The sequence below is a fragment of the Paenibacillus glycanilyticus NBRC 16618 genome, from assembly GCF_004000805.1.
In the GTDB taxonomy this organism is placed as follows: domain Bacteria; phylum Bacillota; class Bacilli; order Paenibacillales; family Paenibacillaceae; genus Pristimantibacillus; species Pristimantibacillus glycanilyticus.
Genome location: NZ_BILY01000006.1, coordinates 1 through 115343 on the forward strand (window position 1 = coordinate 1; position 115343 = coordinate 115343).

The following is a 115343-nucleotide window of genomic DNA, read 5'->3' on the forward strand; positions in this document are numbered from 1 at the left end:
AATACGCGGGTGTAGTTCAATGGTAGAACTTTAGCCTTCCAAGCTAATAGCGTGGGTTCGATTCCCATCACCCGCTCCAGATTTTCAAACAATCTCCTTCTCCGGAAGGAGTTTTTATATTTTATACCCTTATATTGGCAGCCCCCGCGGGGGCTGCCTTTCGCGCTTTCTGAAAAGAAAGTGGGCGCTTCGGGCTTCAACCGAGCGCCGTTTTGTAGTATGATGATTAGAAGTTGAAAATGCGTTAAAGTACAGGAGGATCAGTATGTCGGACCAAGTAACATCGACTTTATCGGCACAACACCGGCCGCAGGCTAACAATTTGCTGCGCAGAGACGTCCGTTTCCTAGGCAACATACTTGGGGAAGTGCTCGTCCATCAAGGCGGCCGCGAACTGCTGGATATCGTCGAGCAAATTCGTGAAACAAGTAAAGCGTTACGCGCTGAATTTGTACCTGAGCTTTTTGAACAGTTTAAGACGACAATTGCATCATTAAGTCCCGAAATTCGCCATCAGGTGATTCGTGCATTCGCGATCTATTTCCAATTGGTCAACATTGCAGAGCAGAACCACCGTATTCGCCGTAAACGCGACTACGAGCGTTCCGCAGGGGAAAGTGTACAACGAGGTTCCATTGAGAGCGCGATTTCCGATCTGAAAGAGCGCAACATCGATGTTGAAGGCGTTCAAGAAATTTTGAGCAACATTTCACTCGAGCTCGTAATGACTGCGCATCCGACGGAAGCGACGCGTCGTGCCGTGCTTGATATTCACAAGCGGATTGCCGAAGACGTAATGGAGCTTGATAATCCGACTCTGACTTACCGCGAACGCGAGATCCTTCGGGACAAGCTGCTGAACGAAGTGCTTATTCTATGGCAGACTGACGAGCTCCGCGACCGTAAGCCAACTGTTATCGACGAAGTGCGCAACGGGTTGTATTATTTCGACGAAACCCTGTTTGAGGTGCTTCCTAACGTATACGAAGAACTGGAACGCAATCTTACGAAATATTATCCGGGCGAGTCTTGGCATGTACCAAGCTATCTGCGCTTTGGCTCATGGATCGGCGGAGACCGCGACGGCAACCCGTCCGTAACCGCTAAGGTCACATGGGAGACGCTGACGCTTAACCGCCAGCTGGCTATTAAGAAATACGAAGAAAAGCTGCATGAGCTTGTTGGCATTCTGAGCTTCAGCACGAACCTGGTTGAAGTATCCGAAGAGCTGATCAACTCGATTAAGAAAGACCGCGAGCACGTTGAGCTTAAGTGTATCGACCTGTGGCGAAATGCGAAGGAGCCTTACCGCATTAAGCTGGGCTTTATGCTGGAGAAGCTGGCTAATACGCGCGACGAATCGCTCAAAGGCTCTGCAATGCGTTATAACAGCGCAAGCGAGCTGCTTGAGGATCTGTACATTATCGACCGCAGCTTGCGCGGACATTTTGCCGATTACGTAGCGGATACGCATATTGGCAAGCTTGTACGCCAAGTGGAGCTGTTTGGCTTCCATATGCTTACGCTTGATATCCGTCAGCACAGCCAAGAACATGAGAATGCGATGGCTGAAATTTTGGCGAAGATGAATATCGCTGAGAACTACGGTTCCTTGTCGGAAGAAGAGAAGATTGAATTGCTCAGCAAATTGCTGGAGGACCCGCGTCCGCTTACTTCTTCCCATCTGGATTACTCGGCATCGACCCGCGAGTGCCTGGACGTGTATCACACGGTCTACAGAGCGCAACAAGAGTTCGGACCGGAATGTATTTCGACTTATCTGATAAGTATGACACAAGGCGCCAGCGACATGCTGGAGGTTATGGTCTTCGCGAAAGAGGTTGGCCTGTTCCGCAAGGAAGCAGACGGCAGCGTTCGCTGCACGCTGCAATCCGTGCCGCTCTTCGAGACGATTGACGACCTTCACGCTGCACCTGGCATCATGAAGCTGCTCTTCGAGCTGCCAATCTATCGTCAAGCCGTAGCCGCAAGAGGAGACCTGCATGAAATTATGCTGGGTTACTCCGATAGCAATAAAGACGGCGGCGCGGTAACGGCGAACTGGGAGCTGCGCGTAGCGCTTAACGATATTACGGCAACTGCCGGCGAATACGGCATTAAGCTGAAGTTCTTCCATGGCCGCGGCGGTGCGCTTGGCCGTGGCGGTATGCCTCTTAACCGCAGTATCCTGGCTCAACCGCCTCATACGGTAGGCGGCGGCATTAAAATTACCGAGCAAGGCGAAGTATTGTCCTCGCGTTATTCGATGCAGGGCATTGCTTACCGCAGCCTGGAGCAGGCAACATGGGCGCTCGTTACGGCTGCCCGTCTTGCGAAATACCCGCAAGCACAAGACGATGCCGTGCTGAAAGAGTGGGAAGAGATTTCCCGTTCGATCTCGGAAACGGCACTGAACAAATATCAGGATCTGATCTTCCGCGATCCGGACTTCCTGACTTACTTCAAAGAGTCTACTCCGCTTCCTGAGGTTGGCGAGCTGAACATCGGTTCCCGTCCATCGAAACGGAAAAACAGCGACCGCTTTGAAGACCTCCGCGCAATTCCTTGGGTATTTGCATGGACGCAGAGCCGTTACTTGCTGCCGGCATGGTATGCTGCAGGTACTGCCCTGAAGCAATATACCGGCGATGATGCGCAGCGTCTTGAAACCTTGAAGACGATGTACGAGAAATTCCCGTTCTTCCGTTCGCTGATCGACAACCTGCAAATGGCATTGGCTAAAGCAGATTTGACGATTGCGAAGGAGTATGCGGATATGATCTCCGACAGCACGATTCGCGACCGCATCTTCACGCAGATCGAGAACGAATATAAGCTGACTTCGGAAATGATCTTGAGCATCACCGGGCAAGACGAGATTCTGGACAACGTACCTGTTATTCAGGAATCGATTCGTCTGCGTAATCCTTACGTGGATCCGCTCAGCTACATGCAAGTTCAGCTTCTGACAGAGCTGAGAGAGCTGCGCGCGAAGGAAGAAGACGATCCTGAACTGCTCCGCGAAGTACTTCTTACCATAAACGGCATTGCTGCCGGCCTGAGAAACACGGGCTAACAGCAGACTTTATAACCGGGAATTCGGCTTATTACAAGCCGAATTCCCGGTTTTTTTAAATTCTAAGAAATTATAAGTTTTATCTTATAAAATGGCTTAGAATTCTCCGGAATAAAACGCGCCACGCCACAAATGACGGCGATAGCCGTTTCACCTTGTTTCGCCTATTATTTATCCTCCTTTAAAATCCGCTTAAGTTTGATTTAAGGTACAACCCTCATGATAGTAATCAAGCAAGCGACATCAATTGCGAACGAAATAGCGATTGTAATGACAAAGGAGCGATTACGATGAACCATAACGAATTCGAAAATAACCAAGTTAACGGAAACGATACAAATAACACGGAATCTACAACTGAACATAAGCCCTACACCTATACTTACGGACCTAGCCGCTCGGCAGCGAATCTTCGCGAGGCTTACGAGAATCAATTGCAGCTGATGGGGACGGATGGTTCCGATGGCGGATACGGCAGCGGCGGCAAGAAGAAGGGAAAGAAATCGCAGGCCAAAGCGATGGTTGCGGCTTTCCTAGTTGGCGCGGTAGTAATCAGCGGGTTTATGTATGCATCGGATAAAACAAATTTGTTCACCGGTAATCAGCAGCCTACAGCGGCAACCACGCTGGCGAGCAATACGGCACAGCAATCGGCCGGCGTGACAACGGCATCTGCAAACGTTGATGCTTCTATCGCTGACGTATATAAAGCAGCATCTCCTGCCGTAGTCAAAATCGAGAATTACACGGAGCCGGTTCAAAGCAACGGCAGAGGCTTCGGCGGCAGGGGAGGAGGCTGGCAAGGATTTAGCCAAACACCGCAGTCCCCAAGCGGCAGCGGCCAATCCGATTCCACGGATAGCTCGAATTTACAGCTCGCAGGAACGGGGACGGGATTCTTTTTCGAATCCTCCGGTTATATCCTGACCAATGACCATGTTGTTGAAGGCGCCGCGCAAGTGAAGGTGCAAGTAGAGGGTTATGACGAGCCGTTTGTGGCAGAGGTTGTGGGCGAGAATGCGGATCAAGACTTAGCCGTATTGAAAATTACAGGCTCCAAAGCATTCCCGACTCTTGCCATTGGTGATTCCGATCAAACCGCTATCGGAGATTGGGTTATCGCCATCGGCAATCCGTATGGATTCGACCACACAATGACCGTTGGAGTACTTAGCGCGAAGGAACGTCCGATTACAATCAGCGAAGATGATGGCACCGAGCATCAATACGAGCATCTGCTGCAAACGGATGCTTCGATCAACCCGGGTAACTCCGGCGGACCGCTGTTGAATGCAAAAGGCGAGGTCATCGGTATTAATACAGCCGTGAATGCGGAAGCGCAAGGTATCGGATTTGCTATTCCAACCAGCACGATTCAAGAAACTCTCAAGCAATTGCTTGGCAAAAGTGCATAATGCCATTATCCATTCATAAGGTTAAGGAAACGAAGAGGCCGCTAGTGCGCCTCTTCGTTTTGTTTTTGCTTTTGAAGGGGGAGAACCGATATAATAGATCAGATGCGAATGGAGGTTTTTGTTCGATGAAAACTTCATCCGGCTATTGGACGGGCGTTGTGATGGTTATTGCCGCAGCGGCATGCTACGGAATTATGTCGCCGGTGCTAAAGCTTGCCTACGGACATGACTATACCTTTCAGCAAATTACGGTGCATCAAGTCGGAATGGGTGCGGCGCTTCTGTGGGTTCTTCTCCTTCTGCGGCCAAGCTCGTGGAGCAAGCTGGCATTCAGCTTGAAGCATTGGGCGGCTTTAGCGTTTACCGGTATTTTTGGCTTAAGCATGACAACCGTATTATATAATCAAACCCTGGAGAGATTGGATGCTTCCTTCTCAATTGTCTTGCTTTTTCAGTTCATGTGGATTACGATTTTGCTAGAAAGTTTGCGGGGCCGGAAATGGCCGACGAAATGGCAATGGGCGGCTATCGTTATGGCCATGGCAGGAACGGTGCTGGCTGCCGGACTGCTCCAGAATAAACTTACGGATATGGATTGGGCTGGTGTTGGATATGGACTGGCATCGGCGTTCTCATACAGCCTGTTTCTGTTTCTGGCGGGCAGGGTTGCTCCTGGCTATGATCCTGTCTTTAAGTCAGCTCTTATGATGTCATTCGGATTTATTGTGATTCTTGTGTTGTACGGCTATAAGGCATTTGATGGCGTTGACCAGCAATGGGGGCTTCTGGAATGGGGATTCGCGCTCGGGCTGCTAGGGCAGGTCATGCCGACCGTTTTCTTTAATGCCGGTATTCCCCGGGTAGGAAGCGGGCTGGCTTCCATGCTTGGAGCAACGGAGCTGCCTTTTGCCGTGGTAAGCGCATGGCTGATTCTAGGGGAACCGATAACGTTAATCGGTACAGCAGGCATATTGCTTATACTGGGCGGTATCGTGGTGGCCGAATACGGTGCGCGCCTACGGCGGCAAGCCGCGTGACCATGCTTACGAAGTAAGAGTTATCACGAGCGCGTGATTGGACCATGCTTACGAAGTAAGAATTATCACAAGCGCGTGATTGGACCATGCTTACGAAGTAAGAATTAACACGAAATGCGCGTGTTAATTCTTTGTAGGAGGATGAATAGTGAATGTATTGGAAGCCCGTCTCGCCAGATTAGCGTTGAAAGGCGACCAGCGGGCATTTGCTGAGCTTGTAGGTCTGTATCAGGACAAGCTGTTCCATATGGCCTACCGAATGTTATATAACCGCCAGGAGGCGGAAGACGTCGTTCAGGAAACGTTCCTGCGTGTCTATAAAAATCTGGAACGATACGACGAGTCGCTCAAATTCTCAACGTGGATTTACCGAATTGCGACGAATCTCTGTATCGACCGTCTGAGGAAGCGGAAGCCTTCTTATTCGCTGGATGCGGAGTCTACGGATCATGAGGGCCTGGATGGCTATTCCATGATCCCGAGCGATGACCGTACGCCGGAATCCGAGCTTCTGCTGTCGGAGACTCAGCGGATTATTCACGAATCCATCGAATCGCTTCCTCCAAAGTATAAGACGATTATGATGCTTCGCTACATTCAAGAGATGTCCCTGCAGGAGATTGGCGATGTTCTGGATATGCCGGTCACGACAATCAAGACGCGTGTCCACCGCGGCAGGGAGTTTCTGCGGAAAAAGCTGGAACACAAGTTATAGCTTAAAAAAAGTGAAACATCTGATGCGAGCTGTACGTACTCTATAAATGTGAAGAGCTTATGCGCGAGCAAACGAAAGAAAGGACTGGCTGCTATGAATTGCAACGTCGCGGTTGTATGGATGCATGATTATTTGGACGGCGATCTGCCGCGTGAAGATGCGCAAGAACTAAAAAGTCATTTGCACTCATGTCCCGCTTGCCTGGCCCGCTTTGAACAGCTGGAGAAAACGGAAGCGATGATGCTGGGTACGCTAGAGCATACCGTTTCCATTCCCGATTATGATAAATCAGCTCTGACCGACCGTATTATGGCGCAGCTGCCAAAACCGGCAAAAACAAAAGAGCGTCGCGGCGTGCTCCGGTTCATCTACAAGTATCCGGGTCTTACGGCTGCCGCGTTGTTCGTGCTTGTCATGCTTGGCAGCTTCACTTCGATATGGGAACAGGATTCCAAGCTGATTGTATCCGGAGAAGATCTGCAGCAGGTCGTTATTAACGGAAACACGGTTACGGTACCGGAAGGCGCCCACGTGAAGGGGAATCTGGTTGTCGAGAATGGAACGGCCGATGTGAAAGGCGAAGTGGAAGGCAACGTAACGGTCATCGACGGCAGCCTCAACCTGGCATCAACGGGGTACATCGCAGGACAAAGCCGGACCATTGATCAGGCGCTAGACTGGTTCTGGTACAAAGTGACGGAAACGTTCAGCGGATTGGCTTCTTAGGACGAACTGCCTCTCTTGCAGAGAGGCGGTTATTTTTTTTATGAAAAAAAGGGTTTCGAAGTGCAATTCTAGAAAAGAATAAAGTTGAGTCCAAAAAAACGCATGATGGAGCGTCATACGTTTCGCGGGTGAAATATAGGCGGAAGATAGAGAAATCTTATACTTACTTAAATGATGAGTTGTCGTCGGCAGTTTGGGGGTTGATCTATGAATTACTTCAATGATTTGACTTGGAATGGCTGGATAAAGGACATCATTGATATCGGCATCGTCAGTTATATTATCTATAAATTGATTTTGCTGGTAAGAGGCACAAGAGCAGTCCAGCTATTGAAAGGGATTCTGGTCCTGGTTGGCACCTGGGCGATAAGTACCTGGTTTAATCTGTATACGCTGAAATGGCTGATGAACCAGATGTTTACTTTTGGCGTCCTGGCGGTACTTATTATTTTCCAGCCGGAGCTTCGGCGCGCGCTTGAGCAATTGGGACGCGGGAAGCTGTTTGCCCGTACGTCTACGCTGGAGCGGGATCTTATAGCCGAACAGGTCGAGAGCGTAATGAAGGCTGTTCAGCATATGGCTCAGCGGACCATCGGGGCATTGATTGTTTTTGAACGAAATACGGGAGTCAGCGAGCTGATCGAATCCGGGATTCAGATGGAATCGCGGATTACGTCAGAGCTGCTCATAAATATTTTCACGCCAAATACGCCGCTGCACGACGGGGCTGTGATTATCCGGGGCAATCAGATTATGGCTGCGGGCTGTTATTTGCCGCTTTCGGAAAATCCGTTTATCAGCAAAGAGCTGGGGACGCGCCATCGCGCAGCGATCGGGGTAAGCGAGGTGAGTGACGCCATCGCGGTTATCGTGTCGGAAGAGACGGGACAAGTCTCCCTCGCGATTAACGGAATGATTGTCCGCGATATTAAGGAAGAATCGCTTATTTCCAAGCTGTTCGAAGAGCTGACGCCGAAACAGACAAACGGCAAGGAGCGGGCAACCGTGTCCTCGTTCTCATTCTCTTCGTTCTGGAAGCGGAAAGGAGGCCGCGATGGATAAGTGGTTAAGTCATCCGACGATACTTAAGATTCTTTCCGTGGCGATTGCGCTGCTTCTATGGGCTATGGTCCATTTTGACCCGGAATCGACCCCGGCCACGGTGACTTCCACGATGGATACAAAAGTCATTGAGGCCGCCTCGGTTATTCCGACCGGACTGGACGAAACGAAATACGCACTCGTAAATGTACAACCTACCGTGGTCCGGCTGGTCGTCGAAGGACGCAAAGCTAATCTGTTGACGATGAAGGACGAGGATTATGCGGTACATCTGGATTTAAGCCACGTGACGCCAGGCGAGCATGTGGTGCCGCTGACCTATGATTTGCCCAAGGGCATTAGTCTGATTGAAATGTCGCCGCGTTCCGCTACAGTGGATATTGTAGAGATCGAGACGAAGACGTTCGAGCTTGGGGTCGCAACGGAAGGGACGCCTGCGAACGGTTATATTGCCGGTACGCCAACGGTGAAATCGGGAACGATCGTAAACGTTACTCTGCCGAAGGACGAGATGGCCCTTGTCGGGGCCGTGCGTACAACCGTTGATATCGAAGGCTCGGAGAAGAACGTTGTGAATAAAAAAGCGCAGGTGGTTGTCTACGATACGGAAGGCGAAGCAATGGATCATGCCATAATACGCCCTTCTACGGTAGAGGTCGAGGTACCGGTAACTCCCCCGCTCAAAACAATGCCGCTGCAGATCAGCTACACCGGCAGTCTCCCGAATGGACTAAGCGTCAGTTCGATAAAGGCGGATATCGATAAAGTCGCCGTATACGGGGATCAGAAGCTGCTGGATTCCATGGATACCTATACAGGCGGCGTGACGGTTGATTTGTCAAAGATCAAGGAATCCGGTACCGTCAAAGCAAAGGTAACGGCAGTTGGCGACGTGAAGATGGTTGAGCCGTCAGAGATCGATGTGGAGGTTAAAGTTGTGCCTTCCCAGACGCTGACATTGGATCGGAGCGTAATCTTGAATGATTTGCCCGATGGGCTGAAGACTGCCTTTAAGGATCCGGCAAACGGCCATATCTCGATAACGGTTCGCGGCGCGCCAAATATGCTTGCGGCTATTCAGGCTAATGATGTCCGGCTCATAGCGGATCTGCGCGATGCCAAGATTGGTCAAGCGACGTTTCCGCTTCTCGTGAAGCTGCCGCGGTTTATCGACCTGGCCGATGAATCGCAGAAATATACGGTGACGCTTGATATTGCGGACAAAAACGCCCCTAGCGGGAATAACACGGCGGGCGGCGGCAGCAATAATGGCAACGGGGATGTCCCGGCCGGCGGTCAGCCGGAGGATACGCCTTCGCCGCCGCCGGATACGGATACGGGAGCAGGAAACGGTGCCGGAAATGGCTCCGGAAATGGTTCGGGCACGAATACAGGCTCCAGTCCTGATCCTTCTTCGAGCACGGGCACCGAGGCCGATCCGGATACCGGCCATTAAGGAATGGAAGCATGGAAGCGGGAAAAGCGGTAATTAATAGTAGTTCAAAAGCAGCCTCAGATGGAGTAGGATATGGAATAGGCCATTTGCAGCAGCAGATTTAACGACAAAAGGGGCATGAGAAACGATGGGGAAATATTTTGGAACGGACGGAGTGCGCGGAGTAGCCAATCAGGAGCTGACTCCGGAGCTTGCTTATAAAATCGGCCGCTGCGGCGGTTACGTATTAACAGGACAGGCGGATAAGCCTAAAGTGGTTATCGGCCTGGATACGCGGATCTCCGGTCCGATGCTGGAGGCTGCTCTTATTGCGGGTCTTCTGTCGATTGGCGCAAGCGTTATTCGTCTTGGCGTTGTATCGACGCCTGCGGTTGCGTACATTACGCGCGAGCTTAAAGCGGATGCGGGCGTTATGATCTCGGCTTCGCATAACCCGGTTCAGGATAACGGCATCAAGTTCTTCGGCGGCGACGGCTTCAAGCTGTCCGACGAGACGGAACTTGAAATCGAGCGTCTGATCGATGCCGAGGTGGATGAACTGCCTCGTCCAATCGGCGGCGATATCGGTGTGGTAACGAACGACGATCAGGCGAAATTCCGTTACCTCGATTACTTGAAAACAACGATTAAAGGCGATTTCGGCGGCCTCAAAATCGTTCTCGACTGCGCGCATGGCTCAGCTTATGAGCTGGCGCCGAAAGTATTCCGCGAGCTTGGCGCGGAGATTATTACCGTGGGCGCAGAGCCGGACGGCCGCAACATCAATGCGGGCGTTGGTTCGACGCATCCGGAATATTTGCGCGAGCAGGTTCTGGCGCATGGCGCGGACCTTGGTCTCTCGTTTGACGGCGATGCCGACCGTCTGATCGCGATCGACGATAAAGGCGAAGAAGTAGACGGCGACTACATCCTGTGCATCTGCGGCGATGCGATGAAGCGGGCCGGCAAGCTGCATAACGATACGATTGTGACCACCGTTATGGCGAACATCGGGTTCTTCAAAGCGACGCAGCGCCTTGATCTGAATACGGCGCAAACGGCTGTCGGCGACCGTTACGTGATGGAAGAAATGCGCCGCGGCGGCTTTAACCTCGGCGGCGAACAGTCCGGCCACGTAATCTTCCTGGATTACAACACAACCGGCGACGGTATTCTGACGGCTCTGCAGCTGGTTGATACTCTCGTGGCATCCGGCCAGAAGCTAAGCGCGTTAAAAACGCTGATGAGCAAATATCCGCAGGTACTGGTGAACGTTCGCGTAGCGGACAAGAGCCTGTACGCGGGAAATGAAGCAATTGGCAACGCCGTAGAGCAGGTTGAGAAGGAGCTTGGCGATAACGGCCGCGTGCTTGTTCGACCTTCCGGTACGGAGTCTCTGATCCGCGTTATGGCGGAAGGCCCGGATAAGGACCAGATCGAGGGGTATGTGTCACGAATCGTAAATGTCGTGAAAGAGCAATTAGGCTAAACATTAGCGGGTTTAAAGCCTTTGCATACCATGCGAAAGTCTCCACGATTCCGTGGAGACTTTTTACATGCGCGGCTAGGCCAATGAATATATAGGTAATGTAAGGGAATTCATTTTCTTGAGAAGTTTGGGCAAATGCAGGACTAGGCTTGGGCAATTCGGACGAGAAGGCGTATATTGTTAGGGGAAAATAAGGGCGTTGTTCGTCCTGCGCCTAAAGTTCAGGTTGCGAAACAAGTCGAAAGTGAATATGATAGGAAGTATGATTCAAGCAGGAAAGCGAGGATAGAGGTTAAATTAACGTTTTATAAGCGCCAGAGCTTCAAGGGGGATGACGCCTTCCAATCTTATTTACAAGATCGGAGAGGGTCACACGAGGAAGCTGACGAGGTGAAGGTGTTCGAATTATTCGGCGGGGACCTTCCGGTTATCGCAAAGCCAACCGAAAGCCGATACGCAAAAAGATTGGGCGACCGATCTCACAAACGTTCGGCAGGCTGCACTTATTGATCATTTTGTTCATTTCGAGGTTTTTTACAAACATGCTCCCGTATGTCTATGGTGCCGCCTGAGAGGTTGGCACGGGCAAAAGGGAAAATAACGCCTGTGCCGCATATAGGCTGGCAGCCATAGTCATAGTGGGGAGACTACTATTGATTATCGGAGGTCTTTATATATGTGTGGTATTGTAGGATATATTGGTAAACGTGATTCTCAGGATATTTTGATCGAAGGACTTAAGAAGCTGGAATACCGCGGTTACGACTCCGCCGGTATTGCGGTATTCACAACGAACGGACTGGAGATCAAGAAATCCAAAGGCCGTCTGGCTGTCTTGGAGGATAAACTGCGTGATGAGCCGCTTGCCGGGTCGGTTGGCATCGGACATACGCGCTGGGCTACTCATGGCAAGCCATCGGACGTTAATTCGCATCCTCATACGGATAACTCGGCGAAGTTCTCGGTCGTGCATAACGGCATTGTCGAAAACTACCTGGATCTGAAAGATGAGCTGATGGCGAAAGGACATCATTTTGTGTCGGAGACGGACACGGAGGTTATCTCGCACCTCGTTGCAGACGAATACGACGGCAACATTGTCGAAGCGGTACAACGTGCCGTTAAACGCATGCGCGGCGCGTTTGCGCTTGGCGTATTGACGGAATACGAACCAGAACGTCTGGTTGCGGTTCGTTTTGCAAGCCCGCTTGTTATCGGCATCGGCGAAGGCGAGAACTTTATCGGGTCGGATATTCCGGCAATTTTGGAGCATACTCGAAATGTATACATCTTGAACGACGGCGAAATGGCTGTATTGACACGCGATAGTGTCGAACTCATGACGACAGAAGGCGAATTTATTTCCAAGGAAATATACCATGTCGATTGGGATCTTGTGACAGCGGAGAAAGCCGGATTTGATCATTTTATGCTGAAAGAAATTTACGAGCAGCCGAAGGCTTACCGTGACACCATGCTGGGCCGCATTGCGGAAGATGGAAAGTCAGTAAACCTGAAAGAGCTGACGATGACGGCGGATTACGTGAAGTCGATTCGCAAAGTGCATATCGTTGCTTGCGGTACGGCTTATCATGCAGGCATGGTTGGCAAAACGGTTATCGAATCGCTCGCACGCATTCCGGTTGAGACGGATGTAGCATCCGAATACCGTTACCGCTCGCCAATTATTACGCCTGACACGCTTGTTATCGTCGTTAGCCAATCGGGTGAAACAGCGGATACGCTGGCTGCGCTTCGCGAAGCGCAGCGCAACGGTGCCCGCGTTCTCGCGATCACGAACGTTGTAGGCAGCTCGGTTGCCCGCGAAGCGGACGATGTGCTCGTTACTTGGGCAGGTCCGGAAATTGCGGTAGCATCGACAAAAGCATATACTTCGCAGCTGATTGCCTTCTATCTGTTTGGTCTGCACTTGGCTACCATCCTGGGCACAAAAGACGAAGCAACCGTTTCCGGCATCATTGCAGCAATGAACGAGCTTCCCGAGCAAGTAGAGAGCATTCTTGAAAACGCTCCGGTTCTGAAGCAAGTAGCAGAGTCGATCTCGCATCATAAGAGCTTGTTCTTCATCGGCCGCGGCGTTGACTATGCGGTTGCGCAAGAAGGCTCGCTGAAGCTGAAAGAAATTTCGTACATTCACTCCGAAGCGTACGCGGCGGGCGAGCTGAAGCACGGTACGCTGGCCTTGATCGAGGACGGTATTCCGGTCATCGCGCTTGTCACGCAAGAAGAGCTGTACGAAAAAACGCTAAGCAACATCAAGGAAGTAAAAGCACGCGGCGCGCATGTCTTTGGTCTTGCGAATGCAGGCAGCGAAGCGGAGGTTGGCAAATCGGTTGACGAATTGTTCGCGATTCCGAAAACTTTGCCGCTTCTGGCACCAGCCCTCTCGGTTGTGCCGCTGCAGCTGATCTCTTACTACGCATCGCTGGCACTTGGCCATGACGTTGATAAACCGCGCAACCTCGCGAAGTCGGTTACGGTGGAATAAGGTTTTAAATAGGATGTTATGAATGAATAATGAAAAGCCAGTAGCCGAAGGGCTGCTGGCTTTTTTACGTCATTCAGGGTCAGGCTGGAATAAAGAATTGGATTACCACGCGATAACGCCCTGCTCATTCAGAAATTCACCGTTATGCCGCTTACCGTCCGTCGCGTATCCTACGATGATGGCAGCGCCTTCCGTCTTCGATTTACCGCCTTCCGCATTGCCGTTCAGATCGGTCGTCGTGAAACCCGGCGTTACGGCGAACACTTGAGCAACGCTGTTTCTTAATTCATAGGCCATCGATAAGGTCATGGCATTGTTAGCCGTTTTAGACGAGTTATAATCGAAGGCGTTTAGCGTGAATTCGGCGTTTTGCATATGGTTGAGGGACGCCATGTCGGTTGATACGTTGACGATCGTGCCTTCGTTATCCTTGATTAACGGCAACAAACGCTGGTTTAAGCGATAGGTACCGAAGAAATTCACTTCAAAAGCGTTCCGCAGATCTTCTTCCTTCGTATCGGTAAAGGAGCTGGAAAAAGCGCCCGGCATGCCGGCATTGTTAATCAGAAGCTTTAACGCCGGATATTTCGTCTTGATTGCTTGCGAAGCTGTTTCAATGCTTGCCAAATCAGTCATGTCGATTTGGATCCATTCCACGTCCAATCCTTGAGCGGACAGTTCGGAGACGGCCGCTTGGCCCCGCTGCGCATCGCGGGCGCCGAGGACCACTCGCCAGCCTTTTTCGCCCAGCTGTTTGGCGATTTCAAATCCGATTCCTTTATTGGCTCCTGTTACAAATGCGGTCTTTTTCAAAAGAATCCCTCTTTCATCGATTGTTTTTACGTTTCATGATTTAAAGCTTAATATGCTACACTTAGTGTAGGTCAACCAAAATTTTAAACACACGAGGATAACTATGTTTACGATTGGACATGTGGCGAAAGAGACCGGATTGAATATCGGAGCGATTCGTTTTTATGAAAGAAAAGGGCTGTTGGAACCGGCCGCGCGGAACGAACAAAATAATCGGCTCTATAGCGAGCACGAGCTGAATTGGCTGGTGTTCATCAAATGTCTCCGCGAAACCGGAATGAGCGTGGAAGACATTAAGCAATACTATGAGATGGTAAAAACCGGAACCGCAACCCTTCCTGAAAGAATTAAGCTCATTCAAGAACAGAAGCAAAAGCTTTTGGACGATATCGAGGAGAAGAAGCAGCAGCTCGTTCACTTAGAGCATAAGCTTGACCGTTATTATCGCGGTGAGAATTACTAGCGGTTATCCTTGGATTACTGGGGAATTTATGCATGAAACCAACTCTAAAGACGGACAGGGGATAGCTGCGATGATCAAAGGTTTCGGAGGCGTATTCTGGAGAACGAAAAATGTTGAAGCGATTAAAAAATGGTACAATGAAGCACTGCAGCTTGAAATAGGGGATTGGAATGGGACGATGATAAAAAACGAATCGGAGAGCGAAACGATCTTCTCTCTTTTTACCGAGGCTGACCCTTATTTCCCGACAGATCAACAAGTGATGCTGAACTTCCAAGTACATAATCTGGACGAGACGATTAAGCATCTTGAACAGGTTGGCGTACCTCTCGCAAGGGAAAAAGAAAGCAGCGAATTCGGACAGTTTGTGTGGATTGAAGATCCGGATGGCCGGCTGATCGAGCTGTGGGAGAAGTAATTAACGCAAACGATTGTAATTGTGGTTATTAATTGATGCGACTAATAGGTCCCGCAAGGTTGTTCTGATACTCAGAGCAGCCTTTTTTTATTGCCTCGAGCTGACGATGCAAAATATATCATTATGTTAGGTTTACGAAATGAAGTTCTCATAATATGCTTAGATATATAGTGATTTAAAACATCGAATGGAAATATCTATTGTCATTTTGTTAGCTTAAAGTGAGGAGATCGCGGACATGAGGGAGTACGATTACGAATATGCGGACTTTATCTACTATACGCCTGGCGAGCTGGACAAGGCAGGCCGGCTGTGGCCGGTAAGGGCGGGAAGATGTCTGGCCAAGCCCCATTATAAGGTTGGGCCAAAACGAATCGAGTGCTACAGCATTCATATCGTGCGGGAAGGGAGGCTGCGGCTCGAATATGAGGGCCGGCAGGTGGAGCTTGCAAGGGGAGATCTCTTCGTCCTATTCCCGGACCGAACGTATTACTACGAGATGCTTCCGGCCGAACGGCCGCTCGAGATGCGCTGGCTGGCTATCGACGGAGACCGGGTAGAGCCGCTGCTTCAACTGGCTGGTCTTACGGAGCAAGAACCATTCCGCCGAGGTACCGTCTCTTCGCGGATTGAAGCAGCCGCAGAACGGGCTATCGATGCGCTGGAGCGGGTTCAGCGCTGGCGGCCCGCAGTGGCCTTGGAGCTGCAAGGTTATCTGTACGGGCTGCTCTCGGCCCTGGTGCTGGAAGAGGCCGGGCAGGGGCTGGAGCTGGCGAGCTGGATCCAAGAATGCGCGGAATATATGGAGCTCCATGCGACTGAAGGGATTACGGTCCAGCAGGTGGCTGAGTTTGCGGGCGTACACCGCTCTTATTTTACGCAAGTCTTTACCGAAGAGATGGGGATGCCCCCGATGAAATATATGCAGAAGGTCCGGATGGAGAAAGCTAGACGCCTCTTAATCGATACCCATGCTTCGGTGACGGAGATCGGATTGTCTCTTGGATATCCGAATCTGTATACCTTTACAAGAGCCTTTAAAATGTACTTCAAGGAATCTCCGCTGGCTTTAAGAAAGGCGGAGGCCTAGGCGAATCCGTCCTGTTATTCATGTAAGCGATTGCATAAAATCTCCTCAAAAGGAGTTGTCCGAAATGAAGCTGTCTACCCTAAGGCGTTGGGTATCGCCAAGCCTAAGCATTCAAGGCAAAATTTTTCTGGCGTTCAGCCTTGTCGCTCTTCTCTCTATCGTATCGATCTCCGTCATTGTTTATCTCAACATGCGGGAGACGATCAAGTCCAACGCCGTAACCTCGGTATCGGATAGTATCAGGCAAGCCGACGAGTCGCTCAACATTATGCTGGAGGAGATTGACCGGCTCAATACGATGGTGGTTACGAATAAAAACACCGTGATCGATACGTTGCTTAGTCCCTCGGAGGAAATCAGCTACGAGTGGTTCCAGGAGCAGAAGCGGATTGAGGAGTTTCTGTCGTCTTTAGTCGCGAACAAGCCTTATATTGCGCGGATTGCCGTCGTTGGCTTAAGCGGCAAAGTGTTTTTCACCGGCGGTCCGTGGCTGGACCGAAGCGTACTCGGAACGCCCATGATGGACTATATGCTGCGCAACGGCTCGCGTCACGCTTATTTGAAGCAGACTGGCGTCACGGAGACGATTACTGTCGGCCGCGAAATCCGCTACAACCGTCAGACGATTGGCGTGGTTATGGTCGATCTGAATTACGACTTTATCCGCAAGACATACGGCGTTAGGCCAACCGCAGACAGTATGCTGTATGTGCTTGATCAGCAGGACGAATTCGTGTACCGGTCGGATCACACGCCAAGCTTTGCGCCATCCGATCAGCGAATCGTCGACATGAAGCGCAAATTTGCGAAGCTTGGCAAGGCTGAGGGCGACGTGGAGGAGAGGGTCATTGGCGGCAGATCCTATATCGTGGTCAGCAGGCAATCGGACCATACGGGCTGGTCGACGCTGGCGCTTATCCCGACGAATTCGCTGCTCAGCGAATCGGCTCGCCTGCTGAAGCTGATCATTGAAGCTTCGGCGATCGTCCTGCTGGTCGTCCTCATTGTCTCGCTCCAGGTGTCGTCGCGCATTACGATTAATATCCGGCGTCTGAAGTCCATGATGATGCTGGTGAAGGACGGCAACCTGACGTTACCGAAGAAGGAGATTGCTGCAAAGGACGAGGTGGGACAGCTGTACCACGTGTTTATGGGCATGGTGGAGGAGCTGAAGCGGTTATTCGAAGGGATACGCGTAAGCGAGCAGGAGAAGCGGGAGGCGGAGCTGACCGCGCTGCAAGCGCAAATACGCCCTCATTTTCTCTACAATTCGCTGAATACGATCAAATATTTGGCCAAGCTTAACGGGACTCCAAACATTGAGGAAGTATCCGGCTCCTTAATCGATTTGATGCGGGGCGTGCTGGGCAACTCGAACGAATACTTGACGGTAAGGGAGGAGCTGGACTACGTGCGAAGCTATATCTCTATCGTCAAATACAAATACATGGAGCCGATCATCGTCCACGAGGAGATTGAAGATCCGTCCCTAATGGATAGCCGCGTGCTCAAGCTGACGCTGCAGCCCATTGTGGAGAACGCGGTTCTGCACGGAATCGGCTCGCGGGAGCAAGGCGGCTTCGTTACGATACGGGTATACGAGGATAACCGCGATCTGATGATCGAGGTGACGGACAACGGCAAAGGGATGACGCCGGAGCAGATGGAGCAACTGCTGGGCGGAACGGTCACAAAGCCGACTTCTTCCCGGTTCAGCGGAATGGGCGTGCGCAACGTGCACGAGAGAATCGTCCGTTCGTTTGAAGCTCCCTACGGCATCAGGCTGTATAGCGAGCCCGGCTTGTATACGAAAGTCGAAATTCGTTTTCCCAATCTGCGGGGCCGGGCAGGCTCCGAGCAAGAGGTGAGCTAAATGTATCGCGTGTTATTGGTAGACGACGAGCCGCTCGTTCGCAACGATCTGCGGTCTTTATTGGATTTTCGCGCCCATGGCTTCGAGATCTGCGGAGAGGCTCAGAGCGCGGAGTCGGCATTGGACATGATCGAAGAACAACGCCCCGACGTGGCGATCCTGGACGTCAATATGCCGGGAATGAACGGCGTGGATTTGAATCGGATGATTAAAGAGCGGTATCCCGCCGTTCAGACGATTATGCTCAGCAGCTATGACGATTACGACTACGTCCGGGACTGCCTGAAGAACGGCTCGGTCGATTATTTGCTGAAGCACAGGCTGGACAAGGAGACTTTGCTGGCGATGCTTGAAAAAGCGGTCCAGGCGGGCAAATTATCCGAGGCCGCGGGTGAAGAAGGCGAATCGTCCCTCTTCAATGCCGAGATGGTCCGGAGCCAAATCGCCGACTTGGCAAGAGGCAAGGCGGAAGCCGCAAGGGAGCTTGAAGGAAGCATCAGGCGTTACGGCATGTATCCGCAGGCGAATTTGTATGCGGCAGCGGTCCTACAGATCATTCCGTTCCTGCTGCTGACGGAGTCCAATACCGACGTGCAGACGAACCGGCTGGTTCAGCAGGTTGTCGAGCTTATGCAGCAAAGCCTGGGAGACGCGCGCGAGCGCACGGCCGCTTACGTGGAGGACGGGCGGATCGCCGTCGTGTTCGCCATACGGGAGCGGAGCGAGCACGCGGCAGCAAGCGAAGCGGCCAGAAGCATGAGCAAGCTTGGCCATTCGCTTGAGATGTACTTGAACTTGAAATCAATCTATGCGGTTGGGCATGTATGCAACAGCCTGTCGCAGCTTGGGGCAAGCTACGCCTCCGCGGAGCGGGCGCTTGACCCTAACGCTCAGACCGCTCATCCGAATCCGGAGCAGCGCGGAAAAGGCACGCGGGAGAGCCGCGTCGCGCTTACGATCGAAGAGCAGAAGCAGCTGCTGCTTGCCATCGAGCGGCTGGACGGGCAAGGTGCGCAGCGTCTGATCGCTTCGGTATTCGAACCGCTTCGCGGGCTTCCGTTGCATTCGCACGCGGTGCAGATGACGGTCAGCGAGCTGCTCCATATCGGCGATAAGGCGTTAAAAAAAGGGAACCGTTCCCCGCTTGGGACAACGAAGGATGCCGATCGTCTGCCGTCGCGCGGCGAGCTCAACCGTCTCGGGAGCGTCGGCGAGCTGGAGAAATGGCTTCAGTCGTTCTATGGCGTCTTGCTTGTTCTGCTCAAGGAGCATCACGCGACGGGCAGCTATTCCCGCCATGTGTCCCAGGCGATTGGTTTTATTCTGGAGCGGTATTCCGATATCGTGACGCTGGAGCTTGCCGCGGGCTTCATCGGCTTAAACGCCTCCTATTTGAGCCGGATCTTCAAGGAGGAGACGCAGTCGACGTTCTCCGAATACGTGAACCGGGTACGGGTCGACGCGGCGCGCAGGCTGCTGGAAAGCGGCCAATATACCATTAAGCAGGTCAGCGATCAGGTGGGCTTTTCCACGCACAACTATTTCTTCAAGGTGTTCAAGGAAGTAACGGGCATGACGCCGCAGGCCTATTGGAACAGTCTTGGAGACGGCAAGGCCGCGGCGAAACAATCCGTAAAATATGTGGAGTAAATAGTCATATAAGTGTAACTCGGCGTAACCGGCCGTATTTTATAATCGAGTTACACCGGCGGTAAACGCTTACAAGAACCGGTGAATTGAAAGTCTGGGGGGTATATAAACATGCGAAAAACATGGGGGAGATATGCTTTCGCCACGATGCTTGTTACCGGATTAATCGTATCCGGCTGCAGCAACGGCGGCAATGGCAACAGCAATGAAAAAGGCGGCAATACGGGGGATCCCAAATCATCGGGCTCTGCGGAGAATGCGGTAAAAACGGAAGGATTCCCGATCGTGGATACGCCAATCAAGCTGAAGATGTTTACTCGCGTCGCGCCCGTAAACGGTCCGTTCAAGGACATGCCCGTCTTCCAGGACTACGAGAAGATGAGCAACGTCAAGGTCGATTTTATCGAGGCGCCGACCGACGGCTTTGCGGAGAAGAAAAACCTTCTGTTCGCGTCCAATGAGCTTCCCGATGCTTTGTACCGTTCGGGTCTGACGCAGCTGGAGACGGTCCGCTACGGAGCTGCGGGACAGCTGATCCCGCTGGAGAATCTGATTGATCAATACGCGCCGAACCTGAAGAGCCTGATGGATCAATATCCGGAGATCCGAGCGGGCATCACGACGCCGGAGGGACATATTTACGCGATCCCGGGCATTGTTACGCTAGGCTCCGCCCGGACTGACAAGAGATGGATCAACAAGGCATGGCTGGATAAGCTGGGCCTGAAGGTACCTGAGACGACCGACGAATTGTATGAAGTGCTGAAGGCTTTCCGCGACGGCGATCCGAACGGCAACGGGAAAGCGGACGAGATTCCGATGACCGCGCGTATCGGCATGCCAATCGTCTATCAAATGGCGGGAGCATTCGGGCTTGATTCCCAGCTCGGCTACAACATTAATGTCGAGAACGATAAAGTGCATATCTGGAGCGGCGACGAGCAGTACAAAGAGCTGCTCATGTATTTGAACAAGCTATATAAGGAGAAGCTGATCGACCCTGAGATTTTCTCCCACACGGAAGCGCAATATCTTGCCAAGCAAGGTACGGGCAATGTCGGCTACTTCTTTGATCAGACGAACAATAACTTCCTGACCATTCAGGATCAGTATGTAGGCATTGCACCGCAAGCAGGTCCTAATGGCGACCGTCTGCAAAGCCAAGTGGCTCCGGTGCCGCGCGACTACGGAGCATTCGCCATTACGTCCGTCAACAAATATCCGGAAGCGACCATGCGCTGGATCGATTACTTCTACAGCGACGAAGGCTCAACGCTGCTGCGTTTCGGCCGGGAAGGCGAGCACTACGAGATGAAGGACGGTATCCCGTACTACAAAGAAGAGCTTTTGAACGTAGCGGGCGCCCAGGCGAAAATCACGCCATACGCCGGCGGCGGCGCGCCTCATCTCATCAGCGACAAAGTAGCATCGTTCATCAACCCGCCTCAAGTGCAAGAGGCTTACAAGCAGCTCGAGCCGTATTTGCCGAAAATCCGCTATGCGCCGCCGCTGTTTGACGAAGCGACTGCCCAGAAGGTTAACGTGCTGCGCAATGACATCGACAAATATTTCGAAGAGCAAAGCACCAAGTTTATCGTTGGGGCACTCAGCTTTGACAAGTGGGACGAATTCCAGTCCACGCTGAAGAAAATGAACATTGCCGATCTTGAGAAGCTTTACCAGGATGCTTATGACAAAATGGCTAAATAAATGGGAGGACGCGAAGAGAGGGAGGGGTTGCTCATGGACAGCATGATCGAGAACGCGGGGGCGGCCCCCGTTCCCGGCCGCAAGAGGAAGAACGACGGGCTGCTGAGAAAAATGGCGAAGCGGTATGATTTGTATCTCATGCTGCTGCCGCCGCTCGCCTTTTATTTAATCTTCCATTACGGGCCGCTGTACGGCCTGCAGATCGCCTTCAAAAACTTCAATCCGGCCAAAGGCATTATCGGCAGCCCTTGGGAAGGCTTCGGCCATTTCGAACGGTTTTTCAATTCGTATTACTTCTGGCGGCTGCTGTGGAATACGGTATCCATCAACTTGTTCTCGCTCCTCATCGCCTTCCCGGTACCGATCCTGCTGGCGCTGCTCGTGAACGAAATCAAAAGCCGGGCCTACAGCAAATGGCTGCAAAATATTACGTACATCCCGCATTTTATCTCGGTTGTTGTTATCGTTGGCATTCTGAACGTGTTTCTGTCGCCGAAGACGGGACCCGTCAACCAGTTGATCGAGGCGTTTGGCGGCACGCCGATTAATTTCCTGCAGGAAGCCGCCTGGTTTAAGCCGATCTTTATCGGCTCGAACATCTGGCAAAGCATGGGATGGCAATCCATTATCTATATCGCGGCGCTCAGCGGGGTCAATCCCCAGCTGTACGAAGCGGCCAAGATGGACGGCGCCTCGCGGCTCCGCCGCATCTGGCACGTATCGCTGCCGGGCATTATGCCGGTTATCGTCATCCTGCTCATTCTCGATATCGGCCACTTCATGAACATCGGCTTCGAGAAAATTTTGCTCATGCAGAACAACCTGAATCTGGAATCCAGCGACGTCATCTCCACGTTCGTCTATACGACGGGAATCTTGAAGGGCGAGTACAGCTACACGGCGGCCATCGGCCTGTTCAACTCGGTGATCAACCTTATGCTGCTGCTGCTCGTAAACCGTTTTGCCCGCAAGACGTCGGAGACGAGCTTATGGTAAGGAGGTAACCGCTTATGGAAAAGAGCATAAGTCCGTCGAATGAACGTTTGTTCGACGCAGTCGTATATATCATAGCCGCTATCATTATGGTCATTGTATTGTATCCGCTGCTGTTCATTGTCAGCGCGTCGTTCAGCGACCCGGCCAAAGTCTTAAACGGCGATGTGTGGCTGCTGCCGCAAGGCTTCAATGTCGAGGCTTACGCCAACATTTTGCAGAACGACAAGATCTGGACCGGCTACGGCAACTCGATTATGTACACCGTCATCGGAACCGTCATTAACATTATCATGACGATTCTCGCGGCGTATCCGCTGTCGAGACCCGATCTTCCCTTGCGCAACGGGATTATGGTCCTGATTACGATGACGATGTTTTTCAGCGGAGGTCTTATTCCGACTTATTTGCTGGTCAAAGACCTGGGCATGGTCGACACCATGTGGGCGCTGATCGTGCCTGGCGCTATCGCGACGTACAATCTTATCGTTATGCGCACGTATTTTCAGAACAGTATTCCTTGGGAGCTGCAGGAGGCGGCCCACATGGACGGCTGCTCCAACTGGAGACTGCTCGTCAGCATCATCCTGCCGCTCTCAAAGCCGATTCTGGCCGTCATGGTGCTGTTCTACGCGGTTGGCCACTGGAACTCGTTCTTCAACGCATTGATCTATATTCGCGACGAAGGCAAATATCCGCTTCAGCTTGTGCTCCGCGAAATCTTGCTGATCAGCCAATCGGCCCAAACGGACGGCGGAAGCGTGGGCCTGGAAAAACAAATTTTGCTGTCGGAGAGCATCAAATTCGCGGTTATCATTGTGTCCAGCCTGCCCGTGCTGGTCATGTATCCTTTTGTGCAGCGGCATTTCGTCAAAGGCGTCATGATTGGCTCCATCAAGGGATAGGCGATTCCGACTATACTAACGATTTCTATGGAGGTTCATTTTGACTAACAAAGCTAACATAACCGTCGATTGCGCCGGAGCGAGTCGGCATGCCGTCAACCCGTTCCTGTTCGGTCACTTTGTCGAGGATATCCGCGATCATATGGAAGCCATGCTGGCCTTCTCGCTAAAGGATATGGACTTCGAGAGCGAGTCTGAAACGAAGCGGGAAATATCCGGAAGCTGGCAAGCCTATACGAACGGCCGCAATACGAAATACGCGCTTGAGGCGCCCGCGCCTAAGCATTCCGGACGGGCGCAGCGCATCCGCTTGTTAAGCGATGATGAGGCCTATGCGGGAATCGCGCAGAAGACCGCCCTCCAAGGGCCTGCCGATTATAAGGTAAAAGTCGTTGCCCGCGCGTCGATTGAGCTGAAGCGGCTGGTGGTGGAAGCGGTGGACCGGCATACGGAGGAGACGCTTGGTTCTGTCGTTATCGAGCTCGACAGCCATAACTGGCGGGAGTACGAAGCGGACTTGGCCGTCTCCCGCGCTTGCGCCGACGCCGAGCTTCGCGTCTACATCCCCGCTGATCATCCGCGCTGGGCGGATCATGTATCGACCGGCATGCTGTGGCTCGATCATGTATCCCTGCTTGCAGCCGACAGTATCGCCCTGGTGAAGCGCGAGGTCATCGACATGACGAGAGAGCTGAACGCCGGCATGATGAGGCTGGCCGGCAATTACATCAGCGCCTACCATTGGGAGCATGGCGTTGGTCCCGTGCTGGAGAGACCGGTTATGTACAACGAGGCATGGGGCGGCTGGACGAGCAAATATTTTGGCACGGACGAATTTATCGCCTTCTGCCGGGAGCTGCAGGTAGAGCCTCTCATTTGCGTGAACGACGGATCCGGAACGCCCCAAGAGGCAGCTGCATGGATCGAGTATTGCAATGGCGCGGCCGATACGCCGATGGGCGCTTTGCGCGCCGCGAACGGATATCCCGAGCCGTACGGCGTGAAATATTGGGAGATCGGCAACGAGGTATGGGGAGGGTGGCAGGTTGGAACCTGCTCCGCCGAAGAATTCGCGGCGCGCACGGTATCGTTCGCCCAAGCGATGAAAGCGGCGGACCCTTCCATCGTGCTGCTGGCCTGCGGCCATTACGACCAAGCGTGGAACAAGCCGGTGCTGGAGCAGGCCGGCGAGCTGATCGACTATTTGACCCTGCATATCTACCATGGTTACGGACCTTTCGGCATGAACAGAAGCACGCCTCCGGAGGACCGGTACAAAGCCATTGCGGCCTATCCGGAATTCACGCGGCATTACTTGTGGGAGACGACGGATAGCATTAAGGCAAATCCGAAGCATGCCCATGTCAAAATCGCCATTACGGAATACAACACCATGTATTATCCGAATACGGTCCGCAAAGGGCTGCCGAACGAGCATACGCTTGGCGCGGCGGTTGCCAATGCCGCCAATCTGAACGAAATGCTTCGTTCAAGCGACATGGTGCATATCGGCAGCTTCTCCGATCTGGTCAACGGCTGGCTCGGCGGCTGCATCCGGGTGGGCGATTATTATGCCGACCAATATTGCGGCAAGGAGTCCGGCTGGAGCAATCGGCCGCTGGACGTATACGGAACGCCGACCTACGAGGTTATGAAGCTGTACGCGAACCGCGACCTTAAGCATATGCTTCCGGTGCAGGCGAATTGCGCGACGTTTGCCGTGCCGGCGCTCAAGGAGACGCCGGTAGAGCTGAACGGGCTGCCGGAGCTGGACATCGCGGCGGGCGTTAACGGTGCAGGCGATACCGTTACGGTATTTATCGTTAACCGCGGGCTGAATGAAGTAAGTACGGTGCTGGATCTGGCTGATTTCGAAGCAGCGGGTGAGATGGTGCTGTACGAAATCACCGGCGAGGGTTACGACGAGATCAACAATGTGTTCGAGCCGGAGAACATCATCTGCCTCAATCGTACCGTTCCTACAGACGAGTGGAAGCAGGGCGTTCCTCTTCGTCCGTCTTCCATCTATGCAGCGGTATTCCAAGGCAAGGTATAGGAGCAGGAGGTACGCATGACGACGAAATCATATAGCAAGGATTATCCCAGACCTCAGCTCGTGCGCGGCGATTGGCATAATCTGAACGGCGAATGGGACTTCCGCTTCGACGACGCAAATGCCGGCGAGCGCGAGAAGTGGCAGGAGGCATTCGAGGCAACACACCGGATTAACGTACCGTTTACGTATGAAACCAAAGCCAGTGGCATTGGCGAGGAAAGCTTTCATCCTTATGTGTGGTACAGCAGAGAGATTTCCGTTCCGGCGGAAGCGGCCGGTAAGCGGGCGATCCTGCATTTTCAGGCGGTAGATTACGAAGCCAAAGTATGGATTAACGGCGAGCTGGCCGGAAGTCATCAAGGCGGCTATGCGGCATTCTCCGTCGACATGACGCCGTATCTGAAGTTCGGAGCCGATAACCGGATAGCGGTGAAAGTAACGGACAGCAACAGCTGCTATCAGCCGAGGGGCAAGCAGCGCTGGGTGCCGGACAACTTTGAATGCTTCTACGTGCAAACGACGGGCATCTGGCAGACGGTATGGATGGAATACGTGGAAGAAGAGCGGCTGGAGTCGGTCAAAATAACGCCGGATCTCGACCGCCATGTCGTCCGGTTCGATTACGAGATAAACGGCGTCCGGCCCGGCGGCGATCTGCTGCTGGAGGCCATCGTGACGTTCAAGGGGCAGCCCGTGAAGCGGGTTGCGCTGGGAATTGACCGTCCGTGCCTCTCGGTTGAGGTTGATCTTCACCATGAAGCGAACGGACCGTGGAAGCGGGCGTATTGGACGCCGGCCCGTCCGAATTTGTATGACGTGGAGTTCGTCCTGACCTCGGGCGGGCGTGTCGTCGACCGTACGCTTTCTTATTTCGGCATGCGGAAAATATCCATCGAGAATGGAAAAGTGCTGCTGAACAACGCGCCAATCTACCAAAGGCTTATTTTGGACCAGGGCTATTGGACGGACAGCCATCTAACGCCGCCAAGCGAAGAAGCGTTGATCGAGGATATCGACCTGATCCTGGCGATGGGCTACAACGGCGTGCGCAAGCATATGAAGATCGAGGATGCCCGTTTTCTCTATTGGTGCGACGTAAAGGGGCTGCTCGTCTGGTCGGAGATGGCGGCGACCTTCGAGTTCCATGACCGCGCGGTCGAGGCTTTCACGAGAGAATGGCTTGAAATTATTAAGCAGCAGCATAACCATCCGAGCATCATAACGTGGGTGCCGTTCAACGAGTCGTGGGGGATTGGCAATATTCTTCGCGACAAGCGGCAGCAGAAGTTCACGGAAGGCATCTACCATCTCACGAAGTCGTTCGATCCGAATCGTCCCGTTATCGTTAACGATGGCTGGGAGCATACCGTCTCGGATATCGTGACGCTGCATGATTACGTCCAGACCGGAGAAGGCTTCCTGAAGCGTTACCGGGATAACAAGGATGCTATCATGTCGCGCGAGACGACCTGCAACCATTGGAAATATGCCTTTGCCGAGGGCTACGGCTACCGGGGACAGCCGATTATCATCAGCGAGTTCGGCGGCATTGCGTTCCAGTCCGACAAGGGCTGGGGCTACGGGGAGCAGGTGGATTCGGTCGAAGCCTTCACGGAACGCTTCAAGGGACTTACGCAAGCCATCAAGTCCGTCGATTATATTTGCGGCTATTGCTATACGCAGGTGGCGGACGTGCAGCAGGAGATTAACGGACTGCTCACGGAGGACCGCAAGCCGAAGATTCCGCTGGAGGAGATTCGGGCCATTAACTTGGGCTGATCTGCCTCCGCGACAGCGTAAGAAAACCGGGTCTGCACGCTGCAGACCCGGTTTTTTGCGGTCATAACAGGTATGGAAGCTGGGAATTCAACGTGGCGCTTTTTCATGCGGGGAGAGGAGCAAGGGGGAATGCAGCAATAAAAAAGGGCTATTCCGCGTCGCTTTATGACGGGAATAGCCCTTCCTATTATTCAGCCTACGCGCCTGAAATACGCGGCATCGGCATCGGCTCCTTGCCAAGCTCCGCCCAGATGTACTTGAGCAGCAGCTCGGACTTCAGCGCCGCGTATGCCGGATCGTCCCACAAGTTGTTGAGCTCGCTTGGGTCATCCTGCAAATCGAAGATTTCGCCGTAGGTTTGGTTGTAATAGACCGTGATTTTGTAACGCTGGTCGACGTACGTTTTCTGATGAATGGTGGTTGGCTCATGACGGAATTCGCAGATGGCGTGATCTCTCGCAGCGGATGCCGTACCTTTCCATACCTCGCTTTGATCGACGCCGGTCATCGCATGCGGGATCGGAATGCCGCTGAGCGACAGGAACGTTGGCGCAAGGTCAACCAGCGATTGGATCGCGTCCGACGTTACTCCCGCCGGAACCTGCCCCGGATAACGCACGATAAACGGAAGGCGAATCAGGTCCTCGTAATGGAAGCCGCCTTTGGCCTGCAGGCCGTGCTGGCCGAAGAAATGGCCATGATCCGTCGTAAAGACGACAACCGTGTTGTCCGCAATGCCAAGCTCTTCGAGCTTATCGAGGATCGTGCCGATATATTTGTCCATCATGCTGATCATGCCGTAATAGACGGCGACCAGCTTCTTCTTGTCGTAGTCGGTAAGCTTCTTCCGCTCGCCGTATTCATAGTAATGATGCGAACGGTACCCGTGAATGCCGTTGCCCGTTTCCGCCCAAGGGGAGAAGTCCGGATTGTCCTCTTGCGTAAGGCCGAAATGAGGCGGGTTTTTGTCATGCTCGCCTGGCACGATATCCGGAATCGTCAGGGAGTCCGGATCGTACATCGTATCCCACGGCTCGGGCACCAAGTATTCCGGATGCGGGTCGAAGAAGCTTGACCAGAGAAAGAACGGTTTGTCTTCTTCGGCATATTGCTCCATAAGCGCGTTCGTGCGCTCCGCGATCCAGGTGTTGTAGTGGTACTTTTCGGGAATCGGCCACTTGTAGGTGGTGGCGGGATCCATGCTGCCTGTTGGAGGTAGGAAATAATCCCGCCAATTGATGCAGCCTTTCTCCTCCATCCATAAGGCGTAGTGCTGGCCTACGTGAGCTTCGTTGGTATGATTACGCGTGAGCTCGACATGCTCGAAGCCATAGAAAGGACCGTTGAATTGCTTCCACATCTCCAAATCCTGCAGGACCGGATAAGCCTCAAGCGAAGGGTATTCCTCCGTTGATGACAACGGCTGAAAATGGGCTTTGCCAACAAGCGCGGTTTTGTAGCCGGCAGAATGAAAATCTTCCCCGACGAAGTGCCGGTCTTCCAGAAGCTTGGTTCCGAGCGTCCAAGCGCCATGCTGACTTGGGTATTGGCCCGTAATAATGGATGCGCGGCTTGGCGTGCAGGTCGGATTCGGACAGTAAGCTCTCGTAAAGGTTGTGCCGGACTGAACAAGCCGGTCTAAATTGGGCGTGCTTAATTCGTTATTGAAATAACCTAGCGTATTCCAGTGCTGCTGATCGCTTGTAATCAACAAAATGTTTGGTTTTTTCAAGAGAAAATCGCCTCCATGCCAATCATTGTAATGGATAGGAGGCAGTCGTAAAATAGCATCATGTATGGTTGATTTACCAATTTGTCAGGTAGGGGGCGGATTGTGATGAATGGCAATAGTTCGGCAGGCTTCGAAACCGCCGAGTTTCTGTTTCATGCGATAAGCGAGCTGGACAAGCAATGTTCGATATGGCCCGTGAGAGGGGGGCTCACGGAGACCAGGCAAGGCTACGGCGCCGGACCAAAAAGGATTGAGAGCTACAGTCTGCATATCGTAAAGGAAGGCTTCGTTCGGGTAGAGTGGGATGGAGGGAATAGCGTAACGCTGTCTGCCGGGGATCTCTTCTGCTTGTTCCCAGCGCGTACCTATGCGTACTATGCGATTGAAGGGAAAAAGCCGCCCCGGATGAGCTGGATTGTGATGGATGGTCCACGCGCGGCAGAGCTGCTGGCGCTCACCGGCATAAGTTTCGAGAAACCGTTTCTGGAGAACGGATGGACGCAAGAAGCAGAGCGGGCGCTTCATGGCCTGCTTGATTCGATGCGGAGCGGAGAGACGGAGAGCGCCCATGTTCGGTCGCTTGAAATGCAAAGCCTGCTGTACCGTCTATTGGCAGCCTTATGCCGGACGGTTCCCCCCGCTTATGCCCTGAATGCCACGGATTGGGTCAAGCAAAGCATGTCCTATATCCGGCAGCATGCCACGGAAGGCATCACGGTCCAGCAGGCAGCCAAGGCAGCGGGAATGAACCGGACGTATTACTCCGTTGCTTTCTCGGAAAAGGCTGGAATGCCGCCAAGCGATTACATCACGCAGGTAAGGATGGAATCTGCCAGGCGGCTTCTTGCGGAGACCGATGCCTCTATTACGGAGGTTGCTTATACGACCGGTTATTCCTCTTTGTATGCTTTTACGCGAACGTTTAAAAATCGTATGGGGGAGACGCCAACGGCCTACCGGGATGCGATTTGGAAAAGAACGTAGTCAAATAAGCCTATGCAACATACGTGTTGTCCACAGTTATTCACAAAGTTATACACATATTAAGAACGCTTTCTATCGGACAACTGTTCATTTTCGAAGTGTTATCCACTTGTCCACAGGAGTTGTTATCCACATCCGGATAGGATTCCGGAATTTCCGGATGATTTCCAACAGCCATGCGATAAGCGCGGACAACCCAATCGACAGCAGGCAAACGGCGGCGAAATGAAGCAGACTATTCGAGATAAACAGCCGCTCCAGATGCGCGGCTTCGGCTGCTCCGCGGACAAGCACAATGGCCAAGGGATGCAGAATATACACCCAAGTCCGCCACTCCCGGAACCTTTTGCTGGCCGGAACCTTCCACTGCATGGACCACTGGAATAAGAAATAGACCGCGGGAACCGCAAACACATACATGCTGTCATGCCGCGGAATTCCCGAGGAGTGAAGGAGCATCCCTTCGGCGAACATGAGGCCAAGAAAAACCGCAAACAAAGCCGCATTCACGATCGGTTTTCGGGCTGGAGGAGGCTGTTTGGCTGCCCAAGCTCCCATTGCCAGATAAAGAGGGGCATAGAAAAGTCCGTTGCGGGTGTAATCAAACACCTTAAACATCCCTTCGTAGATAAGGGCCAGCCCTTCGTTGTTCTGCAGGATACCGTAGTAGCTGTCCCCAAGCAGCCCGACGGTGTACAAAAGCCCGGCCGAGGCCAGCACCGCGTTCATCGGTAGGAACCGAATCATCGCATAAGTTATCAACAGGCCGATTATTAACGCTGGCAAATACCATAGGTGATAAAAGGTTCCGTCAAACACGATGTCTTTGATGACGGAATACGTCGTTAAGGAATCGGAAAAATAACCGGTATATAGGTTCAGCGGAATGTACAGGACAATGGCAATGGCGTAGAGCTTTACAATTTTCAGCAGGTAGCCTTGAACAGCCTTCCGATCCGTTAACGGATTTCCCGTCAGCTTGCGGAACAATAGGAATCCGGCTGTCATAAAAAAGACGGGAACGGCAATACGCGTAAGCAGATTGCTTACAAGAAAATCGGCGTCAGCGCTGTATGACAGAAGCGGGCTCGTATGATTGGCAACAACGAGCAGGGCGGCCGCGAATTTGACCCAATCTAGCCCGCCGTATCCCGTTCTAGACATGGGATCGCCTGCTTTTATCCTTGAACGCGGTCACGATAAAACCGTCAACGTTATTCCCGGACAAGCTGAAGCGATCGCATGGGATAAGGGGAATGGACGTCGAAGCTCCCGTGTCTGCCGCCACGAAATAGATTTCGGCCAAGGAATGATCATCCTCGAATAATAGATGTTCGCTGCCGTAGACATAGCTTCTAAGTACGTCGATATATTCCTCCAGGCACCAATCGTTCCGCTCCATGATGTCTGCATGGGGATAACCGATGTAACGGAAATGCCAAGGCTCGCACGAGATTTGAGTCAAGGCCTCCTTGCCTTCCTTGTAACGTTGAATGAACCCAAAGCGTGCGGCAAGCTGTTTGAAGGTCTTGTAGACATCCGTGTCCGGGAACGCCGGTGCGATAAAATCAATTTCCTTGCTGAGCCGGCCGACATCGATCGCCAGCCCCGTCTGATGCTCGCTCCGGTCGGGCAACGCGACATAACGCGCCGTGTAATCCGCGCCGTTATCGGCTAATGAGGAGCTGTAAATCTGCTCTTGGTCATGCTTGGTCCGATAGCCACTGACAGCGATTATATCGTCTATCCCTTCGCTGGCCTCAAGAAGCTCGGCTAACTGACGCAAGCAGGTTCGCTCTAGCCGCATGCCATCCTTCAGCGTGTGAATAGCCGGGAACGATCGGATTGGCGCCAAACGGTCGGAAGAAGGAATTTGCCGGATTGGATTTTCACGATTAATCAAGACCAGATGTCCTTTATGAACGCCGGAATTGGCAGTTTGAATGGATGTGTGAAACGTTATATGACGGCCTGACTGATGTCGTCCGGCCAAGTTGTTTTGTCCCATCTTGCACGTACCTCCTCGATATCTTTATAGGTTCTCGTTATCCGGACGCCAAGCGAAGCGGAGACTTCCTGCGCAACGCTTCCGATATGGGCGGCAAGCTCGGCAAATGTAATACGCTGCCCGCCTTGGGTACCGATCAAGGTAACCGGAGTTCCTTCCGCGAATGGTCCGGGGAGCTTGATCATCAGCTGGTCCATGGAGATTTTGCCCGCAATAGGAGCGCGGCGGCCGCCAATCAGCACATCCGTGCCTTGCATTCGCTGCGCCCAGCCGTCGGCATAACCGATTGGCACCGTTCCAATCCATTCCTCCTCCTTAGCCTGATAGGAATTGTCGTAGCCGATATATTCCCCCTTAGCCAGCTTCTTCACTTGAATCAGACGGCTGTGAAGACTTAGAGCAGGCTCCAGCTTAACCGGACAAGCAAGCCTTGCAGGGTAAAAGCCGTACATCGCCGCTCCGATCCGCACCATATCCATTGCCAGATGAGGAAATCTCAGCGCCGCAACGCTGCCCGCGCAATGATAATGACGAATCGCAAGCCCGGAGGCGCGTACCCATTCCTTCATATCGAGGAAGCGGGCAACCTGCTGCTCCAGAAAGCGGGTATCCTCCTGTCCGGCCGTCGCAAAATGCGTGTAAAAGCCGTCCATCTCAACATCCTCAGCGTGCAGCCAAGGGACAAGCTCATCCCATTCTTGCTTCGTCCGGATGCCGATTCGCCCAAGCCCCGTATCCATCTTGGCATGAACACGCAGCTTGCCAGCGGAGCCGCAAGGCTTGAAATTCCGCATCTCGCAAAACCATTTGGCGCTTGTTACGGTTAAGGAGAGGTCATGCTTCAGAGCCAATGGCACATGCTCCGGCCGGATAGGCGTTAATACGAGAATAGGCAGCTGTAATCCGGCATCGCGCAGCCGAACCGCTTCTTCCAGGTAGGCAACCGCCAAATAATCCGCGCCGGCCTTTATCGCTGCCTTGGCCGATTCGATGTCGCCATGCCCGTAGCCGTTCGCCTTGACGACAGCCATCAGCTTCACCGAACCGGGAAGAGACCGGCGAATGTTCAGCATATTCTCCCGAATACGGCTCAAACTAATTTCAGCCCAAGTATCTCTTAACATACGGCTCACCTCGCTCGCTTATTTGGTATATTGAAGCGTTTGTTTATTTTGATGGCGGGCGACCGCATGCCCGATTAATTGTTCGATCAGGGCGGAATAAGCCGTGCCGTTCGTGCGCTCCCACATGACCGGGTACATGCTGAAATTCGTAAAGCCGGGCAGCGCGTTTATCTCGTTCAGGTACAGCTGGCCTTCTCCGTCAAGGAAGAAGTCGACGCGGGCAAGGCCCTCGCAGCCATGGGCTTGATAGGCGCGGACCGCCAGCTCGCGGATCCGCGAAGTCAAGCCTTCCGCCAGCTTGGCGGGAATCTGCATGGTAAGCCGCTTGTCCATGTATTTGGATTCGTAATCGAAGAAAACATGATCATGAATAAACTCGCCGGGCAGCGAGGCTTGCGGTCTCTCATTGCCGATAACGGCGACTTGAATTTCTCTGCCGTCTACTTCGCGTTCGATGACTATCTTTTTATCGTAAGAGAAGGCTTCGCGGATCCCGGTTAGGAGCTCTCCGCGGTCCGTGCACCGGCTGATGCCGATACTGGAGCCAAGGGAAGCGGGCTTCACGTAGCACGGATATCCAATGGCATCCTCCGCCTTGCGTAATACGGCTGCCTCATCCGTTGTCCACTCCTCGCAGCGGTACACCCTATATTCCGTCTGGTTAATACCGGCTTGGGCCAGCACCTGCTTCGACATTGCCTTGTCCAAGGTTAATGCAGCCGATAGCACGCCATTCCCCACATAAGGAACGTTCACGAGCTCCAGCAGGCCTTGTACCGTGCCGTCTTCTCCATTGGGACCATGCAGGAGCGGCAAAACGACTTTTGGGCCGGGCAGCGCCATGATGCCCGACAGAATCTCGCCAATGGAACGGGCGGGGTCCGGAAACGTTGGCGTTGCAATCAACCGTTCAATCGTTAGCTCATCCTTGGCAATAGGCCCGGGCTGCGTACACCACAAGCCTTCGCGGGTAATGTAGACGGGATAAACCTCGTAGCGGCTTTCATCAATGGAATGAAGGACGGTGACGGCCGTTTTTAACGACACTTCATGTTCGACGGATTTGCCGCCGTATAGCACGTATAGCTTTGTTTTCATCTATTCATACCTCCGGGTATTGTTCTTGTCCGTTGCTCTATATCCAAGATAACGCGCAGGGCCGCGGAGGTTCGTAAGACATCCTGAAGGAAACCTTAAGAATTTCTTATTTGTGATTGGGGCTGTCCGCTCTGGAGAATATTTCTGATACACTATAGCCACATTCATTAACCAATTAGACGGGGAGATCTCATGAATACCATTCAAATTCTGATCGCGGACGATGACCTCGAAATCGCGGAGCTGATCAAAATCTATCTAACCAATGAAGGATACCAAGTGCTTATTGCGGGCAACGGCCGGGAGGCCATGGAGCTGATCGCCAAGGAATCTGTCCAATTAATGATCCTCGACGTGATGATGCCGGAGATGAACGGTCTCGAGGTTGTCCGGGCGGTACGCGCGGAATACGGCATTCCGATTCTAATGCTAAGCGCCAAGGCGGAGGACATGGACAAGATCATGGGGCTGACGACAGGCGCGGACGATTACATGGTGAAGCCGTTTAACGCGCTGGAGCTGATTGCAAGGGTGAAGTCGCTGCTCCGCAGATCCATCTATTTGAATTCTCAGCTTCAAACGGCGCAGGATCAGGATAAAGACATCATCCAGTTGCATTCGCTTAAAATAAGCAAGAAATCGCATACCGTAACGGTGGAGGACCGGAATATTAATCTGACGTCTACGGAGTTTGATATTTTGTACCTGCTGGCGAGCCATCCCGGGCAGGTGTTTAGCGCGGAGGCCATCTTTGAAGCGGTATGGAAGGACAAGTTTCTCGAGTCCAACAACACCGTAATGGTTCATATCAGCAAGCTTCGGGATAAATTGGAGAGCGAGCTGGGCGGCGTTAAGCTGATTCAGACCGTATGGGGAGTAGGGTACAAAATTGAGCCGTAAACCGTGGAAAAGCCTTCGTTTTAAAATGCTGTATCTGTTCGGGCTAAGCGTGCTTGCCTCGTTCTTCACGACGGGGCTGCTATATCTGGCCGCGATCGCCGCCTACAGCAGCGATATGTTTTATCTTTCCCCTCTGCTGAGGGAGGTCTTTGATAAGTTTGGACTTTTAACGACGTATATTACCGTCAGCCTTGTCTTTTTTTTCATCTATTTCTTCGCGCTAAGCCGTTCGACCATCCGCTACTTAATGAGAATCTCGCAAGGAATCGAACGGATTGCCGGAGGGGATTTCGACTCCCGGTTACCGGTGCGAGGCGGGGACGAGCTTGGGGCATTGGCGGAAAATATTAATAAAATGACGGCCCAGCTTAAGCTCTCCATCGAGGAGGAGCGGCGCACGGAACGGACAAAAGCCGAGCTTGTGACCAACGTATCCCACGATTTGCGCACACCTTTAACGTCTATTGTCGGGTACCTGGGCCTGATCGAAGAAGACCGTTACCGGGATGAGGTGGAGCTGAGGCATTACGTTCAAATCGCTTACGAGAAATCGACTCGTCTGAAGTCAATGATCGACGATTTATTTGAATATACGAGGACAAGCGGCGGAATAGGGCTTCGGCTGTCCCCCATCAATCTGGTAGAGATGATTGGCCAACTGGCAGCCCAATTCCGTTTGCAATTCGAGCAGGCGGAGGTGAAGTGCCGGTTGACACTTCCGGATCATTCGATCCTCGTCGATGCGGACGGAGACAAGCTGGTCCGGGTGTTCGAGAATCTGGTCGTTAATGCCATTCAATACGGAAAAGAAGGCAGGCAGATCGATATCGCGGTATGGAGCGAGAGGGGGCAGGCCGTCGTTGAGATTGCGAATTACGGAGAGCCTTTGCCGGCTTCAGTCATTCCGTTATTGTTCGAACGGTTCTATCGCGGCGAGCAGTCCCGTTCCCGGAATACCGGCGGCTCGGGTCTAGGCCTCGCGATCGCCAAGAACATTGTCGAGCTGCATCATGGCCAGATTTCCGCGGCGAGTGCCGAAGGGAAAACCTCGTTTAAGGTCGAGCTGCCGCTTGGCGGCAAAGATCTCCTTGACAACCATCGGGACGCAGGTAAACATTAGGGGGAGGCATAAAACTACGACGTTAGGTGGGAATGTAGAGTGACTCTTCGAATTGGTATTGCGGGAACGGGCTGGTTTGGACGGATGCATGCGGAAAAGCTTGCTGCGATGGAAGGGGTAAGCGTCAGCGCTTTTAGCGGGACAAGCCTCGAAAAGGCGGAAACGGCAGCAAGGCCTTATAGCGACGCTCGCGGGTACGACACGATTGAAGCGATGCTTGAGGACCGCAAGCTGGATGCGGTTTATATTTGCACGCCGCCCTTTGCTCATGGCGAGATTGAATTAGCGCTTGCGGAGCGGGGGATTCCTTTCCTTGTCGAAAAGCCGATTGGCGTAGACGAGGAGACACCGTCCCGAATCCGTCAGGCGATTGCAGATAAAGGACTTATTACATCGGTTGGTTATCATTTCCGTTATATGGACAGCACAAACCATGCGAAGGAGCTTCTTGCCGACCGCACGCCGCTGATGGCTTTGGGGCAATGGATGGGCTCGATGCCGGGCGTATACTGGTGGCGCAAGATGGAGACCTCCGGCGGACAGTTTGTGGAGCAGACGACGCATATCGTGGATTTGACCCGTTATTTGCTGGGCGAAGTCAATGAAGTCTACGCGGCGTATGGCAGCAGACATATGGCTCAGGTGGAAGAGGGCGTTACGGTGCCGGATGTGGGTACGGTAACAATCAAGCTGGCGAGCGGGGCCGTTGCGACGATCAGCAATACATGCGCGATTCCGGCCGGGGGTCATGCCGGGCTCCAAATCTACACGAACACGGGCGTATTGCAGGTTACGGGCGAAGCTCTTGTGGATATCGAAGCCGATAAGAAGACCGAGTACAAATCCTCCAATAATCCGTACGTACGGGAGAACGAAGCTTTCCTTCATGCCGTCCGAACTGGCGACAGGAGCCAGATTCTGTCAAGCTACGAGGATGCTTGGGAGACGCATCGCGTAACGATGGCAGCCAATGAATCCGCAAGAACCGGCCTGCCTGTTAAGCTTAGATAGCTTTTCAAACAACATGCAAACGACCGCCGCCTGACCTAACAGGCTAGCGGTCGTTTATTTATTTGCAATAACGGAATTAAGGGAAAGAAATATGCAGCTCTTTGATTTTTTCGTTGGCAATGAGAAATTCATGCTTCATGAGGAGAGGATCGGGCAGATTCGTTTTATCAAACTCGCCGTCTACCGCCACCGTAACGATATAACGGTTATCCTGCTCCTTGGCATCCTTTATTTCAAAGCGAACCTTCGGTTCGAATATTTCCGCTTTGCTCCACTTGGCAATGGCTTTCCCGCCGACAAATTCTCTTTTCATATCCAGCACATAGGCCTGCTCATCAAAAGCTTCAAGAAAACGTCCGGGTTCATGTTCATTCACCGCATTAAAATAATTAACTACAGCGATTGGCATTGCGATCATAAAATAAGCCTCCTTTAGGGAAATTAAACGGTAGGTATCGTTCCGCCATCAATGACGTATTCGCTGCCGTGTATAGAGGCTGCCCGGTCGGATGCCAGGAATGCGGCAAGCTCGGCGACCTCTTCGGGCAATCCCGGACGTCCGAACGGAATGCCTCCAAGGGAATCCATCAGCTGATTAAGCGCTGCTTCGCGGCTTCCCGCAGTAACGGCAAGGCGGTCAATGAGACGGTTGGCCGCTTCGGTCTGGATAAAGCCGGGAGCGATTGCGTTCACGCGAATGCCTTGAGGCGCGAATTCGTTGGACAAGCCTTTGCTGTACGTGGCCAAAGCGGCTTTTGCCGCCGCGTAAGCCAAAGTGGATTCGTACAGGGGCAGCGTTCTTTGGATAGAGCTGACATGAATAATAACTCCTTTGCCTTGCTCCAGCATAATCGGAAGCAAGCTGCGGTCCAAACGAACGGAACCAAGCAGATTCATGTTTAGTTCCTCGAGCCAATGCTCATCGGTTAATGCCAACGCTCCGCCTGCGGGGGAGTTGGAGCCGCCAACCGTATTGATCAGGATGTCGATTCCGCCGAGCTTTTCTTTTACGGCTTCAACAATAGCTTTGGTTCCCTCCGGCTTTGTTATGTCTGCTTGTACAAAATGAACGTTCGGAATATGGTAGTCCGACGGAATATTCCTCGCTGTCGTTAGCACCGTCGCGCCAGCGCCTGCCAATCTTCTGACAATCGCAAGTCCCATGCCCTGCGTTCCTCCCGTAACCAAAGCCCGCTTGCCTTGAAATTCTTTATCGTAAGATGAAAAGTTCATTTTCATTTCCTCCTTGTGTGAATTAGTTTTCCTTTACGTGCTTAAGTGTACGCTCGAACTTGAAATAAATAAAATCTATATTTTTAATTGTTTTTATGAATAAAATTTATGTATTTGCAGGTAGGCTGCCATTCTATTAATGAAGCCGTAAGGCGAGCTTGAGGCTTAGATGATTCTATATGAATTTCATTTATGAATACGATGAAAAATACAAATTTTACGATTATCCCTTGTGGCGTTATCCTGATTACAGGAAATTGAGGAGAGGGGATAATTCCATGAAGGCTTACGTTGTTTTTATCCGGGAGAAGACGGTTGATCCGGATGAATTAAAGATTTATGCCTCGAAAGCCCCGGCCGGGCTGGAGGGACATCCCGTTAAACCGGTTGCCATGTACGGTCATTATGAAGTGCTGGAAGGGCCGGATGCGGAAGGAGTTGCTATTCTTGAATTCCCTAGCATGGATGAAGCTAAGGCATGGTATTACAGCCCGGCATATCAGGAAGCATTGCAGCATCGCCTGAAAGGCGGAATCTACAGAGGGATCGTGGTGGAGGGGAAATAAGGCTGCTGCTAGCAGAAGTTAACATAAGATGCCTATCGTTATTTTACGGTAGGTATCTTTTTTTACGCGATTTATTTGCGGGGCTGAATGTTAATCGCGTGGAAGCTTAGTTTGCTTACATGCATCGCATAATGGCTTGACAACGCTTGATTACAATTGTAGTATTGACTACAGTTGTAATATTGATTACATATGTAGTCATAGAGTGGAGGCATGAGCCTATGAAAGAGATGTCCCGCATATCCGACGCGGAATGGGAAGTCATGAAGGTGTTATGGGCGAAATCGCCCATGAACGCAAGCGAGGTGATTGAGGCTTTAGCAGGTGTTAACGATTGGAGCCCCAAAACCATTAGAACCCTACTTACCAGATTGGTTCAAAAAGAAGTCATAACCTTTGATTCACACAGCAAACCCTACGTCTATACTCCATTGGTTACGGAAGAAGAAACAACGAGGGCCGAGACGGAGTCTTTTTTGAAACGGTTATATGGTAGCGTTGCATTGAAGCCGATGCTGGTTAACTTTCTGAAACACGAGAAATTGTCGCAAGAGGATATTGATGAGCTGAAAAGCATTCTGGATGAAAGAAAGGAATAAGACAGATGACCGTTCGGCTTTCCGATTTTTTTGCCTGGATCTTGTCTGCCTCGCTGATGGCCAGCGTATTGGTCGTTCTTATTTTAGCTGCGAAATGGCTGCTGCGAGATAAATTAAAGCCTAGATGGGGCTATTTGCTTTGGCTTCTCTTGATTCTACGGCTAGTGCTGCCGTGGGCGCCCGAAAGCTCGTTCAGCATGTTTAATATCTTCCATCAATTTGCAGAGAAGAATCACTTGGCGGCCGTGAACGAAACGACAATCACTCCTGCAGGGAACCCGGAAATGGAAGAGGCAAGTCCTACGCAATTAACTCTATTGCCTCGAGAAGCATTAGCAGCCACACAAAGGGATCCGGCGATTAAAAAATCGAACTCACCGGCTTCTCCCCTGCAAGTCGCCTCAATCATTTGGCTGGTTGGTACCGTTCTTTTCCTTGGTATGATGTTCAGCGCCAATCTGCGTTTTGCTAGGAAAATAAAAGGCGAAAAGGCCATTATGGATCTGGAAATCGCTGCTCTGTTCGAGAGCTGTAAAGAAGAAATGAGCCTGCGTCGAAGGATCAGGTTAATACAGACGAATCGAGTATCCAGTCCGACCTTATTCGGGTTATTTAAACCAAAGCTGTTGCTGCCAGGCACGGCTCTGCAAACGTTAAGCGGGACGCAGCTGCGGTATGTGTTTTTGCATGAGTTATCGCATGTTCGCCGAAATGATGTCGCTTTGAACGGGATTATGAACATTTTGCTGGCGCTGCATTGGTTTAATCCGTTTCTCTGGTATGCCTATCACAAAATGCGGGCAGACCAGGAATTGGCCTGCGACGCGTTGGCTTTATCGAGAGTTACGCCGGAGGAATCCAAGGAGTACGCCTTAACGATAATCAAATTGTTAGAGCTATTTGCTAAACCCATTCGACTGGCAGGAGCTGCAAGTATTTTGGGGAGTAAAAAAGAGCTTAAGAGGAGACTAATGATGATCACCTCACCTGTAAAAAACTCCTATAGGTGGTCTATGGTTGGCGTTGTAGTTCTCTTGTTAGTAGGAGGTACTGCATTAACCAATGCAAATACGCAAGAAAAGTCTGCGGAAGAAAACTCGCTGACAGCCGATGTTTCGTTAGAAAATATGGCTGCGGATTGGGCGAATGCGCTTAAGACGAGGGACGGCAAGCCCCGTTATGATATGATGTCCGCAAAGGCGAGAGAAAAGTTCGTGCAAGAACAGATCATCAGGGGCGGCGAGGACTGGAATTACAATATAGGCGTATCGAGCCCTTGGGTGATTGATTACAGGAGTAGAATCGACGGAATGAATGCCGTTATTACCTATGTCACGTTAACCAGCGAACCGGCCTATTATAAGACGGTGGAAGCTGTTACGTTCGTCAAGAAGAAAGGGAAGCTTGTTGTGGATGATTATGAGACTGTTGTTGAAGGGGAGTTGATTCCTACTGAGACCAGGATAACAAAAACAGATTATGAGAGAATGATCAACATTATTATTTCATTCAACAAAGGAGAGCTTCCCTTTTCTGCTCTAAAAGACGCTGAGCCAATACTTAAAAGAGAAGGGGGAATAGAAAACCTATCTTTTTCCGATAGAGAAAAATATATAAAAGAAACGGGATACCATATTATTTCAGAAGATGAGTACACAAAAATGTCTCATATTGTTAGTGAGGTTAATGCCGGGAACTTGCCTGCTGAGGCTCTTAAGGATGCTGATCTATTGCTTGAAAGACGTCCCAATATGATAACACCGGAGACGAGGGCAAAATATTTAGCCTTTAAATAAGACATTAGATTAACGCAAGAGCCCGCCGATAATTATCGGCGGGCTCTTTATCGTTATACACCTTGCTGGTAAGCTAGTAACTAACACTTATACGAAAAAGGGGAACCAACCTATGAGAGGATTAGCTATATTGCTGGGGTACACGCTATTGGGCAACGCAATACATTCCCTGCTGTCCGTACCGATTTCGGGGAACGTAATCGGAATGGCATTGCTTGTCATCAGCTTGTTTGCAGGCTGGGTGAAGCTGGCCTGGATTGAGGAGACGGCACAATTTTTTTTGAAGCATATGATGATCTTTTTTGCTCCCGTTATCGTGGGCACGATGATGTTCTTTGGCTTAATAGGAGAACAGTGGCTGGTCATAGCGGTTGCGCTGGCTGTTTCCACAATGATAGTCATCCTAGTCACAGCCGGCGTTACGGCATGGCAAACCGGAAAGGCAAAGGAACGTACCTATGAATGAAGCCTGGTTTCAACAGCCGTTGTTCGGCATTACGATTACCGTATTATTTTATGTGGGAGCCCAGCTCCTTAATAGCCGCTATAAATGGTTAAATCCTTTATTCGTTACTTCGGGAGGCATTATCCTCCTGTTGCTGCTTGGCGATATTCCTTATGAGGCCTACAAAGCGGGTGGAGATATCATTACCTTTTTCCTTGGACCGGCTACGGTCGCTTTAGCGGTTCCCTTTTACAAAAACTTTCAAAAGCTGAGGGATCAGCTCATGCCCATTGTTATAGGCGTCGGCGCCGGATTAATATGCGGACTGCTGGCGGTATGGGGAATCGTTAGTCTTCTTCACGGTTCTAAGCAGATTATGCTCACGATGCTTCCTAAATCGGTTACAACGCCTATTGCGATAGAAGTTGCGGATCTGCTGGGCGGAACGCCTGAACTGGCCGGCGTGTTTGCCGTACTGACTGGCCTTCTTGGCAGTATGATTGGACCATCTATACTTAAATTATTCAGGTTCCGCAGCGATCTGGCGATTGGTGCTGCCATGGGGACGGCGGCGCACGGCATCGGCACAGCGCGCATTATGCGCGACTCCGAGATTCAAGGCGGCTTCAGCGCTTTCGCCATGGGACTGTCCAGCATCCTGACGCCGTTATTTTGCATACCATTGATTTGGTGGCTGTAATAGGAAACAGAAACTGAGGGGAAGGGAGTAAAGCATGCTAAAGAGAAAGTATGGAGACCGCGCAGACTGGCAGCGTGTCATGGCTAAAGAATATGCTCAAACATTCATTGAATCGGAAGAATTCACCGGCTTTGTAACTCTCCTGCACATAACGAAAGTAGCAGATTCACTGTTTGTTCAATATGGGGATCAAAGGCTTTGCATTGCTGACAACGGGTATCTGTGGCTTCAGCACTTTCCAATCGGCTGTAATTATTCGGTAACCACCACGTTCAATTCCGCAGGTCAAATCGTACAATGGTATATCGATATCTGTTCCTGGATCGGAATAGGGGAAAATAATGTGCCGTGGATGGAAGATTTATATCTGGATTTAATTTTGCTCCCCTCTGGTGAATTGATTCGGAAAGATACGGATGAGCTGGAGGACGCATTAACAAGCGGAATTATAGATAAAAGTTTGTATGAATTGGCTTGGGAAGAGGCAGATAAAATGAGTAAATTAATCGAATGTGATGAGTTTGATTTGGTAAAGCTTTCGGTTAAACATAAAGAAATATTATGGCAAAAACTTCAGGCCAATGGTGAGAGAATTGAATAGGGACGGGGGTTGTGACCGCTCCGGAGGAGAGTAGCCTATGTTTAAAGCAACAATAAATAACGAAACTTACCTTTCTCTTTTAGAAACCAGGCATGCAAAGGAACTTTTTCAACTGATTGATAGCAGTCGGGAAAGTATTCGGGAATGGCTGGAATTTCCGGACTTAACCCATCAAGTGGAGGATACGGATGCTTTTATTCGCAGATCATTAAAAAGATTTTCAGAAAACGACGGTTATTGGGCCGGGATCTGGTATCGCAATAAACTTGCAGGTTCAATAGGTTTTTTATATATGGATTGGAAAAATAAAAAACGGAAATCGGTTATTGGTTAGGAAAAGAGTATGAGGGGCTAGGCTTAGCGACAAGCTCATGCAAATTATTAATTAATCATGCTTTCGAAGAATTGGGACTTCATAAAGTGCAAATTGGAGTTGCAGCAAACAACCTAAAGAGCAGAGCGATTCCAGAAAGGTTGAAGTTTACAAATGAAGGAGTCATTCGTCACTACGAGTTGCTGCATGGTGCGTATTTGGATAGAGTGGTATATGGACTGCTAAAAGAAGAATGGGAACCCGAAAATGAATCGCAGGCTTTCATATAAAATGAAAAGGCACCTATCGTTAATCGACGAAAGGAGCCTTTTTCCGTTACCGCGTACCTAAGACTTTGGGAATAAAAACCAATAAAAGTGGAATTTTTCCCAATAATGGATTCCTTACGCCTGTAAGAAATTGGTCATATAATTGTGAATGCGGTTACAAAACAACGCGCAAAAAACAAAGGATCATTAAAAGGGAGGCAAAGTATGAAACGAATGAAACGTGCTTTAATGGGGATCTCCACACTGCTTGTGATGACAACGGCTCTCGCGGCATGCGGCGGAAACTCAAATTCAAACTCGAATTCGAACTCAAACTCAACTAGCCCAAGCCCGACAGCATCTGAGACAGCATCAACGGAACCGGCAAAAAGCGACGGAAAGAAAGTTACGATCAACCTCTGGAGCTTCACGGACGAAATTCCGAACATGACCAAAAAATACATCGAAACGCATCCGGACGCAAACGTAGAGTTCAAAACAACGGTAATCGCAACAACCGACGGCGCTTATCAGCCTGCGCTTGATCAGGCTCTGGCCGGTGGCGGCAAGGACGCTCCGGACATCTACGCTGCGGAAGCGGCGTTTGTACTGAAATATACGCAAGGTGACGCTTCCACTTATGCCGCTAATTATGCGGACCTGGGGTTGACCGACCAAATGGTTAAAGACGCGGAGATCGCCCAATACTCCGTTGATATCGGCTCGAAAGACGGCCAGTTGAAAGGTCTTGCTTACCAAGCAACCGGCGGCGGCTTTATCTATCGTCGTTCGATTGCCAAGGACGTATTCGGAACGGATGATCCGGCAGCCATCAAGAACGAAGTGGGCCCAGGCTGGGACAAGTACTTCGCGGCAGCCGATAAGCTGAAAGCAAAAGGCTACGCAATTGTATCTGGCGACGGCGACATCTGGCATCCAATCGAGAACAGCTCCGACAAAGGCTGGGTTGTGGACGGCAAGCTGCATATCGACCCTAAACGCGAGCAATTCCTTGATTTCTCCAAAAAGCTGACAGACAACGGATACAGCAACGGAACGCAGGACTGGCAGGAAGCTTGGTACGCGGATATGTCCGGCGCAGGCGCTAAACCGGTATTTGGTTTCTTTGGTCCTGCATGGCTTATTAACTACGTTATGAAGGATCAAGTTAAAGATACGAATGGCGACTGGGCAGTTACCGAACCGCCAACAGGCTTCTTCTGGGGTGGCACATGGCTGCTTGCCAACAAAGACGTAACGAAGGACGACGCGAAGAAGAAAGCGGTAGCGGACTTCATCAATTGGGTTACGCTTGATACTTCCGAGACGGGCCTCCAATACTATTGGGCAAACGGCACGATGAAGGAAGGCGAGCAAGGCACGAAGGACAGCGTAGCTTCCTCCGTCGTGATGTCGAAGTCGAACGGCGAAGTGGCGTTGCTTGGCGGACAAAACATGTTTGACGCTTTTGTTCCGGCTAACGCAAACGCAACGGGCAAAAACCTGACGCAATACGACGAATCGATCAACCTGATCTGGCGTGACCAAGTCCGTGCTTACGCTTCCGGCAGCAAGAGCCGCGAGGCTGCACTGAAGGACTTCAAGCAAACGGTTAAAGACCAACTTGGTCTCGAAAGCGAATAATAGGCGCCAAGGGGCGGGAGCATGATCCCGCCCCTTTATATCAATTGATGGGGTGAGAGCATGCGCCGCAAGGGAGTCAATTACTCGAAATACGGCTATATTTTCAGTATACCTTTTATAATAGCGTTCCTTATTTTCTCTTTGTATCCAACGTTGTACACGGCTTTTATCGGCTTTACGGATATGAAAGGGGTTATTCCGAAGCAGGTTCATATTCTGGATAATCCGTTTGGGAATTTTAAAGATCTGATCCTAAACAACGTTTCGTTCAAGCAGTCTCTAGTGAATACCTTTGTCCTCTGGATCGCAAACTTTATTCCGCAGATCGGACTTGCGCTTTTGCTGACGGCCTGGTTCACCAACAAACGCCTGAATATTAAAGGGCAAGGCGCCTTTAAGGTTCTGCTCTACATGCCGAATATTATCACGGCGAGTACAATCGCCGTGCTTTTCAGCACCTTGTTCGCTTATCCGATGGGACCGGTGAACAGCTTGTTCCATGCCCTGGGGTGGAGCGATGCTCCGATTCAATTCCTGCAGGATAAGAATACCGCAAGGGGCATTGTTTCTTTCATTCAGTTCTGGATGTGGTACGGCAATACGATGATTATTCTGATTGCGGGCGTAATGGGGATTAACCCGGCACTTTTTGAGGCGGCAGCCATTGACGGTGCGAGCGGGACTCAAACCTTCTTCCGGGTTACGCTGCCAAGCCTGCGGACAATTCTGCTGTACTCGCTTGTTACGTCCATGATCGGCGGTTTGCAGATGTTCGATATTCCGCAGCTGTTCATCACTCCTGCGGGCGGTCCGGACAACGCCACGCTGACGACATCGGTGTTCATCTACGGGCAAGCTTTCAAGGGAGCTTATATGTATAACAAAGCCGCAGCGGCAAGCATGATTATGTTCCTCATTGCGGCCGTATTGTCCGCGCTCCTGTTCTATCTGATGCGCGACCGCGGCGAGGCAAAGCTGAGAAAACAATTGAAGCTGCAACAGAAAGCTGCAAAAGCAGCGGCAAAGGGGGTATAACCGATGGCGAAAATAGAGAGAACAGCAACGGTCTCCCGGGGCATTAACAAGACCATTATCTATGTTGTCTGCATTGGCCTTGCGCTGCTTAGCATCCTTCCATTCTGGGTAATGTTCGTGAATGCAACGCGTTCTACGGCGGAAATTCAAAGCGGTCTGTCGCTGATTCCTTCCACGCATCTCAAGACCAACTGGGACGTGTTGACCAGCAAAAGCTTTGATCCGTTAAAAGGGTTCCTGAACTCGTTCATTATTTCGGCTACATCTACCGTCTGCGCCGTTTATTTCTCTTCTTTGACGGCCTATGGGCTTGTCGTGTACAACTGGAAATGGCGTCAAACGTTTTTCACGTTTATATTGTGCGTCATGATGATTCCGGCGCAGGCAAGCGCGATTGGCTTCTATCAATTCATGTATCAGCTGCATTGGACAAATAGCTTCCTGCCGCTCATTCTGCCTGCGATCGCTGCGCCGGCTATCGTGTTCTTCATGCGCCAGTACCTGCTAGCGACCCTATCGCTTGAGATCGTGGAAGCGGCTCGTATTGACGGCTCCGGCGAGTTCGCAACCTTCAACAAAATCATTATTCCGATTATGATGCCGGCGGTTGCGACGCAAGCCATCTTCGCATTTGTGGCAAGCTGGAACAACCTGTTTATGCCGCTCATTCTGCTTACGGACAAATCAAAGTATACGCTGCCGGTAATGGTGAGCCTGCTTCGGGGCGATATTTACAAAACGGAGTTTGGCTCGATCTATATGGGCCTTGCGCTAACAGCCTTGCCGTTATTCGTCATTTACTTCTTGTTATCCCGCTATATTATCGCGGGCGTAGCGCTTGGCGGGGTTAAGGAATAGCATTGTTGCTTGGTTGAAAGAGGCTGCCACATTTGGCAGCCTTTTTGTTGTTAACGATGCGCGGCATCGTTAAGCGGATCCAGTAGAGGGAAAAAGGGAGTCATAACGATGTGCCACATCGTTAAGGAACCTGAAAAGTCGCCGAAACCAGCGGAATCCGCTGATCCGGCGCGTCTTAACGATGCGCGGCATCGTTAAGCGGAACCAGTAGAGAGAAAATGGGAGTCTTAACGATGTGCCACATCGTTAAGGAACCTGAAAAGTCGTCTAAACCAGCAGAATTCGCTGATTCGGCGTGGCTTAACGATGCGCGGCATCGTTAAGCAGATCCAGTAGAGGTAAAATGGGAGTCTTAACGATGTGCCGCATCGTTAAGACGAACGTGCAACTGTGGACGCAATCCCTAGCAATCCTGCTTATATTCATTAGGCGTTACGCCAACCTCCTGCTTAAAGACCTTCGCGAAGTAGGAATAGTTGGCATAGCCGACCTTCTTCGCCACGGCGAAGACCGACAGATTGGTCGTGCGGAGCAGCTGCTTGGCGGCATCAATTCGGGCGCTGATCACATAAGTACCCAGGGAAACGCCGGTCTCCTTCTTGAACAGTCTGGCCAGATAATCGGGATGGAGGTAGACGATTTCCGCCAGGCTGATGCGGGTCAAATCCTCTCCATAATGGGCATGGATGTATTGCTTGATTTCTTCGGCAACGGATTTAGGCTGCTCCGCGAAATCGCGGTATTCCATGGCCGTGTGAACGAGATACTTCAAATAAGCCTCCAGATCCTCGATGGAATGGAGGGAATGGGCGAGAAGACGTTCATTGGTTTTCCCCGTGTATAGTTGATGTGCCTGAATACCCTTCGACTTCAGGAGAGCGTAAACGAGCTGCATCATATCCAGCCGGAACAAGCTGAGGACGGAGGTAGAGAAATGATCCCGATGCACGGACTCGTTTAAATACCGGGTTGTCTCCCGTAGGAATTCCTCCGGCATGTTCCGCTCCAGCAGCTCTTCCAGCTTGGTCAGATCCGGCGGCTGATACGATTCGTCGGCTTGACGAAGACCATGCTCCACGAAAAAAATATGATTGCGCCGTTTGGCGATATCCTGATTGCGCTCCAGCAGCTGGCGGATGACCGGGCTAATGCCCTCAAGCCGACCGGACATGGCAACGATGCAGCAGGCATCACATTTCAGCGAGCGGTTCGCCTGCTGGATAAAGGCGGCGCAAAGCCCATCAAGCGTCTGGGCATCGGGGGCTTCCTTCCATTTGAGCACGGCAATCCAGTTATTCAAGCTGTATTCCAGAACCGTCTCCACCGTAAATTGCGGATGCTGGAATAGCTCGTATAGGACGTTAAGCAACGCGAAGTCGAACAGATTTTTTTCCTCAACGCCCATGCTGCCGTCATAGGGAAACAGATTAAGCAGTACGGGCTGAATGAGATCATTGCGGTCGTAAGAAAGATGCTGCTCCTCAACGGCAACCAAGATATCCGCAGCCTTAAGCGCGCAGGAGACGCTGCCGCTGATCAGCTTGTGCCAGAAATGCTCAAGCATTTTCGCTTGATTGCGCTGCCAGTAATAGCCCTCCTGAATGGCTTTTTCCTGCTGCTGCTGTTCCGTCGCCCGCTCAACGGCTTTGCGGATAATAAGCATCAGCTTATCGAATTGGATCGGCTTCAGGAAATATTCGAAGCTGCGCAGCTCGATCGCTTTTTGCGCGTAATTGAAGTCCGCGTAGTTGGTCAGGAAAATCGCCTGCACGTTGTAGTTCTCCTCGCGAATCCACGCCAAGAGCTCCAAGCCGCTTCCCTGCGGCATTTCGATATCCGATATAAGAATTTGAACCTTGTGCTTCATCAGAATATCCCGAGCCTGAGCGACGTTATGGGCCGTATAGACGCCCTCGATGCCAAGCGAAGCCCAGTCGATCTTCTTCTCCAGCGCGGTTACGACAAAGTAATCGTCATCAACAAGCAGTACATTCATGGGCTACACTCCTGTCTCGTTCGAAATGGCCGGAAGCTCCGGAAGATATAGGGTCACGGAGGCGCCGCCGTCAGGCGGATTTCCGAAGCGGATCTGCGCAAGCTCACCATACAGGTACTTCAATCGCTGAACGGTATTCATAATACCGATTTGCGTGCCAAGCGTCTGATCAAGCGGCTCTCCCTGCTGCAGCTTTTCCAAGACCTCCGGCGGAAAACCGGGCCCCGTATCCGTAATCCGGATGACCGTCATCCTTTGCTCCTCCATCATCCGCCTCTCAACGGTCAGAGTAATGAGCACCTCATGATCCCGCGACACCGCGTATTTAATCGCATTCTCGATAAAGGTCTGCAGCACGAGAGGAGGGATCGGGACATCCCGCGTTGACTCCTCTTGCTCAATCCGGTACAGGAACGAGCTTCGGTAGCGATTCCTTTGAATTTCGAGATAAACCCGGACATGCTCGATTTCATCCTCCAAGCGGACAAAGTCCTGGCCGTTCTGGAAAATGTACCGGAAATACACGGAAGTGGATAAAGCCATCTGCTGGATTTCTTCGGTCATATCCATCTGCGCCATGCTATGAATCGTCGTCAGGCAGTTCAGGAAAAAATGCGGCTTGATCTGCAGCTTCATATAATCCAGCTGGATGCGCTGCTTCTCCAGCTCGCGTTCGTAAATATCGATCTTGTAGGTTTTAATCTGGTTGACGAGCTGGGCAAATTGACTGTTAGCCTTCTCCAGTTCCACGATCTTGCTGCCCGTACTGTCGAGCGGCTCCCCGTCCTCCGTCCAGAAGGCGAGGTTATAAGAGAAGCTCTTGATGGGCTGAAGCACCTTGTTCTTGAAATACAGCATGATGAAGCTCAGACTGCAGGCGACAATAACGGCCAGCAGCACGATTAACAGCTGAACGATCATGATTTTCTCGAACGCGCCGAATTGAATGACCAGCTTCACGTAGAACGATGCGTTATCGAACTCGCCGTTAACCGTCGTTCGGGTCTGGAGCGTGTTCATGATGGAGGAGCTTTCCTGCTCCCGTTCGATGTTCAGCAGCTTGCCTTTGTTCGAGATGGGACTGGTTACAAGGCTGCCGTCCTCGGCACGCAGGGAGGCATATCCATTCTCGCCCAAATTAATCTGGCGGAGCGGCCGGATCAGATCATCCGCGGCGATCAGGCAGACCATATAGCTGTCGTGATAAGGCACGATATTAACGATGTAAAATGTCCCGGCGAGCTGAATGGTCGACCAACGGGAATAGAACTTCTCATAGATGACCTTGTCTTTGATGAAGATATTAATCTGGTGCTGCAATTGCTGGTATTCCTTATACGTCGCCTTCATAGGCGCAATGTTGAGCATGACGTTTTTATTCTTGAAAAAAATAAAGAAGTTGTAGCTCTTGTCATAGCTGGTCTGAAGCTCGACGAACCGCCTGTACAACGCGTCGTTTGCTTTGATGAATTCCGTTTCGTTCGTGTCGTGGGTATCCATCATTTTGACGTTCTCGTCGTTCGCCAGCGTCCAGCCCATGAAGTGATTAATGTAGGAAAAGTCGCTGTTAATCCGGTTGATGTACAAATAAGCGGTATCCCTCAAATCCCTTGCGGACTGCTGCTTAACGATCGTGATCGACGCAAAGCTGATGATAAAATCCAGAATCAGCGCGGTAAACGAAATGACGAGAATGATTTTGACGTAATGCTGAATCGGATACAGCTTGTTCTCCGACGGTTTGGCCATGTGCCCCGCAACTCCCCGCTATCAACCTCTATTAAAGCAAAATCACGTGTCAGATAATTATAGCCTTGGCTTTCGAAATTGCAACCGGTTGCAACCCCTTAAGAGAGCGAATGTCCGATTAGTGACAGCAAAAAGTCTGGATTGTAGGTTTGCCCAAGCGCCAGCCCTCCGTTAAGGCTGCAATCCGGTTTTCCAGCTTCCGAATGTCCGGAATTTGCATCCATGAAGTCCAAATCCCGTTATCGCCAGCACGTATACTGAAGTCAATCACACAGCAAAGGGAGGTACACATTCTTGATAAACAGTTCATCGAGCGGTAATCTGCATCGTTACGTAACGAGAATCAGCAGAAACTGGGGTTTATACCTGCTCTTGCTGCCGGCTGTCGTGCTGCTGCTCTGTTTTACTTATAAGCCGATGTACGGGGTCATTATCGCCTTTAAAGATTTCAAACCGGCGCTTGGCATTATGGACAGTCCCTGGGTAGGGTTCAAATATTTCGAGAAGTTTTTTCATTCCTACCAATTCACGGTCACCATTAAGAATACGGTATTCATCAGCTTGTACAGCTTCGTCACCTTTCCGCTTCCGATTGCATTCGCCATTCTCGTGAATCAGCTGCGGCAGAACCGGTTTAAGCGGGTATTCCAGACGATTACGTACATGCCGCATTTTATTTCGACTATCGTAATCGTGGGTCTCATGATGATCCTGCTGTCTCCGGGGAACGGACTGATCGGCAACATCTACCGGCTATTCGGCGCCGAAGCGCCAAACCTGATGGGCTCGGCCAGCATGTTCAGCAGCCTGTATGTATGGTCGGACGTCTGGCAGCATACGGGATGGGACAGCATTATTTATCTGGCTGCGTTATCCTCCGTTAGTCCAAGCCTATACGAAGCGGCAACCGTGGACGGAGCCAGCCGATGGCAGAAAATCCGCTACATTGACATTCCGATGCTTATCCCGACAGCGGTCACCTTATTGATCCTGCGTATCGGCGGACTGCTGGGCGTTGGCTTCGAGAAGGCTTATCTGCTGCAAAACAACCTGAATATAGGCGGCAGCGAAGTAATCTCGACTTACGTGTACAAAATCGGGCTGCTCAGCTCTCAATACAGCTTCTCGGCGGCCATCAATCTATTTAATACGGTTATTAATTTCACCCTGTTAATTCTGGTCAACTGGATATCTAAAAAATATTCCGAGAACAGTCTCTGGTAAACGGATGCTTACGAAGTATGAATGGCTTCGCCATTCATTTGAGGAGGAAGAACAGCTATGGAGGCTGCCGCGAATTTAGCCATGCAACCGAAAAAAACGGGCAATAGCGATAAAGTACTGGAGATCCTGCTCTATATTTGGGCTGCGATTGTCCTTATCATTGTGTTATATCCGCTTTACTTTATTATCATCGCTTCCTTCAGCGATCCTTCGGCTGTGGGGAACGGCAAGGTATGGTTATTTCCGAAAGGGTTTACGCTTGATGGTTATAAGGAATTACTGAATCATTCGAATATATGGATTGGCTACCGGAACACGATTGTTTATACGGTTGTGGGTACGCTGATCGGCCTTATCGTCAACGTATCGGCGGGTTATGCCCTGTCGAGAAAGGATCTTGTCGGACGCAAGTTTTTGTCCCTCTTCTTTATTTTCACCATGTTCTTCAACGGGGGACTAGTGCCTACGTTTCTGACGATCCGAGATTTTCACCTGTACGACACGTTTCTAGTCATGGTGCTGCCGTTCTCGGTTGCCGTCTTTGATATTATCGTGGCGCGTACGTTCTTCCGGACGGGCATTCCGACGGAGTTATGGGAAGCCGCGCAAATCGACGGCTGCGGAAACCTGCGCTTTTATGCTCAGATGGTGCTGCCGCTCTCGAAACCGATTATTGCCGTATTGGCTTTATGGTTTGCCGTTGGTCAATGGAATTCGTATTTTAACGCGCTAATCTATTTGCAGGATAAGAATTTATACCCGCTGCAGCTGATCTTAAGAGATATTCTGGTCACCAATCAGATGCAGACCGCGCTTGGTACGGGGGAAGCGGCCCAAATCGCGCTGCGCCTTGCCAATCTGCTGCGATATTCCGTCATTATCGTCGCTACGGTTCCGATCATGTGCATCTACCCGTTTGTGCAGAAGCATTTCAACAAGGGGGTGATGATCGGCGCCGTGAAGGAATAGCAAGCTGCGGGGGAACTGCCATTATCCTTTTAGAGGGGGATTTATACATGACAACCATTTCGAAGAGAAATACGAGAAAAATGCTGTCCGGCCTTGCTTTGATTTCCGTATTGGGCACCACGGTGCTTGCGGGCTGCAGCAGCGACAAGAGTACCGATAATGCCGCTGCTTCCAATAACGGGGGTAACGGCAAAGCAGGCAGCAACTTCCATGCGGAAGGCCTTCCGATTGTAGATAAGCCGGTAACGCTGGACGTTCTTACGATCCGTTGGGGCAACATGGGGGATACGTTCACGAAGAACACCTGGCTTCAGGAGCTGGAGAAAAATTCGAATGTCAAAATTAATTGGCAGGTCATCTCCTCGAGCGATTGGGATGCCCAGAAGTCGGTTATGCTGGCAAGCGGAAAAATGCCGGATGTGATCATCGGCGACCTGGCGTTTGGGGACTCCGATATCGTGAACAACCTGAGCATTTTCCGTCCGCTTGACGACTACATCGACAAATATATGCCGAATCTGAAAGCAGCCATGGCCGAAATGCCGGAGCTGAAGAAGCTGAGCACGTTCCCGGACGGCAAAATCTATTCGCTGCCCGCAAGACTGCCGTCGCGGCCGTATTCTTCCGTGCAGCCGGTTATCAACAAAGAATGGCTGGACAAATTGGGATTGAAGGCGCCTGAAACGCTTGATGAACTGTATACGGTGCTGAAGGCGTTTAAGGAGAAGGATCCAAACGGCAACGGCAAGGCTGACGAGATTCCGTACAGCGATCAGAAGGATCTGGACATGAACCTGTTCGCGCCATTCGGCATTACGGATATGCGCGGCAACCATATGGTGCTGAAGGACGGCAAGCCGGAATACTTCCCGACGTCGGAAGCTTACAAGGCAGCCATTACCTGGGCGAATAAGCTGTATTCCGAAGGCTTGATCGATAAAGAAACGTTTACGCAGGACGATACGATGCTGACGGCGAAACGGCAAAATCCGGACAACGCGTTAATCGGGTTCTCGTACCAATGGACGCCGGACGCGGTATTCGGTCAATGGAGCAAGCAGTATGAGACCATCGCGCCGATTACCGGACCGGACGGCAAGAAATATCAGATTGGCGATCCGAACGGAATGAGCATCCGACGCAACGAGGTGCTCATTACAACCTCGAACGAGCATCCAGAGGTCGCGGCGCGTTGGGCTGACCAGTTCTATACCGGGGAAGCGAGCATCCAGAACTTCTGGGGCGCAATCGGCACCTCCATCGAGAAAAATGCCGACGGCACCTATACGCTGATGGATCCGCCGGACGGCACAAGCGCGGACGCTTGGTATTGGGACAGCTCCCTGCGCGATTTTGGACCGAAATACGTCAGTCCCGATTTCGAGAAGAACATCAAGCTTGATCCAACAAGCGGCGACGGTCTGAAGCTGCAGCTCGACAGCTTGGGCAAGGAATACGTCACGCAGCCGTTCCCGGACGTGATGTACACCGAGGAAGAATACGCCGAGCTGCCAACGCTCATTACGGATATCGAGAGCTATATCAAGAGCACCCGCGCCAAATGGGTGACCAAAGGCGGCATCGACCAGGAGTGGGATGCTTACGTCAAGAAGCTGAACGATATGGGGCTTGAGAAGCTGATCAAGATTTACAATGACGCTTATGACCGTTACATGAACATCAAATAAGGTTTTTCTGCTGCCCTGCGTACGGACTGCAGGGCAGCTTTTTTATAGAACATGCTGGGAGGAACAAGAGATGACTGACAAACTGCGAGTAACCGTATGGAACGAGAATCGTCATGAACGGACGAACCCTAAAGCCAAGGAGATTTATCCGGATGGCATCCATCAGGCTATTGCGCGCTTTTTGACTGAAGCGGGGATGGAAGCGGGAACGGCGACTTTGGACGAACCGGAGCATGGACTTACCGAGGAAGTGCTGGCGAATACCGACGTATTGATCTGGTGGGGGCATCTCGCTCATGACGAAGTGCAGGACGAGATCGTCGGCAAGGTATACCAGCGCGTGCTGGGCGGCATGGGGCTTATCGTTCTTCACTCCGGCCATTATTCTAAAATTTTCAAGGCTCTGATGGGAACAAGCTGCAGCCTGAAATGGCGCGAAGCCGACGAGAAGGAGCGTCTCTGGGTGGTTGCGCCGGGACATCCGATCGCCGAAGGAATCGGGGAATATATCGAGCTGCCGGAAGAGGAAATGTACGGCGAGCATTTCGATATCCCTGCGCCGGATGAGCTTATCTTCGCTAGCTGGTTCGAGGGCGGCGAAATTTTCCGCAGCGGCTGTGCTTATACGCGCGGCAGCGGCAAGGTGTTTTATTTTAGACCCGGTCACGAAACGTATCCGACTTACCACAACCCGGCGATTCAGCGCGTCATCGTTAATGCGGTTAAATGGGCGGAGCCGGTTCGACGGGAGCTGCCTATACGCGGCAACGTGCAGCCGCTAGAGCCGATTGGCGTGAAGGTCTGACATAAGGTTAAGTCATGAGGGGAGTAGGGATCGCGATGAAGAAGTATCGAATCGGATTGATTGGTCTTGGCGGCATGTCGCATTCGCATATCCGTTGGATGGCCGAGGAGGGCCGCTTTGCTATTATTGCGGTAAGCGATGTGAATGAAGCTGCTTTAACGGAGAAAGGCGAGCAGCTGGGGATATCGCCTGACAAACGATACGGGGATTTCGTGCAGCTGATTAACGACCCGGATGTGGATGCGGTCGTATCGGTGACGCCTAATAACGTCCACGCGGATATCGTCCGTGCCTGTCTGCAGGCGGGCAAGCCTTACCTCGCGGAGAAGCCGTTCACCCGCGTATTCGAGGAGGCAGCTGAACTGCTGGAGCTATACGAGCAACAGCCGGTTAACGGCATGGTTGGATACAGCTACCGTTATACGCCCGCATTCCGTTATGCGCGTGAGCTTGTGAGGGAAGAGAAGCTGGGCAAGGTGCGGAGCTTTGCGATCCAATACCTGCAGGACTGGGGAGCGGTTCCGAACCAGACGCCGTATATATGGCGCTTTAATAAGGAAATTACCGGTACGGGAACGCTTGGCGATCTAGGGTCGCATATGATCGATATGGCTCGGTTTCTCTTTGGGGAATTCAAGGAGCTGTCCGCGTTGATGCGCACGCTGGTTCCGGAGCGGCCGGATCCGGCTACCGGCCAGATGGTGAAGATCGAGGTCGACGACTTCGTAAGCTTCCAGGCCCGAATGTCCGGCGATGAGGTTGGCATCTTCCAGTCGTCGCGGAATGCGATCGGCTCGGGCAACCAGCATGAAGTATCGATCTACGGCGATGCCGGAACGCTGCACGCGTCGACGCTGAACCCGGATCAGATTGTCTGGATCCGAGAGGAAGCGCCGGGCCAGCTGGCGAGAGCGGTTATTAACGTGCCGGAGAGATGCCGGGTAACCCAGTACGGCGACTTCCTGTCGCTCTTGGACGGTACGGCATCGGAGAGCCTGCCGGGGTTTATGGACGGCTACCGCAACCAGGAGATTATCGACGCGGTCATTCGCGCAAGCGAAGAGAAGCGTACGATTGTGATTTAAGCTAATGGGGATAGGGTACCTGCGTTTAATGGACGCAGGTACCTTTTTATTTTTCTAACAGCGCGGAATTGAATTCCTTTATATGGTATTATTCGGGTGAAAGTATAATGATTATTTTGAGAGAGGATTGAGCTCGTTAAGCTATGAAAATACGGAAAATAGGGATTCCTGCCGTTATTCTGCTTCTGCTTGCAGTCTCGTTCTATTTTCTAAATACGAGAGTGTGGGTGGATAAATATGAAGTTCGAGGCGACGCCATCGTATTTGAAGATAATCGTTATGTCTATGAAGGATCAAGCGCCGATCATCTTGGAAAAACAATCGGTATCGCATACAACGAGGGAGAGAAAAGAGGAATCACCGATTACATTTGGCCGGAATGGGTGTACGCATACAAAGGGGATAAAGCTCATAAGCGCATTTACGTAAGAGGGTTGATGGATATAGGGGGGACCTATATTAGGCAGTAACAGACCGGGGAGGAGAAGAATGAGCAATCTTCATGCAATAGTGCAACAGTTAATACCTGAAAAAGAACATCTACATGCTACTTCTGCCAGCGAACTAATTGAACAAGTGTGCTCTAATAGGTACAAACAAGAAAGCTATTATACAAATGACAAAGAGGTTTTTAAGAAGCTTCCGGAAGTCCTTCAGGATATCATACTGCTTATTGATTTGGATACGGAGTTAAATATGAATGGCCTATTAGGTTTTGCTGAAAATTCATCGGGCCGATACCTGGATGAGACAATAAAAGTATTGGAGCGCATTGGAGCCGTTAATGATGCAAATGCTTTACAAGAATTAAAAGATATTCTTAAAGAGTATGGTGCGAGTACGCACATACTAAATGATGATATACAGCTTGTACAGCAATATGAAGTCCGAAACTTTGCGCAAACCCATCAAATTTTTGATGAAGAATTTTACGACCGCATACAAAAAGCGGAAGAGAAGCTGTATGTTTACGCTAATCAAGGAAACGTATTTGATCATTTAACAGCCTATATTGAAGCTGATAAAAAGGAATTAATGGATAACATAGTTGTTTATTTGTAAAAGTGAAGCAGCCCATCTGGTGTGCAATAGTTAAAAAGCCCGTCTCGCCGCAAGGCGAGACGGGCTTTTTGATTTTGATTATACCTTGACCTTCCGGAACGCAATGGACTTCCTGTTTCTTTCGGTGGTATGATTTACGCTGAAAATCGGACCTGTCGCCGGCAGCCGGATGGAATAGGCGCGGCTCCGCGCTTAATGTTATAATGGCGGCAAATCCTAACTATCGACGAGAGAGGGCACGGGCGTTTGAGATTCCGGAAAATCTACCGAAACTATATACAGAACAACCTGTTCGTCAAAGTCATTCTCGTCTTTGCGCTTATTGTGCATTTGACGATTATCACGCTCTCGTATCTGCTCTTCGGTCTCATATCCGATTCCATCGTGAACAGCGAGCTGAACAATCAGAAGCAAGCCATGGAGCGGGTGAACCGCTATATGGAGCAGAAGTACGATTGGGTGCAGAACACGGTGCAGGACATCTACCGCAACAGCCTGCTCGCGAGCAACGCCTCTTACTTTTTGCGGCATTCTTACAGCGAATACGCGCAGTACATGCTCGACCAGAATTACGCGGGCGGCAACGAAAGCGCGGTCGATATTCTGAGCTATCTCGCGGACCGGATGGATTCCGATCCCGACATCCAGAATATCCTGCTGTACAGCACGGACATGCAGCAGCTGTACGCTTTTAATCGGAACGGCCCGCGGCGGCTGTACAAAACCAATCCGACCCGCTCGTACATTCCCGAGATCATGGCGGCGGAAGGGCCGGCCGCGTCGGCGCCGAACATCTGGATTCGCGGGTTGATCGGCCAATGGAACTCGCAGTTGTATTCCATGCGCGTCCAGGTAAACGATAAGAATACGCTCAAAAATATCGGCCAGCTGCTCGTATATTTCGATTCCGGCATGGTGAACCGGTCGCTCGACCAGCAGCGGACTCCGCTTAAGGGCGAAATTCTGGTGCTGTCGCAGGACGGGCAGGTGTTGTCCGATTCCGCGAACCGATATTACGGGCAGATCTTCCCGTACATGAAGCAAATCGGCTCCCTGAAGGAAACCGGCATGCTCGACGAGCCATCTTACATCTCTACGCTGACGCAGAACCAAGCCGGCTATTTCGTCGTTGGCATTACGCCAAAGAGCGTGATGGCCGAGGCGTACGCGGGCCTCAAGCGGACGATCATTCTGATCAGTACGATCTGCATTGTCGTTGCGGTCATCATTCCGTCCATCGTGATCGTCAATATCTCGAGGCGGACGAACCGGATCGTGCACTTCATGCGGAAGGTGGAGGGCGGCAATCTCACCGCCCGCCTGCAGGATGCCCGCGAGGACGAGCTCGGGCAGATCTCTCAGAGCTTTAACGAGATGCTCGACGAGCTGGGCCGGCATATCGACCGGGAATACAAGGCGGAGCTGAGGCATAAGCAGACGGAGCTTGCTGCTCTGCAGGCGAGGGTAAACCCGCATTTTCTTTACAACACGCTGGAGGTTATCCGGATGCGGGCGATGTCCCAGGGCGCGGTCGACGTCGGCGAGATGATCTACAGCCTCGCGGCGCTGTTCCGCAACTCGGTCAGCGCGAAGGCGGAGAACACGCTTGGCGAAGAGCTTGAAATGTGCAGGCTGTACCTGGAGCTGTTCCGGATCCGTTACAAAGACAAATTCGCCTATGAGGTCGAATGCGACGAAGAGCTGCTGCGGGTTCCGGTTGCAAAGCTGCTGCTGCAGCCAATCGTGGAGAACTATATCGTGCACGGGATGGATTCCCGGCGCAAGAACAATCGCCTGACTATCGAGGCAACGCAAGAGCACGGCCTGATCCGGGTCCAGGTACGCGACAACGGCAAAGGCATCGAGCCGGAGCAGCTTGCGGGCATTATGCGGCGGCTGAAGATGCCGGAAACCGAAGAACAGCAGTCCTTCGGGCTGCGCAGCGTGCACGAGCGGATTGAACTGGTGCACGGACCCGGCTATGGGTTAAGCATAGAAAGCACGCCCGGGAAGGGGACATCGGTGACGGTGATCTGGCCCGCGGTTGAACAACAGGAGGAAGCTGGCGATGTATAAAGTATTGCTTGTGGATGACGAACCGTTTATAACCGAAGGCTTAAGCGACGCCGTCGATTGGTCCGCCTTCGGCCTGGAGGTCGTCGGCAGCGCCGAAGACGGCGAGGAAGCGCTGGAGCGGCTGCGCGAGCTGCCGGTCGACCTGCTCATCACCGATATCTCGATGCCGATCATGACCGGGCTTGAACTGATCCGCAAGGCTCGGGAGCTGCAGCCGAGATTGAAGGTTATCATTCTGAGCGGGTTCAACGAATTCAATTATCTCAAGGAAGGCATGCGCCTCGGCATTGAGAACTACCTGCTCAAGCCGATTAACTTCGGGGAGCTGGAGGCGACGCTGACGGATACGGTACGGAAGCTGGAGGTGGATAAGCCGGAAAAGCCGCTGGAGGAAGATGAGATCGGCATCCTGCGGGACAACGTCATGACCCGGTGGGTAAACGGGCGGATCGCGTTGCCCGAGCTGGCGGAACGGACGGCCCTCCTTGGCATCGATCTCTCGAAGCCGTATGCGGCGCTGGCAATCATCCGTTTTCGCTCTGAACAAGGTGTCGCGGGTTACGGCCCGAACGATTGCATCAAGGATCTCTTGGCTCAGGAGTCCGACGGCCTGTCGTTTGTTCCCTTTCTCAACGACGAGGGCGAGCTGGTCGTCGCCTGCTGCATAAACGAGGGCATGCGGAATAAAGCTAAGGTAACGGAAGCGTTGGAAAGAGCGGCGGACAAATGGGAGAACAGGCAGCTTGGCCCGCAGATCGCGCTCGGCGGGATCGTGGCGAAGGCCGATGCCGCCGCAAGCTATGCAGAGGCGCGCAAAGCGCAGCAATTTTTCCTGGTGCGACATGACCGGCATTTGCTCGATTATGCGGATATTTCCGCGGAAACGGCATCTCTTCCTTCGGGGTTGTTCGAATGGGAGGCGTATGCGAAGCCCATTCTCGCCAAGGACAAAGCCGAGCTGGAGGAGGTTATCGCCCGCGATTTCGCGACTATACGAATGGCGGAAAGCCTGCATCCGGTCCGGGCGAGAGGCGCAGCCATCGAGCTCATGATTCTGATGAAGCTCGAAGTCGACAAGCTTGGACGCGCGGATGCCGCGGAGGTGTTCCAAGGCGCGCTAGACCAAGCGGTGACCGCGGCAACGCTCGAAGGCGTTGAGAATGCCGTGCGCACGGCAGCTTTTTTCGTCGCCGATTCGTTCTCCGGGGAAGACATGAGTCCCGTCATCAAGCAGGCGCTGCGCTACATCCACGAGCACTATGCGGAGCCGTTGACGCTCAAGTCGCTTGGGCTGCAGTTTCACATACATCCTAATTACCTCGGGCAGCTTTTTAATAAGCAGACGGGGGATACGTTCACGGATTACCTGAATAAATTTCGCATCGAGAAAGCGAAGGAACTGCTGGCGGACAGCCGGCTCAAAGTGAACGAGATCGCAAGACAAGTCGGGTACTGGGAGACAGGCTACTTCTACAAGCAGTTCAAGAAGCATGTCGGGATGGTTCCGGGCGATTTTAAGGAGCTGCTGTGACGCCTAAGCGTCATTCGCGGTTCCTTTCTTTATTTTGTACACTTATTCTTTGTTTTCTATTATTTTTGAAAATGTTTTCATCTTCTAAGATGAAGTAGCAAGAAGTCGCGACTACTGAATGCTACACAGACAAAAGGGAGGCAATACAATGGGAATCCGTAAAAAGGCATCGATCGGCCTGACGTCCGCGATGGCCGTTATGCTCTTGCTGAGCGCCTGCGGAAGCAACGGCGGCAACAATGGCAACACAGCAGCAAGCAACAACACTTCTTCCAGCAACGCTGGCAGCAATGCCAAGCCGGTCGAATTGAACTGGTACACAATCGGCACACCGCAGAAAGACGTTGACAAAGTCATGGAAGCGGTTAGCGAATACACGAAAGAAAAAATCGGCGCAACAGTCAAAATGACGATGATCGACTGGGGCGATTATAACCAGAAGATGCAAGTGCTGACGGCTTCCGGCGCGGACATGGACATCATGTTCACCGCGGCATGGGCATTCGATTATGTGCAAAACGCGCGTAAAGGGGCTTTCGCTCCAATCGATGATCTGCTGACGCAATACGGCAAAGGCATTACCGATACGCTGAACCCTGCCTTCCTTAACGGTTCCAAAGTCGACGGCAAAAACTACGGCGTACCGGCAAACAAAGAGCTTCCGACATCCGAGGTATGGCGCTTCAACAAAAACATCCTTGACGAAAACAAGCTGAGCATTACGGACGTGCGTACCCTGGAAAGCCTCGAGCCTTTGCTCAAGACAGTTAAACAAAACAATCCGGACGTGACTCCATTGCAAGTGGACAAGACCTTCACGCCATACATTCCATATGACTATTTGATCGAGAAATTCCCGCTGGCCGTGAAGCTCGACGACGCTAGCTACAAAATCGTAAACGTATTCGAAACGCCTGAAATGAAGCAAGCGCTCGAAACGATGCACAAATACTACCTGGCCGGCTACATTCCGACGGAAGCCGCGACGCTGGAATCGTCCTCGGACGTTCAGGCAACTGGCAAATGGTTTGCCGACAAGGCGACAACGCAGCCTTTCGCGGACAACGTATGGTCGACAAGCTACGGCTACCCGATCGTTTCGACTCCGATGAGCGACGCGTTGATCTACAACCAATCGGTTATGGGTTCCATGCAAGCGATCTCCGCGAACTCGAAGCATAAAGAGAAAGCAATGGAATTCCTGAACCTGCTGAACACCGATCCGGTTCTTCGCAACATGGTCGACTCCGGCATCGAAGGCACGCACTACAAAGTAACCGACGGCGACTACATGGAGAACCTTCCTGAGTCCAAGAACTACGACATGCCAACATTCTCTCTTGGCAACATTATGATCACTCACCTGAACCCGGGCGATCCTGCCGACAAATGGGAACAGTTCAAGAAATACAACGATGCAGGCAAACCTGCGGCACTGCTCGGCTTCAACTTCGATCCGACGAAAGTGTCAAACGAGATCGCAGCCGTGCAAAACGCGAAGGAATCCTTCTGGGCTCCGCTCATGACGGGTACTGTCGATCCGGAAAAATACTTGCCGCAAGCGATCAAGAAGCTGAACGACGCGGGTCTTGGCAAAATCATGGCCGAAGCGCAAACGCAGCTCGACGCTTGGAAAGCTTCGCAAGGCAAGTAAAACATTTATAGCACCGAAGGGCGAATGTTCGGCATTCGCCCTTTTTTCAAAAAAGAGAGAGACGAAACGGGATACCGTACGTTGTTTCTCGTTCTAAGGGATGAAACTTGCGCCGCTGCCAATGGACGGCATCAGCCGTTTCATCTTGGAACGAATGGCCGCAGGCCCTTGGCGCTGCAAACCGACTTCGCTTAGAAAGGGTGAACCCCATGAAGGCCTTTGGGCGTTTCTTCAAAGACATCAATCGCAATAAAGCCCTGCTCCTGATGGTGCTTCCGGCTACCGTCTGGTTTCTTTTCTTCTCGTACCTGCCAATGCTGGGCACCGTGATTTCCTTCAAGGAATACCGCGTGCACGGCGGATTTCTCTCCAGCATCATCCACAGCCGCTGGGTCGGCTTCGATAATTTCAAGTTCCTGTTCAGCACAAACGACGCGTACGTCATCACCCGCAATACTTTGCTGTACAACATCGTGTTCATCATTATTGGTCTAGTTCTGGCAGTGGCCTTGGCCATCGTCCTTTCCGAAATCGCAAACAAGCGGCTGGCGAAATGGTACCAGACGGGAATGTTCCTGCCTTACTTCCTGTCCTGGGTCATCGTCGGTTATTTCGCATATAGCTTCCTCAGCTTCGACCGCGGCGTGATGAACAAGATCGTCTCGGCGTTCGGCATGGATCCTCAGCAATGGTATTCCGAGCCGAAGTATTGGCCGTTCATCATCGTCATTGTGTTCCTATGGAAATCGCTCGGCTATAACAGCGTGGTCTATCTGGCCGCAATCATGGGCATCGACAAATCGCTGTACGAGGCGGCGATGATCGACGGCGCGAACAAATGGCAGCAGATCCGCAATGTCACGCTGCCGATGCTGGCGCCTCTCATGACCATTTTGACCTTGCTGGCCATCGGCCGCATTTTCTACGCGGATTTCGGCTTGTTCTACCAAGTTACCCGCGATTCCGGCACGCTCTACAACGTCACGAACGTTATCGATACTTACGTGTACCGCGGCCTGAAAACGACCGGGGAGATCGGCATGAGCACAGCGGCCGGCCTGTACCAATCGTTCGTAGGCTTCGTGCTCGTCATCACGTCCAACTGGATCGTCCGTCGCTTCAATAAGGACAACGCGTTATTTTAGGAAGAAAGGAGCATCATCATGGCATCCCTTAGGAAAACCAAGGACTTTCACCGGCTGACGCCGGCCTGGAACGTCATCTTCAACCTCATTGCCGGGCTGTTCGCGCTGGCTTGCGTGTTTCCGTTTCTGCTCGTCATGGTCATCTCGTTCACGGACGAGAAGACGCTTGCGCTGGACGGGTATTCGTTATTTCCGAAAAAATGGAGCACCGACGCCTACAGCTACCTGTTCAAAGCGGGCGACCAACTATTGCGCTCCTACGGCGTGACGATTCTCGTTACGGTCGTCGGCACGGTAATCAGCTTGATCTTTATCTCGCTCTTTGCGTACGCGATCTCCCGCAAAGGGTTCAAATACCGTAAATTTTTCTCGTTCCTCGCCTTCTTCACGATGCTGTTCAACGGCGGACTCGTGCCGACCTACATCGTGACGACGAAGCTGCTCGGCCTCGGGAATTCCCTGTGGGCGCTTATTCTGCCGCTCGCGGTCAACGCTTTCTACATCATGATCATGCGCACGTTCTTCTCGACCATGATCCCGGACGCCATCATCGAATCCGGCAAAATCGACGGCGCGGGCGAGTTCGGCATTTTCTTCCGGCTTATCGTTCCGCTCGCGCTGCCGGGCCTCGCGACAATCGCGCTGTTCAACGTGCTTGGCTACTGGAACGACTGGTTCAACGCCTTGCTCTATATCGAGAATCCCGACCTGGTGCCGCTGCAATCGATGCTGATGCGGATCGAGAACAGCATGCAGTTCATTCTCGCCAACAGCAACAACGCTTCCTTAGGGACGTCCGTGCTGCAATCGATGCCGCAGGATACGTCGCGGATGGCGATGGTCGTCCTGGCTACCGGGCCGATCGTGCTCGCGTATCCGTTCTTCCAGCGCTATTTCGTGCAAGGCCTGACGGTTGGCGCCGTGAAGGAGTAATGCGCTTAAGCATCGAAGGTTAACGAAGCGAAAAATCAACAGCATTACGAACATTTCACACCGCAAGCGGCCCGCGGCGCGGACAACCGCCGACGGGCCGTTTTTGCTGTGACGCATAAGCAATAAACAACGCGATAAAGTAACGATAAAGGGGAAAACAACCATGGAACAATTTAGATTGCCCAAAATCGATATGCCTGACCTGCCGCTGCCGCAATCCGTGCAAGCGGTGCTGGCGGAGGCGGAGACGCGCCTTGCGCACCGGCCCAAGCTGCTTCAGCTGTTCAAGAACTGTTTCCCGAATACGCTGGAAACAACGACGAAGCTGCTGGACGACGGCACAACGTTTGTCATTACGGGAGATATCCCCGCGATGTGGCTGCGCGATTCCGTGGAGCAGGTTATGCACTATGTTCCGTTTGCCAAGGACGACGCCGACCTCCAGCGGATTATCGGCGGCTTGATCAAGCTGCACATGCGTAACATTGTCATCGACCCGTACGCGAACGCGTTCAACGAAATGGCGAACGACTGGCACTGGAATACCGACGACAAGACGGACATGTCCCCTTGGGTATGGGAGCGCAAGTTCGAGCTCGATTCCATCTGCTTCTCGATGCGCCTTGCGTTCGCGTACTGGAAGGAAACCGGCCGCGCCGACATCTTTGACGCGGACTTCAAGGTTGCGATGCGCGCCGCGGTCGACCTATGGAAGCGGGAGCAGCACCATTTCGAGCGTTCGCCGTACCGCTTCGAGCGCGACAACGGCATCATGACCGACTCGCTTATGAACGATGGCATCGGCATGCCGGTCAACTACACGGGCATGATCTGGTCCGGCTTCCGCCCAAGCGATGACGCCTGCGATTTCCATTACAACATCCCGGACAACATGTTCGCGGTTGTCACGCTCCGCCAGATGCGCGAAATTGCCGAATTCGTCTTCCGCGACCTGTCGTTCGAGAAGGAAATGGCGAAGCTGGAGCGCGAGATCAACCACGGTATTCAGCTGTACGGTATCTACCGGCATCCGGAGTTCGGGCCGATCTATGCGTACGAAACGGACGGCTTCGGCAACTACTGCCTGATGGACGACGCGGGCACGCCGGGCTTGATCTCGATTCCGTACCTCGGCTACGTGGACGGAGACGATCCGATCTACCGGAATACGCGCCGTTTCGCGCTGAGCAAGGAAAACCCGTTCTATTACGAAGGCACGGCCGCGAAAGGCATCGGCAGCCCTCATACGCCTCCGGGTTATATCTGGCATATGGCCTTGTCCATGCAAGGTCTCACGGCCAAGACGGACGAGGAAATGCTCGACATGATCGCCGTTTTGGAAGCGACGGACGCCGACACCGGCTTCATGCATGAAGGCTTCCATTCGGACGATCCCTCCGTATTCACGCGCAAATGGTTCGCTTGGTCCAACAGCTTGTTCTCACAGCTTGTCTATAAAGCGATGAAAGCGGGACTCCTCGATGCTTAATTCGACGATTATTTTCTATGATGGCGCCTTTCCGGGCGCCTCTGCCATTGACGGAGCTGAACTGGAACAGCTGCGGGGCGTCAGCGAGGTATACGGCGCCGATGCGCTGGCGGCAAGGCTGGAAGGGGCGGAAGGCGGCGTATTCGTGTCGCTGCACGCGCCTTATTTCCCGGTTGATGCATGGGAAGCGCTGCTCGGGTTCTTGAAACGCGGCGGCGGATTGATCAGCTTGGGCGGCGCGCCTTTCCGCGTGCCGGTCCGCAAGGAAGCCGGCGAGTGGCTTGCGGAGCCGGAGCAAACCGCGTACCACCGGCAGCTGCGCATTCACGAGATGCTGCCTGTGAAGGCGGAACCCGTCCTGAAGCTGGCCGCTATCGAAGAGATCCCTCTATTCAAGGGCAGAGAGGCGCTGCTTGACGCCAAGGATACGTGGAACCTCGTGCCGCATGTGACCAAATCGAGCGACCTGCCGCTGCAAATGGGTTCGGCGGGTCCGATGGACGCGCATATTTACCCCGTGCTGAAAGGCATCTCCGCCGAAGGGCGGGAAGTTGCCGCACCGGCCGTGCTGTGGGAGAACACGAAAGGCGATTTCGCCGGCGGACGCTGGCTGTTCGTCAACCTGCCGCTTGGCGCGGATTTCTTCGCGCGCGGCGGAGCCGAGGCGCTTGAGGCGTGGGCGGCGTTTTGCGCGGCCGGCGTAACCGAGCTGTGGCTGAAGCCGGGTTATGCTTCCTACGAGCTGCATGAGCGGCCGTTGCTGACGCTCCAGGCGCAGAAGCTGGGCCGCGGACCGGCAGGCAAGACGAAATGGACGTTCGACATTAAAGTCAGCCGCGCGGAAGGATCAGGCGACGTGTCCACCTACCGCCACGAGGCGGAAATCGGCGCCGAGCTGGAGCTGAAGCGCATACCGCTGCTTGGCGACATCCAAGCGGGTTATTATCTTGTGGATTGCGTCGCCAAGTCCTCGGATGGCGAGACGCGCCTGCTTCGCCAAGGCTTCTGGGGCATGGACGCCGATTTGCTGAGCACCGGCGGGCTGCTCGCGCGCGGCCGGGATTATTTCGAGAAGGACGGACGGCCGATGCCTGTCGTCGGCATGACGTACATGACCTCCGACGTTGCGCGCAAGTTCTTGTTCCTGCCGAACGTATCGGTATGGGATCGCGACATGGCGCAAATGCGCAAAGCGGGCATTAACTGGATCCGCACGGGCATCTGGACGGCGTACCGCAATATCATGCAGGTGGACGGGCATGCTTCCGAAGAAGTGCTGCGTTCGATCGACGCGTTCTTCATGACCGCGAAGCGGCACGGCCTGCAGGTAACGTTTACGTTCTTCTCCTTTACGCCGGAGACGTGGGAAGGCACGAACCCGTACCTCGATCCGCGCAGCGTGGAGGCGCAGAAGCGGTTCATCCGCTCCATCGTCAGCCGTCACCGCGAGACGACAAACGTCGACTGGGACCTGATCAACGAACCGTCGATGTTCGATCCGCCGCGCATCTTCTCCGACGGTCCGCGCTCGAGCCGAGACCGGTTCGAAAAGTCGGCTTACGCGGAATGGCTGGCGGAGCGCCACGGTTCAATCGCGAAGCTGCGTGAGCACTGGGGCATGACCCCGGGCGAGCTGCCGGATTTCGCATCCGCTGTTATACCGGAGCCGGAGGACATCAACTTCGACGTGCAGGACATGCATCAAGGCAAACGAGGTACGCGCTGGCTGGATTACGCGCTGTTCTCCATGGATATGCATAACCGCTGGGCGAAACAGCTCGTCGATGCGATCAAGGAAAGCAATCCTTCGCAGCTCGTGACGGTTGGCCAAGACGAAGCGCTTGGCGCGCAGCGGCCTTCGCCGTTCTTCTACGGAGAAGCAGTGGATTACACGACCGTGCATTCCTGGTGGCTGAACGACCATTTGCTGTGGGACGGAATCTTCGCGAAGACGGCCGACAAGCCAAACGTCGTTCAGGAGACGGGAATCATGTACGTGGAAACGCCGGCCGGATTCGCGAAGCGGTCCGAGGAAGAGCTGCGGGCGATGCTGGAGCGCAAGTACGCGTATGCCTTCGCGGCAGGAGGAGCCGGAGCCGTGCAGTGGATCTGGAACACCAACTTCTATATGGATAACGCGAACGAATCTCATATCGGCGCTCTTCGGGCCGACGGAACCGAGAAGCCGGAGGCGGACGTTTCCTACCGGTTCGGCAGCTTCATGGACCGGATCCGCGATCTGTTCCGGGACCGCGAGCTGGAGGATGTCGCAGCCGTATTCCCGTACTCCAATGACTTCTCCAACCGCAAGCTGGCATTCGACGCGACGACACGCCTGACGCGCGTGCTCGGCTACGAGCTGAAGACGCCGTTCCGCGGCGTCTCGGAGTACCATCTGGATGCGCTGGAAACGGCGCCGGCCAAGCTGATCATCGTCCCATCCGCGCATAACTTCGCCGATGAAGCGTTCGCGCGGCTGCTGGACATTGTGGACAGGACGGCTGCCACTCTCTTGTTCACGGGTCCGCTTGGGCTCGACGCCTACTGGCGGGAAGCGGATCGGCTCTCGGATACGTTCGGCCAGCGGAAGCCGGCTAACGTCGTTCGGGAAGAACGGCTCGCGATCGGAGACAAGGCGTATCCGGTATCGTACGGTCATCGGAGAATCGCCGAAGTGTTCAAGGAAGCCGGTTACGGCGCAGAAGCGGGAGCGGATCAGGTCATGGAAGCAGCTTACGGACAAGGACGCCTGATCTGGTGTCCGCTGCCGGTGGAGCTGAACGAACGCGCCGAGCCGGTCGCGGCGCTTTATGCGCACGCGCTGGAGGCATCCGGTGCTCGCCGCGAATTGGAGTGGCTGAAGGGCGGCGACCTGGCCGGCGTGTACGGGCGGAGTCTTCGCTTCAAGGACGGCGAGCTCTTCGTATTCGTATCCGAATACGCGCATGACGCGAAGATCGAAGTGAAGTCCGCCGCGACGGGAACAACGTATTCGTTCATGCTGGAACGGGAGCGCGCGGTACTGTTTGCCGTCGACCGGACCGGCCAAGTGACGGAGGTTTATCGCCCGGATGAAGTGGAAGTGCTGGCGCTGCCGGCCGAATAAGGCTTGAAATCGAAAGGAGACGATCGCCATGGCGAACGCTGATCATAGACAAACGGCGCATATCATCTCGCACACGCATTGGGACCGCGAATGGTATCTGCCTTACGAGAAACATCACGTGCGGCTTATCGCGCTTATGGATACGCTGCTGGACACGCTGGAGAACGACGAGGAATACCGCAGCTTCTATCTGGACGGCCAGACGATTATCATCGAAGACTATCTGCAAGTACGCCCCGAAGAGCGGGAGCGCCTGGAGAAATGGATCCGCGAAGGCCGCATTCATATCGGTCCGTGGTACGTGCTGCAGGATGCGTTCCTGACAAGCAGCGAAGCGAATGTCCGCAATCTGCAGATCGGGCACCAAGATGCCGCGCAGTACGGCACGATCGCGAAGGTCGGGTATTTCCCCGATACCTTCGGCAACATCGGCCAAGCGCCGCAGCTCATGAAGCAGGCGGGCATCGACAACGCGGTGTTCGGCCGCGGCGTCAAGCCGACGGGCTTCAACAACATGGTATCGGACTCCGCGTACGAGTCGTCCTTCTCGGAGCTTGTATGGGAAGGACCTGATGGCTCGCAGGTGCTTGGCATTCTGTTCGCCAACTGGTACAGCAACGGCAACGAGGTACCCGTGGACGAAGCGGAAGCCAAGGAATACTGGGACCGCAAGCTGGCCGATGCCGGCAAATACGCATCGACGGGACAGCTGCTCTTCATGAACGGCTGCGATCATCAGCCGATCCAGACGGATCTGGCCGAAGCGATTCGCGTTGCTCGCAAGCTATACCCGGATACGGATTTCGTTCATTCGAATTTTCCGGATTATCTGGCATCGCTGAAGTCGTCGCTCGAAGACAAGCAGCTGTCGGTCGTGCGCGGCGAGCTGCGCAGCCAGCGGACGGACGGCTGGTCGACGCTTGTGAATACGGCGTCCGCCCGCGTCTACCTGAAACAGATGAACCAGGTCGGTCAGACGATCCTCGAGAAGGTCGCCGAGCCGCTTGCCGCGTTTGCTCATATGACGGGCAAGACCAAGTACCCTCATCATTTGCTGAAGTACGCTTGGAAAACGCTCATGCAGAACCATCCGCATGACAGCATCTGCGGCTGCAGCGTTGACGAGGTGCACCGCGAGATGGTCACCCGGTTCGATAAAAGCCGCCATGTGGCGGAGACGATCGTCGACGACAGCAAGCATGCGGTTGCCGGTGCTGTAGACACGAGCGTATTTGCGAACTATGGAAAGGATGCGCTGCCGCTTGTCGCGTTTAATACGACGGGATGGACACGCAGCGGCGTTGTGGAAATCGAGCTGGACGTTGCTCGCGTGTATTTCCGCGAAGGCATCGCCCCGAATGACATGATCCGCATGATGAAGGAAGTTTCTCTCGAGGGACGCACGCTTGTTGACGCGGACGGCAACGCCGCCCCGCATACGTTCGAGGATCTGGGCTTGCAGTTCGGCTACGACTTGCCGGATGACAAATTCCGCCAGCCGTATTGGACGCGCCGCGTGAAGCTGACGTTCGAAGCGACTGCCGTGCCGGCGCTTGGCCTCAAGACTTACGCTTGGGTGCTCGGCGCTGCAGGCGGCGTTTCGTTGCCATCGCTGGTGACTGGTTCCCGTACGCTTGCGAACGACAATCTGAGCATCGAGATCGCCGAAGACGGAACCCTGGCGGTAACGGATATTGCCAGCAGACGCACGTACCGCGATCTGCTCATCTATGAGGATGCCGGAGATATCGGCAACGAGTACATGTTCAAGCAGCCGGACGGCGAGCCGGCGCTCACGACTAAAGGTCTTGCGGCCGAAATCCGCGTCATCGAAGACAACGCGTACCGCGCATCGTTCGAGATCGTGCATCATTGGTCGATTCCAGCTTCCGCCGACGAGCTGTTCGAGCAGGAGAAGCAGGAAGCCGTTTATTATCCCGAGCGCAAAGCCGGCCGTTCGACGGACTATGTGCCGTTCACGATCCGCACCGTCGTCAGCCTGGAGCGTTCCGGACGCGGCGTAGGCATCCGTACGACGTTTAATAACCAAGCGAAGGACCATCGCGTGCGCGCCTTGTTCCCGACAGACTTGGCCGCGTCCGTCCATCGGGCAGACGCGATCTTTGAAGTAGCCGTTCGCGATAACGAGCCTGCCGCCGAATGGGAGAACCCGAGCAACGCGCAGCATCAGCAAGCCTTTGCCGATGTCAGCGACGGCACGCAGGGTCTCACGATCGCGAACCTGGGCTTGAATGAATACGAAGTGCTCCGCGACGGCCGCAATACGATTGCCGTTACGCTGCTTCGCTCCGTCTCCGAGCTGGGCGACTGGGGCGTTTTCCCGACGCCGGAAGCGCAATGCCTCGGCGAGCAAACGGTGGAGCTCTTGATTCTTCCGCATGGCGGAGACGGCGCGGCGACGGGCGCTTATGCGGCCGCGTATCAGTTCCAAGCGCCGTGGACCCTCGCGCAAACCGGCGTACACGGCGGAACGCTTTCGCCGGAGCACGCGTTCCTTGCGTGGGAAGGCGAAGGCATCGCGTTCTCCTCGGCTAAGATTGCGGAAGCATCGGGCGACCTCATGCTGCGCTGGTTCAACATGCGGCCGGAAGCCGCGAAGCTGCAGGCGCTGCCGAACGTCGGCTCTGCCGCGGCGGCTTACGCGAGCGATGTGCTCGAGCAGGCGGGCGAACGCCTTCAGCCGTCCGGGGAAGGCGCGAACTGCTCGTTCGCGGCGGAGCTTGGGCCGTGCGAGATCTACACGGTAGGCATCAAGACAGCGCAATGAAGCCTCTTGGCTCTTGCGAATTGAATAAAAGGGCAGCTGGCTATTCGCCAGCTGCCCTTTTTTTATGAAGATATTTTGACTATATCCTTCTAAAAGAAATAATTAAGTCCGTTTTTGCGCACCTTTAAACCAAACGGCTTTAATAGATAAAGTATCCGAGATATTGGTTGTAGGATCGCCATTCACCAGTATGAAGTCCGCGCGCGCTCCTTCCGCAATACGGCCGCGATCAATAAGACCGAACCGGCGGGCCGGCTTCGAGGTAGCCGACTGAAGAGCTTCTATCGGAGTGAACCCGGCCTTGACCAGCAATTGCAATTCATGATGGACGCTGGCACCGTGGGCAAGGCCGCCAAGATTCGGAACGGGAACGGGGGCGACATCCGTCCCGACTAGAATATCCACTCCGGCATTGTGAAGATCCATCACGTTTTTAAAGCTATTTTCCAGTTTGCCCTGCGGGAAAGTATTGAAGCTTGAATTCAATATATCAATCCATTCCGGGCTTAGCTTAGAACGAACACGGGGATCATTCGCCAATTCCGCTGCCGGGTTCCCAAGAATGGATGAGTTTAGCACCAAGCACGGTGTAACAAACGCGCCGGAATCGGCGATGGATTGCACTAACTCCGGCGTATACCCGGGCCTGTCGATAAACAGGTGGCCCAATCCGTCCACTGCAAGGTCGATGGCGGTTTGCGAGGAATGGGCAGTCAAGACGTGGGCGATGACGATTTTATCGAACTTATGGGCTTCTTCCACGGCTGCTTTCAGTATCTCGTCGCTTAAAACAGGCAGGCCGGGGGCACCCATGACCGTTCCTTCTTCAATCATGATTTTTATATAGTCGGCGCCATTATCCACCTGAGCATGCACATGTTTAATCGCTTCTTCCACCGTCGTTACTTGCGGCACCTCTTCATGATCGTGGGCATAAGCGGCCAGCATGGCTTCCCGGTCTTCATCCGATAACTTCTCCAATTCCTTTAACACGAACTCCGGAATCTCATCTCCATCCGGCAGCAATTCATCCGGATGACCTCCCGGAGCGGTGATTGCCGTGCCTGCGGAGCGGACATCGGCGACGTCATCCGCATTTTTTAATTGAATCGCGCGTCCTCTCCCCGTAAAATCACCGTTCATTTCGAGTTCCGTCGTCACTCCGAAATGTAACGCATCCCTTAATCCACCGATGGATGTATGGACATGCGCATCAATCAAGCCGGGCAGCAAGGTTGCGCCTTCGGCATTGATTATCGTTGCATTCGCTGGAATGTCGCCGCCCACCGCAATAATGTTTTCCCCTTTGATGACAATACTCCTTGATTCGATTACTTTTTCGCCATCGAAAATACGCGCATTCGTAATAGCGGTAACCTTTTCTACAGAAGAGCTTTGGACTGAATTTTTCATTTTGCGTTCCTCCTTGAAGTTGTATCCGGATCAATTCGGAGTATAACTGTTAGATATCTAACTGTCAATAAACTAATATTCGTTTGACAGGAAAGCTGGTTCTCTGTATAGTTTATTTGCTTATAGTTAGCGTTCTAACAATAAGGGAGGAACGGTCATGAAGCCTCGTAAGGAGACGCCTTATCTGGATTTGTTTCAGATTATTGGCCTTAAGTTAAAGAAAAAAGCGGACGAGAGCATAAAAGAGTTAGGCTTAAGCGCTCAACAAGGAAAAATAATCGGCTATATCTACGAGAATCAAGAAACCGAATTAATTCAGAGGGATCTTGCCGACCGGTTTCATCTGCGCGGAGCCAGCATTACAAGTATGCTTCAAGGTCTTGAGCAAAGAGGATTTATCGAGCGGAAAATCCCGGCCAATAACGAAAGGCAAAAAAATATTTATGTTTTACCAAAGGCCGTTGAATTGATTGAAGATTTTAATGAGTCCTTCCAAAAGGTGGAAGACGAAATCGTTCACGTCTTGACCGAAGAGGAGAAGCAAACCTTAAAGGAATTGTTGGTTAAAATTAATGAACGTTTATAATCGATAGAAAGAACGGACAAAAGCAGCATTTCCTTTTACGGAAATGCTGCTTTTTTATTATCAAAACATAAGGCCGGCAGGATACAGGAGTTGAAAAAACATCCTGATATTTCCTGTAAATTAGATCTAAAGAACTACTAAACTGATTTTTTTCACGAAATTATTACAAAATGTATAATTTATTTACACAGTTTTTTTCTTTTTGCTATTCAACTTGTAGTTATTTAGTACGATAATATAAAAATAGTCTATGTCGAAATTTGGCAGCATTACGAGAATGAATTCGCTTTTTTCAGAAATTATTCCATATCATCATTCGTGGAAGGGGGGTTAATTACATTTCGATTTGATAATGCGGCCAAATAGACAATTAAATCATAAATAGGAGCGTTTTACAGATGTTGTTGATCAGACGGATGTCCTTTTTCACCAAGATGTTGTCGCTAGCCTTTATTAACATTATTTTAATCGGCACGATTCTAATCTCCTCCAGCTATATGACCCAAAAAGACATTCTAATTGAGCAGCTGCGCGGCCAGATTATCGCCATTACGCAGGAGTGGGCAAAAGAAATCGATCCGGCTGTCGTTGCGCAGGCGATCGAGCAGAAGAGCTACCAAGGCTCGGCGCAAGCTAAGCTTCAGGTTTTATTCGATCAAATTCATAAATACAACCCGAACATTGCTCAAGCCTACATATTCGGCACGGAGCTTGCGGATGGCAATAAAACCTCGCTCGTCGCCATGCCTACAAGTCTCGTAGAAGCGTTCTCGGCCGAGAACATTAATATCGGCGACATGTACGAGCAGCCGTCCGCCATGGCAAGCGCCGTTGCCAAGATGCTGAAGACCGGCAAGCCGACCTTTACAAGCTTCTATTCCGACAGCTTCGGAACATGGACGTCGGTTCTTTACCCGATCGTTGACAGCCAGGGCAACAGCCTTGGATTCTTCGCTGCCGACGTGGATGCCAGCGCGGTTCCAGAGGGGCTGCACAAGCTTCTTGTGAACGGCATTACCATTATGGTTATTTTCATGCTGATCATTTTCCTGATTCAATATGTCGTGTCGCGTCGTGCGATGAAGCCGATTAAAGAGCTGGTGCGCGGCATTGAAGAGGTAAGTACAGGCAATCTGAGCGTGGAACTGAAGACCGGTCTTGACGATTTGGGAACGGTTAACAAGAAGTTTAACGGAATGGTTAGCCAGATTAACGATATGATGCTTCAAGTTCAGCACACCTCGCATGCCGTTACGAATTCTGCCAAGAATCTGCATGAAATCTCGGAGCTGAACAGTAAAAATACAAGCCTGATCACAGCAAGCGTTCAGGAAATTTCAGGTGGCATCGGGGAGCAGAAGCAGGCAACCATGGATACCGCAAGAGCGATGACCGAGCTTGCGGCCGTTATTCAGACGATTGCGGAGAACTCTTCGAAGGTCGCCCACGAGGCTTACGACATGGAGCAAAAATCCATCGAGGGCAACTCGGCCGTTAAGCAGGTCATGACGCAGATGGAGCAAATCCAGGCCGTGGTCAGCAAGTCTACGAGTGCCATCAAGCTGCTGGACAGCCGTTCGCAGGAGATCGAAAATATCGTTTCGATGATTATGAGCATCTCCGGCCAGACGAACCTGCTCGCGTTAAACGCCGCGATCGAGGCCGCGCGCGTAGGCGAGCATGGCAAAGGCTTTGCCGTTGTTGCCGGCGAAGTCCGGAAGCTGGCGGAGCAGTCCGATCAGTCCGCGAAGCAAATCTCCGAGCTGGTGAAGGAAATTCAGGACGTCATCCGGATTGCCGTAGAGGCGCTGGAGCAAGGGACTTACGAGGTTAATGACGGCCTTCAGATCACGAACACCACGGAGCAGCTGTTGAACGAGATTCTGCAGGCTACGCAAAACGTAACGATGCAAATTCAAGAGGTGTCAAGTTCGACAGAGGAGCTGTCGGCAGGTACGGAGGAGCTTACGGCAACATCCGAAAGCCTGTCGTCGGCGGTAAGCGTTACGGCCGTAAACAGCGCCAAAATATCCGATTCCGTCGAAGAGCAGAAGGAAAGCATGTCCGCTATCGTGGACTCTTCAACGGAGCTTACCGCTCTGTCGGAAAAACTTCAGAAGCTCCTTAACCAATTCCAGGTTAAAGGTTAAGGCTAACCTGTTCCATCCTCGCATCGGATTCGATGCGGGGACATTTTTACTGCTCGGAAGGAGTAAAGAGAGATATGACGGAGATTAATCATCACCCTAAGGTAACAGAGAATTTGCTGCTATTTATCCCGCTCGATTCATCACGTCACAGCCGCACTTATTCCTACTTAACGGTAGAAGCAGCTTTCGAAGACCGCTTAAACGCGAAGCTGCAGGCTTTGAAGGATGGCAGAGAGCAAATGGCGGCAGCGGCTTTTATGGCGCTGCTGTATCGTTTATCCGGGGAAACCGACATTATGGCGGAGTGGATTACGGGCGGCGGGACGCCGGTACCCCTTCTTCTAAGCTTCGAACGGAAGCAGACTTTCGCTAGTCTGAAAGAGACGATTAACAATCAGGCAGCAGCCGGGGCTGTCGCTTCGCCGGAGCTTCACTTCGATACCCGGTTCTCGTGCGGCCAGCCGATCGGCACGGTGCAGGAGCTGCTCAACTGGCAGGTGCTTCATGAAGGCGGCCGCTGGATGCTGCGCGTGGATTACGACAGCTCGGTGCTCGTCGAATCTACGATCCGCAGGTATGCGCAGTATTTCATGGCCTTGCTGGAGGCGGCTCTTTCGGATGAGAACAGCCTGATTGCCGCGGTTGATATTCTGCTGGATACAGACCGGGCCGTCTATGATCGCATGAACGATACGTCTTACCCTTACGATAGGACTAAAACGATTCACGGCATGTTCGAGCAGGCGGCGGCAGCTTACCCGGACCGTATCGCAGTCTCTTCCGTTTACGGTCAGCTGACTTACAAGGAATTAAACGAGAGAGCGAACAGCACGGCAAGAATGCTGCTAAACCGCGGTCTTGGCAAAGGAGATTTCGTCACCATCTTTATGGAGCGAAGCCTGGAGCTGATCGTCAGCCTGCTTGGTATTCTTAAGGCGGGCGGCGTGTACGTTCCGGTTGACCCGGAGCACCCGGAGGACCGCAACCGCTATATTTTATCGGATACCGCATCGGCCTTTATCCTCACCAAATCCGCCTACGAAGCACAAGCGGCCCTGCTCTGCGAAGGCGTGGACACCGTCAAAGAGATCATTGCGTTAGACTCCGGCATGACCGAGGTCTATGAAGGGATCTACAACATCGAGAACGGGGTTGCCCCGGAGGATCTGGCCTATATCATCTACACATCCGGTTCGACGGGAAGGCCGAAAGGCGCGTTGATCGCGCACGAAGGCGTCGTCAACTTAGGCGAGACGGTCCGCGTGGATTGCGGCATTGGCCCGGAGGATGTGCTTACGCAGTTCGCGACCTACAGCTTTGACGCTTCGGTGTGGGATACGATTGGCGCTTTGTTTTACGGGGCGCATCTGTATCTGCTGTCATCGGAGGAGCGGGTATCCGTCGAGGAATTCGCAAGCGCGATTGAGAGAACGGGGACAACTATTATAACGATTCTCCCGACGGTATTCTTCAATCAGCTTTCCGCGTATTTATCGGAAGAAGGTTATCGCAAGCTGTCCGGCGTCAAGCTCATCACCGTTGCGGGTGAGGCGTTATACGGCGAGCAGGTGCGGGCTTTCCAGCGCAAATTCCATGACGCGATCGATATCGTTAACGTGTACGGCCCAACCGAATGCACGGTTTGCACGACAACGTTTACGGTTAGAGGATTTATTCCGGATGAGGTAACGAGCATTCCGATCGGCAAGCCGATTCATAATTACAAGGTTTATATTGTAAACGAAGAAAATCAGCTGTGCCCGGTTAACGTGCATGGCGAAGTATATATTTCAACGGTAGGTCTCGCGAAAGGGTACTTGAACCAGCCGGAGAAAACGGCCGAAGCCTTTATCGATAATCCGTTTGGGGAAGGAAAGATCTACAAGTCCGGCGATATCGCCAAGCTGCTGCCGGACGGAACGGTCGAATACGTAGGGCGCCGCGACTCCCAGATCAAAATCCGCGGTCACCGCATTGAAATCGGGGAAATCGAGGACAGCTTCTCCAAAATTCCGAACGTGCAGGACGTAGCGGTCATCTGCAAGAAGGATACCGACGGCCAAAATATGCTGGTCGGTTATTTCACGACCCAAGACGGCAGCGAGCTTCCGTCGGCGGTTATCAAGCGGATGCTGGGAGCTAAGCTGCCCTCCTATTTTGTTCCGAAATGGATCGTTCAGCTGGAGGAGATGCCGATCTCGCCAACGGGCAAAATCGACCGTAAAGGTCTGCAGCGCTTTAATCATATGGAGAATGCGGCCGCCGATGAAGGCTTTGTTCCGCCTGCTACGGCTATTGAGCAGGACGTTGCGGCATCCTGGCAGGAGGCATTGCGTCTGGAGCAAGTCGGCCGGTATGATGATTTCTTCTCGATTGGCGGCGATTCGCTGGCGATTATTCATGTGCTTGTCCTGCTGAAGCCGCAATATCCGGAACTGAAAATCAATGATTTCTTCACCTTCCGGACGGTGGAAGCTCTATCCCTGCGGATTGAGCAGCTGCGGGCGGAACAGTCTCAAGGCGAGGAAAGCTCAGCGAAGCGGGCAACCGGACCAATTGTGCCGCTTAATGAGGAGCCTCCGATTCCGGAACGGGGAACGGAATGGACGACGCATGGCGAATACGTTGAGCCTAAAGCTTTCTTGTTAACGGGAGCAACGGGTTATCTTGGCGCTTATCTGCTGCATGAGCTGCTTGAGCAGAGCGATGCGAAGGTCTATTGCCTCGTCCGTCCGGGTATCGACTCCGGTCTGGCCCGCATTCAGGCGCATATGGAATATTTCTTTGGCCAAGCTGGCAAGGAACGCATCGAGGAGCGGGTGATCGCGGTAGAAGGCGATCTGGAGCAAGAGGATCTGGGGATTTCGGCCGAGACGCGACAGGAGCTTCTGGGTACGCTGGATGCCATTATTCACAGCGCTGCCGATGTAAGGCATTTTGGCGAAGAAGAGCAATTCGCGAAGACGAATATCGCGGGTACGCTTGCCCTGATCCATCTGGCCAAAGCATGCGGGAAGCCGGTGCGTTTCCACCATATTTCCACGCTGGGCATTCCGGAGGATTTGGCGTTAAGCGGGCAATGGGAAGAGGTATTAAACGAGCAGACGTTATGGCCTGATCTGAAGGTAGAGAATCTGTACACGAACAGCAAGATGGAGGCGGAGAAAGCGCTGATGTCCGCGGCCGAGGAAGGGCTGAGCGTAAACATCTACCGCGCAGGCAATCTGTCCTCCCATTCGGAGAGCGGCCTGTTCCAGCGGAATATCGACAGCAATTCGTTCTACCGCATGCTGAAGGCGATGCTGCTGCTCGGCAAGGCGCCAAATGTGCAGTGGGAGGTTGACTTTACCCCAATCGATTATGCCGGTAAATCAATCGTAACGCTTGCGCTGCAGCTGGCTCACTCGGGACGATTGTTCCATATATGCAATCCGGAGACCATCCCGTATGCCAAATGGGTGGATCTTATCCGCAATTACGGTTATGCCGTAGAGCTTCTGGAGCCGGATGCTTATACCAAATGGCTGTTTGATTTATCCATTCCGAAAAACGCGGATGGCGTCAAGCTGGCGATTGCCCAGCTGGAAGGGGACGGCGCGAAGGATTCCGGGTACCGCTACGGATGCGAATACACGTATGAAATTCTGCAGGAGCTTAACGTGACATGCGCCGCGCCGGACAGCCGATTTATGGGGGCTATGCTGGATCATGCCGTGAAAATCGGTTACTTCCCGAAAGTGTTGGTAACGGCTTGATAGGAGGTCATCGAGAGATGACTATCATAATCTCGTACGTTGGAATTGTTCCAATAAAAAGCGGCTGACAGGTTAGAACGTAGATGTTGCGTTGGATTTACTCCCGTTTTGTCATTGCTGTATGAAATCCACTGTAGCTCTAATTCGTTCATGTTAACCTGATAAAATATTCAAAGGGCGGTCCCGTGAGGGGACTGCCCTTTGTTTGTTCGGGATGGTTGCCTCCAAGCCCGGGATGTTGTTGCGGCGGTGGTCATTCAAGCCATGCTTTAAGACAACGTATAGCTTAACAACGTTCCGTTTGCGGCCGGAAGCCGGTTCACGGTTGAATCGTTAGTGATGAAGCCTAGGCGGATGGTGCTGCCCGGCGTTAAACCAAGAGAAGAAAGAGGGACTGCGACTTCAATAACCGTATCGTTGCGGACATACTGGGAGGCGCTGAGCGTAGAAGCCAGGCTCCAAGTCCAGCTATTGCCCGTTCCGCTGTAGGCGAAAAGGTTCTGATTCTCCAGCAGGGTATCCACGCCGCTTGTTGCCCAGTTCGCGGGATTATAGCCGGAAGACGCGTTATTATCCGTGTTCAGGTAGAACTGGCTTTTGGCGTTCAAGCCGCTGCCTTGAATAAGCAGATACAGGTTGGTGCCGTCGTTTTTCGCTTTCATGGCGGTAATGGTGCCGCCTGCGCTGCCGTTTAGTGCCGGGACCGATCCCCAGTCGCTTGCGCTGCCGTCGATTGTTATCGTGGTAACGGCCTGAGGTGTCGCGCTGACGGCGGTTGATTTGGCGGATTCATTATTGCTTGTATCCACGGCGCTGATCTGGAACGAATAGGAGGTGCCGTTGGTTAGTCCGGTAGCGGTATAAGTCGTTCCTGTCACGGGGGCCGTATTTAACTTTGTTGTCCCCCGGTAAACGTTGTAGCCCTGCAGATCGGATTCGGCGTTGGCCGACCAGGTTAACGTGACCTGGCCGCTGCCTGCGGAAGCGGTTAGACCAGCCGGAACGGAAGGCGCTGTCGTATCCGGCGTTGTGCCGCCTCCGCCGGTTCCGCCGCTGCCAAGCGTATAGCCGGGCAGAACGCCGCTGCTGCCGGGCAGCCGGTTCACCGCCGAGTCGTTGCTGATATAGCCGGCCCGGATGGTGTTTCCGTTTGCGAGGTTAAGCGTACTCAGCGGGATCGACAGCTCAACGACATTGTTGTTGCGCTGGAACTCGGCGGTGCTAAGCGTACGGACTGACGTCCACGACCAGCCTGCGCCGTTGTTGCGGTACACGATATTGTTCTCGATCATGTATTCGGCGCCGCTTTCCGCGCCGGAGGTGTTCCAGCCGGCCGCGTTATAACCGGTCAGCGGGTTGTTGTCCGTATCGAGGAACAGCTGGCCTTTGACATTCAGGTTATTGCCTTGGACAAGCAGGTACAGCTGACTTGCGGTATTGGACGCCTTAAGTACCTGCACATCGGAGGTGCCGGAAGCAAGCGCGGGGATTCCGCTCCAGTCCGAGGCTGCTCCGTCGATTGTTATTGTCGCTTGCGTAGTACCGCTAGGCGTTACGGATACGGCAGAACTCAGCGGAGACTCCTGACCGGCATTGTTCACCGCGGATACCTGGAAGCTGTAGGCCGTGCCGTTTGTTAAACCGGTATTGGTGTAAGAAGTTCCGGTTATCGGAGAGCTGTTTACTTTCGTGCCGTTCCGGTACACGTTATACCCCGAGAGGTTCGCTTCCGTATTGGCGGTCCAGCTTAAGACGGCCTGGCCGTTGCCGGCAGTTGCGGTCAGTCCGGCAGGAGCAGCGGGCGCAACAGGGGCAGCGGGAGTGGCGGATACCGCTGAGCTGAGTGCCGACTGGACGCCGTTTGCATTCACGGCTGCAACCTGGAAGCTATAGCTGGTGCCGTTTGTCAGACCCGTTGCGGTATAGGATGGGCTGGTCACAAGGGTGCTGTTAAGCTTGGTGCCGCCGCGATAGACGTTATAGCCTGCCAGATTGGACTCGGAATTCGGGCTCCAGCTTAAGAATACCTGGGCGTTGCCCGGCGAAGCCGACAGTCCGGTTGGAGCGCTTGGCACGGCAGGCGAGCCCGGAACGGTAAATTTAACAGACGAGCCGCCAAAGTTGGCTGTCCGGAACCACATCCAGATATCCTGCCCGGCAAGCGAATCCGGGAAAATATAGTCCGCGTCGAACATCAGCTCAACCGAATTGCCGGTTTGCTTCGCGATTACCGGCCATCCGTTGTTGCCGACGGTTGTGGACGGGAACTTGAACACGTCGGCTTGCCCGCTTACATGCGGGGCGAGGTACACCTTGTTCATGTTCTCGAAATAGATGCGGGAATCCGGCGTAATGGGCCAGGCCACGCCTTGCCAGCCGGTTGCTCCTTTTTTGTCGTAATCGAAGTAGAGCATTTCCCCTTGCATGTTTATCGTGGATAAGGCATCAATCTTCATCAGGAATTTATCGCCGGCGAACTTGGCGTACACCTTCGTTATGCCTTTGGCATTGCTGCCCGCCGGATCGCTGTAGATTGGCGTTTCGCTGGCCCAGTCCGAGAACTGCCCGTCGATATTGAAGCCGCCCTGCAGATCGGTCGGATGCATGCCGGCGAGCGAGGAAGAAGGCTGGCCGCTTGCATCCAGCCAGTTTTTCGCGTCTTGGTACATATTGGTGAAATTGGTGGCACCGCTTACGTCGTAACCCATGTAGTGGCTGTTATTCACGATTTCGTTCATCCATTTGTTTGTGCTTGCGGAAGGAATCGTAAAGTCGCAGATGATGATGTTGAAGCCGTCCGGCTGATTCGCCTGGGCGTTCATGTAGTCTTTCCAGAAGCCTCCAAAGTTGTCGCGGCTGCGGTAGGTAGGGGAGGCGGAATTGGTGTTCCAGTTGTCTGCGAATGCCGCGTTCTCGTCATAGAATTTGGAGCCTGACGTGATGTAGGGGTTGTAATACCAGGATTCGGTCAGGAAAATGTTAATCGCATGCCGATAGCGCTCGGCGAATTGGGAGGTGCCTTCGTCCGGGTTGAAATACCAATAGCCCCGGTTCGCCGCGACAATCTTGGTCGGGTCAACGGCTTTGACCGCTTCGACCAGCTCAACCATGCCTTTGGCCGTGAAACCGAAGTTGCCGCGCGGACCCCAGGAGGTGGTTGGGCCTGCGCCGCCGATCGGATCCGGCGTATCGACGGTATCCAGGAACACGCCGTCGTACCCGGCATCATGCTCCAGCTTGTCGGTCATGAAGGTAATAAGCTTCTTCCACGTCGGATCGCCGCCGTTTATATAGCCGCCTCCGTAGGTTTTGTTCTTGTCGGCAACGCCGTCCCCGGATTTCCAATACCCTCCGTACATATAGCGGGAGTCGTTCACCCAGGTTCCTTGCTGATCCAGATACCAAGGCATCAGACCGTTATTGCTCCAGCTGAGCAGATTGCCGGTAGAGGAGTAGTCGTTCGCAATCGAGATGCCCGCGTAGCTGTTGTAACCGGAATTATAAGTGCCGTCCGGCGTTGCGCCGCCTTCCACGTTTATGTAATTGCCGGAGCTGTTGTAATTCCAAGGATTAGGACCGTGCAGCGGTCCGCTTGGTCCGCTGTAATCCGCCGGAAGCAGGCCGACGTCCTTGCCGTTCTGAATCGTCATATCGCCGGTAAAGCCGGTAAATACGCTGGAGGTAGCCAGCTCGCCAACCGACATATAGGCCAGCACGATGACATCGTCGGCCGTACCGAGAATGCCGTCAACGCCCCGTTTTACTTCGTTAACCTGATTGGGGGTAAACGTCTCGAAGTAGAATTGGTTCTTTGCGACGTTAATGATGCGGATGGTAGGCTCAAGAATCACAAGATCGTACGTCTTTAACGTATCAAGCTGAGTCTGGGTTGCGGTATTGGTGCCGTACCAGATCATAACCCGGCTGTATTCGCTGAGACCGGGTACTTTGCCGTACAAGGGATCTTTGCCGATGGCGGCGTGTGCGGACGGCGCGAGGCCGGGAGCGCGGAATGTCGGAAACAACAGCAGCAGGACAAGGGATGCGGTGAGCATTCGGCGAGCCAAACGATGGAAGGCTGTAAGCAAAATAGTCACTCCTCTTTTTTTTGAACTGTATTCCGTCTGAAAATTCGGACAAATCACCTCCTAAATTCTTGCATAATTTTGGCGCAAAAAATTAAGAAAATTAACAAGACAAATGAAATGCTCATGCACCAACGAGGCCATTATAATCGAGCATTTACAGGAATACAACAAATAAATTCATAGTTTCCCAAGAGACAGGCTCACTGTTTCAACGATTAGTGCCCTTAAAGGATGAAACGATTAATTATTAGTCAGATAAAATATTTGCCGCAAACAATATAAATATTTTCCTAAAAATGATTGAAATTTGTGTAAATATTTACTAGAATGAGGGGCAACAAGCGTCTAGCGCTTATACAAACAAAGGAGGCTGCGATTGGCAGAGCAACGTCTAGGGGAGAGTTCGTCGAGAATCGCTTCAAACGGAAGGACAAACCGAAGGGATGGGGAAACGATGGGCAAGACGGGGAAAAAGTTAGCGTTAACGGCATTGGCGGCAATGATGGGGGCTCTTCCGGCTGCCGGGCTGCCTGCGACAGCTGCGGAAGCCGGTTCCGGTGCCTCGCCGCTGTACGGGAATTTCGAGGATTGGAATGGCGGGCACACGAATCAGGCAACGGCTAATAACCGGATGGAATCCATTAAAGCCGTTAATCAGGACGGCAAGCTTTATGTCATGGCGAAGGGAAGCGGGATGAACCGCGCCAAGACGCTGTACATAAATGCCGATAATAATGCGGCAACGGGAGCGAATATAGCCGGGTGGAAGGATTCTGGCGGCATTGATTACAAGATCGAAGGCGATGCGGCATATGCGTACGAGAATGGAAATTGGGTGCAGCGGGGACAGGTTGTGCTGAAGGATAACGACACCGTAGCGGAATACGAGATTGACCTGACGGCGCTTCCGGCTGCCGATCCTGCCGGCAAAATCAAGGTGGGCCTGTTGTCGGAAGGCTCGATGCTGCCGGAGCTTGGCGAGTTAATGGTCCCTGTGCAGCCTTCCTCCTCCGGCGGCGCGGCGCAAGCGGCTCCTCCGCCTCCAACCAATCTGGCCATTGACGGGGATGGTGCCGAATGGGCTGACGTGCCTGAGCTGCTCCGCAGCACGGACGGGAAAACGACGGTGAAGTACGCGGTATCGTCGGATGCCCTGCACATGCTGATCGAGGGACGCATCGACAACGGCGAATTCCCGGATTTGTGGGAGCATCTGCTGATCGACGTTGACCGCAAGCCTTCGACCGGCAATGCGATGTGGGCATGGGCGGGCACGCTGGGCTCGGAATATCTCGTCCAATCCGGTTTTCTCTATGAGGCAAACGGAAGCGGCGGCTGGCAGGAGGCGGCGACCGGACTGAGCTATGCCCGTTCCGGAACGGGTGATGCCAAGACGATTGAATGGACGCTGCCTCTTGCCGACCTGCATGCCGGCGACGCAAAGTCGGTTCATGTTGCTTTTCTAAGCAATAACTATGCCATGCCGGGCCCTGCCGGCGATCCCGCGGAGATTAGCCTCATGGCGAAGCCGCAATTAACGGTGGACGGCGATCCCTCGGATTGGGCGGGTATTCAGCCACTGACCGTTACGGCGGACGGGCTGACGACGGTGAAAACATACGTGACGGACGACAAGTTATTTGCACTCATTGATGGCCGAATCGATAATGCCGAGTTCCCTAATCTGTGGGAGCATCTGTTCCTGGATACGGACAAAAATCCTTCCACCGGTACCTCCAGCTGGGCGTGGGCGGGCAAGCTCGGCGCCGAATACCTGGTTCAGACGGCCATTCTGTACGCCTCGAACGGAAGCGGCGGCTGGGATCAGACGCCTGCGGTATTCCCTTATGTCAGTGCGGGAACGGGCGATCATAAAGTGATTGAATGGTCCGTGCCGCTTAGCGAGCTTGGGATTACCGATGAGCAGTCCATTCATGCCGGATTCCTGAGCAACAGCTATGCCGCGCCAGATGCAAGCGGCGATCCGGCTGTCATCCAGCTCCGCAGCAGCGGTTCTTCAATAACGGTAGACGGGGACGACAGCGATTGGAGCGGGGTGGAGCTTGGCGCCGCCGCTGGCGGTTCCTCCTATGTGCTGGACGCAGTGCAGGACGAGCGCAAGCTGTACGTCCGGGTGAAGGGCAAGAACCTCGATCTGCGTAACGTCTATTATCTGAATACGGATGGCGATTCCGCTACGGGAGCGTCAACCGGCTTATGGACGGAGGGAGGCTTCGATTACAAAATCGACCGGGGGACGTTGTACGAATACAACCAACAGAATGGCTCCTGGGAGGAGAAGGGTCCGGTTTATCTGGCTGTAACGGACGATGCGATTGAAATCAACGTATACCTGGATCAGCTGGGTCTTGATGAACCGGCTCCAATCAAGCTTGGCTATGCTAACCGCGGCATGCTGCAGCTGCCGATGGGCGGCAGCGCGCCGCTGACCGTGGACAATACGGCGCGGACGCAGGAGACGGCAGGCGTATTTTACCCGCGCCAAAGCTTTGAGCTGCTGAACAATCCTTTTATGGGATGGGTGGCTTGGGCGAAGGATTCTTCCAAAGCGGACGGCACTCCGTATCCGCAGCAGCACAGTCTGGTGTATGCGGGGATTTCGTGGCGGGAGCTGGAGCCGGTAAAAGGGCAGTTCGACTGGGCGGGCATCGAGCAGAAATATCAGTTCGCTTATTGGGCTTCGCAGGGCAAACGAATCAATCTGCGGATTGTAATGGATACGCCAACGGCCGATCCGTCCCATAAGGATATTCCGGACTGGCTGTACGATGAGCTTGCCGCGGAAGGGAATGCCGGCACCTGGTACGATACGCAGGAAGTTGGCTCCGGCTTTAGCCCGAATTACAACAGCGAGACGCTGCTGGCCGAGCATGAGCGGATGATTGCCAAGGTAGCCGAGCGGTATGACAATGATCCGCGGATTGCTTTCGTGCAATTGGGAAGCCTGGGTCACTGGGGAGAGTGGCATACGTGGCCAAGCGGCTCCGGCGTGTTTCCGAAGCTGAGTATTTCCGATCAGTACGTTCAGCACTACCTGGACGCGTTCAAGCATAAGCAGATTGGCATGAGAAAGCCGTTCCCGATCGCAAGCGAGCAGCGGACCGGATTGTTTAACGACGTGTTCGGCATCAAATCCAGCACGGACGAGTGGGTCGGCTGGACGCAAAACGGCTGGTCGGGCATCGGAGAATTCGTGGATAATCCGGCGGATGCGGCATCTGCGCAAGCGGCTTCGGCAATGCCGGACTTTTGGAAGTATGCGTACTCCGGCGGAGAGTTTGCCAACGGCAACCCGGAAAGCTGGCTGACCGATGATGCCGTAATGGAATCTTTGCGCCAGATGCGGGTCAGCCATACCTCGTGGCTTGGTCCGTCTTCCCCGGCGCGCACGGCTTACGGAACCGACATTCAGTCGAACATCGAGACGATGCAGAAAATGATGGGCTACCGCTATGTTATCGAGGCGGTTAAGCATTCGGACTCCGCGGCGCACGGAACATCGATTTCCTTCGAGACGGTTCTAAATAATAAAGGGGTTGCTCCGTTCTATCAGGATTGGAAGCTGGAATACAGCCTTGCCGACGCCAACGGAACAATCGTGTACAAAGAGCGGCAGAATACCGATCTGCGTACGCTTCTGCCGGGCCGACATGTGCTGGAACAGCAGTTGAATTTGCCAAGTACGCTTGCGGCAGGCAGCTACAAGCTGCTTATTGCCGTCATCGATCCGGCTACGGATTCTCCGGGCATGGAGCTGGCAATTGACGGGAAACGTCCGGACGGAAGATACGGGGTTGGCAGTCTGACGGTAACCGGCTCGTCCGGAAGTGCGGGCAGCGGGAACGGCTCGGCGCCGGCGGCGGATGACGGCAAGGTTCAGCGCCTGAACAATCCGGTTCTCACGGACGGTAAGCTAGCTGTTACGCTGCTTACAGGCAAAGAGAAACTCGAGGTGCCTCTTCAGGCGTCGGCTCTCGCGGATAATCCGTCCATTGTTGTTTCGGACGGGAAAGTAAGCTGGGAGCTGCCGGGTTCCCTGCTGGCCAAGGCGAAGGAGCAAGCTGGAAGCGGCGCGGCTTGGCTGACGATTACGGTTAAGCCCGGCTTGGATCTGGCTTCCTATGCAGCGAAGGATAACGTTGCGGCACAAGGGATCGGGCAGGCGGTTTCCTTTGGGCTTGCGGTAACTACGGCTACGGGGGAGAAGACGATTGATTTTGCGGCTACGCCCGTCAAAGTGTCCTTGAAGTCCGATTCGACGGATGTAAATGCCGTTAATCTTTACGGTATTCAGAATGAACGGTTAAAAGCGGCCTCTGCGAGCTTCCGTAGCGGAGTATTAACGGCGCAAATAACAGCCCCGGGGACCTATCAATGGCTGAATTACGAGAAGGTCTTCCGTGATGTCGCGGCAGGACATTGGGCGGCGGACGCCATCGAAGCGCTGGCGGCCAAGCAAGTGATGCAGGGAGTAGACCGCGATAGGTTTGCGCCTAACCGTTCCGTTACCCGCGTAGAGCTTGCCGCCATGCTTGCAAGAATACTGGGGCTTGGGACGGTGCCGGACGGCGGAACGCAAACGCCGTTCCGGGATGTTCCGGCACAGGCTTGGTATACGGAGGAGTTGAAGGAAGTTTTGGCAGCGGGATTAATGAATGGTTACGGCGATACGTTCCGGCCGAATGCGGAAATCACCCGTGAGGAGCTGGCTGTTCTGGCGATTCGGGCGGCCGCTAAGATTTCCGGGGAAGCAGCTGCGGTAACGTCACCTAATCATGAAGACGCAAGCTATCGGGATGCGGAACAGATTAGCGATTGGGCCTCAGATAGCGTAATAAAGGCGAAGCAGCTTGGTCTATTGATCGGCGATGAGGACGGCCGGTTCCGTCCTCAGGAAGGCGTGTCGCGCGCGGAGGCTGCGGTTATTACGCTTCGATTGATGGAAATGCTGTTGAAATAAGAGTGTGCACGAGAGACTGCCCGGAAATGCTGGGCAGTCTCTTTTTGCCCCAAGAATGTTTGGCAGAAATTTCTTGGCGAATTTTGCTTAAAATACATTTAATTTGGCGCAAATACCTAAACTAAACTTGACTTATCGGTGTCATATTTCCAAATTTTGTGGAGCGATATGTTTAAATATTTAGCAAAAAACCCGCGTTATTACTGAGAAAAACAAATAAAAAAATTTTGGCGCAAACATGTCAGGTATTTTACCCAAAAATTGTTGACTTGTCGTGAAGGCTGCGTTATGATCAGAACATGAAAACGACTACTCGCCATGAGTTGTAACGATCCGGATCATATTTGGCGCAAAATTATCGATGGAGAGTGTAGACATGGAAAAACTGAGAATGGCATTTATCGGCGTGGGAGATATGGGCTCGCATCATTGCATCGGTTTTGATCTGCTGCCGGAATGCAAGGTGAATTATATTTGCGACATGAACCAGGCCAACGTGGACCGTACGCTTGCGGAGCTGAAGAACAGCAAGCCGGTTATCGTAGCCGACTATAAAGAGCTCTTACATAAAGAAGACATCGATGCGGTTGTCATCAGCGTGCCGAACTATTTGCACCGTGAAGTAGCGGTCGCTTTTCTCGAAGCCGGCAAGCATGTCTTTCTGGAAAAACCCGTTGCCCATACCCTTGAGGACTGCAACGCGATTATTGAGGCAGCTGAGGCAAACGACCGCATTCTGCAGATCGGCCTCGTGTACCGTTACTCCAATGTATACCGGAGAATGGCCGAGGAGCTTGAGCGGGGCCGCCTTGGCGATGTAAAGCTGATGTGGTGCAAGGAGTTCCGCGATCCGTTCCCTCCGACGGAATGGTTCTATGACAAGAACAAATCGGGCGGCGCGCTGGTCGAGAAGGACTGCCATCACTTTGATATTTTCAACTGGATGATCGGCTCGAAGCCGGTACGGGTATTCGCAACCGGCGGCCAACACGTAATGAAGCAGGGGCAGCCGAACCTGATTACGAACTCCTACAGCCACTATCCGGCTAAGCCAATCGAAGATGTCTCGATCGTCGACCATGCCTGGGTAACGATTGAATACGAGAACGGAAGCAAGGCGAATCTTGGCCTCTGCATGTATCTGAAGCCTCGCAATTTGATGGGGGACGGCCTTGAGATCGGGCTGATCGGCGAGAACGGCGGTCAGATGGTAGCGAAGAACGACAAGACGATCGACATCGTTGGCGGACAAAACTTTACCCGCGATCATCTCGATATCGACGTTACCTCGGACTCCATCATGGGCGGACATACCGGCGGACAAACGCAGCGGATCGAATTCGTGAAAAGCGTGAAGGAAGGCAAGCAGCCTTTTGCCTCCGCTTATGTCGGCAGAGACGCGCTTCTGATTGCGCTGGCGGCGGAGAAATCCATCGTGGAAGAACGCTATGTATACGTGAACGAACTAATGAAGTAAGGGGGTGCCCGGATGAAAAGCAAGCTGAGAAGATACGACACACTTATTTTCTTCTTATTTATTTCCCCTTGGATAATCGGATTCTCGCTCTTTTTCCTTGTTCCTTTCGGTACTTCCGTGTTTTACGCGTTTACCGATGCCCGCCTGCCGGGCGCGGCGAACTATAACTTCGTCGGGTTATCGAACTTCGTGGACATGTTCAATAATCCGATCTTCAGCAAAAGCTTGGGGAACACGGCCTACTTCGTCATCATTGGCGTTCCGATCGTAACGGCGGGCATGCTGCTGCTGGCCTTGCTGCTCAATATGAACGTCAAAGGCATCGCCCTTTACCGGACCTTTTATTACCTGCCGACGCTGGTGCCGATCGTGGCGACCGTCATCATCTGGCGCCTGGTCTTCAACTCGGAATTCGGCATTCTGAACGCGGGGTTGTCCGTGTTTGGGATCGGCAAGATCGACTGGATGGGCAGTGAAGGCTTGATCAAGCCGGTTATTATCCTGCTGCAGGTATGGATTTCGGGGAGCGGGGTTCTTATCTTCCTGGCCGCTCTCAAGAACGTGCCGAAGCATCTGTATGAAGCGGTTCTCATCGATGGGGCTAACAAGGTTCAATCGTTCTTCCGCGTGACGCTTCCGATGATCAGTCCTTCCATTTTGTTTGTTGTCATTATCCAGACGATGTACAACTTTCAGATGTTTACGGAAGCGCTGCTACTGACGAAGGGCGGGCCCAATTACGCGGCGTACACCTTTGTCTATAACATCTACAAATCGGCGTTTACGGATTTGAAATTCAGCATGGCGATGACGCAGTCCATCTTCCTGTTCGCGCTGATCTCGCTGGTTACGTTTGTTCTGATGAAGCTGTCGAAGCGGTTTGTCTATTATGAAGGCGAGAAATAGAAGGGGGATACAAGATGACTACGTCTAACAGACGCGTGATGAAGCAAACCGGCAAATACGCGCTTCTGACAGCCGCGCTGGTGCTGTTCGCGGGACCGCTCGTATGGATGCTGTCGACGATGCTCAAGACAAAAGCCGAAACGTACAAGGTTCCTCCGACGTTGCTGCCGGAATCGCTCAACTTCGAAGCGTTCAACAGGCTGTTTGATGTACAGCCGCTGATGTGGAGGTGGATCCAGAACTCCTTCGCCATCTCCGCGCTTGTGGTGCTTGGCGCGGTATTGTCCAGCTCGATCGTAGCTTACGGCTTCTCGCGTTTTTCAACCAAATACAAGGACCGGCTGTTCCCGATCGTCCTGATGACGCTGATGATCCCGCCGTCCATTCTGATGATCCCGTCCTACGTGCTCTTTACGAAGCTGCACTGGGTGGATACGTGGCTGCCGCTCATCGTTCCGGCATGGCTTGGCGGCGCGTACTACATTTTCTTGTTCCGGCAATTTTTCATGACGATCCCTCAAGAGCTTGACGAAGCGACTTATCTCGACGGAGGGAACCGGTGGACCGTGTTTACGAAGGTTATCATGCCGCTGTCCAAACCGATTGTCGTCACGACCGTAATCTTTGCTTTCGTGAACTCATGGCTCGATTTCCTGGGACCATTCCTTTACATCAAGAGCAACAACATGTTTACCCTCAGCGTTGGTCTGCAGCTGCTCATCGGCCAGACGAGTCAGGATTTCCCGGCGCTTGCCGCCGGCGCTTTTATCAGCATTGTGCCAATCGGTCTGCTGTTCCTGTTCGCGCAACGCTATATCGTTGAGGGGGTGGTGCTCACGGGTTCGAAGGGGTAAGGACGATAGGGAGAACAACACGGGCAGGCATAAGATTTTCAATACTGCTGTTTTCAAAATAATCTAAAGGGGAACTGGATATGAAAACAAACAGAAAGTGGTTATTGGGTCTTTTTACGCTGGTATTATCCATGACGATTATTATCTCCGGCTGCGGCAGCAGCAACAATAATGGCGGTTCGAACACGGCGGCAAACGGCGGGCAAAGCGATAACGGCAGTGCCGAGCAGACAGAGAAGCCAGCCGAGCCGGTTACGATTACGTATTCGCAATGGGGAACGGCGGAAGAGCTGCAGCGTACGCAAGAGCTTCTGGACAAATTCATGGAAGCCAATCCGAGCATTACCGTTAAGCTGGAAGGCAAGGACTGGGGCAGCTATTGGGACGGTCTGACGGCTAACGCCGCTGGCGGCACGCTTCCCGACGTATTCAAAACCAGCTACGCCTTTATTGAGAAATATGCCGAGCTTGGCATCTTCAAAGAACTGGACGGTCCGCTTGCGGACAACGGCTTCGACTTGAACAATATTGACCCAAGCCTGCTCGGTCTACATAAATACAACGGCAAGCAGGTATCGCTTCCGATCGACGCGAACGTTATCGTCTGGTACTACGACAAAGCGATCTTTGCGGATCCGAAGAAAAATCCGAAGAACGCGCCCGTTCCTTCCCTTGAACCAACATGGGATGAGATTATCGACATCGCAACCAAGCTGACGCTCGACAAGAACGGCAAGAACCCTGGCGAAGCCGGCTTTGACGGCAACAACATCGTGCAATGGGGCATGTCCGTATCGCCTGGTTCCTCCATGGATTGGTTCCTGGAGCCGGAGCTGTGGTCCAACGGCGCGAAGCTTGTGAACGATGACGGATCGCTTGCCCTGAATACCCCTGAAGCACGTCAAGTACTGGACTTCTTTATTGACGCAACGAAGAAAAAAATCAATACAACGCCTGCGCAAATCGAAGGTCTTGGCGGCCAGGTGAACCTCGGCATTACAACCGGCAAGGTCGCGATGAACCCGGGCGGCAACTGGAATACAACCAACTTCAAGGAAGCTAAGGTGGATTACGGCATTACGTACCTCCCGAAATTCAAAGAAAACAAAACGGTTGTACAACCGGCCGGTATCGCGATTTCGAGCAACACGAAGCATGAAGAGGCAGCTTACAAGCTGCTGGCATGGCTGGCAGGTCCTGAAGGTCAAACCGAGCTGGCGAAGCAAGGCTACTCGATTCCGGCGAATAAAGCGGCATCCGATGCTTATATCGCAACCGCAGGCGAAGCGAATAAAATCTTCCTCGACGCGCAGCAGTTCGGCATCATCTCGCCGTTCACGGTGAAGAAGACGGATCTGGTATGGACATACGGCGAGCAATCGCTTAAGAATCCGCTTGCCGGCGACGGCGACGTGGATGCGGCCATTAAGGATCTGGAATCCAAGCTGAAATAAGAGGGTTAAGGAAAAAGCGGGGGAAAGAGGCGTTTGGTCGCTTCTTTTCCCTTTTTTGCTTAGGCCTGAAAGCCTGAAATGACGGTGTTTCTTGACTATTGATGAATAGGGCTATACAATAGAATTTGCCGCAACTTTTGCGTTGTTGCCGCAATTATAGAGAGCATATATTCGATATAGGAACAGAGAGGAACGTATGATGGCCAAGTTGAAGGATATTGCAGAGCAGGTCGGGGTATCGATCTCGACGGTATCGCGGGTCATGAAGAATGACTCCACCCGTTCCGTCAGCGAAGAGACCCGTAAGAAAATTTGGGAAGTTGCGGAGAAGCTCGGCTACAAGGCGAACCGTGCGGAGAAGCTGGGCAAATCCGATAACAAGCTGATGGTTCATATCGGCTGTGTCGTTGCCATTCCTCAGAACAAATATAATAATCCTTACTTCTCCGTTATTCTGGAGGGTATCGAGAAAGCATTGACGGAGTCCGGCCTGCGGCTGGATTTTGTATACAGCATCGAGAATCAGCAGGATATCCAGCAGCTGCAGTCCCTCGTGAAGGAGCACCGGATTGACGGCATGATTATTGTCGAGCGGATTGATGCGGATGCGTACCAGTGGATCAAGCAGAACGTGAAGGCTGTTGTTGGCGTGGATTTGGCGGACAGAACGATTCCGGTCGTCTGTTACGACCGCGAAGCCGCTGCGAAGGAAGCCGTGCAGCATCTGATTAAGCAGGGACATAAGCAAATTGGCTATATTGGCGGTCCGGAGCTGAACGATCCTTTCCGTCAGGAGAAGCGATTCCTCGGCTACCAAAGCGCGATGCGCGAAGCGGGGCTGGAGCTGAACGACAATTGGATCATCGACGTGAAGTGGGATGTATCCCTCAGCTACGAGCTGACCAAGCAGGCATTTGAGAAAAAAGGCTATTCGCCAACCGCCATATTCGCGGCCAGCGATATGATGGCGATTGCGGCAATGCGCGCCGCTTCGGAGCGCGGTCTTCGCATCCCGGAGGATATTGCGGTCGCCGGCGTCGATAATATCGAAATTTCCGAGTTCACTTCGCCGCCGCTTACAACCATTCATGTACCCAAGCTTGAGATGGGGATGTACGCGGTGAAGCTGCTGCTCGATTATTTAAATCATCAATACTCGCTGCCGGTGCGCATGACGATTCCTTACCGGATGGTCTACCGCCGCTCTTCCGAGTCTCAGCAGCCGGCCGTCAGCAGCGTGCAATAAAAGAGTAAAGGCGTCCTAAAGTCATCCTTGATGGCTTAAGGGACGCCTTTTTTTATGCGCATGGCATTGAACTCTGCAAGTAGAACTGCGCTCCGCCAAGCAGGCTGCCGACCAACGGCCAACCGTATAGCAAACGCGGAGTTACGTTGCACGAAGTGTAGGATAATGGCCCAAAACAGTGGCTGCTGATGAGATAGGCTGCATGGAATGCAGTATATTGTTCGTAGAGGAGCTCAGATAAACCGTTTTTCCCCTGATATCCTGCACTCCGTGCAGGATATGGCTATTAGAGAGCCACAAATGTACGATTACACTGCATATCGTGCAACATAAACCAAGGGATTTCTCACCCCTGCGCCCGGGCCTTGGCGGTGCGGGCGTAATCGGAAGGCGGCATGCCGGTCGCCTTCTTGAAATCGCGCGAGAAATAATGAATGCTGCTATAGCCGAGCATGGCGGCAATCTCGGTCATGTTGTATTGGTGCTCGCGGATCATCGTTTTTGCTTCCTCGATCTTGAGCTGCTTGAAGTAGTCCATCGGGCCAATGCCGGCCTGCGCGTGGAATACTTCCTTGAGCCGGCTTTTCCCCAAGTGAAGCTCCTTGCACAGCCTGTCCAAGGTCAACTGCTCGCCCAAGTGTCCGCGCATGAAGGAGATAATCCGGTCGGCCGTCCGCTGCTCGGCTTTCTCCGTCTGGAAGGAGGCGGGCTTGCGAGCGGATTGCCGGTCGGCATCCTCTTCTTGCTGCCGGATCAGCTGAACGAGCAGGATCTCCAAGTAATTGCGCATCGCCTGCTCGCTGGCGAAAGGGGCGTCCTCCCGGGTAACAAGCTCGTGGATATCCGACTTGTCGTAAGGCGGTTCAAAGGAATAAAAGCCTTCCTGCATGAGTAATGACAGCAGATTCCGGTCTTTTGTCCCCAGCTGCAAGATCCGGTTCTCGAAGCTTTCCATGCACGGGGAAGCGCACTCGAATGATAGAACGAACAGATTAGGCGGCTTATGCTGGCTGCCGACCTTCACCGTATGGAACTCTCCGGGCTTATGGAAGATGATCATGCCTTGCTCGAGCTGATGCGTCTGCTCATCGGCTCTTACCTCGACGGTTCCCTTGTCCACGTAAAGCAGCTCCCAGAAGTCGTGCTGCTCTCCCTCGAACACGTAGCCTTTCGCAAATTCAAAGTAATGGAACGAAATCAGCTTGCGTACCGCAAGCATTTCTTTCAGCGTATGGCGAGTGAATTCCACCTTCGGCTCTCTCCCTTTTCATGTCCGTTTGCACTAATTATAAATCCTTTTCGCCCTGTGCAAAAGGTCCGGCTGATTTGCTAAAGAAGGGCCTGGCGGCGGGCTTTATAATGGCAATATAAAGAGCTAAAGGAGGCTGCCCAACTTGAAAAAAGGGATTAATATTTGGTCATTTCCAGCAGGCATGAGTATAGAGGAAAGTATTGAACTGGCGAAGGATGCGGGCTTTGACGGCATCGAGCTGTCGTTGAACGAGACAGGCCAGCTAAGCCTGGAAAGTACAACGGAAGAAGTACGCGCAATCCGCCAATTTGCGGATAACACCGGTATCGAGCTGTCGAGCCTGGCAAGCGGCTTGTATTGGGACTACCCGCCAACCAGCGAGAATGAGCAAGTGAGCGCGAAAGCGTTTGACGTTGCAAGAAAGCAGCTTGAGCACGCGGCTGCGCTGGGCGTGGATTCGGTGCTGATCGTGCCTGGAGCGGTCGGCGTTGATTTTATCCCGAACGCGCCGGTCGTTCCTTATGACCGGGCGTACGACAATGCGCTGGCTTTCTTCACGAAGCTGGCGAAGGAAGCGGAAGCGGTGAAGGTAGCCGTCGGCATCGAAAACGTATGGAACAAGTTCCTGCTATCGCCGCTTGAAATGCGCGGATTTATCGACGCGGTTGGCTCTGAGTACGTTGGTTCTTACTTCGACGTAGGCAATGTTGTTTATTCCGGCTATCCGGAGCATTGGATCTCGATCCTGAACAAACGGATCAAGAAGGTACATTTCAAGGATTACCGCAGACAAGCGGGCGGACTTCACGGCTTTGTGGATCTGCTTGCGGGTGATGTGGACTATCCGGTCGTGATTCAAGCGCTGGAAGCGATCGGCTATAACGATTACGTAACGGCGGAGATGATCCCGCCATACACCCATCATACAAAACAAATCGTGTATAACACTTCGGCTGCAATGGATGCCATCTTGGGGAGGACGGATCGCTAATGCTTAAAATCGGACTGATTGGACTTGGTTTTATGGGCAAGACCCACTTGGAGAACTACCTGCGCCTTGAAAGAGAAGGAGCGCCGATTCGCGTCGTAGCGCTTTGCGACGTGGACGAAGTGAAGCTGAACGGCGGCGGCAGCGGCGGCAATATCGATACTTCCTCGGAGAATGCGATCGATTACGGCCGTTTCAACAAATATACGTCGGTTCAAGCGATGCTGGAGAGCGAGCAGCTTGATGCGGTGGATATAACGCTGCCTACCTTCCTGCACTGCGATGTCACTACCCAATGCTTAAGCAGCGGCGTTCATGTGCTCTGCGAGAAGCCGATGGCTATGAATGCGGAAGAGTGTGACGTCATGATTGCGGCTGCGGAAGAAAGCGGCAAGCAGCTGATGATCGGACAATGCCTGCGCTTCTGGCCGGCTTATGTCTACCTGCAGGAGCTCGTCAGCAGCAAAAGGTTCGGCGATGTAACTAGCGCGTACTTCTACCGCGGCGGCGGCACGCCATCCTGGGGACCTTGGGTACTGGTGAACGAAAAGGGCGGCGGCGCTTTGCTCGATATGCACGTGCATGACACGGATGTCGTGAATTGGCTGTTCGGGAAACCGGAAGCGGTATCGTGCTACGGCAGAAACGTGATCGCGGGAAGCGGCTACGACATCGTCTCCACGCATTACCGTTATGCGGATAACAAGATTGTATCCGCCCAAGTGGACTGGACGTTAAATGGCGACTTCGGCTTTGAGATGGGCTACAAGGTTAACTTTGAGCACGGCAACGTGCAGTTCGACGGCGCTTCCGTCAAAGTAAATCCGAATGACGGAGCAGGCTTCACGGCCGAGCTGCCGGCTGATCAGGGCTATTACTATCAGCAAAAATATTTCATCGAAGCGCTTATTCAAGGCTTGCCGCTGGATGCGGCTACTCCGGAGAGCACAAAGGGCAGCATCGAGATCGTAACGGCGGAGCGGGAATCGGCAGATCAACGCGGCGCTTGGATTGCCGTACCGTAAAGGATCGCCATGCCATGAGCAAACAGCATGAGTTTTCATTTGCAGCCGGCGCTGCCGGCTATACGGATAAAGAATGGCGGGCGCTGCCGCCCGCCGAGGTTGCTTATCAGCAGTGGCTTCATATAGAGCAGCCGCCCGAGACGGAGGTTCGCGGCGTATACGATGAAGAGGCGCTGCATCTGCAGTTCAGGGTTTACGAGGAATCGCCGGTCATGCGGCATAGACAGCATGGCGACCCGGTCTATCAGGACAGCTGCGTGGAGTTTTTCGTTCAACCGCTGCCCGCCCGGGATTCGCGTTATCTCAACTTCGAGCTGAACGCCGCCGGTGTGCTGCTCTTGGAGATAGGGGAGAGCGGCGGCTCGAAACGCAAGCGGATTCTGCCGGAAGCCGCAAGCCAGTTCGGCATACGCACGGTCCTTGGCTTATGGAATCCCGAATGCCGGAGAATGTACTGGGAGCTTAACCTGCGTATCCCGTTTGCTTTCCTTAAATATTGGTTTCCGGATTTCCGGGCGGAGCCCGGTGCCGTGATGAAGGGCAATTTCTATAAATGCGGCGATCTGACGCCGGCCCCTCATTACTTGAGCTGGTCGCCGGTTCAGTCGGATACCCCTAATTTTCATCGCAGCGACAGCTTTGGAACGCTGGTATTTAGATAAGAACGTTTAAAAACAGCGGTGCCTTGCGCCGCTGTTTTTTTGTGTATTCTCAGAAGATTTCCGTTCATGTCTGGTTAAATATACACGACCTGCCGAATTAGGTTCATTAAAGTTTCGTAAAGTTATTCACATAGTTACCCACATATCAACGGGCTGATTACACGGGAAAATTAGACTTTCAACAGCTTTCATCCACATATCCACAGGTCGTTTTATCCACACGTGATTAATTATTAAGGCTACTAATTTTTTTGTTAACAGCCTTAAATAATAAGGAAATTAGGCCCGGAACTTGAATAATAGGACGGCCGTTTTCTATATTTTCCAAGGTGTGGTAAGGTAATCATAAGAACGGGGTCATTATGAACAGGAGGGAAATGATGAGAAAGAAGGGCATGTGGATTGGTGGGGCTATAGGCTTGCTGCTGCTTGCCGGATGCACGAATTCGGAGTCAAACGAACCCACGCCAACACCAACACCAGTGGTTAGTGAACTTACTGAAACGCCGGTGCCAAGCATAGAAACGCCAGTAGAAACGGATGACGGATCGGTTAACGGACAATTGGAGCTGAGCCGTCTGGAGAACGTATTTGCGTTCGCGGACGAAACGGGGCAGCAGCTGATTACGATTCCAAGCGAAAACGGGGACGAAGTCGAGGATCCCGAGCAGTTTGTCACGGCTGTCGGAAACGGCGGGGACCGAGTTGAGATCGAGTATGTCCGCCGACAAGAGGCCAATGATCAGGATACCAATAGACAGTCGATCGACAACTTCAACAATATGGCGGGGGATATCTATAAGATAAAAGGCGAAGGGATACTTCTGCCGAATAAATCGTATCTGCTCGCCAAGGAAGGCGTCGTCAGCCAAGATTCCCTCGTTGACATAACCAGCGCCGAAGACGGGCAATACGAACAAGCGGATGCCGACACGATAGCCCGCGTGGAAGGATTAAAGGGTAGAAAAGTGACGTCGAGCAGCATACTCTCCGAATCGGATCAAGAGAAGGTAGCCTTGTTTGTATTCGAGCGTGACGGAGACGACATGCTGGCAAGCATCGCTTACATCAATGACGACAAGGTGCTGTTCAAGGATTTCCCCGCAACCTATAACGAATCCGGTACTTGGCGGGTAGACGGCGGCGACGACCCTGGAAGGTTCGAAGTACTGTTCTTAGCCCACTCGGATGAAGGGGTACTGCTGGGGATCGCTTGGGCGGGTGCCGAAGGCGAGAACTTGTTTGTCTTGCAGGAAGCAGACGGTGCACTGGAGGATACGGATCTTAAGGGCGGAAGGTATTGGTCGCCTTCATAACCATTTTGTTGTAGAGCAGCCGAAAGGCTGCTTTTTTCAATACATAACCTTTTTTCATATAGTACCTAGGCGATACATGATCTATCCGCTAATTAGTCTGGGAAAATAAGTATACTTCCGAGCGGTTGACAAGAAACCATCCCGAACGTAATATACCTATAGGGGTATACGTATTACACTCGAATTTACATCCCGGCGGGCAAAGCAAATCAATATTTATTTTTCATAGTGGCATAAAACCTACATTTTGAGGAGGCTACAACATTGCTTGATATTAAAGTAAATCAGGTGCTGGATTGCAAAGGCTTGGCATGTCCGATGCCGATTGTCAAAACAAAGAAAGCGATGGATCAGCTTGAATCCGGTCAAGTGATAGAGGTTCAGGCAACGGACAAAGGTTCGCTTGCCGATATTCAAGGCTGGGCGAGAAACACGGGCCATCAATATTTGGGAACTGTCGAAGAGGGAGATTTGCTTAAGCATTATCTCCGTAAATCGAGTCCGAATGAAGTGAAGGAAGAGAAAAAGCATCCTCTTACGGCGTCCAACGACGAACTTTTGAAGAGGCTGCAAGCGGCAGAGAACATAACGATTCTCGATGTGCGGGAGTCCGCCGAATATTCGTTTAATCGCATACCCGGTGCCGTATCTATTCCGCTTGGCGAGCTGGAAGATAGACTAGGTGAACTGAAGCCGGAGGATGAGCTGTATGTCGTTTGCAGAACGGGCGCCAGAAGCGATTTGGCCTGTCAGCTGCTCGCAAGCAAAGGCTTCAAGCAAGTAAAGAATGTGATACCGGGCATGTCGGAATGGACGGGACCAACGGAAAAGCTGTAAACAAACAACCAATAAACGGAGGTTATCCAATATGAGTACTAAAGTAGCGATTATCGCAAGCAACGGCGGAATGTTTGACGCGTACAAGGTTTTTAACATTGCAACGGCATCTGCGGCAACGGACGCAGAGGTGGCTATTTTCTTCACCTTCGAAGGCTTGAACCTGATTCACAAGGAGATGCATCGCCAGCTGCCGCTTCCGGCAGGAGCGGAGCATTTTGCGGAAGGCTTCAAGCAAGCCAATGTTCCGGCTATTCCGGAGCTGCTTGCAATGGCGATGGAAATGGGCGTAAAAATCATTGCCTGCCAAATGACGATGGATGTCATGAATTTGAAAAAAGAAGATTTTGTAGACGGAATCGAAGTCGGAGGAGCCGTTACCTTCCTCGACTTTGCCAAGGACGCTAACGTTTCTTTGACTTTCTAAACCATAATCCTAATTTTATATTCTCCTAAGGAGGCTTCAATAATGACGGATACAACAATTAAAAAAATGACAGCGAAAGAGCTTACCCGCATGGTTCTCGATAAGCAGGATTTGTTTATTCTCGATGTGCGCAACGAAACGGATTTCAACGATTGGAAAATCGAAGGCGACAGCATTGAAATCATCAATATTCCATATTTTGAATTGCTGGAAGGCGTTGACGATATTCTTCCTCGCATTCCGGTAGGCAAAAAGATTCTTGTTGTCTGCGCGAAGGAGGGCTCTTCGAAATTCGTGGCTGAACAGCTGGCGGAAGCTGGCCGCGGCGACGTATTTTATCTCGAAGGCGGCATGAAATCGTGGAGCGAATACCTGGAGCCGGTAAAGATCGGCGATCTGAAGGACGGCGGCGAGCTGTACCAGTTCGTGCGGATTGGCAAGGGCTGCTTGTCTTACATGGCTGTATCGAACGGGGAAGCCGCGGTGGTCGATGCGCTGCGAATGACGGACGTTTTCGAGCAATTCGCTAAGGAGAAGGGCGCTGTAATCAAGCATACGCTGGATACGCATCTGCATGCCGATCATATATCCGGAGGCCGGAAGCTGGCCGAGACAACGGGCGCTACGTATTGGCTGCCGCCAAAGGATGCGGAAGAAGTGACTTTCGGCTACGAGAAGCTGGAAGAGGGCCGCGATATTACGGTCGGAAACACAACAATCCGGATTCAGCCGGTCTACTCCCCTGGCCATACGATTGGCAGTACGTCCTTTATCATTGACGATCAGTATCTGTTAACCGGAGACATCTTGTTCATCGAATCGATCGGCAGACCCGATTTGGCTGGCCAAGCTGAGGATTGGGTGAGCGATTTGCGGGAGACACTTTACAATCGTTATAAATCCTTGTCGGAGAATCTGCTGGTTCTGCCTGCCCATTTCGGCAAGATCACGGAGCTTGGAGAAGGCGGAAGAGTCATGGCGAAGCTGTCCGATTTGTACCTTAGCAACCCCGGTCTCAACATTGCGGAAGAAACGGAATTCCGCCGTACGGTAACGGAGAATCTGCCTCCGCAGCCTAATGCTTATCAGCAAATCCGTCAAACGAATATGGGGAAAATAAATCCAAGCGAGGACGAGCAGCGCGATATGGAAATTGGCCCTAACCGCTGCGCCGTTCATGATAAATAATAAATAATCATTGATACTAGGAGGAAATAAACATGAAAACAGATCTTACGGTAGATACAAAGGGTATGGCATGTCCGATGCCGATCGTAAAGGCGAAAAAAGCATTGGATAGCCTGCAGTCAGGCCAAGTTATGGAGGTTTTGTCCACGGACAAGGGGTCGATAAACGATTTTCAGGCATGGGTAAAGCAAACGAAGCATGAGCTGCTCAGCTACGAGGAAGACAACGGCATTTATAAATTTTACGTTCGAAAAATTTAAATCAGAGGAAATAAGCGAATACGCCTTTGCGCATTCGCTTATTTCAAGCCGTCATAGACGATGGTAACGCCAAGCGTGCAGTAGGTTTCTTCTTTGTAGTGTCCCTGCGGGCAGGATTTAGTTGTGCAGGCCGTATTCGACACAGCTTGAAGCTTATCTTCGCAAACAGGGCATTTATCTTCAAACCAGCCTTTTATTTTGCCGAGCATCATTATACCTCATTTCATATAAAATTACTCGGTTTTAGTATAGCTTCTTTTGTACGCTGCGTATACAGGTTTTTTGTGCATAAAATGTTGTCTTGGAAGGAGGGGAACAATGGATACTCTGCTCTACATCATCATGGCAGCCCTTGGGCTTATTGGCTCCTTCTTTTCAGGTTTGCTTGGTATCGGCGGCGCGATCATTAATTTTCCGCTGTTATTATATGTGCCGCCTCTGTTTGGCGCCGCATCCTTTTCGGCCCATGAGGTTTCTTCGATAAGTATGTTTCAGGTGTTTTTCGCCTCGCTTGCCGGCGTACTCGCCTTTCGCAAGAAGGGCGGCGGCGCGCAAGCGGTTCTCCATAAAGGGCTTGTTGCTTATATGGGGAGCAGCATTCTCGCAGGAAGCTTGATCGGCGGCTTCTTATCGGGAATGCTCGACGGAAACATGATTAATTTGATTTACGGAGTCCTTGCCGTGCTTGCCGTTATCCTTATGCTTATTCCCCGCAGAGGGACGGAAGAAAAGGCGGGGGATCTGTCCTTTAATAAGTTTATCGCGGTAGGAGCTTCATTCCTTGTAGGGATTGTGTCCGGCATTGTGGGAGCGGGCGGGGCATTTATTCTGATTCCGATCATGCTAACGGTGCTGAAGATACCGACGCGAACCACTATAGCGTCCTCACTTGCCATTGTGTTCATTTCGGCGATTGGGGGAGTAGCCGGCAAACTAACCGGCGGAGGGATCCCTCTGTGGCCTACGGTGTTTACCGTAATCGGCAGTCTGATCGGGGCGCCGCTTGGTTCCAAGGTGAGCTCCAAAATCAATGTGAAATTGTTGAGATACGGTTTGGTCGTGCTTATTGCGTTTACGGCTGTGAAGACGTGGTTGACTATCCTGTAATTGGAGCGAATGCAGCTATTGCAGAAGAGGTTTTTTGGCATTTATAATACCTATAGGGGTATTGGTATACAGAGAGAATAATAAGAGAATAATAAACCGAAAGGGTGTCTGAATCAGGACATGGCAGAAAAAACGACGATTGTTTTGTTTAGCGGCGATTTGGATAAGGCGATTGCGGCTTTTATTATAGCGAACGGGGCAGCGGCCTATGATCATGAGGTTACGATCTTTTTCACGTTCTGGGGTCTAAACACGCTTCGGAAAGACGAGGTCGTCAAGACGCGCAAAGGTCCTCTGGAAAAAGCCTTTGGCTGGATGATGCCGCGAGGCGCCCGGAAGCTGGGGTTGTCCAAAATGAATTTTGGCGGCCTTGGACCGCAAATGATCAAGCATGTGATGAAGAAGCATAATGCCTTATCTCTGCCGCAACTAATTGAGCTGGCTCAAGAGCAAGGCGTTAAGCTTGTCGCCTGCACGATGACGATGGACCTGCTCGGTCTGCAAAAGGAAGAGCTTATTGACGGACTGGAATACGCAGGCGTAGCGGCTTATCTCGGAGATGCGGTTGATGCGAAAGTAAATCTTTTCATTTAAAGGTGTTAGTATAGAAGAAATTTGCTCTATACTATACCTATACCGGTATGATATAGAGAGGAAGATTGAAAATGGATTACAACTATACAGATGCGATGAAAACCAGATTAAGAAGAATTGAAGGGCAAATCAGAGGCGTGCTTCGTCTGATGGAGGAAGGAAAATCCTGCAAGGACGTTGTATCGCAGCTGTCTGCGATACGAAACGCATCGGATAAGGCGATTGCGCAGATTGTCGCGGAGAACCTGCAGCAGTGCATTCTCGCTGAGCAAGCCGCAGGCAATAAGGATACGAGTAAAATTGTACAGGAAGCGGTAGAGCTGCTAGTAAAGAGCCGCTGATGCTTTCCGATCGAATATGAGAAAAGGAGAATCGTTATGGCATTTCAAGTAACTAAAACGATTTCGCCGGCAGAAGTGGCCGAGAAGCTTAAGCAAGGTGAGACATTGTATATGGTGGATGTCCGCGAGCCTAACGAGTGGGCGGCAGGCCATGTTGAAGGAGCAAAGCATATTCCTCTTGGCCAGCTTGGCGAACGGCTGCATGAGCTCGACTCTTCCGCGGAGATCATTATGATCTGCCGCAGCGGCAACCGAAGCGGGCTGGCTTGCGAATTATTAAGCGAAAAGGGCTTTAACGTTGTGAATATGACGGGCGGATTAAACGCCTGGACAAGCGAGCTGGTCTAATGAGTACGGGGACCCTTATCAATATTGTCATTATCGTGCTGATCGCATGGTTTGCCTATACCCGCATGAAACCGGCCAAAGGCTTGAGAAACCTGAATGCCGAAGCGTTTAAGGAAGAAAGCGTTAAGTACGGAGCGATGATTATTGATGTCCGGGAGCCTGGAGAATTCAAGGGCGGATTTATTCCCGGCGCACGGAACATTCCCTTGTCCCAGCTCTCCCGCCGACTTGGCGATATTCCGCGGGATAAAACGCTGCTGCTCTACTGCCGTAGCGGGATGAGAAGCAAAAACGCGGCCTCAGTGCTGCGCAAAAACGGATACAGCGATCTTGCCCACCTGCAAGGCGGTATTAGCGCATGGAAGGGCAAGCTGTCAAAATAATAGCGAAATGGCTGTCGGGTTTCCCCGACAGCCATTTTTGTCCTATGCTTGTTCTCGCCGGCTTTGAAGAATACAGCCGTTTACGCTTGCTTATTACCAGCCGAAGTCGAGCGTTTTACCCGTTTCCGTGTACGTCTTAACGTTGCTGAGCATCATCCACCAGTGTTCTTTCGAATTCGCAAAGGAAGGGTGGTCCGGCGTCCATTGATCATTAACGAGCGTCAGCTTGGTGCATGAGCCTACCGTCTCCAGAGTGAAGGTCACGCGCGATTCAAGCTCGGCATGATTGTCCCTGTAAGAAGGGCCCGGATGCTCCAGATAGCTGAGCACTTTGCCCGGGTCCGCCTCCAGTATTGTGCCGTATACATGAACCGTATTCTCGCCGTCCGCTCCGGGGCCAACGTATTCGAAGGATGAGCCAGGCTCCAGGGAAGAGTTCAGGACAGTTCCGAAAAAGGTACTCCGGGTTCCTTCGGGACTGACAAGCGTCTGCCACACCTGCTCAGGCGAGGCGTTAATATAGAATACATAGTTGAGTTCCATCTTTAAGTGATCCTCCTAAAAAAGAATTCCCACAATAGGTTCTTCTATGCTTGTGGTAAACTCATTATAGATGAGGCCTTTTTCTAAGTATTGTAAAAACGCGACAGGAACAGGAGTGAAGGGATGAGCCAACCGCAAACCCGGCCCAGCATGGGCGTTCTCGGATTATACGGAGCAGGGGACCAATTCCGGCTAGAACGTTATCCGGCTTCGGAGGTATTGTCGCCTTTTATCAAGCATTACTGGATGGTTCAGTGGAATCTGGAACAGAATGATTCCTATTGGCAGCATGTTGTACCGAATCCATGTGCCAATCTGGTGGTGGAGCAGGGCAAAACCTTTTTCTACGGGCCAGGCAAAGAGAAGTTCTCTTACCTGCTGAGCGGAAGCGGAATTGTTTTTGGCGTGAAGTTCCGCCCGGGCGGACTTTATCCGTTTGTGAATAGAGAGCTGTCCGAGTTGACGGGAAGACCCATAGAGGTGGAGACCGTGCTTGGAATACAAGGCTCGGAGCTTGAAGAGCTTGTACTCGCCGAGCAGGATCATGACCAGCGGATGATTCAAGTGGTCGAGCGGCTTCTGACAAAGAGGCTTCCGCCTTATGATGAGCAAATTACGCTAGTCAATCAGATTATCGATTATGCGGCCGGCAACCAGGGTATAACCAAGGTAGAGCAGGTCTGCGAGTTTTTTGACATAAACATCCGGAAGCTTCAACGATTGTTCGCCAAGTACGTCGGAGTAAATCCGAAGTCGGTGATCCGGTTGTTCCGGCTGCAAAATGCCGCGGAAGCGATGGACCTTGGGCAAACCCAGGATTTGGCCGGGTTATCGGTTGAGTTGGGTTATCACGATCAGGCGCATTTCAGCAAAGACTTCAAAGCCGTGATAGGCCGTTCACCCGAGCAATATTTATCGAATGTTATCCTGTAAGGTTTAGAGCAAAGGAGTGATGGCAATGAAGAGACAAAAGCTGCTTATCGGCGGACGAGAGATCGAGACGGCAACCTATACGACGCTTTATGCGCCTTATTCTAAGGAGGCGATTGCCGAGATTGCGGACGCCGGATTGGCGGAGGCGAATCTGGCTATTGAAGCTGCGGTAGAGGGCAAGGCAGTTATGCGTAAAATGCCGGCCCACAAGCGTGCCGCTATTCTGGAAAAGCTTGCGCGGCTGCTGGCCGAGCGCCGGGAAGAGGCGGCGCGGCTTGTCGCGCTGGAGGCGGCCAAGCCGCTTAAGGCTGCATATGCGGAGGTTGACCGCACGATTCAGACTTATCAAATCGCTGCCGAAGAAGCGAAGCGCATTCATGGAGAGACGATTCCTATGGATGCGGTGCCGGGCGGCGAAGGCCGCTTTGGGTATACCGTTCGCGAGCCTATAGGAGTCGTTGGCGCCATAACGCCATTCAACTTTCCTCTCAATCTGGTTGCCCACAAGCTTGGGCCGGCGATTGCGTCGGGGAATACGATCGTGCTGAAGCCCGCGCCGCAAACGCCGCTGTCCGCGTATTTTATCGCGGAGCTGCTTGCGCAAGCGGGTCTGCCGGATGGAGCGCTTAACGTGATTACCGGCGATGGCCGTCTGCTGGGCGAAGCTATCGTGAAGGATCCAAGGGTGAACATGGTTACCTTTACGGGCAGCGCGGCTGTTGGTGCAAGCATTCGCGCAATGGCTGGCATCAAGCGGGTAACGCTTGAGCTTGGTTCGAACTCTGCGCTTATTATCGATAAGGGCGTTCCTATCGAGGCCGTAGCCGCCCGCGCCGCAGTTGGCGCATTCTCCTACCAGGGACAGGTATGTATTTCATTGCAGCGAGTCTATGTGCTGGCAGATGTATTCGAAGAATTCGTGGAACGTTTTACGGCAGAGGTGCGGAAGCTTCAAGTCGGCGATCCGCTTGATCCGGCAACCGACGTATCGGCATTGATCTCGGAGCGGGATGTCACGCGTGCGCTCGAATGGATGGAGGAGGCGCGTGAGCTTGGCGCAACCGTCGCTTGCGGCGGTAAAGCGGAAGGCGGCATCGTGCTGCCGACCGTGTTGCTGAACGTTCCTCCCCATGCGCAGGTATCCTGCAAGGAAGTGTTCGCCCCGGTTGTTCTTGTGAACAAAGTAAATACCCTGGAGGAAGCGGTCGAGAAGGTGAACGATTCCGAATTCGGGCTGCAGGCCGGCCTCTATACGAATGATCTGAAGACGGCGCTAGATCTTTCCGAGCAGCTGCAGGTAGGCGGAGTGATGATCAACGACATTCCGACGTTCCGTGTTGACCAAATGCCGTACGGCGGCATTAAGCAAAGCGGCCTTGGCCGCGAAGGCATTAAGTACGCCATTGAAGATATGACCGAGCTGAAGCTGGTCGTCTTTAATCGCAGTTAACGGTTGGTTGGTGTTGCCGGGCGCTGTCCTCTCGATGGAGGACGGCGTCTTTTTTTGTCTGTCCGGCTCTTGCTATTGCTACTGCTACTGCTCTAACGAACCTGTGTATGCTTATTTAGCGGAAAAAGACCTATTTAAGAATCTAACGAAACGTCATATCGTTATTTGGTTGTTTCGAGGCGAAAAGATGGGGAAATATGGGGAATAGCGATATGACGTTTCCTTAGAAATTGAAAGCCGCTATTTTGGAGCAAATAGCGTTATGTAGTTTCGTTAGGATATAGACTGAAAAAGGTTGCGTCAAATGCGGAAGCAAAAATGCAAGAACGAAGGAAGTAGCCATGACCGGGACCGGCTTCTCCAAAATGTTTGATATCCAGCATAACCAGTTTCTCGTTGTGTACTGCGCAAAACTGCGGATACTCCGAATTTTACAATAAGGAATCCTCAGCCGGCTCCAACATTTTGGATTTGTTTTTTGGATAGAGGATTAGCGGAAAAATAATCGACAGGCTGTCCTTAATTGGACAGTCTGTTTTTCGATTGCAGGAAAATAATACCTGTTCTCGAATTAATTGGAGTAACTAATGAACAGGAGCGTGTATACGTGAGGAAAAGTTTTTCTTTATTAGTAGTAGGTGTAAGCCTAATCTGCTGTACTTCCTTTTTGACGGCAGCTGCTTTTCCTTTTAAGAACGAGCCATTGTTTTTAATCGAGCAAAACGGAAAATTCGGGTATATGGACATAAACGGTAAGGTTAAAATTAAGCCGCGGTTCGATGATGCGCATGACTTTTCTGAAGGCCGCGCGCTAGTAAGGAAAGGAGAGGGAGGACAAACAAAATTCGGCTATATTAATACTCAAGGCCAAGTCGTGGTGCCGATAAAATACGATTATGCAATGGACTATCTTGAGGGGAAGGCAGCTGTTGTTACATATAAAGGGAACGACGTCATTGATACTTCATACATTGATAAATCCGGTAAACAGTTATTCTCCATTGGCGATTTTTTATCGTATGGCTTTACAGAGGGAAGAGCGGCTGTTATCACCAACTATATTGGTTTCGGCAAAGAAAAACCGCGTTTGGGTTTTATTGACACTGAGGGGAAATTTACAGTTCAACCTCAGTACAAATATAACTTCTCGGATGGCATGTCGTACTTTCAAGAAGGCTTGGCGGCCGTTAATAAAGACGAAGCCTATGGCTTTATTGGCAAGAACGGAAATGTAAAAATAAATTATCGTTTTAACACGGCATTGCAGTTTCAAGAGGGCCTCGCAGCGGTTGAAGATAAGAATGGTAAATGGGGATTTATTGATACGACTGGCAAGTATGTCATTCAGCCGCAGTTCGCAGAAGCAAATTCGTTCCATGACGGTCTTGCCCCCGTGATGCAAGAGGTGAACGGGGAGTCGCTATGGGGTTTTATCAATAAAGAGGGGAGGCTAGTTATTCCCGCTGAATACACCGATGCGGAACCTTTTGCCGAGGGTCTGGCAGCTATTGAGGTAGAAGCAGGCTACAGCGGCAAGTGGGGATTTATCGACAGTCAGGGCAAGCTTGTCGTTAAACCGCAATTTGATTATGCGGAGCCATTTCATAATGGATTAGCTAGTGTCCAAATTAACGATGGCTCCGATAATTATGCAAATGCCAGTTACCGTAATGGCTATATTAACAAACAAGGCAAATATGTCTGGAAGCCAAGCAAGTGATATATGGGCGGCCATCATCCGATGGCTGCTTTTTTGTGCGGAAACTCGCTAAGCAAGCATGATGATTTTCTCTAAAACGAGTAAAATATATTGTAAAACGATAAATGATGTGTTACATTCAGAACGACAATAATGAAGTGAGGTGCATGTTAGTGGAACGGGGAACAACGCTCTTTTTGAAGGTGACCGTGTTTCTGATGGGGCTTCCGGTTCTTGCATTGTGTATTTTAGGGTTGCCTGCAATAATGAAAGAGGCTAGGGAAGCTTGGCCGGACAGTTGGGTATATCCGATTATCATCGCGATGTATCTTTCGGCGATACCTTTTTATATGGCTTTGTATCAGGCATTTAAGCTGCTCGGCTATATCGATAAGAACCAGGCATTCTCCGAATTATCCGTGAAGGCGTTGAAAAATATTAAGTACTGCGCGATTGCGATTAGCATTTTGTATGCGGCAGCTGAACCTTTCGTTTATCTCATTGCGGAGAAGGACGACGCTCCTGGCCTGATCGTCATCGGTTTGGTTATTATCTTCGCGTCTCTCGTAATTGCAGTCTTTGCGGCTGTTCTTCAGAAGCTTCTCAAAAATGCCATCGATATAAAATCAGAAAATGATTTAACGATCTGAGGTGAAATAACATGGCGATCATAATTAACGTTGACGTAATGCTGGCCAAAAGGAAGATGAGCGTGACAGAGCTCTCGGAGCGTGTTGGAATAACGATGGCGAACCTGTCGATTCTGAAGAACGGCAAGGCTAAAGCCATTCGGATTTCAACCTTAAATGCCATTTGCAAGGCGCTGGATTGCCAGCCGGGTGATGTTCTGGAATACAGAATGAGTGAAGACGAGACGGAAGATAAAGAGGACTAGGATACAGTAAGAAGTTGAGCTGCCGGGATTGAGGCGGCTTTTTTGTTGTTCTCCCCAAAAGCTAGGTAACCAACAGAAGGAATACAGGCCATAAGAATGGAAGAAATAGATAAGTAAATTTCCGTTTTAAGGAGGAGAATCTATTGATTCATGACAATGTCATTTTATCGTATACGGTCGATCTGCAGAATGAACAAATAGTGATTCATACAAGAGACCAGTCATCCTTAAAGGAAGTTGATATTGTATTAAAAGAAGTAAGTTGCCATCATTTTGAGCATCAGTTGAAAGGCAGTATTGTTCTTGCCATGACCGTATCTAACATTTCCAGTTTTATTGCAGGGAACATTGAAATCCTGCAGAACGGCAAGAATCACGGTTGGCCAACTGCTTACGAAACATTAGACGAGCTGGAGCAAAAGCTGACTGAGAGCGGATATAAATATTTTAATCTTTACTCCTCTTACGGAATGAATGGTTGGATTGTGGCCAAGGATTTGGACGTCGTTAAGAAGGGCGAGGAGGAATAGAAAGCATGAAGTTTCGCGCTACGATCGAGCTAAGCAAAAAGACAGCCACGGGCATTGAAGTTCCCGCGGAGGTTATAGAGAGTCTTGGTTCAAGCAAGCGTCCGGCTGTTTGCGTTACGCTCGGTGAGTATACCTACCGTACAACGGTGGGATCCATGGGCGGAAAATATATGATGCCGGTTAGCGCAGAAGTGAGAGCAGCAGCCGGGGTTGCGGCAGGCGAAGAGGTTGAAGTGAACATAGAGTTGGATAACGAGCCCAGAGAGCTTGTTGTTCCGGAGGATTTCTACGGGGCACTCGAACAGCAGCTAGAAGCGAAGCGGTTTTTTGAGGGATTGTCTTACAGCAATAGGCGGCGTTTCATTCTTAACATTGAGGAAGCAAAGACCGCTGAAACGAGGCAGCGACGCATGGACAAAGCCATTAGCTTGTTGAGCGAAGGGCGAATTCAATAAAAAGTTAATAACGTGAAAGCCCCGTTATCATCTACAATGATAGCGGGGCTTTTTGTTCATTAAGCGTTGGTATCCGAAGTTGTCGCGCTGTCCGTACTTGCTTGATCCTTCGGTTTTGCTGCACCTCCGCGGTGACCGCCATCGCCTTTAGGCTGGAACTCGCCGTTTACTATGCTTTGAGCCTGCGCGGCAGTACCTTCTTTCTTCGTTGCGGCTTCATCGGCCGTCAGCTTGCCGTCGGTGACGGCTTGATCGATTTGTGCATGAATCGCAGTTTCGAGCGCGTTAACTATGGAATCCGTGCTAACTCCTTTCGCTTTAGCGATATCTGCGATTGTTTTGCCTGCCTGCAGCTCTGTTTTCAGTTCATCCTCCGTCATATTTAATGCCGTAGCAACGGTATCCAGGTTCTGTCCCAAACCGCGTCCTCCTCTGCGTCCTTCTCGTCCTTGGGCAATTTGATCGGAGTTAATCAGGTTGTCCAGATTTGCGGTGAACTGGGATTTTTCGTCCGACTGGCGTTGTTCAAAGGCGGTTGTCAGCGCTGCTTTCAAATCATCATTGGAAACGCCCTGCTCTTTGGCGATATCCGCAAGCGTGCTGCCTGCAGCAAGCTTCTCATTAAGCGTGTCACGATCAAGCTTAAGCAGAGTAAGTACGGAGTCGGAGACGAAGTTGCCTCCGATACCGCCGCGGCCATGTTTGCCGTCTATTTGCTTAGTGGTATCCGTCTGAACTTGCGCGGTATTTGAAGGACTTGTGGTCGAAGTTGTGCTTGATGCTGCAAATGCGCTTAGCGGAACCATAACCGCCAAAGTAGCTGTAATCCCGATTGTCTTTAAGTATTTGTTCATTTCCATTGCCTCCTTAGGGCTTGTAGGTTGTCTTACAGGACCCATTATGGTCACGGTACCTTAAATGGAACTGAAATGAATTTAAAAATTATTTTCAACAGGTAAAATGATGAATCCCTTGCTCCATTGTTTGGGTAATAGAAAATAGATATAATAATTGGATTAAACTCTTAATTTAACCTACATTAGGAGGCGCTATGAAAAAAACTAAAATCAAGATTCTAGCCGGATTGGCAGGAATCAGTCTGTTGCTTAACCCTATAGCTACTTACGCTGAAGATACGGGAATTCCATTAACGGTATTGGATGGCAAGTTGGTGAGCGGGAGAGTGTTTATGCCGCTTAGGGCAGCCGGAGACGCCATTGGCGCGAAGATTGGCTGGAATCAGAAGACGCAAACCGCAACGGTGGAGAAGGACGGAACAGTATTCGTAGCATAGGTCGGCCCGTTTGTAAAGCTGTTTAATAATCGGGTTTACGTTCAGTTCAGGGAATTTAACGAGACTTTCTTTGAGCAGGATACCATCCTATGGGAGAACAATTATTTGCAGGCTTCTTCGGCGCATTTCCTTGTTCAGACCGCCCCTTTGAAGAATGCCGACGCTTTGAAAATAGCAGCCGGTGCAGTCGCAGGGAAGAAGGAAAGAAAGCAGTTCCTGAAGGAGACGGACGGGTTTTTCGTGAACGAGTATGTAACCTGGAACGGGCTAAATCAATATACAGCCCGCTATAATTCGGAATGGAATGATACTCGCGACTACTACGCTTCAACAGTAGAAGTGGTGATGACAAAGTCGGGCGACCGATGGACCGCTGGCTCTTTCCGGTATTATAAAGAGCAAATATTGCCTCCCCATTAAAAAAGGCCGCCCCATGAGTCATTGAAATGACGATGGGGCGGCCTTTTTTTGTGTTTGCCGACGGCTGTTTCGCTAACGAAACGCAGTATTCTTATTTCGCGATAATTCGCTGATTCTAAAGGCTAACGAAACCTGGTAACGTTATTTAGCGATATCAGGCTAAAACTAGCTTCAAAGCAGCAAATAGCGATATAAGGATTCGTTACATTTTTAATCGCATCGAATTCGGGCAATTAGCGTGATGTAGTTTCGTTAGGGTTTTAACGCGTCCCGTTCTTATGCTGTACAGGAAGCGGCGCCTGGCAAAGCCGGTTGGTAAAGATGGAGCCCCATACAGCGACGCCAACAAGCGTAAGCGTTGCAAGGACGGATAAGAACAACGGTGGGATGAAGCTGTAGAGCAGGAACAAAGCAACGAGTACGATGATTCCAACCGTATACGATGCCGATACAACACCGGCTGCGATCCGCATGAACAGCATATTGCCAAGCAAATAGAGAGCGGGACCCGCCATAATAACAAGCGCTGTCTTAAGCTCGATATGTCCCGTCGGATGCGCGAGCACCAATTCGTCCGCTACGGCCGACAGGATGATGCCCGCAACCAGAAGCAGATGGGTATACGTATAAGCCGAACGGGCAACTCTGCCCGGGTCCTCGGAATGCGAAATAAAATGATGGCCGGTCTTAGACGTCATGTTGAAATAGATCCACCACATAGTAACCGTACTGACAAAAGCGGCGGCAAAAGACCCCAACGTGAGCATATCCCATTCGAGCTCGGCGAAGGTTGCCCCCGTAACCAGAATGGATTCGCCAAGCGCGATAATAATAAACAATCCGCATCGCTCGGCCATATGGGAGCCTTCCACATCCCAGACGGTGGTAGGGGTTTTTCCAAGCTTCGGCGTCCAGAAGCCCATCGAAGGAGAAAGA

General features: G+C 52.2%; 97 protein-coding genes, 1 tRNA gene and 1 pseudogene (1 of these 99 running past the window's edge). 82 read left to right on the forward strand and 17 right to left on the reverse strand.

The window, feature by feature from the left end; translation table 11 throughout:
* Positions 1 to 5 precede the first annotated feature (5 nt).
* The 10 genes from PGL01S_RS05825 (at position 6) to glmS (ending at position 13464) form a co-directional block, all read left to right on the forward strand.
* Positions 6 to 79: transfer RNA gene (locus PGL01S_RS05825), tRNA-Gly, on the forward strand.
* 186 nt (positions 80 to 265) lie between these two features.
* The gene (gene ppc / locus PGL01S_RS05830) at positions 266 to 3076 is read left to right on the forward strand and encodes a phosphoenolpyruvate carboxylase (RefSeq protein ID WP_127492403.1); all 2811 of its coding nucleotides are present in this window, start codon (positions 266 to 268) and stop codon (positions 3074 to 3076) included.
* Positions 3077 to 3366: 290 nt separating this feature from the next.
* Positions 3367 to 4491 carry a S1C family serine protease gene (locus tag PGL01S_RS05835; protein WP_127492405.1) on the forward strand — a complete coding sequence of 375 codons (1125 nt, stop codon included), beginning with the start codon at positions 3367 to 3369 and terminating at the stop codon, positions 4489 to 4491.
* 125 nt (positions 4492 to 4616) lie between these two features.
* Positions 4617 to 5528 (forward strand): EamA family transporter, encoded by a 912-nt coding sequence (locus tag PGL01S_RS05840; protein ID WP_127492407.1) that lies wholly within the window; start codon positions 4617 to 4619, stop codon positions 5526 to 5528.
* A gap of 148 nt (positions 5529 to 5676) precedes the next feature.
* The gene (sigW, locus tag PGL01S_RS05845; RefSeq protein ID WP_015847179.1) at positions 5677 to 6243 is read left to right on the forward strand and encodes an RNA polymerase sigma factor SigW; all 567 of its coding nucleotides are present in this window, start codon (positions 5677 to 5679) and stop codon (positions 6241 to 6243) included.
* A gap of 93 nt (positions 6244 to 6336) precedes the next feature.
* Positions 6337 to 6969: a zf-HC2 domain-containing protein gene (locus PGL01S_RS05850; RefSeq protein ID WP_127492409.1), complete on the forward strand. Its 633-nt coding sequence runs from the start codon at positions 6337 to 6339 to the stop codon at positions 6967 to 6969.
* 207 nt (positions 6970 to 7176) lie between these two features.
* The gene (gene cdaA, locus PGL01S_RS05855) at positions 7177 to 8031 is read left to right on the forward strand and encodes a diadenylate cyclase CdaA (RefSeq protein WP_127492411.1); all 855 of its coding nucleotides are present in this window, start codon (positions 7177 to 7179) and stop codon (positions 8029 to 8031) included.
* A complete protein-coding gene (locus PGL01S_RS05860; RefSeq protein ID WP_127492413.1) occupies positions 8024 to 9487 on the forward strand; it encodes a CdaR family protein in 1464 nt (487 codons plus the stop codon). Before cdaA ends, PGL01S_RS05860 begins: the two co-directional genes overlap by 8 nt.
* Positions 9488 to 9614: 127 nt before the next feature.
* Positions 9615 to 10955: a phosphoglucosamine mutase gene (gene glmM / locus PGL01S_RS05865; RefSeq protein WP_127492415.1), complete on the forward strand. Its 1341-nt coding sequence runs from the start codon at positions 9615 to 9617 to the stop codon at positions 10953 to 10955.
* A gap of 676 nt (positions 10956 to 11631) precedes the next feature.
* Positions 11632 to 13464 (forward strand): glutamine--fructose-6-phosphate transaminase (isomerizing), encoded by a 1833-nt coding sequence (gene glmS, locus PGL01S_RS05870; protein WP_127492417.1) that lies wholly within the window; start codon positions 11632 to 11634, stop codon positions 13462 to 13464.
* 102 nt (positions 13465 to 13566) lie between these two features.
* On the opposite strand, the gene PGL01S_RS05875 is transcribed toward glmS, so the two are convergent.
* Positions 13567 to 14277 carry an SDR family NAD(P)-dependent oxidoreductase gene (locus PGL01S_RS05875; RefSeq protein WP_127492419.1) on the reverse strand — a complete coding sequence of 237 codons (711 nt, stop codon included), beginning with the start codon at positions 14275 to 14277 and terminating at the stop codon, positions 13567 to 13569.
* A 103-nt stretch (positions 14278 to 14380) separates the two neighbouring features.
* Between PGL01S_RS05875 and PGL01S_RS05880 the strand changes: the two genes are divergently transcribed.
* The 10 genes from PGL01S_RS05880 to PGL01S_RS05925 all read left to right on the forward strand — a co-directional run bounded on the left by PGL01S_RS05880 (position 14381) and on the right by PGL01S_RS05925 (position 27214).
* Positions 14381 to 14740: a MerR family transcriptional regulator gene (locus tag PGL01S_RS05880; RefSeq protein WP_127492421.1), complete on the forward strand. Its 360-nt coding sequence runs from the start codon at positions 14381 to 14383 to the stop codon at positions 14738 to 14740.
* Between the two features lie 70 nt (positions 14741 to 14810).
* Positions 14811 to 15158: a VOC family protein gene (locus PGL01S_RS05885; protein WP_127492423.1), complete on the forward strand. Its 348-nt coding sequence runs from the start codon at positions 14811 to 14813 to the stop codon at positions 15156 to 15158.
* Positions 15159 to 15396: 238 nt separating this feature from the next.
* Entirely contained in the window at positions 15397 to 16248 is an 852-nt protein-coding gene (locus PGL01S_RS05890; RefSeq protein ID WP_127492425.1) for a helix-turn-helix transcriptional regulator, read from the forward strand.
* Positions 16249 to 16312: 64 nt separating this feature from the next.
* Positions 16313 to 18121, forward strand: coding sequence for a cache domain-containing sensor histidine kinase (locus PGL01S_RS05895; protein ID WP_127492427.1), 1809 nt, complete (start codon positions 16313 to 16315; stop codon positions 18119 to 18121).
* Positions 18122 to 19771 (forward strand): response regulator, encoded by a 1650-nt coding sequence (locus tag PGL01S_RS05900; protein WP_127492429.1) that lies wholly within the window; start codon positions 18122 to 18124, stop codon positions 19769 to 19771.
* A gap of 111 nt (positions 19772 to 19882) precedes the next feature.
* Positions 19883 to 21481: an extracellular solute-binding protein gene (locus PGL01S_RS05905; protein ID WP_127492431.1), complete on the forward strand. Its 1599-nt coding sequence runs from the start codon at positions 19883 to 19885 to the stop codon at positions 21479 to 21481.
* A 33-nt stretch (positions 21482 to 21514) separates the two neighbouring features.
* On the forward strand, positions 21515 to 22477 hold the full coding sequence (locus PGL01S_RS05910) for an ABC transporter permease (RefSeq protein ID WP_127492433.1): 963 nt from the start codon (positions 21515 to 21517) through the stop codon (positions 22475 to 22477).
* Positions 22478 to 22491: 14 nt separating this feature from the next.
* Positions 22492 to 23379, forward strand: a complete 888-nt coding sequence (locus PGL01S_RS05915; protein ID WP_127492435.1) for a carbohydrate ABC transporter permease — start codon at positions 22492 to 22494, stop codon at positions 23377 to 23379.
* 40 nt (positions 23380 to 23419) lie between these two features.
* Entirely contained in the window at positions 23420 to 25435 is a 2016-nt protein-coding gene (locus PGL01S_RS05920; RefSeq protein ID WP_127492437.1) for an alpha-L-arabinofuranosidase family protein, read from the forward strand.
* A 15-nt stretch (positions 25436 to 25450) separates the two neighbouring features.
* Positions 25451 to 27214, forward strand: coding sequence for a glycoside hydrolase family 2 protein (locus PGL01S_RS05925; RefSeq protein WP_127492439.1), 1764 nt, complete (start codon positions 25451 to 25453; stop codon positions 27212 to 27214).
* Between the two features lie 196 nt (positions 27215 to 27410).
* On the opposite strand, the gene PGL01S_RS05930 is transcribed toward PGL01S_RS05925, so the two are convergent.
* The gene (locus tag PGL01S_RS05930; protein ID WP_127492441.1) at positions 27411 to 28946 is read right to left on the reverse strand and encodes a sulfatase family protein; all 1536 of its coding nucleotides are present in this window, start codon (positions 28944 to 28946) and stop codon (positions 27411 to 27413) included.
* A gap of 105 nt (positions 28947 to 29051) precedes the next feature.
* Between PGL01S_RS05930 and PGL01S_RS05935 the strand changes: the two genes are divergently transcribed.
* Positions 29052 to 29930 carry an AraC family transcriptional regulator gene (locus PGL01S_RS05935; RefSeq protein WP_127492443.1) on the forward strand — a complete coding sequence of 293 codons (879 nt, stop codon included), beginning with the start codon at positions 29052 to 29054 and terminating at the stop codon, positions 29928 to 29930.
* Between the two features lie 87 nt (positions 29931 to 30017).
* On the opposite strand, the gene PGL01S_RS05940 is transcribed toward PGL01S_RS05935, so the two are convergent.
* From PGL01S_RS05940 to PGL01S_RS05955, 4 genes are read right to left on the reverse strand one after another with little or no spacing between them, the layout of a single operon-like run.
* Positions 30018 to 31094, reverse strand: a complete 1077-nt coding sequence (locus PGL01S_RS05940; RefSeq protein WP_127492445.1) for an acyltransferase — start codon at positions 31092 to 31094, stop codon at positions 30018 to 30020.
* Positions 31087 to 31938 carry a D-alanyl-D-alanine carboxypeptidase family protein gene (locus tag PGL01S_RS05945; RefSeq protein ID WP_244935523.1) on the reverse strand — a complete coding sequence of 284 codons (852 nt, stop codon included), beginning with the start codon at positions 31936 to 31938 and terminating at the stop codon, positions 31087 to 31089. Before PGL01S_RS05945 ends, PGL01S_RS05940 begins: the two co-directional genes overlap by 8 nt.
* Positions 31890 to 33062: an alanine racemase gene (gene alr, locus PGL01S_RS05950; protein ID WP_127492447.1), complete on the reverse strand. Its 1173-nt coding sequence runs from the start codon at positions 33060 to 33062 to the stop codon at positions 31890 to 31892. Before alr ends, PGL01S_RS05945 begins: the two co-directional genes overlap by 49 nt.
* 18 nt (positions 33063 to 33080) lie before the next feature.
* Positions 33081 to 34160 carry a D-alanine--D-alanine ligase family protein gene (locus PGL01S_RS05955; RefSeq protein ID WP_127492449.1) on the reverse strand — a complete coding sequence of 360 codons (1080 nt, stop codon included), beginning with the start codon at positions 34158 to 34160 and terminating at the stop codon, positions 33081 to 33083.
* 192 nt (positions 34161 to 34352) lie between these two features.
* On the opposite strand from PGL01S_RS05955, the gene PGL01S_RS05960 reads away from it, so the two are divergent.
* From PGL01S_RS05960 to PGL01S_RS05970, 3 genes are read left to right on the forward strand one after another with little or no spacing between them, the layout of a single operon-like run.
* Entirely contained in the window at positions 34353 to 35060 is a 708-nt protein-coding gene (locus PGL01S_RS05960; RefSeq protein WP_127492451.1) for a response regulator transcription factor, read from the forward strand.
* Positions 35050 to 36180 carry a sensor histidine kinase gene (locus PGL01S_RS05965; protein WP_127492453.1) on the forward strand — a complete coding sequence of 377 codons (1131 nt, stop codon included), beginning with the start codon at positions 35050 to 35052 and terminating at the stop codon, positions 36178 to 36180. The genes PGL01S_RS05960 and PGL01S_RS05965 overlap by 11 nt, the downstream gene beginning before the upstream one ends.
* A 39-nt stretch (positions 36181 to 36219) precedes the next feature.
* Positions 36220 to 37191, forward strand: a complete 972-nt coding sequence (locus PGL01S_RS05970) for a Gfo/Idh/MocA family protein (RefSeq protein ID WP_127492455.1) — start codon at positions 36220 to 36222, stop codon at positions 37189 to 37191.
* A gap of 76 nt (positions 37192 to 37267) precedes the next feature.
* On the opposite strand, the gene PGL01S_RS05975 is transcribed toward PGL01S_RS05970, so the two are convergent.
* Positions 37268 to 37609, reverse strand: a complete 342-nt coding sequence (locus tag PGL01S_RS05975; protein ID WP_127492458.1) for a nuclear transport factor 2 family protein — start codon at positions 37607 to 37609, stop codon at positions 37268 to 37270.
* 23 nt (positions 37610 to 37632) lie between these two features.
* Positions 37633 to 38424 (reverse strand): SDR family oxidoreductase, encoded by a 792-nt coding sequence (locus PGL01S_RS05980; protein ID WP_127492460.1) that lies wholly within the window; start codon positions 38422 to 38424, stop codon positions 37633 to 37635.
* A gap of 278 nt (positions 38425 to 38702) precedes the next feature.
* On the opposite strand from PGL01S_RS05980, the gene PGL01S_RS05985 reads away from it, so the two are divergent.
* The 11 genes from PGL01S_RS05985 (at position 38703) to PGL01S_RS06030 (ending at position 47250) form a co-directional block, all read left to right on the forward strand.
* Positions 38703 to 38990, forward strand: coding sequence for a DUF1330 domain-containing protein (locus tag PGL01S_RS05985; RefSeq protein WP_127492462.1), 288 nt, complete (start codon positions 38703 to 38705; stop codon positions 38988 to 38990).
* 221 nt (positions 38991 to 39211) lie between these two features.
* A complete protein-coding gene (locus tag PGL01S_RS05990; protein WP_127492464.1) occupies positions 39212 to 39589 on the forward strand; it encodes a BlaI/MecI/CopY family transcriptional regulator in 378 nt (125 codons plus the stop codon).
* A 5-nt stretch (positions 39590 to 39594) separates the two neighbouring features.
* Positions 39595 to 41385 (forward strand): M56 family metallopeptidase, encoded by a 1791-nt coding sequence (locus PGL01S_RS05995; protein ID WP_127492466.1) that lies wholly within the window; start codon positions 39595 to 39597, stop codon positions 41383 to 41385.
* A gap of 112 nt (positions 41386 to 41497) precedes the next feature.
* Complete coding sequence (locus PGL01S_RS06000; protein ID WP_127492468.1) at positions 41498 to 41851, forward strand: CidA/LrgA family protein; 354 nt, start codon at positions 41498 to 41500, stop codon at positions 41849 to 41851.
* Positions 41844 to 42530, forward strand: coding sequence for an LrgB family protein (locus tag PGL01S_RS06005; RefSeq protein ID WP_127492471.1), 687 nt, complete (start codon positions 41844 to 41846; stop codon positions 42528 to 42530). Before PGL01S_RS06000 ends, PGL01S_RS06005 begins: the two co-directional genes overlap by 8 nt.
* A 34-nt stretch (positions 42531 to 42564) precedes the next feature.
* Positions 42565 to 43131: a ribonuclease FAU-1 family protein gene (locus PGL01S_RS06010; RefSeq protein ID WP_127492473.1), complete on the forward strand. Its 567-nt coding sequence runs from the start codon at positions 42565 to 42567 to the stop codon at positions 43129 to 43131.
* A gap of 37 nt (positions 43132 to 43168) precedes the next feature.
* On the forward strand, positions 43169 to 43465 hold the full coding sequence (locus tag PGL01S_RS31210) for a hypothetical protein (protein ID WP_244935524.1): 297 nt from the start codon (positions 43169 to 43171) through the stop codon (positions 43463 to 43465).
* Positions 43450 to 43734 (forward strand): GNAT family N-acetyltransferase, encoded by a 285-nt coding sequence (locus PGL01S_RS31215; RefSeq protein ID WP_244935529.1) that lies wholly within the window; start codon positions 43450 to 43452, stop codon positions 43732 to 43734. Before PGL01S_RS31210 ends, PGL01S_RS31215 begins: the two co-directional genes overlap by 16 nt.
* A 204-nt stretch (positions 43735 to 43938) precedes the next feature.
* Positions 43939 to 45357, forward strand: a complete 1419-nt coding sequence (locus PGL01S_RS06020; protein WP_127492476.1) for an ABC transporter substrate-binding protein — start codon at positions 43939 to 43941, stop codon at positions 45355 to 45357.
* Between the two features lie 60 nt (positions 45358 to 45417).
* Positions 45418 to 46392, forward strand: coding sequence for a carbohydrate ABC transporter permease (locus PGL01S_RS06025; protein ID WP_127492478.1), 975 nt, complete (start codon positions 45418 to 45420; stop codon positions 46390 to 46392).
* 3 nt (positions 46393 to 46395) lie between these two features.
* Positions 46396 to 47250, forward strand: a complete 855-nt coding sequence (locus tag PGL01S_RS06030) for a carbohydrate ABC transporter permease (protein ID WP_127492480.1) — start codon at positions 46396 to 46398, stop codon at positions 47248 to 47250.
* Positions 47251 to 47653: 403 nt separating this feature from the next.
* On the opposite strand, the gene PGL01S_RS06035 is transcribed toward PGL01S_RS06030, so the two are convergent.
* Both PGL01S_RS06035 and PGL01S_RS06040 read right to left on the reverse strand, forming a co-directional pair.
* Positions 47654 to 49246 (reverse strand): response regulator transcription factor, encoded by a 1593-nt coding sequence (locus tag PGL01S_RS06035; protein ID WP_127492482.1) that lies wholly within the window; start codon positions 49244 to 49246, stop codon positions 47654 to 47656.
* Between the two features lie 3 nt (positions 49247 to 49249).
* Entirely contained in the window at positions 49250 to 50995 is a 1746-nt protein-coding gene (locus PGL01S_RS06040) for a sensor histidine kinase (RefSeq protein WP_127492484.1), read from the reverse strand.
* A 294-nt stretch (positions 50996 to 51289) separates the two neighbouring features.
* On the opposite strand from PGL01S_RS06040, the gene PGL01S_RS06045 reads away from it, so the two are divergent.
* From PGL01S_RS06045 to PGL01S_RS06115, 15 genes are all read left to right on the forward strand, one after another.
* Complete coding sequence (locus PGL01S_RS06045) at positions 51290 to 52219, forward strand: ABC transporter permease (protein WP_015847137.1); 930 nt, start codon at positions 51290 to 51292, stop codon at positions 52217 to 52219.
* 57 nt (positions 52220 to 52276) lie between these two features.
* Positions 52277 to 53188, forward strand: a complete 912-nt coding sequence (locus PGL01S_RS06050) for a carbohydrate ABC transporter permease (protein ID WP_127492486.1) — start codon at positions 52277 to 52279, stop codon at positions 53186 to 53188.
* Between the two features lie 47 nt (positions 53189 to 53235).
* A complete protein-coding gene (locus tag PGL01S_RS06055; protein WP_127492488.1) occupies positions 53236 to 54876 on the forward strand; it encodes a type 2 periplasmic-binding domain-containing protein in 1641 nt (546 codons plus the stop codon).
* A 70-nt stretch (positions 54877 to 54946) separates the two neighbouring features.
* Positions 54947 to 55681, forward strand: a complete 735-nt coding sequence (locus PGL01S_RS06060) for a ThuA domain-containing protein (RefSeq protein ID WP_127492490.1) — start codon at positions 54947 to 54949, stop codon at positions 55679 to 55681.
* 35 nt (positions 55682 to 55716) lie between these two features.
* Entirely contained in the window at positions 55717 to 56766 is a 1050-nt protein-coding gene (locus tag PGL01S_RS06065) for a Gfo/Idh/MocA family protein (protein WP_127492492.1), read from the forward strand.
* A 143-nt stretch (positions 56767 to 56909) separates the two neighbouring features.
* Positions 56910 to 57236 carry a hypothetical protein gene (locus PGL01S_RS06070; protein WP_127492494.1) on the forward strand — a complete coding sequence of 109 codons (327 nt, stop codon included), beginning with the start codon at positions 56910 to 56912 and terminating at the stop codon, positions 57234 to 57236.
* Positions 57237 to 57255: 19 nt separating this feature from the next.
* Positions 57256 to 57828, forward strand: a complete 573-nt coding sequence (locus PGL01S_RS06075; RefSeq protein ID WP_127492496.1) for a DMP19 family protein — start codon at positions 57256 to 57258, stop codon at positions 57826 to 57828.
* Between the two features lie 246 nt (positions 57829 to 58074).
* Positions 58075 to 59904, forward strand: a complete 1830-nt coding sequence (locus PGL01S_RS06080; RefSeq protein ID WP_127492498.1) for a cache domain-containing sensor histidine kinase — start codon at positions 58075 to 58077, stop codon at positions 59902 to 59904.
* Positions 59897 to 61435: a response regulator transcription factor gene (locus PGL01S_RS06085; RefSeq protein ID WP_127492500.1), complete on the forward strand. Its 1539-nt coding sequence runs from the start codon at positions 59897 to 59899 to the stop codon at positions 61433 to 61435. Before PGL01S_RS06080 ends, PGL01S_RS06085 begins: the two co-directional genes overlap by 8 nt.
* Positions 61436 to 61583: 148 nt before the next feature.
* Positions 61584 to 63089, forward strand: coding sequence for an ABC transporter substrate-binding protein (locus PGL01S_RS06090; RefSeq protein ID WP_127492502.1), 1506 nt, complete (start codon positions 61584 to 61586; stop codon positions 63087 to 63089).
* 209 nt (positions 63090 to 63298) lie between these two features.
* Positions 63299 to 64234 (forward strand): ABC transporter permease, encoded by a 936-nt coding sequence (locus tag PGL01S_RS06095; protein ID WP_127492504.1) that lies wholly within the window; start codon positions 63299 to 63301, stop codon positions 64232 to 64234.
* Between the two features lie 18 nt (positions 64235 to 64252).
* Positions 64253 to 65167 carry a carbohydrate ABC transporter permease gene (locus tag PGL01S_RS06100; protein ID WP_015847125.1) on the forward strand — a complete coding sequence of 305 codons (915 nt, stop codon included), beginning with the start codon at positions 64253 to 64255 and terminating at the stop codon, positions 65165 to 65167.
* Between the two features lie 163 nt (positions 65168 to 65330).
* Positions 65331 to 66656 (forward strand): glycoside hydrolase family 125 protein, encoded by a 1326-nt coding sequence (locus PGL01S_RS06105; protein ID WP_127492506.1) that lies wholly within the window; start codon positions 65331 to 65333, stop codon positions 66654 to 66656.
* Positions 66649 to 69762, forward strand: a complete 3114-nt coding sequence (locus PGL01S_RS06110; RefSeq protein WP_127492508.1) for a beta-galactosidase — start codon at positions 66649 to 66651, stop codon at positions 69760 to 69762. Before PGL01S_RS06105 ends, PGL01S_RS06110 begins: the two co-directional genes overlap by 8 nt.
* A gap of 28 nt (positions 69763 to 69790) precedes the next feature.
* Positions 69791 to 72550: an alpha-mannosidase gene (locus tag PGL01S_RS06115; protein WP_127492510.1), complete on the forward strand. Its 2760-nt coding sequence runs from the start codon at positions 69791 to 69793 to the stop codon at positions 72548 to 72550.
* Positions 72551 to 72652: 102 nt separating this feature from the next.
* Here PGL01S_RS06115 and PGL01S_RS06120 read toward each other — a convergent pair whose 3' ends face one another.
* Complete coding sequence (locus PGL01S_RS06120; protein WP_127492512.1) at positions 72653 to 73963, reverse strand: amidohydrolase family protein; 1311 nt, start codon at positions 73961 to 73963, stop codon at positions 72653 to 72655.
* 157 nt (positions 73964 to 74120) lie between these two features.
* Between PGL01S_RS06120 and PGL01S_RS06125 the strand changes: the two genes are divergently transcribed.
* The 3 genes from PGL01S_RS06125 to PGL01S_RS06135 all read left to right on the forward strand — a co-directional run bounded on the left by PGL01S_RS06125 (position 74121) and on the right by PGL01S_RS06135 (position 80454).
* Positions 74121 to 74549 carry a MarR family winged helix-turn-helix transcriptional regulator gene (locus PGL01S_RS06125; protein WP_127492515.1) on the forward strand — a complete coding sequence of 143 codons (429 nt, stop codon included), beginning with the start codon at positions 74121 to 74123 and terminating at the stop codon, positions 74547 to 74549.
* A 398-nt stretch (positions 74550 to 74947) separates the two neighbouring features.
* Positions 74948 to 76699, forward strand: coding sequence for a methyl-accepting chemotaxis protein (locus PGL01S_RS06130; protein ID WP_127492517.1), 1752 nt, complete (start codon positions 74948 to 74950; stop codon positions 76697 to 76699).
* Between the two features lie 74 nt (positions 76700 to 76773).
* The gene (locus PGL01S_RS06135) at positions 76774 to 80454 is read left to right on the forward strand and encodes a non-ribosomal peptide synthetase family protein (protein ID WP_127492519.1); all 3681 of its coding nucleotides are present in this window, start codon (positions 76774 to 76776) and stop codon (positions 80452 to 80454) included.
* Between the two features lie 269 nt (positions 80455 to 80723).
* Here PGL01S_RS06135 and PGL01S_RS06140 read toward each other — a convergent pair whose 3' ends face one another.
* Positions 80724 to 84542 carry a fibronectin type III domain-containing protein gene (locus tag PGL01S_RS06140; protein WP_127492521.1) on the reverse strand — a complete coding sequence of 1273 codons (3819 nt, stop codon included), beginning with the start codon at positions 84540 to 84542 and terminating at the stop codon, positions 80724 to 80726.
* Positions 84543 to 84918: 376 nt separating this feature from the next.
* On the opposite strand from PGL01S_RS06140, the gene PGL01S_RS06145 reads away from it, so the two are divergent.
* The 6 genes from PGL01S_RS06145 (at position 84919) to PGL01S_RS06170 (ending at position 95460) form a co-directional block, all read left to right on the forward strand.
* Complete coding sequence (locus tag PGL01S_RS06145) at positions 84919 to 89523, forward strand: S-layer homology domain-containing protein (protein WP_127492523.1); 4605 nt, start codon at positions 84919 to 84921, stop codon at positions 89521 to 89523.
* A gap of 376 nt (positions 89524 to 89899) precedes the next feature.
* On the forward strand, positions 89900 to 91000 hold the full coding sequence (locus PGL01S_RS06150) for a Gfo/Idh/MocA family protein (RefSeq protein WP_127492526.1): 1101 nt from the start codon (positions 89900 to 89902) through the stop codon (positions 90998 to 91000).
* Between the two features lie 12 nt (positions 91001 to 91012).
* Positions 91013 to 91906, forward strand: a complete 894-nt coding sequence (locus PGL01S_RS06155; RefSeq protein ID WP_127492528.1) for a carbohydrate ABC transporter permease — start codon at positions 91013 to 91015, stop codon at positions 91904 to 91906.
* Between the two features lie 14 nt (positions 91907 to 91920).
* Positions 91921 to 92760, forward strand: coding sequence for a carbohydrate ABC transporter permease (locus PGL01S_RS06160; RefSeq protein WP_127492530.1), 840 nt, complete (start codon positions 91921 to 91923; stop codon positions 92758 to 92760).
* A gap of 80 nt (positions 92761 to 92840) precedes the next feature.
* Positions 92841 to 94214 carry an ABC transporter substrate-binding protein gene (locus PGL01S_RS06165; RefSeq protein WP_127492532.1) on the forward strand — a complete coding sequence of 458 codons (1374 nt, stop codon included), beginning with the start codon at positions 92841 to 92843 and terminating at the stop codon, positions 94212 to 94214.
* A 196-nt stretch (positions 94215 to 94410) separates the two neighbouring features.
* The gene (locus tag PGL01S_RS06170; RefSeq protein WP_127492534.1) at positions 94411 to 95460 is read left to right on the forward strand and encodes a LacI family DNA-binding transcriptional regulator; all 1050 of its coding nucleotides are present in this window, start codon (positions 94411 to 94413) and stop codon (positions 95458 to 95460) included.
* A 346-nt stretch (positions 95461 to 95806) separates the two neighbouring features.
* Here the strand turns inward: PGL01S_RS06170 and PGL01S_RS06175 are convergent, their stop codons facing one another.
* A complete protein-coding gene (locus PGL01S_RS06175; RefSeq protein ID WP_127492536.1) occupies positions 95807 to 96709 on the reverse strand; it encodes an AraC family transcriptional regulator in 903 nt (300 codons plus the stop codon).
* 145 nt (positions 96710 to 96854) lie between these two features.
* Between PGL01S_RS06175 and PGL01S_RS06180 the strand changes: the two genes are divergently transcribed.
* From PGL01S_RS06180 to PGL01S_RS06215, 8 genes are all read left to right on the forward strand, one after another.
* Positions 96855 to 97703 carry a sugar phosphate isomerase/epimerase family protein gene (locus PGL01S_RS06180; protein WP_127492538.1) on the forward strand — a complete coding sequence of 283 codons (849 nt, stop codon included), beginning with the start codon at positions 96855 to 96857 and terminating at the stop codon, positions 97701 to 97703.
* Positions 97703 to 98725, forward strand: a complete 1023-nt coding sequence (locus PGL01S_RS06185; RefSeq protein ID WP_127492540.1) for a Gfo/Idh/MocA family protein — start codon at positions 97703 to 97705, stop codon at positions 98723 to 98725. The genes PGL01S_RS06180 and PGL01S_RS06185 overlap by 1 nt, the downstream gene beginning before the upstream one ends.
* Before the next feature lie 14 nt (positions 98726 to 98739).
* The gene (locus PGL01S_RS06190) at positions 98740 to 99387 is read left to right on the forward strand and encodes a carbohydrate-binding family 9-like protein (protein ID WP_127492542.1); all 648 of its coding nucleotides are present in this window, start codon (positions 98740 to 98742) and stop codon (positions 99385 to 99387) included.
* 377 nt (positions 99388 to 99764) lie between these two features.
* On the forward strand, positions 99765 to 100703 hold the full coding sequence (locus tag PGL01S_RS06195; protein ID WP_127492544.1) for an efflux RND transporter periplasmic adaptor subunit: 939 nt from the start codon (positions 99765 to 99767) through the stop codon (positions 100701 to 100703).
* 264 nt (positions 100704 to 100967) lie between these two features.
* Entirely contained in the window at positions 100968 to 101540 is a 573-nt protein-coding gene (locus PGL01S_RS06200) for a sulfurtransferase TusA family protein (RefSeq protein ID WP_127492546.1), read from the forward strand.
* A gap of 31 nt (positions 101541 to 101571) precedes the next feature.
* Positions 101572 to 101967, forward strand: a complete 396-nt coding sequence (locus tag PGL01S_RS06205) for a DsrE/DsrF/DrsH-like family protein (RefSeq protein ID WP_127492548.1) — start codon at positions 101572 to 101574, stop codon at positions 101965 to 101967.
* Between the two features lie 42 nt (positions 101968 to 102009).
* Positions 102010 to 103155, forward strand: coding sequence for an MBL fold metallo-hydrolase (locus PGL01S_RS06210; RefSeq protein WP_127492550.1), 1146 nt, complete (start codon positions 102010 to 102012; stop codon positions 103153 to 103155).
* A gap of 32 nt (positions 103156 to 103187) precedes the next feature.
* Positions 103188 to 103415, forward strand: coding sequence for a sulfurtransferase TusA family protein (locus tag PGL01S_RS06215; RefSeq protein WP_127492552.1), 228 nt, complete (start codon positions 103188 to 103190; stop codon positions 103413 to 103415).
* 38 nt (positions 103416 to 103453) lie between these two features.
* Here PGL01S_RS06215 and PGL01S_RS30760 read toward each other — a convergent pair whose 3' ends face one another.
* Entirely contained in the window at positions 103454 to 103627 is a 174-nt protein-coding gene (locus tag PGL01S_RS30760) for a hypothetical protein (RefSeq protein WP_164775389.1), read from the reverse strand.
* Positions 103628 to 103733: 106 nt separating this feature from the next.
* Here PGL01S_RS30760 and PGL01S_RS06220 point away from each other — a divergent pair, with 106 nt between their 5' ends.
* The 5 genes from PGL01S_RS06220 to PGL01S_RS06240 all read left to right on the forward strand — a co-directional run bounded on the left by PGL01S_RS06220 (position 103734) and on the right by PGL01S_RS06240 (position 106188).
* Entirely contained in the window at positions 103734 to 104522 is a 789-nt protein-coding gene (locus PGL01S_RS06220; RefSeq protein ID WP_127492554.1) for a sulfite exporter TauE/SafE family protein, read from the forward strand.
* Positions 104523 to 104642: 120 nt separating this feature from the next.
* Positions 104643 to 105116, forward strand: coding sequence for a DsrE/DsrF/DrsH-like family protein (locus PGL01S_RS06225; protein WP_127492556.1), 474 nt, complete (start codon positions 104643 to 104645; stop codon positions 105114 to 105116).
* Positions 105117 to 105187: 71 nt separating this feature from the next.
* Positions 105188 to 105457, forward strand: a complete 270-nt coding sequence (locus tag PGL01S_RS06230; RefSeq protein ID WP_127492559.1) for a metal-sensitive transcriptional regulator — start codon at positions 105188 to 105190, stop codon at positions 105455 to 105457.
* Between the two features lie 36 nt (positions 105458 to 105493).
* Positions 105494 to 105805: a rhodanese-like domain-containing protein gene (locus tag PGL01S_RS06235; protein ID WP_127492562.1), complete on the forward strand. Its 312-nt coding sequence runs from the start codon at positions 105494 to 105496 to the stop codon at positions 105803 to 105805.
* A complete protein-coding gene (locus PGL01S_RS06240) occupies positions 105805 to 106188 on the forward strand; it encodes a rhodanese-like domain-containing protein (RefSeq protein WP_127492564.1) in 384 nt (127 codons plus the stop codon). Before PGL01S_RS06235 ends, PGL01S_RS06240 begins: the two co-directional genes overlap by 1 nt.
* Positions 106189 to 106281: 93 nt before the next feature.
* Here the strand turns inward: PGL01S_RS06240 and PGL01S_RS06245 are convergent, their stop codons facing one another.
* Positions 106282 to 106731, reverse strand: coding sequence for an SRPBCC family protein (locus tag PGL01S_RS06245; RefSeq protein ID WP_127492567.1), 450 nt, complete (start codon positions 106729 to 106731; stop codon positions 106282 to 106284).
* A gap of 123 nt (positions 106732 to 106854) precedes the next feature.
* Here PGL01S_RS06245 and PGL01S_RS06250 point away from each other — a divergent pair, with 123 nt between their 5' ends.
* The 8 genes and pseudogenes from PGL01S_RS06250 to PGL01S_RS06285 all read left to right on the forward strand — a co-directional run bounded on the left by PGL01S_RS06250 (position 106855) and on the right by PGL01S_RS06285 (position 112693).
* Positions 106855 to 107664: an AraC family transcriptional regulator gene (locus tag PGL01S_RS06250; RefSeq protein WP_127492569.1), complete on the forward strand. Its 810-nt coding sequence runs from the start codon at positions 106855 to 106857 to the stop codon at positions 107662 to 107664.
* 25 nt (positions 107665 to 107689) lie between these two features.
* Entirely contained in the window at positions 107690 to 109114 is a 1425-nt protein-coding gene (locus tag PGL01S_RS06255) for an aldehyde dehydrogenase family protein (protein WP_127492571.1), read from the forward strand.
* Positions 109115 to 109404: 290 nt separating this feature from the next.
* Positions 109405 to 109600 (forward strand): annotated as a pseudogene (locus PGL01S_RS06260) (zinc ribbon domain-containing protein); the annotation flags it as partial.
* A 121-nt stretch (positions 109601 to 109721) separates the two neighbouring features.
* Positions 109722 to 110834 carry a WG repeat-containing protein gene (locus PGL01S_RS06265; protein WP_127492573.1) on the forward strand — a complete coding sequence of 371 codons (1113 nt, stop codon included), beginning with the start codon at positions 109722 to 109724 and terminating at the stop codon, positions 110832 to 110834.
* A gap of 152 nt (positions 110835 to 110986) precedes the next feature.
* Positions 110987 to 111463, forward strand: a complete 477-nt coding sequence (locus tag PGL01S_RS06270) for a DUF2975 domain-containing protein (RefSeq protein WP_127492575.1) — start codon at positions 110987 to 110989, stop codon at positions 111461 to 111463.
* 11 nt (positions 111464 to 111474) lie between these two features.
* Positions 111475 to 111708 carry a helix-turn-helix domain-containing protein gene (locus PGL01S_RS06275; RefSeq protein WP_127492577.1) on the forward strand — a complete coding sequence of 78 codons (234 nt, stop codon included), beginning with the start codon at positions 111475 to 111477 and terminating at the stop codon, positions 111706 to 111708.
* Positions 111709 to 111851: 143 nt separating this feature from the next.
* Positions 111852 to 112238 carry a hypothetical protein gene (locus PGL01S_RS06280; RefSeq protein ID WP_127492579.1) on the forward strand — a complete coding sequence of 129 codons (387 nt, stop codon included), beginning with the start codon at positions 111852 to 111854 and terminating at the stop codon, positions 112236 to 112238.
* Between the two features lie 5 nt (positions 112239 to 112243).
* A complete protein-coding gene (locus tag PGL01S_RS06285) occupies positions 112244 to 112693 on the forward strand; it encodes a YdeI/OmpD-associated family protein (protein ID WP_127492581.1) in 450 nt (149 codons plus the stop codon).
* A gap of 59 nt (positions 112694 to 112752) precedes the next feature.
* Here the strand turns inward: PGL01S_RS06285 and PGL01S_RS06290 are convergent, their stop codons facing one another.
* Positions 112753 to 113547: a hypothetical protein gene (locus tag PGL01S_RS06290; protein ID WP_127492583.1), complete on the reverse strand. Its 795-nt coding sequence runs from the start codon at positions 113545 to 113547 to the stop codon at positions 112753 to 112755.
* A 197-nt stretch (positions 113548 to 113744) separates the two neighbouring features.
* Here PGL01S_RS06290 and PGL01S_RS06295 point away from each other — a divergent pair, with 197 nt between their 5' ends.
* The gene (locus tag PGL01S_RS06295; RefSeq protein WP_127492585.1) at positions 113745 to 113987 is read left to right on the forward strand and encodes a stalk domain-containing protein; all 243 of its coding nucleotides are present in this window, start codon (positions 113745 to 113747) and stop codon (positions 113985 to 113987) included.
* Between the two features lie 105 nt (positions 113988 to 114092).
* Positions 114093 to 114407: a hypothetical protein gene (locus PGL01S_RS06300; RefSeq protein WP_127492588.1), complete on the forward strand. Its 315-nt coding sequence runs from the start codon at positions 114093 to 114095 to the stop codon at positions 114405 to 114407.
* A gap of 260 nt (positions 114408 to 114667) precedes the next feature.
* Here the strand turns inward: PGL01S_RS06300 and PGL01S_RS06305 are convergent, their stop codons facing one another.
* Positions 114668 to 115343: the 3' portion of a low temperature requirement protein A gene (locus PGL01S_RS06305; RefSeq protein ID WP_127492590.1), read on the reverse strand. Its footprint extends 539 nt past the window's final position; the window shows 676 of its 1215 coding nt (coding positions 540-1215); its start codon lies off the right edge, out of view; its stop codon occupies positions 114668 to 114670.

What these genes read in the sequence shown, in the direction of transcription:
- PGL01S_RS06150 (WP_127492526.1), top strand. Translation starts at nt 89,900, where the DNA reads ATGGAAAAACTGAGAATGGCATTTATCGGCGTGGGAGATATGGGCTCG.
- PGL01S_RS06065 (WP_127492492.1), top strand. Translation starts at nt 55,717, where the DNA reads ATGAAGAAGTATCGAATCGGATTGATTGGTCTTGGCGGCATGTCGCAT.
- PGL01S_RS06010 (WP_127492473.1), top strand. Translation starts at nt 42,565, where the DNA reads ATGCTAAAGAGAAAGTATGGAGACCGCGCAGACTGGCAGCGTGTCATG.
- PGL01S_RS05880 (WP_127492421.1), top strand. Translation starts at nt 14,381, where the DNA reads ATGTTTACGATTGGACATGTGGCGAAAGAGACCGGATTGAATATCGGA.
- PGL01S_RS06100 (WP_015847125.1), top strand. Translation starts at nt 64,253, where the DNA reads ATGGCATCCCTTAGGAAAACCAAGGACTTTCACCGGCTGACGCCGGCC.
- PGL01S_RS06025 (WP_127492478.1), top strand. Translation starts at nt 45,418, where the DNA reads ATGCGCCGCAAGGGAGTCAATTACTCGAAATACGGCTATATTTTCAGT.
- PGL01S_RS06095 (WP_127492504.1), top strand. Translation starts at nt 63,299, where the DNA reads ATGAAGGCCTTTGGGCGTTTCTTCAAAGACATCAATCGCAATAAAGCC.
- PGL01S_RS06130 (WP_127492517.1), top strand. Translation starts at nt 74,948, where the DNA reads ATGTTGTTGATCAGACGGATGTCCTTTTTCACCAAGATGTTGTCGCTA.
- PGL01S_RS06000 (WP_127492468.1), top strand. Translation starts at nt 41,498, where the DNA reads ATGAGAGGATTAGCTATATTGCTGGGGTACACGCTATTGGGCAACGCA.
- PGL01S_RS06115 (WP_127492510.1), top strand. Translation starts at nt 69,791, where the DNA reads ATGGCGAACGCTGATCATAGACAAACGGCGCATATCATCTCGCACACG.
- PGL01S_RS06085 (WP_127492500.1), top strand. Translation starts at nt 59,897, where the DNA reads ATGTATAAAGTATTGCTTGTGGATGACGAACCGTTTATAACCGAAGGC.
- PGL01S_RS05895 (WP_127492427.1), top strand. Translation starts at nt 16,313, where the DNA reads ATGAAGCTGTCTACCCTAAGGCGTTGGGTATCGCCAAGCCTAAGCATT.
- glmS (WP_127492417.1), top strand. Translation starts at nt 11,632, where the DNA reads ATGTGTGGTATTGTAGGATATATTGGTAAACGTGATTCTCAGGATATT.
- PGL01S_RS06195 (WP_127492544.1), top strand. Translation starts at nt 99,765, where the DNA reads ATGATGAGAAAGAAGGGCATGTGGATTGGTGGGGCTATAGGCTTGCTG.
- PGL01S_RS05905 (WP_127492431.1), top strand. Translation starts at nt 19,883, where the DNA reads ATGCGAAAAACATGGGGGAGATATGCTTTCGCCACGATGCTTGTTACC.
- PGL01S_RS05935 (WP_127492443.1), top strand. Translation starts at nt 29,052, where the DNA reads ATGAATGGCAATAGTTCGGCAGGCTTCGAAACCGCCGAGTTTCTGTTT.
- PGL01S_RS06290 (WP_127492583.1), bottom strand. Translation starts at nt 113,547, where the DNA reads ATGAACAAATACTTAAAGACAATCGGGATTACAGCTACTTTGGCGGTT.
- PGL01S_RS05900 (WP_127492429.1), top strand. Translation starts at nt 18,122, where the DNA reads ATGTATCGCGTGTTATTGGTAGACGACGAGCCGCTCGTTCGCAACGAT.
- PGL01S_RS05955 (WP_127492449.1), bottom strand. Translation starts at nt 34,160, where the DNA reads ATGAAAACAAAGCTATACGTGCTATACGGCGGCAAATCCGTCGAACAT.
- PGL01S_RS06230 (WP_127492559.1), top strand. Translation starts at nt 105,188, where the DNA reads ATGGATTACAACTATACAGATGCGATGAAAACCAGATTAAGAAGAATT.
- PGL01S_RS06165 (WP_127492532.1), top strand. Translation starts at nt 92,841, where the DNA reads ATGAAAACAAACAGAAAGTGGTTATTGGGTCTTTTTACGCTGGTATTA.
- PGL01S_RS06120 (WP_127492512.1), bottom strand. Translation starts at nt 73,963, where the DNA reads ATGAAAAATTCAGTCCAAAGCTCTTCTGTAGAAAAGGTTACCGCTATT.
- PGL01S_RS06295 (WP_127492585.1), top strand. Translation starts at nt 113,745, where the DNA reads ATGAAAAAAACTAAAATCAAGATTCTAGCCGGATTGGCAGGAATCAGT.
- PGL01S_RS06205 (WP_127492548.1), top strand. Translation starts at nt 101,572, where the DNA reads ATGAGTACTAAAGTAGCGATTATCGCAAGCAACGGCGGAATGTTTGAC.
- glmM (WP_127492415.1), top strand. Translation starts at nt 9,615, where the DNA reads ATGGGGAAATATTTTGGAACGGACGGAGTGCGCGGAGTAGCCAATCAG.
- PGL01S_RS05910 (WP_127492433.1), top strand. Translation starts at nt 21,515, where the DNA reads ATGGACAGCATGATCGAGAACGCGGGGGCGGCCCCCGTTCCCGGCCGC.
- PGL01S_RS31210 (WP_244935524.1), top strand. Translation starts at nt 43,169, where the DNA reads ATGTTTAAAGCAACAATAAATAACGAAACTTACCTTTCTCTTTTAGAA.
- PGL01S_RS05945 (WP_244935523.1), bottom strand. Translation starts at nt 31,938, where the DNA reads ATGGGACAAAACAACTTGGCCGGACGACATCAGTCAGGCCGTCATATA.
- PGL01S_RS06005 (WP_127492471.1), top strand. Translation starts at nt 41,844, where the DNA reads ATGAATGAAGCCTGGTTTCAACAGCCGTTGTTCGGCATTACGATTACC.
- ppc (WP_127492403.1), top strand. Translation starts at nt 266, where the DNA reads ATGTCGGACCAAGTAACATCGACTTTATCGGCACAACACCGGCCGCAG.
- PGL01S_RS05885 (WP_127492423.1), top strand. Translation starts at nt 14,811, where the DNA reads ATGATCAAAGGTTTCGGAGGCGTATTCTGGAGAACGAAAAATGTTGAA.
- PGL01S_RS06235 (WP_127492562.1), top strand. Translation starts at nt 105,494, where the DNA reads ATGGCATTTCAAGTAACTAAAACGATTTCGCCGGCAGAAGTGGCCGAG.
- PGL01S_RS06215 (WP_127492552.1), top strand. Translation starts at nt 103,188, where the DNA reads ATGAAAACAGATCTTACGGTAGATACAAAGGGTATGGCATGTCCGATG.
- PGL01S_RS06110 (WP_127492508.1), top strand. Translation starts at nt 66,649, where the DNA reads ATGCTTAATTCGACGATTATTTTCTATGATGGCGCCTTTCCGGGCGCC.
- PGL01S_RS05850 (WP_127492409.1), top strand. Translation starts at nt 6,337, where the DNA reads ATGAATTGCAACGTCGCGGTTGTATGGATGCATGATTATTTGGACGGC.
- PGL01S_RS05975 (WP_127492458.1), bottom strand. Translation starts at nt 37,609, where the DNA reads ATGATCGCAATGCCAATCGCTGTAGTTAATTATTTTAATGCGGTGAAT.
- PGL01S_RS06220 (WP_127492554.1), top strand. Translation starts at nt 103,734, where the DNA reads ATGGATACTCTGCTCTACATCATCATGGCAGCCCTTGGGCTTATTGGC.
- PGL01S_RS06160 (WP_127492530.1), top strand. Translation starts at nt 91,921, where the DNA reads ATGACTACGTCTAACAGACGCGTGATGAAGCAAACCGGCAAATACGCG.
- PGL01S_RS05915 (WP_127492435.1), top strand. Translation starts at nt 22,492, where the DNA reads ATGGAAAAGAGCATAAGTCCGTCGAATGAACGTTTGTTCGACGCAGTC.
- PGL01S_RS06225 (WP_127492556.1), top strand. Translation starts at nt 104,643, where the DNA reads ATGGCAGAAAAAACGACGATTGTTTTGTTTAGCGGCGATTTGGATAAG.
- PGL01S_RS06035 (WP_127492482.1), bottom strand. Translation starts at nt 49,246, where the DNA reads ATGAATGTACTGCTTGTTGATGACGATTACTTTGTCGTAACCGCGCTG.
- PGL01S_RS06245 (WP_127492567.1), bottom strand. Translation starts at nt 106,731, where the DNA reads ATGGAACTCAACTATGTATTCTATATTAACGCCTCGCCTGAGCAGGTG.
- PGL01S_RS05980 (WP_127492460.1), bottom strand. Translation starts at nt 38,424, where the DNA reads ATGAACTTTTCATCTTACGATAAAGAATTTCAAGGCAAGCGGGCTTTG.
- PGL01S_RS30760 (WP_164775389.1), bottom strand. Translation starts at nt 103,627, where the DNA reads ATGATGCTCGGCAAAATAAAAGGCTGGTTTGAAGATAAATGCCCTGTT.
- PGL01S_RS06125 (WP_127492515.1), top strand. Translation starts at nt 74,121, where the DNA reads ATGAAGCCTCGTAAGGAGACGCCTTATCTGGATTTGTTTCAGATTATT.
- PGL01S_RS06040 (WP_127492484.1), bottom strand. Translation starts at nt 50,995, where the DNA reads ATGGCCAAACCGTCGGAGAACAAGCTGTATCCGATTCAGCATTACGTC.
- alr (WP_127492447.1), bottom strand. Translation starts at nt 33,062, where the DNA reads ATGTTAAGAGATACTTGGGCTGAAATTAGTTTGAGCCGTATTCGGGAG.
- PGL01S_RS05835 (WP_127492405.1), top strand. Translation starts at nt 3,367, where the DNA reads ATGAACCATAACGAATTCGAAAATAACCAAGTTAACGGAAACGATACA.
- PGL01S_RS05960 (WP_127492451.1), top strand. Translation starts at nt 34,353, where the DNA reads ATGAATACCATTCAAATTCTGATCGCGGACGATGACCTCGAAATCGCG.
- PGL01S_RS06170 (WP_127492534.1), top strand. Translation starts at nt 94,411, where the DNA reads ATGATGGCCAAGTTGAAGGATATTGCAGAGCAGGTCGGGGTATCGATC.
- PGL01S_RS05985 (WP_127492462.1), top strand. Translation starts at nt 38,703, where the DNA reads ATGAAGGCTTACGTTGTTTTTATCCGGGAGAAGACGGTTGATCCGGAT.
- PGL01S_RS06135 (WP_127492519.1), top strand. Translation starts at nt 76,774, where the DNA reads ATGACGGAGATTAATCATCACCCTAAGGTAACAGAGAATTTGCTGCTA.
- PGL01S_RS06250 (WP_127492569.1), top strand. Translation starts at nt 106,855, where the DNA reads ATGAGCCAACCGCAAACCCGGCCCAGCATGGGCGTTCTCGGATTATAC.
- PGL01S_RS06105 (WP_127492506.1), top strand. Translation starts at nt 65,331, where the DNA reads ATGGAACAATTTAGATTGCCCAAAATCGATATGCCTGACCTGCCGCTG.
- PGL01S_RS06155 (WP_127492528.1), top strand. Translation starts at nt 91,013, where the DNA reads ATGAAAAGCAAGCTGAGAAGATACGACACACTTATTTTCTTCTTATTT.
- PGL01S_RS05990 (WP_127492464.1), top strand. Translation starts at nt 39,212, where the DNA reads ATGAAAGAGATGTCCCGCATATCCGACGCGGAATGGGAAGTCATGAAG.
- PGL01S_RS05995 (WP_127492466.1), top strand. Translation starts at nt 39,595, where the DNA reads ATGACCGTTCGGCTTTCCGATTTTTTTGCCTGGATCTTGTCTGCCTCG.
- PGL01S_RS06240 (WP_127492564.1), top strand. Translation starts at nt 105,805, where the DNA reads ATGAGTACGGGGACCCTTATCAATATTGTCATTATCGTGCTGATCGCA.
- PGL01S_RS06210 (WP_127492550.1), top strand. Translation starts at nt 102,010, where the DNA reads ATGACGGATACAACAATTAAAAAAATGACAGCGAAAGAGCTTACCCGC.
- PGL01S_RS06055 (WP_127492488.1), top strand. Translation starts at nt 53,236, where the DNA reads ATGACAACCATTTCGAAGAGAAATACGAGAAAAATGCTGTCCGGCCTT.
- PGL01S_RS06090 (WP_127492502.1), top strand. Translation starts at nt 61,584, where the DNA reads ATGGGAATCCGTAAAAAGGCATCGATCGGCCTGACGTCCGCGATGGCC.
- PGL01S_RS05860 (WP_127492413.1), top strand. Translation starts at nt 8,024, where the DNA reads ATGGATAAGTGGTTAAGTCATCCGACGATACTTAAGATTCTTTCCGTG.
- PGL01S_RS06020 (WP_127492476.1), top strand. Translation starts at nt 43,939, where the DNA reads ATGAAACGAATGAAACGTGCTTTAATGGGGATCTCCACACTGCTTGTG.
- PGL01S_RS06060 (WP_127492490.1), top strand. Translation starts at nt 54,947, where the DNA reads ATGACTGACAAACTGCGAGTAACCGTATGGAACGAGAATCGTCATGAA.
- PGL01S_RS06255 (WP_127492571.1), top strand. Translation starts at nt 107,690, where the DNA reads ATGAAGAGACAAAAGCTGCTTATCGGCGGACGAGAGATCGAGACGGCA.
- PGL01S_RS06285 (WP_127492581.1), top strand. Translation starts at nt 112,244, where the DNA reads ATGAAGTTTCGCGCTACGATCGAGCTAAGCAAAAAGACAGCCACGGGC.
- PGL01S_RS06075 (WP_127492496.1), top strand. Translation starts at nt 57,256, where the DNA reads ATGAGCAATCTTCATGCAATAGTGCAACAGTTAATACCTGAAAAAGAA.
- PGL01S_RS06030 (WP_127492480.1), top strand. Translation starts at nt 46,396, where the DNA reads ATGGCGAAAATAGAGAGAACAGCAACGGTCTCCCGGGGCATTAACAAG.
- cdaA (WP_127492411.1), top strand. Translation starts at nt 7,177, where the DNA reads ATGAATTACTTCAATGATTTGACTTGGAATGGCTGGATAAAGGACATC.
- PGL01S_RS05840 (WP_127492407.1), top strand. Translation starts at nt 4,617, where the DNA reads ATGAAAACTTCATCCGGCTATTGGACGGGCGTTGTGATGGTTATTGCC.
- PGL01S_RS05890 (WP_127492425.1), top strand. Translation starts at nt 15,397, where the DNA reads ATGAGGGAGTACGATTACGAATATGCGGACTTTATCTACTATACGCCT.
- PGL01S_RS06070 (WP_127492494.1), top strand. Translation starts at nt 56,910, where the DNA reads ATGAAAATACGGAAAATAGGGATTCCTGCCGTTATTCTGCTTCTGCTT.
- PGL01S_RS06050 (WP_127492486.1), top strand. Translation starts at nt 52,277, where the DNA reads ATGGAGGCTGCCGCGAATTTAGCCATGCAACCGAAAAAAACGGGCAAT.
- PGL01S_RS05925 (WP_127492439.1), top strand. Translation starts at nt 25,451, where the DNA reads ATGACGACGAAATCATATAGCAAGGATTATCCCAGACCTCAGCTCGTG.
- PGL01S_RS06190 (WP_127492542.1), top strand. Translation starts at nt 98,740, where the DNA reads ATGAGCAAACAGCATGAGTTTTCATTTGCAGCCGGCGCTGCCGGCTAT.
- PGL01S_RS06185 (WP_127492540.1), top strand. Translation starts at nt 97,703, where the DNA reads ATGCTTAAAATCGGACTGATTGGACTTGGTTTTATGGGCAAGACCCAC.
- PGL01S_RS06275 (WP_127492577.1), top strand. Translation starts at nt 111,475, where the DNA reads ATGGCGATCATAATTAACGTTGACGTAATGCTGGCCAAAAGGAAGATG.
- PGL01S_RS05940 (WP_127492445.1), bottom strand. Translation starts at nt 31,094, where the DNA reads ATGTCTAGAACGGGATACGGCGGGCTAGATTGGGTCAAATTCGCGGCC.